Here is a 115,343-nt window from a genome sequence, read left to right as displayed (position 1 = left end):
GAATTGGCTTTATGCCTTTGGGCTTACCTCAATTATTGAAAGATAAATATAGTCAACTGACCACGAAATATCTTTTTCCTTTTCCTCCTGGTCCGCCAACTTACCAGCGAACATGGGAGTTTGTAAACCTAATGCATAGCTCTACACGTCTTGAAGGCAAACAAATATATAGGGTGGATTCTCTTAATCTGCCTGAAATTTTTGAAACCATTGTTTCTCTTACTCAAGCAGGGGAGAAAAGCACTTTACTAGCTCCGTACGGTCCTAAGACAATGTCTTTAGCTATGTGTTTATATGCTTGTTTTACTAATTCTGCTGTTTATTATACTCAACCTACTTATTATGCACCTGATTATAGCTCAGGTTTTAGTAATTGTTACGGCTATATTATTAAGAGTAATGACACTTTATTTTATTCTGTTTAATGTTTAAATAAAAATCCCGGCCAGCAAATGCCAACCGGGATTGCTACTTACTCAACGTTAATTCAGTTCCGAATCCGAACCACCTATTTTGTCTCGATTGTAAGACCCGCTATGTAGGCGACCCGCATACTTTTCGCTTTCCTTCTGCTTGCGTTTATACCATTCCCATTCATCGGCACTCATGCCTCGCCGTTTTTCTCCTGATGCCGGAGTTTTTTAAATAGGTGCATCCCGGTTAATTCATCCTGGTTTTCATTCAATTATTACCCCACTATATCGCTTTTGTCGAATGTCTTCAGCGTGGTTAACGGAACCCTAGCATACATTATTTACAAATCAATGGATCGTATCATAATTATTTCATAAGATTTTGTACTATTGGCATTTCAATGCACGTATCCAAACCAATTGATATGAAAACGACCGGTTTTACACTCCTGCTACTGCTGACACTCGTTTCGGCGGCTTTGGCTCAAACGGAAAAAGGACGCTGGCAAGTGGGCGCACAGGTGGGCAATCTGACGTACCAACGTTACAAAGTGTATGATGGCCATTCGCTGTCGGTGAACCTGACGCCTTCGGCGGGCTATTTTGTCGCTAGAAACCTGCTGGCGGGCGTTTCTGTTCCCTTTTCAAATACCAGCAATAGCTACAAGGCTGGCCCGTCGGATTACAACAATCGATCCATCGGCATCGGCCCTTTCATCCGCTACTATGTAGGCAATTCGAACGTTAAACCCTTTGTCGGGATTGGCTTTACGTACAACTCCACCGCCATCCGCTACGAAAGCCTCCTCAATCTGAATGACATAAAGCTGAAAGGGAGTTCGACCAATCTGGTTCCGGCGGTTGGCGCAGCCTGGTTTATCAACCGCAACGTGCTTTTGTCTGCCGGTTTTGGGTATTCATTTTACCATGCTAAAAACCAGGGTTTCCTGCAACCGAACCCCAACACCTTGACCGTGACTCCGATTACTGAGAAATACCAGAAGCTATCGTTCGATGTCGGTTTTGCCTTGCTGTTTGGAAAATAAACCTGAACCGTCAGATTGGAGAAGGGAGAGTGCGTCAATGTCGTGCCAGCAGTACGGAATCCGGGTAAGGAAAAGGCCAAAAGATTGCGTGTTCCTGTGTCGCCAATCACCCGAATTCGGTTTCTTTGTGCATGAGACGACGGCTACCCTTTTGTATTGTATTCTACCTCCTCTTTTCCTGTACGGCGAAAAAACAGAATGACCAACAGGCGTTGAACGACATCCCGGTTTCGGGCCTTTCCGGCAAGGAACTGGCGATGGCGCATTGCAGCGGGTGCCATGCCTACGTGAGTCCTGACCTGCTGTCGAAAACGAACTGGCGGGATGTGCTGCCGGCCATGGGGCATCGAATGGGAATCTACAGCGGGGGCGTCCGGCCCGACAGTCTGTTTGAACCCGGCCTCAGCGGCACCCTCGTGCGAAATGCCCGGATCTATCCCGAAAAGCCGGTTCTGGCGCTGGAGGACTGGCGCAAAATCGAAGCCTATTACCTCGAAAATGCCCCGGACACGATCCTGCCGCCCGTCCGCAAAAGCAAAATCCGGATGGGACTCCGGCATTTCAAGCTCCGAGAACCGTCCCTGGCGCATCGCCCCGCCCTGACGACGCTGGTCAAGATTCTGCCCGACAAGCGCGGCATTGTCTTCAACGATGGCAAAGGCTCCCGCAATACGTTGACGTTTCTCACCGCCAACCTGAACGAGCAGTTTAGCCTGGGGCTGGGTGCCACGCCGATTCAGTTTGATGAAAAAGGCAATGATCTGTATATCACCACGGTGGGGAAGGGCATTTTCCCGAACGATGCGCCCGACGGTGCCCTGCTGCGTTGGGTGAAAAATGCCCCGGAACCGGGCTATAAACTGGGTAACATCGCCCTTTCCGGTTTGCGCCGACCCGTTTGCGTGGCCTATGGCGATTTGAACAAAGACGGTTTTGAAGATGTCGTGGCCTGTGAATTTGGCAACCAGACCGGGCAACTGGCGTGGTATGCCAGCAACGGGCGCGGGGGCTACGACCGGCGGGTGTTGCGGAACAAACCGGGTGCCATCACGGCCATCATCCGGGATGCCAACCACGACGGTTTGCCGGACATTTATGTGCTCATGGCGCAGGGCGACGAGGGCATTTTTCTGTATGAAAACCAGGGTTCGGGCACGTTCAAGGAAAAGCGGTTACTGACTTTTTTGCCCCTCAACGGGTCGCAGCACATGGAACTGGTCGATTTTAATAAAGACGGTTTTGATGACATCGTGTATGTGAGTGGCGACAACGCCGATAAAACGCCGATCCTGAAGAAGTACCACGGCATATCTATTTATCTGAATGACGGGAAATCCAACTTTAAACAGGCGTATTTCTATCAACTGAATGGCGCGTACAAGGCGATGGTTCGTGATTTTGACCGGGATGGTGACCTGGATATGGCCGCCATTTCGTTTTTCCCGGACTATGGCCGCTACCCCGAAGAGAGTTTTGTTTATCTGGAAAACAAGGGGAAGTTAAAATTTGACGATTACTCGTTTCCCGAAGCCCCGAAAGGACGCTGGGTGGTGATGGACGCCGGTGACATGGATGCCGATGGCGATATCGATCTGGTGCTGGGTTCGTTCGTGTATTTTATCCCGCAGGGCGACACCACCGGATTGGGCAAAAAATGGCTGACCTCCGGGCCTTCGATCGTGGTGTTAGAAAATACGATTCGGTAGGTTGCCCCCCAGCCCCCTAAAGGGGGAGCTTGGAGCGCGAGAAAACTCCCCCTTTAGGGGGCTGGGGGGCAAAAGCGAAAGTCCTTTAGTTGCTTAAAACCGGTACTTTGCTCACCTTACTCACTTTCACGATGGAACATTACTACCAGCGGTTTTTCAGTTATGTCGGGGAGATTTTGAGTTTGCCCGACGAAGACAAGGCGTCCATTCGCCAGTCGTTCCAGCCGGTTTTTGTGCCGAAAGACACGATTATCGAACCGGCCGGGCAGGTTCCCCAATACCATAATTTTATCGTTTCGGGGTACATGCGAAACTTCTACGTAGACCAGGACGCCAACGAAATCACGACCGACCTCAACGATGGTTCCCAGTTTTTTACGTCGTATTTTCATTTTATGAACCGTACGGTTTCCAACGAAAACCTGCACTGCATTACCGATTGCGAACTGCTCCGCATCAGTCGGGAAGACGTGGACATTGGGGCGCAGCGCAGCCGTACGCAGAAAGATTACACGATTCAGATTCTGCAAAAACACCTCGAAGAAGAAAAATCCCGGATCAACGACATGACCAGTCTGACGGCCGAAGACCGGTATCGGAAATTTCTGCGGCAGAAACCCACCATCATCCAGCATGTGCCGTTGCGGTACGTGGCTTCGTATCTGGGCATTACGCAGCGGCATCTGAGCCGGCTCCGGAGCGGTTTGGCTTCCTGACGTCCATACCCCGAATCAAACCGCTCATCCGAATAGGACATTTGTCTACCCGGCAAAAAAACGGTTCGTCTTAGGTTTAGGGAAAACTTAACGGCTTTTCCGCTATGACGACAACTACTACGATCTCCCCATCCAAAGAAGCAACCACTTCGACCGCTACCCGAATCCTGACCATTGCGGCCACCGTCTGGCTGGTGGTGGCAACGGTGGGGCAATGGATTTTTGGCCTCTACATTCTCCTCTCTTACGGGAAAGCTACCCTGATGGGCGATTTTGAACGATGGAACCAGGTTTTGTCGCACAGCTACGTTGAAGGCGACTGGAAAGGCAATACCGTCGTTGGCATTCACATCCTACTGGCCGCGGTTCTGGTCATTGGTGGCCCCCTGCAACTCATGCCGTTCATTCGGCAAACCTTTCCCCGGTTTCATCGCTGGCTCGGCCGGACCTACGTCACGACGGCCATTGTGGTTAGCTCGGCGGGGTTGCTCATGGTCTGGACGCGCGGTTCCATCGGCGATTTAACCCAGCAAATCAGCATCAGTCTCCAGGCCATTTACATCATTTCGTTTGCCTTGCTCGCCATTCGATCCGCCAGAGCCCGCCGGTTCGACCAGCACCGGGTCTGGGCGCTGCGATTGTTCATGGTGGTTAATGGCGTCTGGTTTTTCCGGGTGGGACTGATGGGCTGGTTGCTGATCAACGGCGGCCCGGTCGGTTTTGATCCCGAAACGTTTACCGGCCCTTTTCTGACAGCGCTGGCGGTTTTTACCTATGCCATCCCGGCTTCGCTGCTGGTGCTGGAATTGTATTTTTATGCACAGAAAAAACCGGATAATGTCTTCCGTCTCATCACCGCAGCCCTCATTTTTCTGTGTACCGTCATCATGGCCATCGGGATTTTTGGGGCCACGATGGGGATGTGGTTGCCCCGAATTTGAAGGAAATGTAGATTCCCTCTGATATCCGTGTGATGTGCTTGCAAATTGCCCCCCATCCCCCTAAAGGGGCAGGACTGTTAAGTTCTTCCGTTTTTCGCCCCCAACCCCCTAAAGGCCGGGCGGCCGGTGCCGGGCTAAAACATCCGGATTTTGAAGCCCGGCACCGGCCGCCCGGCCTTTAGGGGGTTGGGGGCGAAAAGCGGATCGATATTGCTAACTTCAACGATCCTAATTTCCAGAACTTAACAGCCCTGCCTAAAGGGGGAGTTTTCTCGCGCTCCAAACTCCCCCTTTAGGCAGGGCTGACGCGTCGGGGATGGGGGGCAAAAGCGGCTTAATTGGAATTCAACTATTGCTTATCCCACCACACCCTGGTTTTGTAATTATCCGCTCCCTGACGGGCCACGGCGGCATTGTAGTTGGCGGCATTCAAAACCGGCTCGTCGTCCGGGTAGCGCAGCCGACGGGGATAGGTGCCGCCGGTTTCGTTGTCGGGATAGTTGACCGGGGTTAGTTTCGGATAACCGGAACGGCGGACGTTGGCATACGACTCATAGCCGTTCAGAAAGGTTGCGACCCAATATTCCGAATTGATCTGCTCGAACGCTTTTTCCTTGTCGGCAACACCCACAAACGGATTGGCGGTTAAGTAGGCCGTGATGTCTGCGTCCGGGATGGTGGCCGAAACGTCGTATTGCTGGAGCGCCTTCATCGCGCCGGTCACCCCGTTCCGGTAGAACTGGGTGGCATCGCCGGGAATCCAGCCCCGAACGGCGGCTTCCGCCAGCAGCAACTGAACTTCGCCGTAGGTCAGCAGCATCCGCGGGCCGTCGAGCTTGGCAAACACATCCCGGTTTACGCCCGAAAACTGGTGTTCCTGGCCCGGAGCCGTCGGGTTGTAACTGGGATCTTTGGGCAGCGTAATCCGGTCCAGACCGTTGGGCATGCCTTTCTGAACCGCGGGGTCGGTATTTTTGGTCGCCACATTGGTCGGATCGGTATACACCGCCACCGTGTATTTCAGCCGGGGATCGTTGTGGCTTTTCATGTAGTCGAAAAACGTCTTGGCAATTTTACCCGGACTTCGGCCCGACACGCTCAACGTCCAGCTTTGTCCGTTGGTCAGCACTTCCTGCGTCCCGGCTTTGTCGGTTCCCTTGATAAACAGGTTGTCGTCGATGGCCGTAAAAACCCCACCGGCAAACGCCTTTTTGACCCAGGACTCGGCAGCCGCCGGATCTACTTTGGACATCCGCATTCCCAGACGGAGCATCATGGAATAGCCAAACCGTTTCCATTTGGCAATGTTTCCCGCGTAGACGATGTCGGACGATGCGAAGAGCGTCTTGCTGGCGTCGAGTTTGGCGGTGGCGTCTTCCAGTTCGGCCAGCATGTGGGCATAAATGTCCTTCTGCGCGTCGTATTTGGGTTTGTAAATCTGCTGGTAATAGCCCTGATTAGCCTCAAAATAGGGTAAATCGCCGTACATATCCGTCAGCCGGTGGAAAATCACCGTTTTCCAGATGCGGGCCATGTGGTACAGATTGTGGTATTGCGGTTTGTCCTTCGACAACGTAATCACGTCTTCAATCAGTTTGGACGAACCGGCAATGGCGTTGTAGGTGCCTTTCCACATGGCCTCGTTGTTGCCCTTGTGGTACACGTACTTATCGCCCTGAAAATCAAAAATTCCCACGTTGCTCAGCGTCGCCATGTGCTGAACGAACGGTTCGGCATAGTTCAGGCTGGTGGCTTCATCACCCTTCGCCGTGTTGTACTGCCCGGTCGTAAAGAGATAGGCGGGGTTGAACCGGTCGGCGGTAACGGCATTGGGGTCTTTATTCAGGTCTTCAAAACCATTGTCACAGGCCGAAAGGAAAAACAGGCAGCCCGTGAAAACTATATATACTATCTTTTTCATGTCAATTAGCGTTAACCGATGCAAAACTAGAATTTCAAATTTACATTGAACCCGTAGCTCCGGGTCGGCGGCAAAGGCGTGGATTCGATCCCCTGATCGTTTCCGGCTGATAGGTTGGTTTCAGGGTCCAGACCGGGGGTGTGTTTCATCAGAATGCTCAGGTTCCGACCCACCAGCGAGATGCTGGCGCCCTTGACAAACCCGATTTTTTCGTAGAGGTACTTCGGCAAAGCATAGGTGAGCGATACATACCGCAGCTTGATGAAACTGGCGTCGTAGATGTAGTCGTCCAGCGCATCCCGTCTCCGGACGGTGATGGCCCGGTTATTCACGCGGTCTGCCGTCACCAGAAATTTATTCTCCTCACCGCTTTCGGTCACACCTGGCAGAACCGCTCCCGATGCTCTTCCCAACAGCGACTGCAAAGACATCCCGCGGTGGTCGAGGCTGTAGTTGGTTTCGGAGTAGATTTTGCCGCCGAATTTGCCATCCACCTGCGCCGACAGCGTGAAGTTTTTGTAGGCAAAATTGTTGATGATCCCGGTCGTGTATTTGTTGATCCCGGACCCGAACGCTACCACATTGGCGGGAACGATCGGCAGTCCGGTGGCATCGATGATATCCCGGCCCTGGGCATCCCGTTTGATCGTCCGACCCACAATTTGCGAATATTCTTCGCCTTCGACATGCTTGATGAAGGCTTTCGTAGATGTTGCCAGAATCAGCTCTTTGGACGTGTTCGAAATCTTCAGCACCTTGCTTTTGTTGTAGGCCATATTGAACGATACGTCCCAGCGGAAGTTGCTGGTCGTCACCGGTTTGGCGGTGATTAGCAATTCGACGCCCCGGTTGCGGATTTCTCCGACGTTCACCGATACGCCGGAATACCCGGTGGTGGAGGAAATACTCTCGACCGCAATGTCGTTGGTGGTCAGCTTGTTGTAAACGGCCAAATCAAACCCGAGCTTGTTGTTGAATAACCGCAAATCCAGACCCGCTTCAAACTCGTTGACGCTCAGCGGCCTCAGGCTGCTGTTGGGTACGGTAAACTGATTGATGGTTCCGAGCGAACGGCCATCGTAGTTGTAGGGAAGCAGGCCGTAGGTCAGGTTGAGCAGATAGGGGTCGGTATCACCGCCCACGGCCGCATAGGCAACCCGCAACTTACCAAAACTGATGGCCCGGGGCATGTCAAACGCCTGCGAGAACACGAAACTCACCCCCGCCGACGGGTAGAAGAAATTGTTCGACTTGGGGTTCAGGGTCGAGAACCAGTCATTCCGGCCCGTGAGGTTCAGATACAGGTAGTTGCGGTAGGCGAGTTCGGCGGTGGCAAAGACCGAGTTGATTTTTTTGTCGTACGTCGCCGTGGTGGTGTTGCGGTTGGCGGTATTGTTGATCACGTGCAACTGGGGAACCACGAACCCGGAGCCGAGAATCGTCGTCGTATACCGGTGCTGCGCCATGAGGTTACCACCCAGATTCACCGACAGGTCGAAATCCTTGTTCAGGCTCCGGTTCAAACCGATCAGCCCTTCAAAGTTCCGCTCCCAGAACGTCTGCTGCGACTGGTCGATCTGACCGGCCGGCCGGTAGCCCGTTCCTTCGGGAACAATTTTGTTGGTCATGAAACCGTAGTAATCCTGTCCGACTTTTCCCTGAATAAAAAGCCAGTCGAAGAGGTTGTATCGCAGATTCACGGTCGAAATAAACCGGTCTTTGTTGGTCTGATTTTTAATCCGGTTCAGGGTGTAATACGGATTGGTCGCGTTCAAATCCGTCCCCAGAACCTTCTCCTTGTAATTGTCATCGTAGCCGGGCGAGAGGGCGCTGGTCGGCATGTTGCTGTTGACATACAGAATCGTTCCGGCACTATTTCCCGAGTTCCCCGTAAACACGTAGCGGTTATCGACGCGCTCGTTGATGTAATCGACATTGGCCGCCAGGTTCAGATTTTTAGAAATGTTCTGGTTGAGCCCGAGGCTGATGTTGTTCCTCCTCATGCTGGCATTGGGTATGATGCCTTTGTTCCGCATGTCGGTGATCCCCAGCCGGAAACTGCCTTTGTCGCCACCGCCCGAAAACGAGATGTTGTTGGTGCTGGTGTGACCTACGCCGTAAAAGTCCTCCAACACCTGGTCTTTCACGTACGAATAAGGCCGTTTCACCCCATCTAGTTGAATCGTTTCAGAACCGTCGTACAGCGCACCCCAGTGGTTTTGGCCGTGGTTGGCGGCATCCTGCTGGCTGGCCGGCTTTACCCCGCCGTAGCCCTGGCCGTACTGTTTTTGCAGCTCCCAGAGAAAAAAGGGAACCTCGAAGGTGTTGTTGGTATTGAATTCAACGCCGAGTCCCTTGTTGCCCTTGCCCGACTTGGTCGTGATCACGATGGCTCCGTTTTTGGCTCTGGAACCATACAAAGCCGCTGCCGTAGCGCCTTTCAAAACCGTAATGTCTTCGACATCGTCGGGGTTGATGCTGGAAATGTTATCGCCGAAGTCCGGGTTGTCGTTTTTCGGTCCACCAAACTGCGTATTGTCCATCGGTAGTCCGTTGATGATGTAGAGTGGCTGGTTATTGCCCGAAATCGAGGTGTTTCCACGGATCGTAACGCGGCTGGAACCGGCTGGCCCTGTAGCCGCCGGACTGATGTTGACCCCCGCCACCTTGCCGTTCAGAGAATTGGCAAAGTTGGTTTCCCGGGTTTTGGTAAAACTTTCGCCATCTACTTTGGTGACCGAATAGCCGAGTGATTTGGTCTCCTTGCGAATCCCGAGGGCGGTCACCACCACTTCGTCCAGTGCCTTGCTTTCGGCCAGTAGTCTGATTTCCAGGGTCGTGCGGTTGGCCAGCGGAACTTCCTGCGCCGTATACCCCACAAACGAAAAAACAAGCACCGAATTCATCGAAGGCACATCGATCGAAAAGTTGCCTCCCGCATCGGTGGTGGTTCCTTTCTGAGTGCCTTTCAGCAAAATGCTGACACCGGGCAGTGCATCGCCTTTTTCGTCGGTGACTTTCCCTTTGATGATTTCAACCGGTTTGGGCAATGACCGGGTCCGCTCGATCGTTGCGGTTTTTCGTTCCGCGGTCGCCGACCGCAGAACCGGCGCCGAATGGGCCGTGGTCGCCACAATGGCCATAGCGGTGAGCAGGGTACACCGCTTGCTGAACCATGCGAAGGGTGTACCAGTGTCTGGTAAAACTAATCCTTTCATGCAATAAATTGGGTTTGGAATATTCAGGAATCGTTACAGGGACGTCATAGAGATGGGATGCGTCGGTTTAATCATTACATATACGTTCCTATGCCAATAGTGTACTACGATTATTTCTATTTTTAAAAAATAAATTGCAAAATGGCTGTGCGGGTACTTCGGTAAAGAATAATTACTCTCAGAATCTGACTATTTCTGATCCGGAAGGCGGTTTTGAGAAGACTTGAAAAAAAGTCTCTGAGCCAGGAGTACCGATTGACCTGGTTTGAAGTATTAGTATATAATCTGTTTGGGATAGGAACGCGGCCGGGTCGCCGATGCGATCTGACGGATTGAACGGATTAAAACGGATTTTTTATCTGTGTGAATCCGTTCAATCCGCGTTCCCATCCCCCAACTTCCTAAACCCTGATGACCCAATGAAACCGCTTACCTCTTTTTCCCGACGGGAATTTCTGGAAAAAATGACCCCGGCTGCTGTGGCTGTTCTCGCCGGTGCCCAGACGCTTCTGCCCGCAACGACCCAGGCAAAAACCGCAGCCAGCGGATTCGGGCGGGACGAAAAAAAGTTTGTTCCGGTGATGATCACCCCCTTCGATTCCAACTCCGCCATTGATTATGACCGGCTTTCCCGGCTGATCGACTTTTACCTGAAGGCCGGAGCCAAAGGTTTTTTTGCCAATTGCCTGAGCAGTGAAATGTACTTTCTGACCGACCAGGAACGGATTGGGCTGACCCGGCACGTGGTGAAACGGGTGAACGGAAAAGTCCCGGTGGTGTCGACGGGCTCGTTCGGGGATACGCTAAACGCAAAAGCCGACTTTGCCCGAAAAATCCACGATACCGGCGTGGATGGGGTGATTCTGATTTCGAGCCATTTTGCGGACAAGGAGGAAAGTGATGCGGTTTTGATGGAGAATTTTGAAAAGTTTCTTTCGCAAACTGGTACTATGAAGGTCGGGACGTATGAATGTCCGAACCCCTACAAGCGGCTGCTGTCGCCCGGTGTGTTCAAATCGTTGGTTGCCAACAAGCGGATGATCTATCACAAAGACACCTCCGAAGACCTGAAAAACATCGAGACCAAACTGGAAATCGCCAAAGGTTCCCAACTGGAATTCTACAATGCGCATACCGCTACCGCCGTGGCATCGCTGCAAAAAGGAGCGCGGGGCATGTCGCCGATCTCCGGTAATTTTTACCCCGAAATTCATAGCTGGCTGTGCCGGAATGCCAACGACCCCTCGAAAAAGGCGGATCTCGACTGGATTCAGGCCGAAATTACCCGAACCGAACCCATTATCTCGAAATTTTATCCGCTCAGTTCCAAGTATTTTTTGAAGAAAAGAGGAGTGCCTCTGGAACTGGTTTGCCGGGCCAAGGCCCAGACGATCCCGGCGGAGCAGATGAAAATTCTGGATGATACCTACACGACTTTCCTCGGCTGGTGCGAGCGGCTGGGCATCAAAGGGTAAAAGTCAACATGCGATTGGATGGGAACGCGGCCGGGTCGTTGAAGCGATAGAACGGATCGGGCGGATTGTCGCAGATAAAAATCCGGTCAATCCGCGTTCCGGTCTTCATTGAGCCGGTCGCCCGACTGCCGGGCTGCGACTACCGATTGCTCAAAGTCTTCCGGAGACAATGACGAAAACTCGTTGACAAACAGGATCGGCCCGGTTTCGGCTTCTGCATATTCCGTACCCATTCGCAGCCACAAATTCCAGTCAGGTGCCTGCATGTGGGAAATGGTCCCGACTACTTTTGAGTCTTCCGGGCGTTGGGCGTAGAGGCTGGCATAGCTGGCCACCAGGTTCGGCAGTTGCCGCAAAAAAGCGTTCTGTACCTCCGTTGGGAGTTGATTGAACGTAAGCCGGGCCTCGTCGGCCCAGTGCGTATCGAAAGTAGATTCCATGCTTAGGGGTAATAAAAGGCGGTTCCTGCTTCCCGGATGATCCGTCTGAGCAAAACGATAGCCCGTTCGATTGAAAATTTTGCACAAAAATACGGGTTGCCTATGAATTCGGTACCGGTTCTGCGGCAATTGAGTCGAATTGTTAATTATTCATAAATCAGTGGATCACATTGTAATTCAATCATCGGTTTTCATACTATTGGTATCGTTTCACACCTTAACGGACGAATAGTCATGAAAACAATCGCTTTTACTTTAGTAGTGATGGGTATGGTTTTTTCGGAAGCCGTGGCACAAACTGAAAAAGGGCGCTGGCAGATTGGGGCGCAACTGGGAAACGTCACTTACCAGAGCGATACCAGTAACGCCAGTAAATCGATTTCGGGTAGCCTGGCACCAGCGGTAGGATATTTTATCGCCAGAAATCTGCTTATTGGCGTTACCGTTCCCTTCTCATTTAATGCCACGAATTTGAAGTATGGCGCTGACCACTTCAACCGAACCATTGGGATAGGACCGGCCGTTCGGTATTATGTGGGCCAGTCGAGCTTCAAACCTTTCGTAGGAATCAGCTATACCTATGCCCGGAGTTATGGCAAGTGGAGGGATCTGGATCCTGTTCGCTCTGAATCAATCACAAAAGGGTACAGTCGAACGCTGGCTCCTGCTATAGGCGTTGCCTATTTCATAAACCGTCATGTTCTGCTGAGTGCCGGTTTGAGTTATAACCTGCACCATCGGGAGGGTGAATCACGCAACACAACGCCGACCAATGTCGTTTCGAACAGGTATTCAGAGGATCTTAAAACCTGGTCGTTGGGAATCGGATTTGCGGTGCTGTTGGGGGAATAGAAGTTCAAGACAGCGGCTTTCATCTAGACTTCGACTCCCCGTTGCCTTATCTGAAAAAAAGAACAGTAACCGTCATCGATACTTTTTTCTAAAACTGGCCGGCGATGTCCCAATCGTTTTACTGAACAACCGGATGAAGTATTTCTCATCTTCGTAGCCCAACTGAAACGCAATTTCCCTGACGCTTTTGGTGGTATACACCAGGAACCGCTGGGCTTCCCGAAAAATTTCAAGCTGGATGAGGTAGGTTGAAGAAAACCCGGTGACTGCCTTGACGGTATCGTTCAGATAACTGACGGTTATATTGAGTTTCGAAGCATAATCAGCAGGTTTTTTCAGTTGGTGAAAATGGTCTTTCACCAACTGATGAAACATCCTTGTAATTTCCACAATTCGGGACGAATGGTTCTGAATTCGTTTATTCTCCTGCGCTTGAAAAATCAATACGGTTTTGTAAAAAAGGGCATTGATCAACGTTTGGAGAAGCTGATGATGAAAAGTTGCCGTTGATTTCTCGTTTTCGGTCGAATAAATCAGGTTGAAAAGGGTGCATAACCCTTCTTTTTCAGCAGCGTCCAGTTTGAGTAAAATGACCTTCAAAAAGGACTGATCGATAACGCTGCGGGCCTTTTCGTCGATAAAGTGTGCATCAAAAGCCAGTAGCCACCCGGCAGGATCTTTGGCAAAACCGAGTTCGTGAATTTGCCCGGGACGGGTTATTAAAAGGGAGGAAGGCTGGATGTCTATATTCTGGAAATCGACACTAAAATTCAGGCAACCACTTTCCATAAAAAAGAAGCAATAATGGTCGTGGCGGTGGGGAATCCTGACTTTATCATTGACAAGTTCCAGGGTGGCTTGATCCGAAAGGGATAAAATCCCCATTTCGAACGGATGGTTTTCCAAATGAAAGAGGGGAATATCGTGGGTCGCCATGCTGCTTTTTTTATGACCAGAACCCGTGGGCCTGGAATGTCGCCCGGACGTCCGGTATTGCCTTCAGCTTTTTCCGCAAGCTTTTCACCAGGGGCGTATGGCCTGCCAGATAAACCGAGGTATACGCGCTTAACTCTTTTGATAGCGCCCATTGTTCCAGGGTTTCAAGGCTGTTGCCGTGCGGGTTGAAGATAAATTCAAATTCGGGATTATTCGCTATCAGGGAGGATGGTAGCTGGTAAATTTCAGGCAGTATAATCACGACTTCCATCGGAAACCGCTTTCGGTCGGTTAACTGCTTCATTCCTAAAAAATGCCCGATTGCAGTGCCGTCGCCCAGGCACAGGATTTTCCCTTCTTTCGTCGGCACCTGGGCTGCATGGGCAACGCCCAAGGGAATCTTGTCGCCCTTTTTTAGGCGCTGAACCCAGCGGCTTCCGGCTCCGTCGTGTCCGGCCTGGATATAGAGGGTGCAAATTTTTTCTTCTGCGTTCCAGGTGGCCGGTGTATAATCCCGGTATTCAAACTCCGCTACTTTACATTTTAGACGTTGTATGGTGGTCCATTTTTCCATCGACGTGGTGGGGAGATGAACATCGACTTCATACAGCGTTGCCGGTTGCCAGGCCCGAATGGCCACGACTTGTGAGGGTGTTGAAAGTTTATCGAATAGCTGCGATACGGCTTTTTTGAGAACATTTGCCATCAATAATCCATTTGTTTTGGCAAAAGTATCGCAAAGCAACAGGGCTTTTGTCCAACAAATGGCCTGAATAGGTGGACAAATGGCGGCAATTTTGGAATTCGTTCAAGCTATCTTGTTTTGATACACTACCGTCAGGCCGGGTCGGAATCCGGCGGGCATCAGGCTGAAGAAACGGTTCAGATAACGCCACTTTTTTTGCGGAAAAGGGGGATGCTCTCCATTGATCGGTCGGTATTGGTAATCAAAGTAATTGTTGTATGAAACGTATATAGGAGCCAATCCTGCCTGTTGACCATACCGGCATAACTCTTCAGCCGTATACTCCCGAAAGTGACCGGGGTTGTCGTGTTGAGTTCGGATTAATTCATATGGATTGTGGCCCAGAATCATCTTTACCCTTTTGTGGAGGGCTACAGCATTTGGAGTCTGGACAATTAAAATACCGTCTTTTTGCAACACTGATTTTAAAAATGGGTATACCAATAACGGTGAGGTGTATAGGTGCTCAATCACTTCGGCCATCACGATCGCTCCGTATCGGGGCAAATCGGTTCGGTAGCGGTCGGGAAACTGGCAGTCGTTGAGGTTATAAAAATAGTGGTGCCCGTAGGGGGTTGGTCCTTCTTTTTCGAATCCCAGTGTATCGATGGGGCGTTTAAAGTGGGTTTTCAAAATGTCTGTCAGGCGGGAAACGCCGATGTCGAGCAGGGGCGTGTCAGAGGCTAAAAACCGGTTTAGTAATTCCAGTGTCGTTGCGTATCGATGTGCATGATAAAGGGTATATCCATCACCAGGATAGGCAGAATGAATTTGCCGGACAAGTTCGGCACGCGCAATGGTCATGAGAAGGAAGGCTATTGAATCAAAAAGAGTAGGACAAATGTATCATATTTACTTAACTGTTTCTACTCAAAAATTAATTTGATTTCTTTCGATTAACTTCGAAACCGGCAGTGCTACGACCAAAAGGCTTTGCGCCATTCCGCACCGGGAATTTTCAAACAGCAAAACCACCGGTTCAAATAACGAACCTTGCCGGGTAGAAGGTATCGACGGAAATTTGAGGAAACGTCTATCCTTTTTGCCCGCCATGCTTTCTTTTCGCCCATTGTCCCTGATCGGGGCTCGCCCGCTCTTTCTGTGTTTTGTCCTGTGGTTCGGAGCCTGCAAACCCGCCGGGCAGGAGCCGGAGCAAGCCAGCGGACCGCCCGCCATCACCGAAGTGGGTCAGTCGATTGGGCCGCTGGCCACCAAAACCATTGGCCCCGCCGGCGGAACACTCACCTCCACCGACGGTCGGCTAACGCTGGCCATACCCTCCGGGGCACTCTCCGCCGAAACCGCCCTGACCGTAGAACCGGTCGAAAACACGGCGCCCAACGGCGTGGGGCGGGGCTACCATTTTGGCCCCGAAGGCACCCGCTTTGCAAAACCGGCTTCCTGGACCTACCACTACCAACCCGGCGAGTTCAACGGGGTTGGTCCGGTCGCCATCGCCGTCCAGCAACCCGACCGAAGCTGGGTACTCACGCAGGGCGCCCGGCAGGATACGGCCAACCGGACGATTACGACCCAAATCCGGCATTTTAGCTGGTGGTCACTGGTGACGCAATACCAACTTATCCCGCCAGCCGATACCATGCTGCTCAATACCAAAAAGAAATTTGAAGTGCAATACACCGATTATCCGGGCGGCTTCCCGAAGTTTGACGCGGATGGCAAAGACTTTCTGGCTCCCCTGGGCTGGGTTCTGTCGGCAAAGCCGTCGGTGATTAAATCGATTACCCTCAACGGGCAGAAATCGGGGGGCGATGCGGGTAGCTTTCAGCTCCTGCCGGGGGCAGATAAAACCGTGATTGAGTATACGTCGCCCGACAAGCAGCCTGCCCGCAACCCCGTTGCGCTGACCTTGGAATTGCAGTTGCCGGGAACAGGACTTTTTATGCTGACGTCGAACATTTTCATAAAACCACCGATCACGTTCCAGGTAGAGGGCCGTGAGTTTAAGAAAATTTACGGAGGAGCCAGCCTGCTGAACAGTCCGCAGGTGGGGACGTGGCTTCAGTTCATCATTCACGAACAGGATTCGCCGAACAATAAACAGCATAACGTTACGGTTTCGGTGAAAAACCCAACCGTTGGCGGGTTCCCTTTCGGTGAACAAGTCGAAGTTTCAGGCATTTTTCCTTCCCAGAAGCACACGGGGTATGTGCATAGTTGGATAGAGACCGATGATAGCAAACAATACGCCAATGGCAAGGTGATTATCACGAACATTGACCGGAAGAACAAATTGCTGGAAGGATCCATCAGTGGCAGTCTGGTGTATCACAATCAGCCAACCCCGGATTATCCCCGCATTCACGACATCGCCCGTTTCAGTGCTACGTTTACCCTGCCGTTGGCGGAATGAAAAAACGGGAATGATTTGATACCTTTCAGGCTAATTGAAGGACAATCACTCGGTTATTTTGTCGTTGAATACCAATTTTTTGCCAAAATTTCCCGTTATTTGTATGTCGTCAATTGGACAAAAAACGATTGCGGCCTGGGATCGGCCAGGGTATTAAACGTACTCAAAAGAGGCATGGAAACTTTCAGTATTCATATCAAAACAGACGGTCGTCATCTGGATGCCTTTAAACGTTTGGCAAAAGCCGTTGGAGCAACCATCACCACAAAGACTCTGACCGAACCGGCAGGCACTCTTGAGCAAAAGATCGAAGAGGGAAATCAGGATTTTCGGGAAGGCCGTGGTACGCGCATGTCCGTTGAGCAGCTTCACGAATTAGTCAATGCCATTTGAAGTTGGCAAGCGTGAAGCCAATTTCTCGGCGCGTGCACTGGAAGAACTTTACACCTGGATTGCTACGAATCCTAAAATAGCCAAAAAGCTCGTTGAATTAATCTCAGAATGCTGCCGAAATCCGTATGAAGGGAAAGGGAAGCCTGAAGGATTAAAAAACAACCTAAAAGGCTATTGGTCACGCAGAATTACCGATGAGCATCGGCTCGTTTATAAAGTTGAGCCCACCGTTATTTTGATTTATTCGTGTTACGGACATTATGAATAACTTCAGTCCGGGCGATCCTACTTTATCCCATTTGTTAGCGAGCCGATTTTGCGGGATTTTACCGATCGAATCCATTGATCCGATCGGTATTTTGCTACACTACCTAAAAAACCGCCTTTTTGCGCGAACAAAGCGGTAAATTTCTCACGGCCTTGCCAGCCGGATATCGGCTTTCAGGCTTCCTCTTTGATCAGCGTTTTGACCTGTTCGGCCAATTCCGGCGTAACCGTCATGCCGTGAACCGTAAAGGCGTGTTCAGCCGCCTGTTGCAATACTTCTTCGTCAGTGGTGCCTTTGATAACGCCTTCACAATCGAAGCCGACGTCGCGGCAATGGAGAGTTTTCATGGTTTTATGGAGTTTGGAATGGTTAATACGTGAACAGGCGGTCGCTCTCCGTAGCCAGCCGAATCAGCACGGTGGGCAAGGCAAACTCGGCCGGTTTGTCTTTCAGGTCTGCCGGGGTCATTCCGCGGGCTTTCGCGGAGTTGCCGGAGAGGTAAAACCGCCCGTTTCCCTTCACAATGGCATCGTAATGCTCACGAAGGTTGCCGGTGCCTACGCCGGTCAACTGGTTGAGGGTTTCTTCCTGTAACAGCTTCACGCCGTCGCCCGCCAGAAACAGATTGACCGCGTGGCCTTCTTCAAGGGCGGTTTTGGCCACCAGAAAAGCCAGGGCGGCCCGGGTGGGGTCCTGGCTTTGCGTAATGTGAATAAGAAACGTCAGCTTCTTTGGCGGAGGGGTGCCGGGGTTCGATTGCGCTTGCATAACGGAAAAGGAGAGGAGAAAAATGATGTGGATACAATACGTTTTCATCCTGTTAGCGGTTGGTTAGCACAAATCTATACCACCCTACCGCCAAAAAACGGTATCAAAAGATACATAAAGCACAAATTATTTTAGCCGAATAGAGCCTCTGAACAATTTGACTTTACCCTGTTGTTCAAACCCTTTCAGGATGCGGGAAATAACGACCCGCGTTGTGCCCAGTTCGTAGGCCAGATTCTGGTGGGAAATGGCAATTTGGGCGGTATTTTCTTTTTTAGCCCGGTCGGTCAGGTAGGAGAGGACCCGTTTGTCGATCGGATCAAAGGCGACGCTTTCAAACGATCCCAGCAATTCGTCGTAGCGACTGCGAAAGGTCTGGATCAGGTAGGCGTTCCAGGAAGAATATTTCAATTGCCATTCGTTGACAAGCCGGGTCGGAAAAACGAAGATTTCGGACGGTTTGGTGGCCACCCCATACGATGTGCTGGTGTGATTGAAATAGGCAGCGGAAAGCGACATCATGCACGTCTGGCCTTCCCGAACGTAGTAGAGCAGAATTTCCCGGTCTTCTTTTTGCTGGAAAACCCGGATTTCCCCTTTGATCACGATGGGCAAAAAATCCAGGTATTGCCCCTCCCGAACCAGGGTATCGTCTTTGTTGACCGTGATAAATTTTCCGTGGGTCAGCATTTCCTGACGAAGCGCCGACTCCGTAAAAACCAGAGGCAGTTTGGCTAGGATTTCGCTTTCTTCCATGCAGATGGATCGATTAGGATGGGGACAGATGGTTTCGGATTCGCCCGGAAAGCCCGGTTACCAAAGATAACAATCTGCACGAATCTTAGCGGTGATTCGCGGGATAATCGGGCTGATAATTAATAAGTTGTCTATTAAGGGAATTCGTTAGCCGGTTAAAACCGGTACCTAAACGCGATTCCCCGCTGGCCAGTAAAGGTGAACGTCGGCTGCAGGCTGAGTTGGCCGGTTTTTCGGCGGATGCGATGAATTTCCGGAATCCCGATTCCGCAGGCGGCTCCAACGAGAAAACCCGTCAGCACATCCGTCCGAAAATGTTTGCCGGCGTGCATTCGGTTGAACCCGACCAAAATGGGCGGGATGGCGGCCCCCGAAAACACCGCCACCCGTTTCCAGCCCCTGATGCGGTAAAAATCCGTCAGAATTTTGGCCCCAAAAAACGTGGCCGTGGTGCTGAAAGAGACATGCCCGCTGTAGAACGAATTGCTTTTGGCATTCCCGATTTTCTCCGAGACTGGAATCGCTGGATTATAGGTCAATGGCCGGGCCCGCCGGATCGAGAATGAAGTAGCAAAATAAAGCAGGTTATTGACCGCGTGCGCTGTTGTATATAAAGTCAACACATCCAGCCCTTTGTGCCGGATTCGGTTGCTCAGCATCAACAGCAACGGGCTGGCAATCGACAGATTCAGAAACCGGTCGGATCGTTGCTGGGCCGCTTCAAACCGGGCGGGGTCGAAATAGGCGACGGGCCGGTCGAAGGCATTGATGCGGGTCGGGTCGAGTTGGGCAATGTCGCCGGCGTCGAAACTGGCGTAGCGGTCGAGTTGCCGGTACCCAAAAAACGAAGCGCCCAGCACGGTGAGCGAAGCCGGTAATTCGTAGGCCCGGTATACCCGGTATGGCGAGCGATTGGCGGAATCCAACTGCCCGAAAACCGGCAGAAACTGGATTAACAGTACAAGGATGGACAGGTATACTTTCATAGGTTGGCAGGCAGCACAACAAGTATACCAAATTTTAGACGCATTGACGGTATTCCCAAGGATTTTGTCATTACCTGGATTTAGAAGGGGAGTTCCCGGCTACCTGTGGAAGCTACAGGGTGTAAAAGTCGTACGGCAGCAGCTTGGGCGGTATTTCTTTATAATCCGTCATGGTTTTGAGGTTGATCTCAATGTTGCGCGCAATCGACGTCATGGGGGTGTCGGTGGGCTGGTTTTCAAACGGGTCCTGGAGTTGAACGGCACTTTTTTCGAGCAACAGAAAGGCGCAGGAAATCAGCGTCACCAGCGGCACATCCAGATAATACAGATCCGCTTCGAAACAGAACGGTAAAATGGCGGCAAAAAGATAAATGAACAATTGCAAGTTGAACGTATAGGTACGGGGAAAAGGCGTGTTCTTGATCCGTTCGCAGCGCCCCATCGAGTCGGTCAGGGTGTTCAGGGTGGTGCTGATCTGCACCATTTGATAGTCCGACAGTTGCCCGGTTCGGTAAAGCTGGCCAACGGCCAAACCGTGTTCGAGCATCAGCGCATTGGGTCGGTTATCGGTTGCCAGAATGGCCTCGACGGTGGCCGGCAGTAGAAATTCCTGCAATCGCCGTTCGACTTCATGCCCCCGCAGCGAATCGCCCAGCACAAAACACCAGGCGCATTGCCGCTGTACAAAGGCGTGAATGATCATTTGCTGGTTGGGTGTCACGGGCAGAAACATCTGGAGTTGCCGGATCAAACTGCGGCTGTCGTTGACGATGGCTCCCCAGATAATCCGGGCTTCCCACCAGCGGTCGTAAGCCTGATTGGTGCGAAAAGCCAGGAGCAGCGAAATGCAGGTGCCCAGCAAAGTTGGAATCGCAATGGGAATGGTCAAATACCGGAGGTGAAAAAAGTACTTGGCCAAAACGACCACATTGGCAAACAGAAACACCAGCAGAGCCTCCCGGCGTATTTTTCGAAACAAAAAAGTGAACGGAATTGATTTGTCAAGTAACATGATTCTGGCAGATAAGGAATACGGTTTTGGTGATTGCGTTTTTTGAATAAGATCGTACAAAAAAAAGCCAGACGACGGAAGTCCTCTGGCCCTATGATATCGCTACTGAAACGGTTATTTTTTCAATCAGACACTTTTCACAGCAACCCCGCTTGGGCGCGATTTACAACTACAAAACCCGCCCCGGAAAAAAATGTTTATAAGGTGGGAATAATTTTTTCCGGTAAAGTTTCGCCAGGGGATCGACTACAGGCCTTTCGCTTTCTGCCCCTAAATCCCCTAAAGGGGACTTGGACGCGGCTTAATCCAGATGCTATAAGTCCCCTTTAGGGGATTTAGGGGCAGAAAGCGAAAGTTTGATAGAATTATCTGACGTAAGTCCTAGACTAGTCACTTTTTGTGATAATTTCAGCAATTCACCTCGTCTCAGATCTGGACGTGGTAACCGGTTTTCTCACCATGAAACACACGAGACGGAATTTTATGAAGTCGCAACTGATGGGCGGACTTGGCGTGCTATCCACCGCCGGTAGTTTGCCAATGGCGGACGGTTTGCAACCCACCCCCCCGATTTTGTCGGCCGAGGCCTTGCGGAAACACTACCAGACCTGCCTGGGCGGGCCCTTTGCGAAAGCCTCACCCTTGCTGCCGCAGCTTCGGGAAACGATGCCGAAAGACGGCTACCGCATCGAGTCGATCACCTACGAGGTGGAGCCCAACGACCGGGTTCCGGCGCTGTTGCTGATCCCGGAATCGGCGACGGCTCAAAAACCGGCACCGGCCATTGCCGTCTGGCACCAGCACAATGGCGAATATCACCTGGGCAAATCCGAGCCCGCCGGTTTGGCCGGCAATCCGATGCACCACACCGCCGTGGCACTGGTGCGCGAAGGCTACGTCGTGCTGTGTCCGGATGCGCTTTGCTTCGAGGAAAGGCAGGACCCGACCGGGAAGCTGAAAAAAGGCGATTATGAACGCTTTGAGTTTCTGCGTCAGGTGGTGCGGGGGCGCAGTATGGCCTGGAAAAATGTGCTGGAAATGCGCCGGGCGGTCGATTACCTGTGTAGCCGCCCGGAAGTACGTGCCGACCGGATCGGTTGCTACGGTCACTCGATGGGATCCACGCATTCGTGGCTGGTGGGGCCGCTCGAAAGCCGCCTGAAATGCATCGTCGGAAATTGTTGTCTGCCGTCCTATGCCGCCATCGAGCACGAACACCTGCTGCACTGCTTTCCGAATTTCGTGCCGGGTTGGCTTCAGTATGGCGATACACCCGACATTGCGGCCCTCATTGCGCCCCGGGTTCTGCACCTGAACTTTGGGGAAGAAGACTCGGGTTCGCCGATTGACTTTGTTCGGAAGGCCATTCCCCACATTGCTCAAGCCTACCAGAAAGCCGGTGCCGCCGGGAATTTCACCGCCTTCATTGAACCGGGGCAGGGCCATGTGCTGTCCGACGCCATGTGGACGAAGGCCAAAGCGGTTTTCGCCCAACACCTTCAGAGCGGCTAACCGGGTCGAAAACGTCCTTAATTACTCTGGATGAGGTCGATCGTGAACACCAGAATCGAATTGGCCGGAATCCCGTTCAGGGCCTGTGCACCATACGCTAAACTGGGGGGTAAATACAGCGTAATGCTGCCACCGGGGGCAATCAGCGGAATGCCTTCCTGCCAGCCCACAATGAGCTGGTTTAAGCCAAAGGTGATGTTGCTCGAACTGTCGAAGGTGGTTCCGTTGGTCAGTTTCCCTACGTAGTTGACGGTCACGGCGGAACACAGCGTTGGTTTGGTTCCGGTGCCTGGCGCTTGAATGCTGTAATAAAACCCCCGTCCATCGGCCATCGCGGAAATGCCGCTGGAGTCGATATACTTTTTCAAAGCGGCAATTTCCGAATCGGGTGCCTTGAGGGTAGGAATGGTGGGGTCGCAGGGAGCCTGTTCGGCCTGTTGGCAACTGCCGGCCAGCAAGGCCCAGGCCACTAGTATAAATCCGTATCGTTTCATAGCAAACAAATGGGCCGCAAGCTACAGCATTCGCCGAACATACCCTACAGACCGGGCTATTTTAGTCTTCCCGAATCATCGCAATCCCTCTCATCTGCGACATAAAGGCCAGGTAGTAAACATTTCTAATTACAAAAAAAAGGTCGTGAGATACGGGTTCCGGGAGTTTCTACTATCTTACGGCCGACAAACGTATACTATCCCGGTTAGCTTGTCTACCTTATTCTGCTCAACACATGTGGCTTTACTTTTCGCTTTGCTATTCCCAGGGGAAAAACCGTTCCTGCCGACTCTACTCCAATGAACTGGAGCACCTGATGGAGGTATTAAATTATTTTGCCGGTTCCGGATGCCGGCTTCTTTCAGCGTTTCTGGTCGATGATGAGGGAAAACGGACCGACCTGCCCTTAATGGCTTTTGATGGCTCACCGGTAACCAGTGGCATGTATGGGCTGGAACGGGAATATGAGCGGGCCTTGAAAACGCCTTTGTGCGAATAGGCCGACAACGTTAAATGCCTGAATAATAGGTTATGCCAAATGAATTACCTACCTTCTGGAAATCGATGCAAAATCGCCGAAGGGGTAGACTGGTATGGAAACGTTAGAAATGGGTCTGGCAAAATTCAGGTTGTCATTTAAACCGTCGGAGGCTTCTCCAACGGTAATATTCTGGGATGAAAAATTTGCGAGAGACGATGAAGACCGTTTTTTTAAAGTGGTCGACAAAATGGTGAAATATGCACTTCGAAAAGGAGATGCCAGCCGGAAGTTTCCGTATGAGAGTGCCGTCGGAAATCTCCGGCTCTACATCAAACTCGTGGACAACGACCGCGTATGGTTTTATAACTTGCTAAAAAAATACCAGGACGAAACCGCGTAGTCGTTTCGTCCCCGGCACCGATCCTATTTCTTCTCTTTTGCTTCCACCCAATTCGTATCTGCTTTCTGAATGTAGCCAGGCCGGTCCTTGTCCCATTCCGTCCGTACTTTCTGGTTGTAATTGAAATAGAGCTTATTATCGACAATTGTCCAGGCATCGGGTTGGGTAGGTGCTTTGTAGCCTCTCGACATGCCGAAGGCACAATACCCGCCGTATTGGGGGGCAAACCGTTCGGGTTCGGCCTGAAAAGCCGCTTTGTTTTTCTCGCTGGCAAAATGCCACTGGGCGCCCTGCCATGTCCAGGTCAGAGAGTCGGCGCCTAAAACGGGTTTTCCTTCCGTAAAATAACCCACCGGATCATAGCCGCCCAGGGCTTTATCGGCTGTTGAAAAGATTACGGGTTTCTGGGCAAAAACCGGGGTAGCAAGAAACAAAAAGAGGACGGTCAAACGGACAAAATTGCGTTGCATAATGAATTGGGGTTAGTAGATCAATCGTAAAAACTCATCGGTTCGATGCCAGTACCAGGCCCTGAACAATGGCCAGGCCGACAAACAGCCAGCCCATGACGCGGTCGAACCGGTGAAGGTGGGCCACCAGAATAGCATTCAGACGCTGGCTTGCGCCAACAAAAAACCACAAACCGGTCAGGGTTCCCAGCGCAATCCCCAGCACATACACCAGAACCGACGGTGAGCCCGCCAGACTGACCCAGCCTTTCCGGGTGAGCAAAACCGTGTAGAAAAGCCAGAACGGAAAAGCCGCCACGTTGACAACACTCAGGCCAAGACCCAGACCGAACGCGCTGGTTGCGGTTCGGTCGGCAGGTGTTGGCCGGCTGCTTTGTTTCCGGAGGTAGTAAAGCCCCAGCATCAACAGCAGGAGCAGGGTGAATCCGTCGGTGAGTAGTTTGAAAAAAGCGAATGGTGCAATCTGTTCCGTGAGCCACACCGCGATGTAGCCATAGAGGAACTCGATCAGGGTACAGGCCAGCGCAAATTCGAGAGCCGCCCGGAGCCCCTGCCGCAACGACACCCGAACGATGGTCAGGTTCAGAACGCCCGGCGGTAGAGACCCCAGAAAACTAACCACCCAGCCAACCACAAAATTTCCGGCGAGCAGCATCATGACGGTCTGGTGGCTTTGTCCCGTTGAATACGCCGGTAAATGGTTCGGGCTTCCCGGAAGGTCATATACGACACACCGCGTTGGTGGTTGGCCCGGCTGATGGCATACAGCACCTGCCAATGCCGGAGCAACACCCGCCAGGCCGTCCAGATCGATGAACCGGGTTGGTAAATGTGCGCTGGTTCGGCCCCGGCCCCGTTGAGTTCCAGAATCCGGATGGTTTGCCCCCGCAGAAGCTCTTCGATCGACCGGCAGCGGAGGTCGTAGCGACCGTAGTAAAAACCGTCTACCGATTGGCTGATCCGGTCGAAAACCGCCACCAGTTCCGGCGTAATCAGGTGATTGCCATCCAGAAACTTCGTGCCCCGGCAGTGGTTGCCGATGGGCTCCAGAACCGGGGTTTCTCCGGGTTCCGGCACGTGGGCTAACCGCTCGCCATACCGTTCGATCAAAGCCGGCAATTGAAGCCGGGCGCGGGGATTCCGACGGAGCAGTTCCAGCATCGTAGACTTTCCATCACCCACCACCGACAGAAATTCCTTGACCACAATGGAAGAAACCGTTCCGGTCGGCTGGCCCGGCATTCGGTAATAAAACACACCCATTTCGAGCGGTTCATCGACATATTCCTGCACAATCAGGGCTAAATCCTTCGGCGTCTCGTTCAGATATGCCGTCAATTCGGCGACAGAATGGATTTTTTCGACCCGCCATCCCCGCTCTCCGCGGTCGGGTTTGACTACGACGGGAAACCAGCAATCGGCCAGCAGCAGTTGATCCAGCATGGTGTTGATCGTGGGTTGCTGAAAAAACAGGGTTTTCGGTTTGTATGACGCGTCGATGCGGTTCAGAATGTCCATTTTCGACTCACCCAGCATCCCGCCCGATTCAATGCCGGGGTTACTGGCCGAAAAGAAAAACCAGGAACGGGCCTTGAGCGCGAGCCAGCCGTAGTAGAGCAATACCGGGAAATAGACCACGGAAAACGGCCAGTATTCCCAATGCCGGAGCCGAATCAGAAACCGGTCTGTCCGCTGGCTGAGCCGGTCGGTCCAGCCCGGAACCGCAGCAGAAGCCGGAGTGCGGAGACGTTCAGTGGGCGTAGCGAAGCTCATGGGATGGCGTTAGTTGCTGATATAGGAATCGGGAGGTTGTCAGGTCTTCGTAGAAAATCTCGGTGTTGTCCGGGCGGTGCCGAACGGTGGTCAGGCTGAGGGTTTGCATCCCGTCTCCCCGGTTCACCAACACCGCATTCTGTGGGTCGTCCCGGCCGGCCTGCTTGTGAAACTGGCGAATACCGGCCACGGTAAACTGCGTTTGTTGCCGGATCCACGTCTGAAACCAGGCTTCGCGACGGGCAACCACGGAGGGTGTATAGAGCGTCGAAGACGACCAGATGGCGGGTTGAGCCGGGTCAGGCTGGCGGCTGTGGGCGGTTTTTCCATCCCAGCGCACTTCCCAAAGCTGCCCCGGTTGCAGGATGAGCAGCGTAAAGGGTTCGAGGTTTTCAAAATCAAAACCGGCCAGCCATTCGCCCGGAGAGGCATACCGGAACACCTCCAGAACCACCAGCCCCCGGCTGTGGCGGTAGGGCGGATGGGCCGTATGCGCCTGAAAAGCCCCGTTCAGCAGGCAAACCGTGGTAGGCGTAAAACCGGGTTCGTGGGCGGTAGCAATCCACGAACCGTGTCCCTGTGGGTCCTGCGGGAAGTAAACCGCTTGCCCGTTGAGGGTCGCTTTGACGGGAAAACGCGCCGAAGGCCGGGCGGTTTTTTCATCGCGGCTGGCAGTTAGCAGATACTCACCCTTCGCCAGGGGAAGGTAGGAAACGGTACACATAGCGTAAACGAATGAACAGGTATGATCTGGTAATCAAGTCGTATGCCAGTAGCTTATGGTTTGGGTAATGGGTTGATGTCTAAATGGTTAGAGGGTTTGTTGGGGCCAGGGTAGAACAGATTTTGTTACGGTATTTCAGGAATGTCAGGACATTTCAGGAGGTGTTCGGCGAGTCAGGGGCGGGTGATGCCGAGTTTTTTCATCTTCGATTCGAGCGTGGTTGGAATGACATCCAGAATCCGGGCGGCTCCGTGATCCCCGCTGACTTTCCAGTGGGTGGATTCCAGCACGGCGATGATGTGGTTGCGCTCGCATTCTTCCAGCGTCAGGGGCGTCACTTTGCGGGCCAGCGGATTCTTGCGGTCGCGCCAGTCGGTGCCCGTCCAGTCGCCGAGTTCAAGCTGTCGGCCGGTCGAACTGATCAGCGAGCGTTCGATGATGTTCTCCAGTTCGCGGATGTTGCCGGGCCAGTTGTACGCCGTCAGTGTCTCGATCACGCGGGTCGGAATGACTTCAATCCGGCGGTTCAGATCGGGGCCGTGTTTGTCGCAAAAGTGCCGAACCAGCAGCGGAATGTCCTCTTTTCGCTCACGGAGGGGCAGGCTTTTAACCGGAAACACATTCAGCCGGTAATACAAATCTTCGCGAAAGCGGCCGTTTTCAATTTCAACTTCCAGATCACGGTTCGTGGCCGCCAGCACCCGAACATTGACGCGCAGGGTTTTGGTGCCGCCGACGCGCTCAAATTCACCTTCCTGCAACACCCGCAGCAGTTTGGATTGCAGATCGAGGGGCATTTCACCGATTTCATCCAGAAAGATGGTGCCGTTCTGAGCCAGTTCAAACCGCCCGGTTTTCTGGCTGGTCGCGCCGGTAAAGGCTCCTTTTTCGTGACCAAACAGTTCGCTCTCGATGAGCGTAGGCGGCAAAGCCGCGCAGTTGACTTTCACCAGCGGTTTGTTTTTCCGGCCACTGTGCTCGTGAATGGCCCGCGCCAGCAGTTCTTTGCCCGTACCGGATTCGCCCAGAATCAGCACTGTCGTATTGGTGGGGGCCACCTGCTCTATTTTGGTCAATACACGCCGGAACGACGCACTTTGGGTTACGATTTCGCTGAAACCGGTGGTCTGGCTGATCTCATCGCGGAGGTAAGAATTTTCGGCCTGAAGCTGATCTTTCAGCGTTTCCAGTTCGGCCAGGGCGCGGCTGAGGGCTTCGGTTCGTTCCTGAACCCGCTGTTCGAGCTGTTCGTTGAGCTTCTCCAGATCATGACGCATTTGCCGCAAGGCCAGGTGCGTTTGAACCCGCGCCAGAACTTCGGGCAACTGGAACGGTTTGGTGATGTAATCCACTGCGCCCATGTTGAAACCGTTGATTTTGTCGATGGATTCGGTCAGGGCGGTCATGAAAATCACCGGAATGTCGGCGGTCGCAGGGTTGTTTTTGAGCTGTCGGCAGGTCTCGAAACCGTTCAGGCCGGGCATCATCACGTCGAGCAGAATCAGATCGGGCCGGGCGTGGCGAACCTGTTCGAGCGCGCTTTTTCCGTCGCGCTCGGCCAGCACGCGGTACCCATAATGGGTCAGCGCATCGAATAAAATACTGATGTTGTGGGGCGTATCGTCAACGACAAGAATACTGGCGGACATAAGGTTAGGGAGTGTCGAGGAGTTGGGTTAAATAATCCCGGATTTGTCGGGTATCAAACTCCGCGGCCCAGTGGCGTAAGCGATTAGCAAACGGACCGAACGCGGAATCGTGTACTTCAAGGTCGGATAGTGTATCCAGAATGCTTCGAATGTCACCCTGCCGGGCCTTGTCGAGCAAGGCATTCAGGTCGTCATGGCCCGGAATGACCAGTTCGGCGGTGTCAGTCGGCGGGGAGGTTACCGGCTTTCCTGTTTCGAAATCATCAGCCGCGTATCGCCAGTGCAAACCCAGTTGCTCCCCGATTTTAACCAGCAAACTGTCTACATCGACGGGTTTGGCGACAAAATCATCGAAGCCCTCACTGAGCGAACGTTGCTGGTTCTGTTCGAAAACATTGGCGGAAAACGCAATGATCCGGGTGTGCGCCAGTTCCTTCCGGGCGCGGAGTTGTTGCAGGGCTTCAAAGCCGTTGAGATTGGGCATCACCAGATCCATCAGAATCAGATCCGGTTTCTGGCTGATTGCCAGTTCAATGGCTACCCGTCCGTCGACGGCTTCGAGGACGACGAAACCCAGCGTTTCCAGCAGTGACACCACCACCAGTCGGTTGTCGGCATTGTCGTCGGCCACCAGCACCCGCCGTTGCAGACCCTCGTAGCCCAGAATCCGGCGTCGGTCCGGGTGGGAGACTTCCGGCGCGGGGCCACGCTGGGCCGCCGATAACGGCAGGCTGACGGTAAAAATGCTGCTTGTGCCGGGTGTGCTGACGACACTCAATTTACCGCCCATCAACTCGACCAGCTTATCCGAAATGGCCAAACCGAGGCCAGTGCCTTCGATGAACTGTTTGCCGTCCCGCACCTGGTAGAAGGGTTGAAAAATCTCGGTCAGGCGGTTTTCCGGAATACCAATCCCCGAGTCACTAACCCGGAAAACCACCCGGAACTGGCCGGGGCGCACTTCCTGACTGCTCACGACCAACTCGACGGTGCCCTGTTCCGTAAATTTCACGGCATTGCTCAGGAGATTGTTCAGGATTTGCGTCAGGCGTTTTTCGTCGCCGGAAACCACCGCGGGCAGGGGCGTCTCCACGCGGTAGGTGAACGCCAGCCCTTTCTCTTCGGCCCGAATCCGGAAGAAGGCCGACACGTTTGCCAGCAGTGCGGGCAGGGCCACCGCCGATTGCTGAAAGTCGAACCGCCGGGCTTCAATTTTGGCAATATCCAGCACCTCGTTGATCAGCGTCAGCAGGTGTTCGCCACTGGTGCGGATAATGCCCAAACCGCGTTGCTGACTGCTGCTCAGATTCGTATCGCGCTGGAGCAGTTGCGTAAAACCCAGAATGCCGTTGAGGGGCGTCCGGAGCTCGTGGCTCATGTTGGCCAGGAATTCGCTTTTCGCCCGGTTGGCCGCTTCGGCGGTTTCCTTCGCCATCTGCAATCGTGCCGATTGCGCCACCAGTTCTTCTTTTTGCTGAACCACCTGCGCCGTTCGGTCATCCACCAGGGCTTCGAGTTTCAGCTTTTCCCGCATCAACCGGCGGGTGTAATACTGGACAAAGACCGCTATCAGGAAACACCCGATGAGAATATAGAGCGCGTAGGCCCAGGGTTCGCGGAACCAGGGGCGGGTGATTTCGAACGAAAAACGGCTTTCCCGGCTCAACTGACCGTAGGAGTCGCGGGCGCGAACCAGGAAGGTATACGGGCCGGGGGGCAGGTTGGTGTAGTCTTTGCGCGTTTCCCGGCCCCATTTCGACCAAACCGTGTCGTCGGCCATCTGGGCATTTCCGGAGAGTTTATACTGAAATTCATTTTCATTGTCGCCCACAAAACTGGTGGCGGCAAACTGGAACGACAAGGCCCGGAACCGATAGGGCAACGTCAATCGGCCCTGACCGGCGGGAATACTGCCCCCGGCATACAGCAGGGAATCATTGGCCTGCAACCGGACGGCCCGGATCAAAGCCGGATAATCGGGGGGCATGGTCATCTGAGCGCCGTCGTAGCGAAACAGTCCCTCGTCATTGCCCAGCCAAACCAGCCCGTTCTGATCGGGATAGATGGCGTAGCCACCCCGACTGATCGGTTTCAGACTCAGGCTGTCACACTCCCAGGTTCCGGCTGGGTTTCGGCGGAGGGCTACTGAAGGCGTGGCAAACCACAGGTTGCGCTGGCGGTCTTCGGCAATGGCCGGGGCATCGGAGGAGGATTTGGCGAGAAGGGCACTGAATTTTGGATCGGCGGTAAACTGCTTGGTGCGGGCATCAAACCGGTACAGACGGCCCCCGGCTGCAAACAACAATCCGTCGGAGGTCGGAAAAACGTAACTTCCGGTTGCCGGACGCAACCCGGAATTCGAGTGAAAGAGGATCCGGTTGAAGTCTTTGTCGAGTTGAAAGAAACCGTTGTGCCGGGTTCCGACCCAGATGGTGCCATCGGCTGCTTCGGCGAGCGAAACACACTCGTCCCGCAGGTTCAGCACCCGGCCTGCCTCCTGCCACTGGTTGGCTTCGCGCCGGTAGAGCCGGAGTCCATTGCCCATTGCTGCCAGTAGCAGGGTCGGTTTCTGGCGGGGTCGGAGCAGGGCATGAACCGTCTGGTTTTCAGTCGGGAGCGTTTCCACAATCCGGTTCTGCCGAATTCGCCAGATGTAACCTGCCGCACCCGCCAGCAAATCCGTTCCGTCGGTCAGCAGGGTAGTGCTGGATGCGTCGGTACCCGGCACCATTTCAAAACGGTGGGTCGGGTTGTTCCAGTAAAACACGCCCAGACCGGTTCCGATGTAGAGCACTTCCGCGTGTCGTCGAATGGCCCAAACCGTGGAACGGACGTTGAGGCTGCTTTCGAAACGGCTGACGGGCAGGTTGGTTTCCACGCGGTCGAGGCCACTGCCGGTGCCGATCCAGAGCGACTTTTCACGATCCTGAAACAAACTCAGAACCGCATTCCGACGCAGCCCGTTGCTTTCATCGATTCGTTGCAGTTCCTGGCCTTGATGATTCAGAATCCGGACCCCACCCCGGGCCGTCCCAATGATGTACTGGTGCGTGCCCGCTTCGGGATTGGGAATGTAAATGGCCCGGCTGACACGAGCCTGGTGCAGCCAGTCGTCAGCCTGCGTCGGAAACGGTGAAAGGCTGGCTATCAATGGGTCATAGCGAAAAAGCCCACCCTGGCACGTAACCACCAGCAACTGATGATCGCCGGGAAACGGCAAAACCGACTCGATGGTTTGGGCGGTCAGTCGCTCGGTTCCGGGGGGCACCTCCAGAGCTTCATCTCCGGATCGGGCGGTGTTCAGGCGGAAAAAACCGCCGTTCCGGGTTTGCAAAAATACCGTGTTCTTGACAACACTGACGTGCCGGATGCCGGCCGGGATAGGCCAGATGATAATGGGCTGACCGGGCTGGTAGCGGTATATTTTTTGAGATGTGCTAAAATAAACACCCTGATCTGTGCAGAACACCCGGGCTACTTTGGGCAGCGTGCGTTCGGCCGGGGGCAACTGATCGCTGAGGGAAACGTAGCGGTTGACACCCCGCCCATCGGTTTTCAGGTAACCAAAATTCGTGTCGGTTCCGATGTAAACCGTACCGGCCGAGTCGGTTGCCACGGCGCGGGCGTTGGTGCCTGTGACGGGTAGCCGTTTCCAGGTGCTGGCATCGAATTCCAGCAAACCGTGCTGGTTGCCGAAGTACAAAACGCCCCGGTTGTCCTGGGCAATGGCCCGGTTTTCGGGGTGTGCCTGGTAGACTTTGGGTGCATAATGCTGGATAAACGGCACCCCTGCAGGCTGGCTATACGCAGCCCCGGTCAGGACACCCAGGATGATGATCAGCGGGATTACAAACGATTTCATTGACCAAGTTAACCGCAAAATTCATTCCGTTGCCCTTTCCGGCCATAAATACGCTTCTACTAATTGCATCGGGTTAAAACAGGCTGATGCCGGTGCCGTAATTCCGGTTCATATTCCCGAAATAGCGTGACTCTCCCGACATATCAAAACCGGCAGTCCGTCCGGGAACCCAGGACAACGTTCTAAAAAACCGCTTTCCGGACTGCTGGCGGTGTTTTCAGGGATCTGGCACGGTAGGGCATGTTATTTGGCTACTGGATAGGGAGTTCACCTGATTGATGACGAATCTTGAAAAATATGAACACCCTCCTAATCCGGGCGAGAAACCCATTTGCCCAACTTCTCTTTGGCAGTCTGCTTTGGCTCCTGACGTTTTCGGTGGCACAGGCCCAACGGGACGCCATGCTCGCCAAACACGCCAATGTAGACGACGGGCTGGCCATTCAGGGCTACGACCCGGTAGCCTATTTCACGGCAAAAAAAGCCACAAAAGGACAGAAAACGATTTCCACCCAGTATCAGGGTGCCACGTACCGGTTTGCGTCGGTTGCCAACCGGGACCGGTTTCTGAAAGCCCCCGGATCATATGCCCCGGCCTACGGCGGCTGGTGTGCCTACGCAATGGGTGAGTCGGGTGAAAAAGTGGAGATCGATCCGGAAACGTTCGAGGTGCGCGACGGTCGGCTGTACTTGTTCTACCACACTTTTTTCAACAATACGCTGCCCAAGTGGCAGAAAGACGAGCCGAATCTGCAACGCAAAGCCGATCAGAACTGGCAAAAACTACTAAGCAACTAACCGACTTTTCCACGCCTGACCCTCTCATTTATGAAATTACAGGACACTTCGGCCCATCTGTTGGGCCAGCTCACGGCGGTGATCGCCCAACTCGAACCCCACGAATATACGCGTCCGCTCGATTTGCTGATGGGGAGTTCGGTGGGGAAACACCTGCGGCACATCATCGAATTTTACGCGCTTTCGCTGACGGCCTACCACACCGGTTACCTCAATTACGACCGCCGGATTCGGCAGGAGTCACTGGAAAACAGCCCGACAGAAGCCGTGGCCGCCATTCAGCAGATGATGGCACAATTGGCCTGTTGTACGGAAGACCGCCTGCTGGAACTGGAAGCGTCGTATTCGCCGGACGCGATCCCCGATGTGGCCATCCTGACGACGTTTTACCGCGAACTGCTCTACAACATCGAACACGCGATTCACCACAGTGCCATCATTCGCATTGGCCTGGAAGCGGTTTTTCCGCATGTTCAGATACCGGCTCATTTCGGCGTGGCCCACGCTACCGTTGCCCACCAAAAAAGACCGTCTCCCGCTCGGTCGGAAAAAGCCCTGGTGATTTAATCGTCGGCTACGATCCATTTTATTTGATTCACTCCATCTCTTATTTTCTATGAAACTCTCATCTCTCGTACTTTGGCTGGTCCGGCTTGTGGCCGCTGGTATCATGCTCCAGACGCTGTTTTTCAAATTTACAGCCGCTCCCGAAAGCGTTTATATCTTCTCAACCCTGAACATGGAACCCGGCGGTCGGATTGCCAGCGGGGTGGCCGAACTCCTCGCGTCGGTTTTGCTGCTGATTCCCCGAACCAGTTGGATGGGGGCGTTGCTGGGCGTCGGCATCATGATCGGGGCCATTGGTGCCCATTTGACGGTCTTAGGCATTGAAATTCAGGGCGATGGCGGTTTGCTGTTTGCCTATGCCCTGACGGTATTGGTCACCTGTCTGTACGTTTTGGCCGTTAGTTACCAGCAGGTTGTGGCCACCATCCGCTATCCGGGGCGCTGGCGGCAGTTTGTGGTTTGGGTAGTGATTTTTGGTGGCCTGTCGGGCTGTGCCAAAGACCCCGAACTGACGCCTGTCGGGACGGTTGACAAGCCGGTCAGCACGGCCGATAACACCAAAATATTCGACGCGACGGGGCAGCAACTACTCGTGGAAGGCATGTTTATGAACAATGTCCATACGGTGAAAGGAACGGTGAAAGTGTATGACAAAGCCGGTAAACGGACGATTCTGTTTGAGAATTTCAGTACCGATGGCGGACCGGATCTGCGGATTTACCTGGCTGAAGATACCAGTCTGACCAACTTTATCGAAGTGCAGAAATTAACCAATACCGGTTCCTTTTTTCTGGAAGCACCGGCTTCGTTCGATCCCACCCGCCAGCGAACCATCCTGATCTGGTGCAAAGCCTACAGCGTATTATTCGGCCACGCCAAACTACAATAGCCTCTCAACCCGAACCGTCATGAAACGAATCCTTGTCTTTTTTCTCCTGTCGTTGCCCGTTGTCGTCCTGGCACAGTCGCCCCACAAACCGCTGACCCGAACGATTGATTTGAGCGTTGCGGCCAAAAATGATTTCGGTACGGCGGCCCTGACGATCAACCAATTGCACGGCATCGGGCGTTCGAACCGGTTTCGCCTGGGCTACGGATTGCGGCTGACCTCGGCCTTTGGCGGCAGGCTCGATTACATCACGGCCCCGGCCCGGCTAACGTCCGGCACCGAAAGCATTGTCGCGTTGTTTACCGAGAACATTCTCGCCAACCTGGACACGCTCCAGCTAAACCGCACCCGCACCACCTCGCTCAACGCCAGCATTCACATCGAGTTCGCCCTGACGCAGCGGTTTGAGGTCGGCATCAACATCGACGCCATTGGGGTGACGCTGGGTGGGTCGCAAAGTGGGATTTTCTACGCCAACGACCCGGCGCGGTCGTCGCTGAGTGGAACGGTGCAGTCGGCCAGCCCAACCCGGTTTAACATCCTGCTGATCAGCGACAGCGACCGGGGAAGCCTGAACTCCGAAGCGTACGTCCGGTATCGGTTTACGCCGAAAGTGAGTGTGCGGGGCGGAATCGGGTTTCAGTTCGTAGAGTATACCACCGACCGTAAACTGACGTTCGAGAACGACCGGTTTCGCAGTAAAAATGCCATGCCGATGCTGGCGCTAGCCTACCATTTTTAAGATGAAAAACGCCTTTCTAACCCTGATAACGGTCCTGCTGATCGACCTGAGCGCGGTTGCCCAAATCCACTGGAAACCCACCAAAGCAACGGTGACGTTCAGCATCCGCAACGCGGGTCTAACCGTCACCGGGACCTTCGGCGGTTTTTCGGGAGACCTGATTTTCGACCCGGCCCTGCCCGAAAAGATGCAGCTTTCGGCCAGTGTGGAAACCGCGACCATCGAAACCGGTATTGGGCTGCGGAATAATCACCTGAAAAAAAAGGACTATTTCGACGCAGCGACCTACCCCCGGATCCATTTGCGCTCAACCCGCGTCGAACGGCAGGAAAACGACGCCTACACCGGCATATTTGACCTGACGATTAAAAACACCACCCGCGCCGTAACGATCCCGCTCAACATTGTCCAAAAAGGCATGACGGCCACGTTTTCAGGTCAGTTTACGCTCAACCGGCTGGAGTACAAGGTCGGGAAATCCGGTTTGCTGATGGGAAATGACGTTACGGTTCAAGTGGTGGTGCAGACGCAGCAAGTCACGACTCCGGTGACGACCCGGTAAGGTCGTTAACTAGTTCCTGCCGATTGACTGGTCGTGGCCCTTTACCGGAAACCGAATACCGAATACTGAAAACCGTAAACTCATTCCTGCTCCGGCTCAACTTCCATCGTCAGGTCGTCGATATCGCCTTCGTAGGCCAGGGAGTTTGAGCGGTTTTCGGCGGTGTTGATGGCCGTGTGGGTGTCGGTATACAGCAGCGTATCCGTGGCTTCGTCGTCGCCTTTGTTGTACGTATCTTCGGAGCCTAGACCCAGATCGGTGTACATCGGAGCGGTATCCGCTTCGGAGAGGGGCGGCAGGCCATCCTCATTTTCCATTGATTGCGACTGACGGTAATTGCCGGGTTTAGGAGCATCGGCGGCCGAGTCTCCTTTGGTCTGATTTTCCATGGTTCGTCCATTTTAAGTATGGACGTATAACAAACGAGAAACCCGTTTGTTGGCGAAGACCGGCGTCGGCGTTGCTGGTTACAGGTACCTCAAAAAGTTTTTTCCGGACAGAGCGTTGATCAATTGGCTGGCGTAGAGGCCCTTCCGGCGTTGCTTGTCAATGGCCTGAACGCGCGCCCGCATCTTCAGAAAAACACCGGTAGCCATATAGAGGAAAAACATCCCGATCAGGATAAACAACGAAACCGTGTTGGTGATGTCGCGGTGAAAAAGGAAAAACAAAACCGTATTTACCAGTGAAATCGTGCAAAGTACCGCCGTGGCCGCAGCGTGTGTCAGACCGTTGTCAATCATGATGTGGTGCATGTGGTTGCGGTCGGCCGAGAAAGGCGAACGCCCGGCCATGATCCGCACCAGAAAAACCCGCAGCGTATCGAAAATCGGAACGATCAGCACCACGATGGCAATGATCGGCGCGTTGAAAAACGAGGTTGGATCGAACCGGAACGAATTGTTCAGGTTGATAAACCGCACGGCAAAAAACGACAGCAGGAAGCCCAGAATGAGCGATCCGGTGTTGCCCATGAAAATCTTGCTGGTGTGCGAAAAGTTAAACCGCAGAAAACCGACCAGTGCGCCCGACAAGGTGAAGGCCAGACAGGCCATCGCAAAGTGATTGGTGAGCAGAAACCAGCTTCCGAACGTTAAGGCTGCCAGGGTGGAAATGGCCCCCGCCAGGCCGTCAATGCCGTCGATGAGGTTGATGGCGTTGATGATCGTAATGAAAATCAGGCAGGTAATGATGACCGAAAACACATCGTTGATGTGGTACAGGCCAAAAATGCCGTAGAGATAGTCGATCCGCAGTTTTCCGAAGAAAATCAGAATCAGGGACGGAAGTACTTGAAAAAAGATCTTTTTGTTGGGGTCGATGCCCACCATGTCGTCTTTGATGCCGATGAAAAACAAAATCGACATGCCGACAATGGACAGGTTGGTGCGGTAAATATCGGTCTGGTCGATGGCCGGCCAGAGAAAATAACTGATCAGAATGGCGGCAAAGATGGCAATCCCGCCGAAGGTCGGGGTGGCCGTTTTGTGGGAACTGCGCGAGCCGGGTTTCTCCATGAGAAACTTCAACTCCGAAATTTTGATGACGACAGGGATGGATACGACGGCTACAAAACAAGCGACCAGAAACGACAGAAGGCACTGGTAAAGTCCCAGTTGGAAAAGATCGTCGGTGAGTTTATTTTGGATATAAGAAAGAAGCAATTCCAGATTCATAGGGACAGGTGTGATGATACGTTGGTTATAAAATCACATGGACAGAGCGTAAATGTTACTGTTTTCTATTTTTGGTACAATTAAAACTGACTAAGTGGTATGGTATTTTTATCATGCGGTGCAAAAAACGCTTATTTTTCACAGCTTTGGTAATAGCTGGTCAAGTTTTCTTAATGGTTTCAGAAAAAGTGTAAAAAAATAAGGACGCAAACCGTTTAATTTCCACCCCTGACGGTCTTCGCGATTGGCCCGCCAGCGGTGTTTCAGTGTCGCGTTGCTCATTCCACCCGACCGCATGGTCACCAGTACTTCGGGCAGGTAGCTGAGTTTGATTTTGTGTTTGTGGATGTACCGCAGCAGCAGTTCATAATCGGACGAGCTTTTCAGTTCGAGCGTATAACCGCCCAGTTTTTCATACACCGACCGCCGGATGAAGCAGGTCGGGTGGGGGGGCATCCAGCCCCACAGAAAGGCCCCCTCTTTGTATTCGCCCACTTTCCAGTAGCGGTCAATTTTCTGCGTATTTTCCGCGTTGACGTAAATGACGTCGCCGTATACCGCGTCGCAGTTCGTTTTTTCGAAAAGCTGGACCACTTTTTCGACCACCTGCGGATGGTGGTAAAAATCGTCGGCGTTGATGAGACCGATGACGTCGCCCGTGGCCAGCCGGATGCCTTTATTGATCGCATCGTACAAACCCTTGTCAGGCTCCGAAACGAAGCGGGTGATGCGGGAACCGTAGGAACGGACCACCTCGGCCGTGTTGTCGGTCGATTTGCCGTCGATGACGATGTATTCAATATCGGGATGGGTCTGGTTCAGCACGGATTCGATGCTGTCACGAACCGTTCCTGCGCCATTGAACACCACCGTTATGATCGTTACTTTCATTGGATTTCGCGGTTTTTAACCCAGACGGCCGGATTGCCCTGGTATATTCCGTAGGCTTCGAGCGGCTGGGTGGCCACCGACCCCACCGCCAGAATGGCGTGGGAGTGGCAGGTAACCCCGGGGCATATGACCGATTTGGCACCGATCCAGACGCCATTGTCCAGGTGTATGGGTTTAACAAATAAATCGAACGATCGGCTCCGGTAATTGTGGTTGCCGGTTTCGAGCATCGCTCCCTGCGAAATGCAGACGTGGTTGCCGATGGTGACCGGAGCCAGGTTATCGATCCAGACGCCTTCGCCGATCCAGACATAATCGCCGATGGTGAGCAGCCACGGGAATTTAATGTTGACTGCCGGTTTGATGGCCAGACCTACCCCGATTTTGGCCCCGAAAAGCGTGAGAATCCACTTTTTGAACCGTACCGGAAGGGGCAGATACGAATTGATGGAAACCGAACTCACCAAAAACCACAGAATGATTTTGAGCCTGGAGCCGCCGGGGTTCCACCAACTGTTGTTGTAAACCGACAGGTCAGTGCTGACCCGGCTGCCGGGCCTGGAGGTCTTTTCCATATTCTGTTCGGAAAAAATCGATAATCGCTTGTTTATCAGTGCCTACCCGGTGATAGACTTCATACAGTTTGGCATCGACCAGAAACCGGTACCAGAGTCCCTGTAAAAAATGCCACATCAGGCCAGGGCGACCGTCCAGCACACCCAGCCTCACGATATACCGGTACAGAAAATACAACAGGGGCCGCGTGAACAGCGGCAGTGAGGCATACCGTTGTTTCAGATACCGTTTGCGCTGTTCCTGCGTTCCAAAAAACTTCGGTTCAACCCGAATCGACTGGTCAAAGTTAAAGCGAATGTTGAGAATATCGATCACTTCGCGGATGGCGTACAGGTTATGTTTTTGGGTCCACCACGTCAAATTGTTGAGGTTGTGATCCACCAGATCATGCTCGAACTGGATGGAACGGCCCGTCGATAGTTTGATGTGTTCGTCCATCCAGCTTTCTTCGCAAATGCCCTGACCACTGCGCCAGATTCGGAGCAGCCAGATCGGGTAGTAATCGCCGTGGCGCATCCAGCGGTTCATGAACATCACCCGGCGCTTGACGTAAATACCGCTGACGTCGTCGGGCAGGGTCGTGAGCCGGGTGTTGATTTCGGTCGCCAGTTCGGGCAAAACGTATTCGTCGGCATCCATCCGCATCAGCCAGGTGGTCTGGAACGGAATGTGTCGGATGCCATAGTTAAACTGCGTTGCGTAGTTGACCCAGGGATTCTGAACGACAACCGCCCCCATCGCGCGGGCAATTTCAACGGTTTGATCGGTTGAAAAGGAGTCGACGATGAAAATCTGTTTAGTAAACGGGAGCAAACTGGCGATGCACCGGCCAATGTGTTTTTCTTCGTTATGGGTCAGAATGATGACGGAGATCGAACTCATGCGGGATGGGATTCAGAGCGTTGGTGAGAACTGAAAACCAGATTTTGGTATTCCTGAAGAAGTTGATGACCAACTGCTTTGATTTCATACTGGGTCTGGACGAGTTGCCGGGCATTTTTTCGTAACGTTTCGGCGTAGTCGGCCTGGTGTAAAACCGCATCCAGTTGTTTGCCAATTGATTCCGGGTTGAGGTCGGTCAGGCAAGCCGCCTGAATTTCGCCCACTTTGCGACCCAGGCCCACACGGTCGGAAACCACCGTCGGTACCCCGGCGGCCATGGCTTCCAAAACCGCCATCGACAGGCCTTCGGAGTAGGAGGGCAGCACAAACACATCGGCATCGGAAAGAGCTGCCAGCTTGGTTTCGCCGGTGAGCATGCCCACGAGCCGAATTTGTTTTTCCAACCCGTTCTGGCTGATGAATTGTTGAGCCTGTTGCTGGTAGCCGTCGTCGGCCCCGGCCAGCACCAGCACCGCATCCGCGTGCTGGCGGCAATAGTCGCGGAAAGCCGGCAGCAACAAATCCAGTCCCTTTTTGATGTTCAACCGGCTCATAAACAGCACCATTCGCTGGTTGACTTCCAGATTGAATTCCTTTTTGAACTGGCCTTTGGGTGGTAACTTGGCAAAATCCGCGACTTCGATGCCGTTCGGAATCAGAACGATTCGCGGGTGTTTGTAGCCCAGATAATTTTCCACGTCCTGCCGCTCGTCTTCGTTCAGAATGTGAATCAGATCGGCCCGGGCCATGAATTTCTTCTGGACGAGAAAGTCCATTGTTTGCTTTTTCCAGCGACTTTGCCGCAACGCCCAGGCGTCCAGAACGCCGTGAACGGTGATTACTTTCGGTACGGTTTTGTCGACCAGAAAAGGAGCGATGCTGCCAAAATGCCACAGACCGTGGCAATGGATGATGTCGTAGTCGGCACTGTGGGCTTTGAGATACCGGTAGAGATCCTGCGAAACTTCCCGGAAAAACCGGCTGATGAACGGCGTTCGCAGACAGGGGATGACCCGACTGCCTTCCGGGGCCGGATACAGTTTGTCGCCGGGTGACATCGGACTCAGAATATCGACCTGATGGCCTGCCGCCACCGCAACCTGCGTATGGTCGTAAATCATCCGGGCCGGGCCACCGATGGACCAGGTATAAGCACAAATGTGGAGGATTCGCATACGATGGTTCGAAATAACTAAGTACGGGTCACTTTCACAAATCCGGCCAGCATTTCCCGGGCAACGGTTTCCGGGGTAAAACCGGCAATGATGTCGGCCGAAACCCGCCCCATGGCTTTCGGATCGGCCTGACCATTCATGAAATTCAGCAGGCTTTTCACCAGTTCGTCCGGCCGGTGTGGGTCGAAAACGTAGCCATTCTGCCCGTTTTTCACCAGGTCGGTCGCGCAGCCACAGCGGTCCGACACCACCACCGGCATACCGCAGGCCATGGCTTCGTTGACCACCAGCCCCCAGGGTTCCGACAAACTGGGCAACACCAGCACATCGGCCAGCGCCAGCGTTTCGGGAACGCGGTACCAGGGTTGATTGGGTAAAATTTTGACCCATTCCTGGAGATGAAGCCGTTCAATCTGCGTTTGAAGATCCGCTTTCTGGTTGCCATCGCCCAACAGCAGCAAACCCCAATCGTTCCGGTCCGCGGCCTGTTGTCGGGCTTTGTGAAAGGCATCCAGCAAAGCCGTCAGATTTTTCTCGGGAGCCAGCCGACCGACGTACACAAAATTGGCCGGTTTTAGCCCCAACTCCCGTTGTTTCGCTAACCGCGTCGGGAAAGCCTGTTCGTAGGCCTGCCGCAATTTGGCGTTGTCGACAACGGCGTTGTTTTTCACCAGAATCTGTTCCGGTCGGGCACCCAGTTGCATCAGGTACTGCGCCTGGGGAGTACCAAAACAGAAAAAACCGTTGGCCATCGAAATAATGCGCCTTTTCAGCCATTCGCGGGGTCCGCTGCGCACCAGATCGACGGGCGTTGACTCGGTTTGAATGATGACTTTGATACCGCTGAGTTTGGCAATTGCCATCAGAATCAACTGGGCGGGGTCATAATAACCCGTCAGCAATAGCACATCAGGACCGTAGGCGCGCATCCGGCTTACCAGTGCCCTGCTTTTGGCGGAAGTGCTAACCTGCTCGATATAGGTATCAAAAAGCAATTCGTAGCTGTATCGATCCGGCAGTTGGTCCGGTTTCCCCAACAGCGCCCGGGATTGTTCGCTTTGAGCAATCTGCAACACATGAACGGTGCTGCCAAAGGCCGAAGCCAGCCGATGGAGTTCACTGAAAACCGTTGCTTTATAGTGTGCCCACAGGATGTTGTGAACAATCAAAATCTTCATAGAGATGGGTTAGAGCCTCAGAGTGCCGGTTTAACCACCGGATGATTGAGCAGGTTGGGGGAGTAGAGGTGACTAATTCCCACAAACCGGATCATCAGACAGAACGGGTGCCAGAACGAGATTTCGTACGGCCGGCCATTCGTAAACAACTGGACGAACAGCATGATGTAGAAGTACGCCAGGAAGGTCGAAAGGGTATCGGGGTTGTCGCGGATGGTCTTCAGGCTGTAGAAGAGGGCCGAGAAACAGAAGGCCGTAAATGTTACAAAACCGGGAATGCCGTGGTTGATCAGGGCTTCCATCAGCGGCACATCCAGGTAGGTAGACTTGTAGCCCTGTCCGACGAGAATCACGTGAATATGACCTTGCAGGATGTTTTGCAGGTACATAAAACTGGTGGCCCGGTTGCCCGCCGAAGCATCCAGGGTGGCCGCAAACTGATTCTGGACTTTCATCCCCAAAATGGCATATACGTTCTCCAGATTTCGTTCAATGAAGGCGACGGCATAGCCGTAGAGGATGGCGATCAAATCGCCGTTTTTCCGCATGAAATAAGAAATACCCATGAATGCCACGAAAAACAGCAACAGCGACGCCGGGCGTGTCAACCCGCGAACGGCGTCTTTGATCTGCCGTGGGCGGATATTGAACATGAAAAACAGTCCGATAATCAGGATCAGGGCCACGATGCTCGACCGGGTTTGCGTCATAACCAGAATTCCCATGCTGAAAACACAAGAGCCCAGGGCCAGAATCCGGACGATGAAACCCGTTTGGGGCCGGAACGCCCAAATGCCGCAGGCCACGACACACATCAGGGCATTTCGGGCAAAAACGTGGGGGTTTCCGGATCGGTATTCGCCCTCACCATACTGAATAGCAGCCCGTTGACCAATGTTCCAGGTGGGGTCGGTCATCAGGGCATACACCAGGGCCAGGTTGGAAACCACCGTAAAGGCAATTACAATCGGCACAAAAACCTCAATGATGTCGTTCGGGATATTGATCAGCAGAAACAAAAACAACGCTACGTAGATGTAATAAATCGTATCCATCGTGCCGTCTCTGAACCACTGATCGCGGTAAAAAGCCATGTAGAAAATGATCACGGCAAAAAAAAGCAGAGCCATGTTCAACAGGTTGGTATTCAGACGATAGAGTTTACGCAGGAAGTGGAATGGAATCATCAATCCGAAGCCCAGCGCCAGAAAAGCGGCCGTAAAAGCCGTACTTCCCGGTGCAATGCGAAGTGTTTCCTTAAAAAAGAAAATCAGGGGATAGCCGTCAATAACCATTAAAATACCGACGACATACCGCATCAGGTGTATTTTTCGCCAGGTAAATAGTTCTTTCAATGACGATAGCATAGCGTATTCGTTTTATACGATTTTAAAAATAGCTCAATGGTCCTGATCCGATCACGGGGACAATTGTATTTTTTTAATATCTATACAAAGATAGAGAAAAGAATAGTCAGGAATGAACAATGGACAATGAATAATGAGCAACGGGGTTTTTGAGCACTTACATTTTTCGGGGAACATCAACCGTTTCAATAAACTGAACGGTTTCCCGCAGCCTCTCGACGGCTTTTTTGCGCCAGCCTTTCACGGGCGGTTTGAACGGCTGAAGACCGTAGGCCGGCACAACCGATTCCAGCCCATTCCGGTCAAGTAAGCGCAGCCGGGTTTGGTAGTCTCCAAGCCACTTTTTAATCGTCGGGAAGGCTGAAATCCGAACCCGGTCCTGCGCCTGAAAATAGCCTTCCTGATCCGCTAAGCCTTTGTAATTCAGAAAAATAACTGGATTGCTTTCGGTAATGGGTCGTTCGTGCAGATTCCATAAGCCGAGGTGCCAGCCGGGGTTTTTCACGATCGTGACCCCTTCAAACAATCCGGGGGTGAGCGCCAGCCAGATCTGATCAGTATACATGCCTTCGCAGGGCCGGGCAAACGCACGTTCCGGCACCCGCTGATTCCACCAGTCCAGAAACCGGGCCGTTTCGGCGGAACGTTTCAGACCGAGAAAACCGGAACTGTATAAACCGACATTCTGAAGGTATTTTTCGTCCGGAAAGGCATTGTCCGTCACCGGTTTGAGCAGATGTGGGGTCAGCAAAAGCGTCGCATCGGCATACCGGTTTGGCAAATCCGTCAGCGGCTGGTACACAACAATAGAAGGATCGAGATAGACGAGCCAGCCGGTTTGCAACTGATTTTTATAGATGTGGCTGATAAACAGCGGTTTGCAGGCTGCCACCATTTCGGCGGGAGTATACTGCTGCGAAAGCTGCGCCAGATCCGGAATCGCCAGATCGCTGATCAAAATCACCGGATACGGGATTTGAAAACCGGTCGGCAGGTTTGAAGCATCATCGCAAAGCCCAATGACGAACGAGTCGCCGGGATGCTGTTGCTGTAGGCTCTCGCCCAGCGCGAGGGCCTGGGGCAGTTGTCGGATGGTGCAAACGGTCAGAAATGTCATCATAAGTCGGTTACTCTACTAAATCGCCCAAAGCGGCCAGAAAAGGCGCATACTGATTCGCTTCCTGATCGGCATAGCGGTGGTAATTCCCGGCCACCAGTTCCCGAACGACCGAACCGATCCTGGAAAACCGTCCGTCGGGCATCGTGCTTCGTCGGGCATAATGCGCCAGCCGCCGTTCAAACTGTTCGATTCCCGGTGTTTTAGCCGCGATTCGTTGGGTTACCAGGGTGTATAAATCCTTCAATTCCTGGTGCTTACGAATCAAGGGGGCCAGTTTCTCCTGGTGCGGGCGCGAAAACCGGTCTTTGAACCGCACGGGTTTTCCGGCCTCCGGCGGACGCGTGCCCACCTGCTGTTTTTCGTGGGTCCGGTACCAGATCAACGGTTTTTCATAAAAGTCGATGGTGCCTTTGGCGGCTGTCACCAAACCCATCCAGCCGTCATAAATGTAATTGGGCAGGGTTGGAATCGGTAAAAATGACGTCAGCAACCGCCGGCGCAGGGCCGAGGTGCAGCCCATCACCCGGTTGCCGTCCAGCAACACTTCCACCGCTTCGCCCCGGCGCCACCGCTCGCGGATGGGTTCGGTAAACCGCACGGCATCCCAAAACAGACGCCCGGTGTTGTTCAGGCTGGTGTCGGCAATAACGGCGTTGCTGAACACCAGATCAAGCTTTGGATGCTGAACCAGGTAGTTGGTGAGCGTTTCGATTTTTTCGGGCAACCACCAGTCGTCCTGATCGCAGATAAAGATCAACTCGCCATTGCAAAGCGACAGGGCTTTTTCAAAATTTTTGTTGAATCCCAGGCGGGTCGCATTCCGGATGATCTGGACGGGAAAGGGGGCTTTGGCGGCAAACTTTTCCAGAATCGCCCGCGTCTGGTCGGTCGAATCGTCGTCGCAGACAACCAGTTCGGTTGGTAACCGGCTCTGTTTCAGGATACTCTCTAGCTGGGTTTCCAGATACGCTTCGCCGTTATACGTGCAAAGCGCCACCGAGATCGTCGGCTGGGTCGGATCAGATGGTGTAGCCATAGGTTGCAAAGATGGGCCGCCAGTAGTCGGTTCCGTGGATGTTCCAGGCGTGGCAACCGAAGGGTAACTGGCCTTTGTTATAGGTTTGAATGGCGCGTTCGGGGTAAAACTCGACTGAAAACCGCAGTGCCGTCCGAAAATCCGGGACGCTGATCAGGGGGAAATACCGGTTTATTTCAATGCCCCAGAACACATCTTCGTTGTATTGATGCGCATGAATTTTCTCGTAATCGGCAATCTTTTTCTTGTAAAAACGAATCCAGCGCAGCAGCGAGGGGATTTTCCGAAGCGAAAAACCGCCATTGCCCACCCCGTTGAGGGAGGTGATTTCGCGCGGGGTAACGCCGTCGTCTTTCTTCAAATCCAGCCAGATGGCGATTTTTTTCTTGATGTTGAACACGGTTTCGTCTTTCCAGTCGGCAAAATCGCGGTCGCGGAGCCAGGGAGCGCCGATGTACTCGTAACCTTTCCGACACCACTCCGTCAGTTCATCCCGAAACACAAACGCATCCAACTGGTAAATAAGCATGTATTCGAAATCCGTGAATGCCTGATAATAGTCCTCCGAAAGCATCAGCCGGTTGTAAGACTGCACGTCCTTGAAAAACGCATCGTCGAACGTCCGCACCTGGAGTTGCGGATGCGGCTGGGTCAGGTACGACACATCCAGGGAACGGGGTGTTACCAGAATAATCGGGTGCTGACCCAACACCCGCAGGCACTGCGTGAGCGAAATCTGTTCATACGCCGTCAGCGACGATTGATAAACCGGAATGACCACACAGGCGACCTGCGGACTTTTACGTATCTTGTTCATTTTTCGGTTTTCGGTTTACGGTAAACCGTAAACCCGTAAACTAATCACCGGTTTTCGAGCACTGAAATCAAGCGATCGATTGGCGATTTCAGGGCTTTTCGGACGCTTTGGTAATACAGTGTTTTCGGTGGCTTGATGTAAAAACAGGGGTAATTCCGGTACGTTTCGTTCTGATTATCAAACAGTCGCTGCCGGTAGAGTTCAAACAAGGGAACCACGTCCGGGCGTTGCGAAAAGGTAAACCGATTCTGGTATTTGGAGATTTCCTGCGGTTTATGAATCCCGTAGCCGCTGTAGTGGAAAAATTGCAAATCCGCCGTTTCGTTCACCTTCCAGACGCCATCCTGCTCTGAGAAAAACCGCTCGTGGAGGTTCCAGTATGCGGCATTGTAGCCGGGATGCTTTTCAATCCAGACCTTGTCGTAGTAAATCGGGGCAAAATTCACCCAGTGCTGATCGACGAACAAACCGTTGCAGAGGTCGATGCGACACTCGTTCACCAGCCGTTTTTTCCACCACTGCACAAACCGGTTGGACTCCTCACTTTTCTGCAATCCAATAAAACCCAGGTTGTAGGTACCGGTGTTCAGGTGGTTCAACTCGTTGGGAATCAGCCAGTCGGTGATGGGTTGGCAAATGTGCGGGGTCACCACCAGGTTGTATTCGCTCAAATGCTGTTTCAGTCGGGTAAGCGGCTGAAAAACAATGATATCGGGGTCAAAATAGATGACCTCGGTGGCGTCGGAATAGTGTTTGAAAAAGTAGTCGATGTAAAACGGTTTGACGGCGGTATTCAACTCCGTGATGTCGTACCGGTCGCACATGCCCGCAAAATCCTCAATGTCGATCTGGTCGATTTCCAGCATCGGGTAGGCGGGAACCAGCTCGGGCGGCAGGTGGGCCTGATCCAGCTTGTCGACCAAACCGATCACATACTGCCAGTCGGGATTGGTTTGCCGCAGCGAGTCACCCAGGGTTCGGGCCTGGGCGAGGTAGTTGATCGAACAAATCGTGAAAGCTAGCGTCATTCGTAATATTTCTGCAAGAGGTGTTTCAGGTAGCGTTTGGGCTGAAAATCAGCATGTTGGTCCTGTAAAACAGCCGCACTTTTGGTGGTATCAATTTCAAACGGTTCGCCTTTATCGATTAGCCGGTATTGGGCTTTCAAACCGAGTTGCACTTCGATGGCCTGCACAATGTCCAGCGGTTTGACGCTGTACGGGTTGGCCACATTAATCGTCTGATTCCACTCGCCCGGTCCGCGACCGATGTATGCCGTCACAATCCGGTACACATCATCGACATCGATCAGGTTCCGGGTGGCACCCTGCCAGACATCGAACGGTTCGTGGTTTCGGATGCGGTTGACAAAAAAATTCAACACCGTATGCGGGTTGTCTGTTTTACCCACAACGTTCGAGGCTCTGATAATCAGGTAGTTTTTGCAATTTCCGGCAATATATTCTTCCAGAAACAGCTTGTGGGTAACGTACCGGGAACCCTGCTCGGTGGGGTCGGTCACGCTGCAGGTACTGAAATATACAAACAGCCGGTTTTCGTTCGACGCGATGGATTCTTCCACGAGCTTTTTCTCGCGGTCAAACGCCGATGCCCGGTTTTCCTTGGAATTGGAAACGCCGGAGGCAAAAATCAGAATGTCATCCCGGTCGTCGAAAGCTGAAAAACGCCGGGCAATCATACCGTTTCCAACGACCATGCTAGGGAGTGTGTTCATTCAACGCGGTTTCAAGAATGGCCAGCAGACGAGGCACCAGTACCCCGGCGTCGTGATTCATGGCCCGCTGGTAAAAAATCGCCCCAACCCGGCTGCGTTCGTCCGGTGCGTCAGCCAGCCGCCGGATCAGGTCGGCCAGGGCCGTAACATCGGAATACGCTACCAGACAACCCGTATCTTCCCCGACAAAATCCGGACTACCGCCCGAATCGCGGAAGCACAGAACCGGGATTCGGTTCAGGCCCGCTTCGAGAATCACCAGCGGATACGGATCTTCGCGTGAGGTTAAGGTAAAGATGTCAAAACAGGCAAAATAGTTCAGGTAATCGCCACCCGGTTCGATCAGAATCACGCGCTCGTTCAGTCGCATCCGCTCCAAATCGTAGGTCAACCGACGGTATTCTTCGCTCTTTTTGGGAACGCCGATCCACACAAAATAGGTGTCGGGGTGCGTTTTCAGTACCTGCTGCGCCATCAGGACGAACAAATCCACGCCTTTCCGCCATTCGGCATTGCCGCAACCGCCCACGACCACGGCATCAAGTGGGATGCCCAGCCGGGTGCGAATCGCGGGCTGGTCCACGCTTTGCAACGTGCTCAGCAACGATTCGGTGCGGATAAGCGAATTGAGCACGTCGGTTTTTTTGGGTGCCAGCCCGTGATTCTGAATCAGATTCTGACGAACTGCATCCGAGCCACACAAAAACAAGGTAGCGTGGTCGAGCTGGTAGCGCAGTTCATCCGGTTTGGTATAGATATGAATCGATGTTTCCAGTTCGTGAACATAGGAAACAAAGGGCAATCCCAGCGGTTGAAGCCGCTGCAACAAACCGCCGTTGGCGATGGTATTTGAAAAGATCAGATCAAACGACTGCGCTTGTAAAACCGGTAGCAGTTCGGCAAACAGTTCGCTTCCGGGGTCATTGTCCTGGCTCGAATTTCCAACCCCGAGCCGCTTGAAAGCCCGCGTAATCAGGCCATTGGGCTGCGGTGGCGCGGGCGGAACAAAACCGGCGTAGACTTTGGTGACGCGTTCATAGTCGGGAAGGAGCGGTCCGCCATCCCCCAGCAACAAGGCCGTTTCGACTCCCGACTTCCGTAAAAAAGTCAGCAGGTGAAGCAGTAAATATTGTGCGCCGGCCCGGTTGGCATCGTGGCCGATAAAAAGGATTCTGGTCAAGAGAAAAATGATTAATAGACTTTATGACTCGGAATGGGGCGTTTTTCGGCGGGATTGCCCATGTAAACACCCCAGGCTTCGGTCGATTTGATGACGGCTGCGGCCATGCCCACCAGCGTACCTTCAGCAATGTGCAGGTAATCGCGGATGGTGCTGTTGACGCCGAAAAAGCTGTAGGAATCAACGACGCAGTGACCTGACAAAACGACGTGCGACGTGAAAAAGACGTGATCCTTGATCTGTCCGTGGTGACCAATGTGATTGCCGCTCCACAGCACGACATTGTTGCCGATGGTCGTGAAAGGCTGAATCGTGTTGTCCTCCAGAATAAAGCAGTTTTCGCCGATCGGGTTGTTAAACAGCGTCGCTTTGGAACTGATGTAGGAAATGCACTCGTACCCTTTGGCTTTGGCTTGGAGGTAGATCTTTTCCCGGTTTTTGTTCATTTTCCGGCCCGTCATGGGCGCGAAAAATTTGAATTCCTGGGGGGGATATACCGTTTCAATATCTTCAAAAGCAACCACCGGAAGCCCTTTGAACTCGGTTTCTTTCAGATAATCCCGGTTGAGGGCAAACGCAACCACCTCGTGTTCAGAGTCATGCGTCAAATAAAAATGCGCGAGTTCGGCGGTATCCAGTACGCCAAAGATGATCACTTTTGCCATATTTTAATTTTGAATGATAGAATGAGTGAATGATAGAATGTCCGGGGAATCAGGTCGATGAATAGTTTTATTCATTTATTCTATCATTCACTCATTCAAAATTAAATTAACTCAAACTCTTTCAGCATCTCCTGCATGGTCGGTACGTCGTTGAACATCAGCACGTCGGCGATGGAGAGCCACGGTATAAATTCGTTCTGAAACTGGGGGTATTCGACCCGTTTCGACTGAATAAAAAACAACTCGATGCCCGCGTCGGCAAACCGCTGCCGGTCATACAGTTCCATGCCTCCGATGGGATTGATGTATCGCGTGGCTTTCTCCTGCAGGCAGATGTCCAGAATCCGTTCCTGCCCCCGGAGTTCGCTGTTGTTGTACCGATCCGACGACGGTACCAGTTCCGTCTGAATGCCAAGGTAATCGTTGAGCAATGGAAAACTTTCACGAACCAGTTCGGCAATCGTTCGAACTTCCAAGTTTACGATTTTTTCCAGCAAGGGGAATACCGTTTTATAAAAAGGTGCTTTCCGATACGACTGACCGAGGGTTTGCAGCAGTTTTTGCCGCCATTTCGGGTCGTCGCTCAGGTCGATGTCGGCAATCCGTTTGTTCTGGCTGGCATCCTTGAGCGGCACCGTAAGCATAAAATCCTTGCCGTTCACCAGAATCCGGTTTCGGTTTACCCAGCCCCGGTTGATGAACGCCACATCGTCGTAAAAAATAAACTTATCGACCTCGTTCATCAGTTGCAAATACCCGATGTAAGGCAAAAAATAAGGCTGCATGATGGCAATGGTCATCTCGGTAAACGGTTTTGAAAAACCGTCTTTATGTGTGGAAACTGGTTTCGAAAGTTGGGCTACTTTAATTTTCGCAAATAATAATCCTCACCCGGTACAATCAGGTGGGTCATAGTGGTGTCGGTTCCCAGCCGTACATCGCCCGGTTGCGGTTTGATGACGTTTTTCGAGAAAAACAGGTAATCCGCTTCTTTCGGGATGGGCTGTACCCCTTTTTCGAAGGGATTGATCACAATCAGCCGCCGGGACAGATTTTTGCCGTACAGGGGGTATTCAAAATCGTCGTTGATGGTTCCCAGGGCGACGGTCGCCTTTTCGGGCACCAGCGTATCGAACCGTTTGTAGGGAACGTAGCTATCGGGGCGGAACATCATCTGTAAATACATCCGCTCGGCACTGAACGCCGACGGTCGACCGTAGGCCGGTAAGGGCAAACAGCGCTCATTCAGGAAAACCGTAAACAGGGCGGAAAGACAGCCGACAATGATGACGAAACCCACATACGTTTTGAGAATCACCCGGCCCGGATTTACAATATTGAGCCAGCGGTTCGTAAAGAGGATGGGTAGAAAGAGCGACCCCAGTAAACCGGTTTCGATGAAATACCGCCCTTTGAAGGGATCATACGGCGCCGAATAAGAGAGCGCCAGAAAGTGCAGCACAAAGGCAACCGCCAGGAAAAAGTGGGCTTTTGAACGCAGCAGACCCAGCAGCGAAAGCGCGACCAGCGGCAGAATCAGGCCGAAACCGATGATGCCCCAGTAGGGATTGGCGTTGTAAAACTCAAACCGCCGGCTGAAAACGAAGGGGAAAATCGAAAAGTCGGTTTCCTCGTCCAGCCGCATTTTGGTTACTTCTTCCAGTTTAACCAGCGGTTTTCGCATGATCACATTCGCGTCCAGCCCCCATTGCGTATTGCGCAAACCGTCGAGGTTGATGTGATCGTAGCCGTAGCGAATGACATTCCGGCTGCCTTGTTCGAGCAAATTCCGCAAAGGCCCGGCACGTTCCACCGACTGGTGTTTCAGGGCGGTTGGCGGGCCGATGGGATGACCAAATACTTCGATGTTCTTGAGGTAGCCCGTCGGCAGCATCCACAAACAAACGCCGACGATGAAAGCCGGTACGACGTGTTTGAGTCGCTGGAAAAAGACCGAGGTGCTTGGTGCCCAGAAAACCGTGTAGATCATCAGGACGAACAGCGACGGCAGCAGCAGCGTGAACGTGACTTTGTGGCCGTAGGCAATGCCAAAGGCGATACCGGCCAGGTACAGATACCGGGCGTCGCGGTTGGTTTCCGTTCCCGACTTGCGGTAGGCAAACAGGAAATACAGGAAACTCCCCAGATAGGCTGTCAGTACAATATCGGTTTCGGTCGTAACGGCCTGCATCAGAAAATCGGGCAGCAGGGCGTAACACAGGGCGGCAAAAAAACTGGCGGACAGGTTCCGGGCAATGCGTTGGGAAATGCCGAAAACTGCTATAATGGCCATCCAGTAGGATAGATGGTGAATGAGTTTGAAGGCATTTTCGAAGCGGCCGGTGATCAGAAACGAATAAATCTGGATCGTACAGACGCTTTTGGGGTAGGTGTCGATGTTCCAGTTCGTACCGCCAAAATGCCGCATACTGCCGCGCTGGATGTATTGCATCACCCGGTTCAGGTGGCCGGTCATGCTGTCCCATTCGTTCGGGGGCGTGAGCAGTACCAGCAGCAGGTTGGTGATGGCAATGACGCCCAAGGTTGCCAGCAGGGTCGTGAAAAGAACCTTGAAATAGATGGACAGGGAGCGGTACCAGTCGCCAAACGTTTCCCGCCGTTCCCGCAGCAACGAACCGACCGACCAGCGTGGCTGATTGACGAGCCTTCCGAAAACCAGACGCAAAACCGTTGCGGTCAGGAAAACGGCAAACGCCCAAACCGGTGTAGTGGCGGTGAGATAGAGAGCGGAGAGACAATACCCGGTCAGGATAACGCTGCCGGCAAAAAGAATGAAGCAAACCAGCAACCACTCGGTCAGCGATCGTCGGCTGATACCGGCTGCGGTGTTGCCAATGTAAACAACGAACAGGGCAAACGTAAGCAGGTAAAAGAAAGTCATGATGTAATGCTGGCAGTGAATTAGCGTATAAATGAAAAATGTAAAATGATGAATGTAAAATTTAAAAGTAATAACCGGTTTAAGGCTACAGTGGAAACTATTTTTACATTTCTAATTCTTCATTTTACATTTTTCATTCTTTTTTCAAACGTATTTATTCACAATCTCGCAAACCTGATCAATCACTTCTTCCTCCAGATCGGGATACATCGGCAGGCAGAGGGCCCGGAGCGCAATGCTTTCCGAAATGGGACAGGGCTGGGTGGTTTTCAGGAATGGCAGGGTATTCAGCGAGGGGTAAAAATACCGCCGGGGATTGATCTTCACCTGTTCCAGGGCCGATTTGATTTCCAGCAATTTGGCCTCGGTTTCCAGTACAATCGGATAGTAGGCGTAATTGTAGCCGGTTTCGGGCTGAATAACAGGCCGTTGGATCTTCGAAAGGTTCAACTGTGCATCATACCGGGCAAAACGCTCTTTCCGGGCTTCGATCAGTTTCGGCACCACGGGCAGGTTGCAAAGCCCCATCGCGGCATGAAACTCGGAGTTTTTACCGTTGATTCCCATGTCGATATACTCATCGAAACGGTGCCCAAAACTGCGGTACAGGTTAAGTTTTTCGGCTACCGCATCATCAGTACACGTAACCAGGCCGCCTTCGATGGTATGAAATACCTTCGTTGCGTGGAAACTGCAGGTACTGATGTCGCCGTATGACAGGGCGGATTTGCCTTTGTAGGTAGCACCAAACGAATGCGCTCCGTCGTAGATCACTTTCAAATTGTGCTTTTTCGCCAGGGCTTCGATGGCTTCGATCTGGCAGAGATTTCCGTAGACGTGGGTCGCCAGAATAGCCTCTGTGTTTTCGGTGATCAGCGGTTCGATCTTCAGCGGATCGATCGTGAAATCATCTTCCCGAACATCGGCAAAAACCGGCGTGCAGTTCTCCCACAGGATGGCGTGCGTACTGGCACAATACGAAAAGGGCGTGGTAATGATCTCTTTGGTGAGTCCCAATGCCTTGATCGCCATTTGCAAAACGATGGTTCCGTTTCCGCAAAACAGCAGGTGATTGATGTCAAGATACGCTTTCAGCTCCTTTTCCAGTTGCTGGACGAGCGGACCATTGTTGGTCAGATAGACCCGTTCCCAGATACCCTCGAGATGCTTGACGTATTCTTCGAGGGGAGGCAGGTACGACTTGGTGATGTTAATCATTCAGAATGTTTTCTTCCATCATTTCGGTGTGGAACTTCAGTTGCGGACGCACATAGCCTGGCCATTTGCCATACCATGCCACACCGTCGCGGTAATCGGCAACGTCAAAGATAAGTCCTTCTTCCATATTGTACAGCGGAGTGACGGTATCTTTTACAATCATCATGGAGACATTATAGGTCCCATCATTCAGAAAGTGGCCCGGCACCAGGCATTCGCCCGCGATGAGCCCCTTTGAATACGGTTGGGATTGTGTGCCGACATTGAAAATACATTCGCCGGTCATGGAGTTCATGTGAAGGCTCAGGTTGAGATTGGCCTTGTCCATGAAGTTCCAGTATTCGAACCGAACGCGGAACGGAGTGCGAACGTCGATAAAGATTTGATTGTCAACGTATTCGGGTAGAATTTCGATTTTCTTGATCCGCACCAGATCATTGCCGGGAGCTTCTTCCGGCGTATTCCACTCCCGAATCAGTTTCGTTTTGGAAATTTTGCTCAGGTACGACGCGACGACCTGGTTGGTTTCGCCCTGTTCGATCAGTTGGCCGCGTTCGAAGTAAAGCGTCCGGTTGCAAAGCGCCTGCACGGCGGTCATGTTGTGACTCACGAACAGAATGGTCCGGCCGCTGGCCGAAACATCGCGCATCTTTCCCAGACTTTTCTTCTGAAACTCGGCATCACCGACTGCCAGCACCTCATCGATGATGAGAATTTCGGGGTCGAGGTGGGCGGCAATGGCAAATCCCAGCCGGACATACATCCCTGAGGAATACCGCTTGACGGGCGTATCCAGAAATTTCTCGATGCCGCCAAAATCGACGATGGCATCGAACTGCTTCCGGATTTCTTCCCGGGTCATGCCCAGAATGGCCCCGTTGAGGAAAATATTTTCGCGACCGGTCAGCTCGGGGTGAAAACCGGTGCCGACTTCGAGCAGGCTGGCAATGCGGCCCCGGATGTGAATCCGGCCCGTGGTGGGTTCGGTAATTTTGCTGAGAACTTTCAGCAACGTGGACTTGCCGGCCCCGTTGTGACCGACGATTCCGATCCGGTCGCCTTGTTCGACGCTGAAATTAACGTCCTTCAGTGCCCAAAAATCTTCATGTTCAATGTGTTCGGCCTCCTGATGGGGAGACTTTTTTCCATTAAAAATCTTCCGCATCTGGTCGCCCAGGGCATCCTTGATACTGGTGCTGCCCTTGCCCCGTTTGTGGTCGATAATGTATCGTTTGCTAATGTCTTCTGCTGTAATGACCGCCATAGCTTACTAAGTTGCCCGTTGTAAGTTGTTTGTTTTCAGTTAACTAACGTAAATAAACATTTTCTGTTCAAAACGAAACCCAGCAACTTAATTTTTAAATGTCATCTACAAAAGAGTTTTCCCGTTTCCGGAAAAAATAGATGGAGATGAAGAGAAAGATTGTGATAATCACCACCGAATTAATCACACTGGTCGGATTGAAAAAGGCTTTTTCGCCCAGTAGCGACCATTTGAATCCGTCGATAATGCCAACCATCGGGTTCATGTAATAGATCGGGTGCCACCATTCGCCGGCATTTTCTTCCACCAGCCGGCTGCTGTAGGCAATCGGGCAGGCGTAAAAACCGATCTGAACGATGAACGGTATGAGCTGACCAATGTCCCGAAATTTGACGTTGAGCACCGCAAAGATAAGACCAAATGCAAAGGAAGCCAGCAACGCCAGCAGGATAAAGAACGGCAGAAACAGGATGTGCCAGTCGGGCCAGAACTGGTACCAGATCGTCAGGACCACAAACAGCCCCAGCGCCACCAGAAAGTCGATGAAACTCACGACCGACGAACTGAGTGGCATGATCAACCGGGGGAAATATACTTTCGTAACCAGGTTCGAGTTGGCCGTGATGCTGGTGCTGATCTGGGTAAACGAGTTGGAAAAAAACGTCCAGATCGTTAAACCGGCTAGAATCATGAGTGGATACGGAATGCCGGGATCGCCTTTCAGTTTCGCTACTTTACTGAATACGAAGAACATAATCATCATCGTAATCAGCGGCCGAATCAGACTCCAGGAGGTGCCCAGAATCGTTTGTTTGTAGCGAACCGAAATGTCACGCATGGACAGAATATAGAGTAACTCCCGGTTTTTCCAGAGATCCCGCCAGTAATTCTTCTCCGACCGGCCGGGTTCAATAACCACTTCGTGTGTTTTCACAAACTTGAATAAATGAAGAGTGTAAGTAAGTTCCCTTCCTCAGGAACCGTGCGGTTTGTGAGGAAGGGTCATTGGCAAAATTAGCTCTGCATGATGCTGTAGAAAGTCTGTCTCAGGAAGATGAAGATCAGACCAAGAATGAGCCCCATGACAATACCGGCCTGGAAGGCAAACGGTTCGTGGGTCTCTTTAAACAGCGGGAGCGATACGGGTTCAACAATCGTAAACAGGGGCGCTTCTTTGATCAGACTGAGTTTCAGGTTGTCGACACTTTGAACGGCCCCGTAGTAAAGCTGTTGCAGAAAGGTCGAGTTGCGGGTTAGTTTCGACTGCTGGAGTTGCCCTTCGGCCACAACGACCTGCTGATTCTGGTCGATGTAGCGGGCCAGGTTCGAATCATTCCGACCCAGAACACGTCCCAGTGAATCCCGGCGGTTTTCCATCAGCACCAGCATTTCTCGGGTCTTGCGGTTTTGCTTTTCTGTAAAGTCTTCCTGAACGGTTTCCAGCAGAATATCCAGCCACGTTGCCGCCAGCATTTCCGCGTGCATACCGGTTCTGAGGGTCAGGAAGGAGGATTTACGGTCGAGTTGGGCAATGGAAGTCTCGCCTTTGATTCGGTTGAAGACCCCATCCAGCGCCTTGTTTTCCAGTCGCGTAAAATTCTTCGGATCTTTTCCCCGGATAAAGCGGAAGTTCCGCAACGTATCGTCGTCTTCCCACTCATCGTCACGAATCCCGCTCTTGTTGATGTAGTAGTTGACCATCAGGTCTTTGTGGTTGGCGGTTGTGTCCACCTCTTTCAGCAAAGACCGGGTGATGATCGGTTTGGAAACCACGTAATACATGAAGTTTTCGCCCGTGAAGATGTTGGCATCCGGAGCGCCACCGCCCAGACCAAACATGCCGGCCAGGTTACCCAGTTCGCCCAAACCACCCTGGCTTGAACCACCCCCGAGGTTAAACGTAATGTATCCCGTGTAGGTAGGCCGCTTGTCGGTATTGAAGTCAATGATGAAGCCGATGGCTCCGCCGATCACCATAAAGATCGCCAGCAGTTTCCAACTGCGGATCAATTGGTCTTTGAACAGGATGACCCGGTTGACAACTTCCTTGGGCGATACCTGATCGGGAGGCAGTTGATTTTTGTCTGTTTTTTTTGAATCAATGGTTTCCATACGAAGTCAGATTACCAAAGCGATTAATGTCTGAATTAACGAAGCAACCGGAATGCCAACACCGTCGTGATCAAGGTCATGATCGAACTGAGAACGCCGGTGGTGTTTGAAATGACCTGTTGGGGAGTCAATTCGCCTTTGGTTTGCTGCGGAACAATGATTTCGGAGCCGGGTTCAACCCGCGGATACACGTTGAAGAAGGCAAACCGGCGTGTCCGGTCGGCCGACCCGTTGGCATACACCACATAAGCGCGTTTTCGGGCTGAACGGCTGGTGAAACCACCGGCCTGCGAAATGTAATCCTGGAACGTTTGTCCTCTCCGGTATTTCGCCGTCGTCGGTAACAACACTTCTCCACCAACCCGTACGGTTTCCAGTTGTTTCGGAATTCGTAAAATATCGCCTTCTTCCAGAATCATATCCTCTGGGGAACCCGGGTTACTTAAAATCTTCTGCAGGCTAATCCCGATCAGTTGCTCAGTAACATCGGTGGTTACTTCGGGCTTTACAATCGCCTTTGGGCTATCGTCGGCCAGTTCGGTAATGGTTTGCTGGCGCAACTGCTTTTCAGCCTCACTAAGCTGTATGGTCCGAACCAGGGTGGCCCCCTGGACATAGGCAAACGGCGTAATGCCCCCCGCCATTTTAACCAGATCTGAAACGCGCTGGTCTTTCGTTACCACCGGATATTCACCCGGCATGACGACTTCCCCTTCCACATTGACAAAGGTTTGGATCCGGTAATTAGGCGAGCGTCGCACGATAACCTGATCGTAGGGAAAGAGCGGAAACTGCGTATCCGTTGACTTCATGCTGAGATCCCGATCGACATTGAATCGGAAAATTTCCGAAACCTGAGCTGATTTTGAACTAACATCGACGTCTTTTTTCCGACGAACAATTTCAATTTGGGCAGCCGCAGCCGATTCTTTCAAACCACCCGCCCGCAGAATCAGATCTTCGAGCGTCATGTTGGCCACATACGGCGTAGCCTCGATGGGGGTGATCACTTCCCCGGTGATGCTGATTTCGGCAAATTCGGCCATATCGAAGCGGGAAGGAATAATGACCTGATCTTCCCGTTTCAATTCCACATCCGGTTTCACGCCGTTCATAATATCGACCAAATTTAGGGAGATATTTTCGATCGCCATATCCTCGCGGGTGCGAACAATTTGAATCCGCCCCGTAAAGGCTTCTCCTTTCAGGCCTTCGGCACTGGCAATCAGTTGTTTCAGGGTTTTATTCTGATCCAGCGAATAAATGCCCGGACGGAAAACCGCGCCCTGAATACCGACCTGGTTTTCATAACGAACCAACACGCCTTCAACCACAACCTGGTCACCATCTTCCATCGGGAAGGTTGGAAAATCGGATTCCACAACGTCGATGACCTTCAGTTCCCGGTTCGTAAACCGGGTCACTTTGATGCGGGCTTTATAGGCATTGCTGCTAAAACCGCCGGCCAGTTCGAGCAATCGCGCCATGGGTTCGCCGGGCAGCATTTCAAAAATGTTGTTGCGTTTGGTCGATCCGTTAATTTCAACGTGCGACTTGAACGTCTGGAAGCGTACGTTATCGTTGTCCTGCAAACGGATGTCGTTCCGTTGAATCCCGGTTGTCAGGAAGTCATACAGGTCGATCGAGGCCACAACCCGGTTGTTGCGGATCACCTGAACGTTCCGGAAAGACCCAATTTCACTGGGACCACCGGCCTGATAAATCACGTTCATGGCCGTCGAAAGCGACGAAACCGTGTAGGTGCCCGGCCGGACGGCTTCGCCCGTTACCGTCACCCGGATGCTGCGGATGTCACCCAGCGTCACAATCATGTACGTATTGGCCGCGCCGTAAGGCCCGCTTTTCAAGCCGACGTAGATTTTCGCCAGCCGGTCCAGAATGCGACCCCGGGCCTGTTCGATGGTCAGACCGGAAACGTGAACCGGCCCCACCCGCTGGATGTAGATAAACCCGTCGGGGTTGACCGTGGTCTGATAAACGGCTTCCGAATAACCGTAGATATTGATGTTCAACTGATCATTGGGACCCACCACATAGCCTTTCGGTGTGGCAATGTTGATGTTCGGCTGAAAAACGCTGCCGTTGGCCGGATCGTTGAAAAGCTGATACCCAAATAATTTACGCCGTTGGGCGGCCAGTTCCCGTTCCCGCAACAGTTCGGCTTCCGTTTTTAGCTGCGTTTCATCCTGGTCGTCGATGGTTTGTTCGGTGGCATTCTGGCTGCTTCCGTCGGGAGCGGTTTGCTGCCCGTTCTGATTGGTGCCGGTCGTACCGTTTTGCCCGGTTGTTCCGTTTTGGCCCCGGGTTCCCTGTTGGTTTGCGCCCTGTTGCGTGGTGCCGGTGGTGCCGGTTGTTCCGCGGGTTCCCTGTTGCGTAGTACCTTGCGTACCGCGGGGGGCGTTACCGGTTTGTCCCGGAAGCTGTCCGGCGGGTGCCTGACCCTGCGTGGGGCGTGGCATACCAGAAGGAAGCGTAGAGGGGGCCGACGTGGGGGCTGAAGGAGCCTGAATGACCTGAGCTGCCGCATTGAAGCCAGTACAGAGCAGCAATACACCAAGAATGGTTTTGCGGAAAAATTGCATCGAAGAGTAGGCGGAAAAATTTGAGCTAAAACAATGGAAATGTGGATATTTTTGCATATTTTTAAGAAAGTATACGACCGGTTTCCGGCGCTCAATCTCATTTGCTTTGGTTTGCTATCAGTAGTAAATCGTGCATTGACGGTTTTTGACGCACTTTGCGCTACAAAGTAAACGAACTTTTACTACTTTTTAAACATTTTCTTTTTAAAGGTCAAAATTTCATATTTTGCGAACACCCGATAAACTGCCGACCGCTGATGAATGCGTTAAAATGCGGTTTTTGGGGTGTTTTCTGACGTAAAACCAGTTTAATAGTCATATGGCAGATAGTAATCAGGTTCAGTACACAGAAGACAGCATCCGGTCGCTCGACTGGCGGGAACACATCCGGCTTCGGCCCGGAATGTACATCGGGAAGTTGGGCGATGGGTCAGCCGCGGATGACGGAATCTATGTATTGATCAAGGAAGTAGTAGACAACTGTATCGATGAACACGTGATGGGCAATGGCAAGCTCATCGACATTAAAGTGACCGACCACCGCGTTGAAGTACGGGATTATGGCCGGGGAATTCCGCTCGGAAAAGTAGTCGATGTGGTATCCAAAATAAACACCGGCGGGAAATACGATTCGGGCGCATTCCAGAAATCGGTGGGTCTGAACGGCGTTGGTACCAAAGCCGTCAATGCCTTGTCCACCCTGTTCCGGGTGCAGTCGTACCGGGAAGGAAAAACCGTCTGGGCCGAATTCGAACGCGGCATCCTGGTTCGGCAGGGCGAAGATTCCACCAACCAGCGCAACGGAACCCTGGTTGTTTTCGAACCGGACAACACGGTTTTCAAAAACTTCCATTACATCCCGCAGTTTCTGGAGAACATGATCTGGAACTATTGTTACCTGAACGCCGGGCTAACGATCAGTTTCAACGGGCAAAAATTTATTTCGCAAAACGGGTTGCTTGATTTGTTGCGGAATAAAACCGACGAAGATGCCCTGCGGTATCCCATCATTCACCTGAAGGGCTCCGACATTGAGATTGCCTTGACGCACGGCAACCAGTATGGTGAAGAATATTATTCGTTCGTCAACGGTCAGTATACGACCCAGGGCGGAACCCACCTGGCGGCTTTGCGCGAAGCTTTCGTCAAAACCATCCGCGAATACTTCAAAAAGGAATACGACGCGGCCGATATTCGGGCCTCGATCATTTCAGCCATCAGTGTGCGGGTGCAGGAACCGGTGTTTGAGTCACAGACCAAAACCAAACTGGGCTCCATCAACATGGCCCCCGACTCCAACAGCACGACGGTGCGTTCGTTTGTTATCGATTTTGTGAAAAACCAACTTGATGATTTCCTGCACATGAACACCGAAACGCGGGAAGCCCTCAAAAAACGGATCGAGCAGTCGGAGCGGGAACGGAAAGAACTGGCCGGGATTAAAAAACTGGCGAACGACCGGGCGAAGAAAGCCAACCTGCACAACAAAAAACTGCGCGACTGCCGGAACCACCTGCCCGACGTCAAATCAGATGATCGTTATAACACCACGCTGTTCATCACGGAAGGGGATTCGGCCAGCGGTTCCATCACCAAATCGCGGAATGTGCAGAACCAGGCGGTGTTTAGTCTGCGCGGAAAACCGCTGAACTGCTTCGGGCTGACCAAGAAGGTGGTGTATGAAAACGAAGAGTTCAATTTGCTGCAACACGCCCTCGATATTGAGGACGGACTGGATACGCTGCGCTACAACCGCATCGTGGTGGCGACCGATGCCGACGTCGATGGCATGCACATCCGGTTGCTGCTGATGACTTTTTTCCTGCAATTTTTTCCGGATTTGGTTCGAAATGGCCACCTTTACATCCTGGAAACGCCGTTGTTCCGCGTTCGGAATCCGAAAAACCACAAGGAAACCCATTACTGTTATTCGGAAACGGAAAAGCAGCAGGCCACCGATAAATTGACCAAAGGCGGTAAAAAAGTTGAGATTACACGCTTTAAAGGATTGGGAGAAATTTCCCCGGAAGAATTTGGCCTGTTCATTGGCGATAACATGCGCCTGGAACCGGTGATTATGGAGAAAGAAACGTCCGTTCCGAAGTTGCTCAGCTATTACATGGGTAAAAACACCCCGGATCGCCAGCGTTTCATCATCGACAACCTCCGCATCGAGAAAGATATGGAGGAAGTTGCGCTGGTATTGGAATAAGTTATATGAGTTAGGAATTAAGAGTGAAGAGTTATGAGTGAAGAGTTTCATGCGTCAGCCAACTCTTCACTCATAACTCTTCACTCATAACTTTTTTAAAAGTGACCCTCGAATCCCTCCGTACACAGATCGATTCCATCGACGATCAATTGTTGCATTTGTTGAACCAGCGCATGGAAGTGGTGCGGCAGGTTGGCGAATTAAAGAAATCGAATAAATCCGTCATTTACCGCCCCGAGCGGGAGAAGCAGATTCTGGATCGGCTGCACGAACTGAACAAGGGCTTGATGACCCCGGCGGCTATCGACGCCATTTACCTGGAAATTTTTGCGGTTTCGCGGAATCTGGAAATGCCGGAGCGAGTGGCCTACCTCGGACCAGAAGGGAGCTTCACGCACCAGGCCGCCGAAAGCCGGTTTGGCGCCATGAGCGATTACATTGCCCTGCCCACCATCCGGTCGGTGTTCGAAAGTGTTGAAACGGGCCGCAGCCGGTTTGGCGTGGTGCCCATCGAAAATAACCAGGAAGGCGTTGTCAATGAGACGATTGATTTACTCTTCGAAAAAGACCTCCTGATTGCCGCCGAAGCCCAGATTCCGATTCATTTTACGTTTGCCACCCAAACCGATGTGCTGAGCGAAATCACGCACATTTACTCCAAGGATATTGCGTTTGGTCAGTGCAGCAAGTTTTTACGGGATTATTTCGAGGGTTTGCCCGCCGAGCTGATTCCGGTTGAGTCGACCTCCAAAGCGGCCAAGATGGCAGCCCAGCAACCCCGGTCGGCCGCCATTTGCTCCAACATCGCGTCCAAGCTGTTCGGTGTACCGGTTTTGTTCGACAACATCGAAGACACGGACTTGAACCGAACCCGGTTTTTGGTGTTGGCGAAGGATTTTGAAAACCAGAGGAGTGGTCACGACAAAACCACGATTGTCGCCCGCCTGCCGAACACGAACAAACCGGGGGTGCTGGCGCAGTTTCTGCAGGAGTTCGACGCCCGCAGCATCAACCTGACCAAAATTGAAAGCCGCCCACTGCGGGAAGGAGCCACGTTTAAATACTGGTTTCTGATCGAGTTTGAAGGCCACGCCAGCGACCCCGGTGTTCATGAAATTCTGGAACACCACGGCGCGGATGTCAAATGGCTGGGGAGTTATGTGCGGTCGCTGGGGTGAGAAAAGATAATTTTAAATGTAAAATGATGAATGCTAAATGTAAAAGTTTCTCATTATCAGGCACTTTTACATTTAGCATTCATCATTTATTATTTGAAATTACCTTACATTCCTAAAATCTCTCGCGTCTGTTCCACGTCCAGTTGCATCTGGTCCACCAAAGCAGCTAATCCTTCGAACTTCAATTCGGGGCGCAGGTATTCGATAAACCGGACGGTCAGGTGTTCGCCGTAAATCTCCTGGTTGAAATCAAAAATATACACTTCAATCGTGCGGTGCGTTCCGCCGACGGTGGGCCGGGTGCCGATGCTCATGGCTCCGCCCAGCTTCACGCCCTTGTAAATCACTTCGGCGGCATAAATACCATTGGCCGGTACCAGCTTGCTCGGATCATCGACCTGGATGTTGGCTGTCGGGTAGCCGATGGTGCGGCCCAGTTGCTGCCCTTTGACGATGGTTCCGCTCAGGCTGTAGGGACGCCCCAGAAACTTGGTAGCGGTTTTCAGATCACCTTCCAGCAGTGCCGCCCGGATTTTGGAGGAGCTAACCCCCACATCTTCCACATCCTGCCGTGGGATTTCTTCAATCTCAAAACCGTAATGATGGGCGTGTTGTTGCAAATACTCGAAGCTGCCTTCCCGGTTCCGCCCAAAATGGTGATCGTAGCCGATGACCAGTTTTTTCGTTCCGATTTTATCCACCAGAATCTGTTCGATAAATTCCGCTGAGGATAGCTCGGAGAACGAACGGGTGAAGGGAATGACGACCAGATTATCGACGCCCGCAGCCGCCAGCAACTCGGTTTTTTCTTCCAGCGTCGAAAGCAGTTTCAAGCCCTGGCTGTCGTTGGAAACCACCGTGCGCGGGTGCGGCCAGAACGTCAGCACCACGGTTTCACCGCCTTCGTCGCGACGGGCGATTTCGGTGAGCCTGGTCAAAATTTTCTGGTGACCTAAATGAACCCCATCGAAGGTGCCGCTGGTGACAACGGCGTGGGGGATGGGTTGAAAAGTATCAGTTCCGTGGTAAATCTTCATGAATGTAATGGCTCAGCCGGGCGGTTTTTGCTGATAAATCCGTCGACGGTGTCCGCTTCTTCAATCCGAAACGCACCAATCCGAGTTCGGCGGAGGGCCTTTAAATACGCACCATTTTGCAAAAACAATCCCAAATCGCGTACTAAGCTACGGATGTAGGTCCCTTTTGAGCAAATAATCCGAAAATCAATTTCTGGAAACCGTTCGGTATCGACTTCAAAGGCTGAAATCGTCACCGTTCGGGATTTGATCCCGCCCTCCACCTGATCGGCGGTTTCACCCCGTCGGGCTTTTTCGTAAAGCCGTTCGCCATTGACCCGAACGGCGGAATAAATGGGGGGAATCTGGTCGATGACACCGGTGAGTTGCTGAACGGCGGTTTGAATGGCTTCGGGTGTGATTCCGGAAACATCAAATTCGGCATCGAAATCCGTTTCCAGATCGACGGAGGGCGTGGTTTTGCCCAACACCAGCGTTCCGGTGTATTCTTTTTCCTGCGCCTGGTAACTATCGATCTGCTTGGTCATTTTGCCGGTGCAGAGAATTAGCAGACCCGTTGCCAGCGGATCGAGCGTTCCGGCATGACCGATTTTCTTGAACTTTCCCGCAAATTTGAGCTTCTTGACGACATCGAACGACGTCCAGGTCAGCGGTTTATCGATGAGAATCAGTCGGCCTTCGTCGGGTTGTTGCATGGATTTAGACAACATCCAGTTTTACGCCAGCCGCCATCAAACCGAGCAACAACAAGCCGAGCGCAATGCGGTAATACCCGAATACTTTGAAACCGTATTTAGTCAGAAATCCGACAAAGCTCCGAATGGCGAGCAGACCCACGATGAACGCAACGACGTTACCGAGCAACAGAATCTGAATATCGTCGGACTGGATGGTTTTGTAGGTTTTCAACAGTTTGTAGCCCGTAGCAGCCGCCATGGTCGGAACGGCCAGGAAGAACGAAAATTCGGCGGCCTGTTTCCGCGTAAGTCCCTGGGTCATCCCGCCAATGATGGTGGCGGCTGAACGGGAAACGCCCGGAATCATGGCGATACACTGAAAAAAGCCGATTTTGAGGGCTTCAGGAAACGTGACGTCGTAATCGCGCGGAAACTGCTTGAAGATGCGGTCGATGTACACCAGTAGAATACCGCCCAGCAAAAGCGTAATGGCAACGACAGTGACATTTTCCAGCAGCGAATCGATGAAATCATTCAGCAGAAAACCGATGACAGCGGCCGGCAGAAAGGCCACGAGAAGTTTGAAATAGAAATCGGTTGTTTGCAAAAACCGGCGCCGGTAGAGCACCAGCACCGAAATGATGCAGCCGAACTGAATGTTGACGGTATAAAGCTTGGTAAATTCCGACTTGCTGATGCCGACCAGGGACGAATAAATAATCATGTGGCCCGTGGAAGAAACCGGCAAAAACTCGGTCAACCCTTCAATAATGGCAAGAATAATCGCGTGGAGGAAACTCATTGATTCGTTGGTCGGCGCAAAATGGCAAAAAATTCAAGAATAAAACCACCCATGACAATCAGCGGGCCAATGGTAAGCCCCAGGGCTCCAAAGCCAAATTCTTCCGTATCCATGCTCATCACGATGAAGCCCAGGAGAATGATTACCACGCCGATCACCATCAGGGTGTAGTTGGCGCGTCCGAAGGGAAGTTTACTCATAGTATTAAATGGTTGATGGTTAGATGGTTAACAATGATTTTAAGGATACCACCCAACGGGTTAATACAAATCGTCCAGCGATAAGCTCAAATACCGGTGAACCGCCTGGAAGGTGCTGATTAAACCGATGATGACACCCAGCACAACGACGGCACCGAGCAAAATAGCAATTTTTTCGGGTTCCTGTAAAGTCGCCAGACCATCGATGTTGCGGAGGGCTACCTGTAATAAAATGAACAGAAGTGCAGCGGCAACGATGCCACTCATGAGGCCCTGCGTCATGCCGCGCCGAAGAAACGGAAGCTGAATAAACCCGTTGGTTGCGCCGACGAGCTGCATGCTCCGGATGAGCAACCGCTGGGAATACAAGGCCAGCCGGATCGTATTGTTCATCAGCACGACGATGATCACCAGCATGATCACCGCAAAAACCGACATGATGATGTAGATTTTGGTGATGTTTTTGTTGATTTCGTCGACGATATTTTCCTGGTAAATGACTTCAAAAACACCATTGACGCTTTCCAGATCGTCTTTTACTTCCTGAAGCCTGACTTCTTCAAAATAATCCTCCTGCAATTTGATGCGGTAACTGTCGCGTAGCGGGTTCTCGTTCAGGAAATTGGTAAAATTCTCTTTGGTATCGGCCATAAACTCCTTGGCCGCCACGTCTTTGCTGACGAACGTAATCTGGGGTGATGTGCCGTTGAAAAGAACATACGGTTTTTTTACGATTTCAGCGTGGAGCTTTTCGAGTTTGGCAGCATCCAGATCCTTGTCCAGAAACACCCGTACTTCGTTGTTTTCACGAATATACCGGACCAATTTCTTGGACTGAAGCACCAGCATTCCGCAAAAACCGATCAAAAACAAGGCCGAAGTCAGGCTGAAAAGAATCATCCCGCTCGGATACGCACCCACTTTCTTTTTTGAAGCCATAGAAAACTCCGTCGGGCAGTGTCATCCTGCCATGCCGACGTCGGTTACAAAAATACGGATTTTGCCCGAACACCAACTCATTCTGTTGGATAGAGGAGGGAGATTTAGGAAAAATTAAGAGATAAGAGGCAAAAGGGGTAATTTGATCTGCTTCCTGTCGGATAATTATAACGCTCAAACTTCAAGTGGCCCTACGTGAATGGGCGTCAACTGATCGAGTTCGTCCAGCTCGAAAAGCCGGGACCGAATGAAAAACCGGATGCCAAGCGGAATTTCCAGTGAAAAACTGGCCCCCCGGCCGGGTGTTACGTCGATGGTCAGTTGGGTATGTTTCCAGTATTCGAACTGGTCTTCCGACATAAAAAAGTCACAGCCATGAACCTCGCCAAGCCAGACATCGGAGGAGCCGATCAGGAAATCGCCTTTGGCAAAACACATCGGCGACGATCCATCACAGCATCCTCCGCTCTGGTGGAACATCAATTCGCCATGCTCCCGGCGTAGTTTGTCGATGATGATAGCAGCAGCCGGTGTAATCTCAACGCGGGAAATTTTCATACCTAATTTTGAATGAGTGAATGATAGAATGAGTGAATAGAGCCATGAGCTTGACTGCCCATTCTATCATTCACTCATTCTATCATTCAAAATTAAATTAAAAGAATCCCAGTTTATTCTTGCTATACGAAATCAGCAGGTTTTTCGACTGGCGGTAGTGGTTGAGCATCGAGAGGTGGTTTTCCCGACCGAAGCCCGACTTCTTGTAACCACCAAACGAAGCGTGAGCCGGATAGTTGTGGTAACAGTTCACCCACACCCGTCCGGCCTGAATGGCCCTCGGGACCTGATACAGTTCATGCGCGTCGCGGGTCCAGACGCCGGCTCCCAAACCGTACAGTGTATCGTTGGCCATTTCGATGGCTTCATCGACGGTTTTGTAGGTCGTGGCCGAAACCACCGGACCGAAGATTTCTTCCTGGAAAATCCGCATTTTGTTGTTGCCCCGGAAAATCGTCGGCTCAATGTAATACCCGTTTTCCAGGCCATTGTTCAGCTTTGCCGGACCACCGCCGGTCAGAATTTCGGCACCTTCCTGCTTGCCAATGTCGATATACGACAAAATTTTCTCGTACTGATCATTGGACGCCTGCGCGCCCATCATCGTGGTGGTATCGAGCGGATGCCCCAGTTTGATGGCTTTGGTGCGTTCGATCACCCGCTCCATGAAACCGTCGAAAACGCTTTCGTGAACCAGCAGACGCGACGGACAGGTACAGATTTCGCCCTGGTTAAGCGCAAACATGACCGCGCCTTCGATGCACTTGTCGAAGAACGCATCATCGGCATCCATGATCGATGGCAGGAAAATGTTCGGCGATTTGCCGCCCAGTTCCATCGTAACCGGAATGAGGTTTTCCGACGCATACTGCATAATCAGACGGCCCGTGGTGGTTTCGCCCGTAAAAGCCACTTTCGCGACCCGCTTCGATTGCGCCAGCGGTTTGCCCGCTTCCGGACCAAAACCGTTGATGATGTTGATGACGCCGGGAGGAACAACGTTTTCGATCAGTTCCATCAATACCAGAATTGAGGTCGGTGTTTGTTCGGCGGGTTTCAACACCACGCAGCAACCGGCCGCCAGGGCGGGTGCGAGTTTCCAGGTGGCCATCAGCAGCGGGAAGTTCCAGGGAATGATTTGGGCCACCACGCCAATGGGTTCCTTGATGATCATCGAAACCGTATCGGCATCCAGCTCCGAAACCGATCCTTCTTCGGCCCGGATGACGCCGGCAAAATAGCGGAAGTGGTCGACCACCAGCGGCAGATCGGCCGCCATCGTTTCGCGGACGGCTTTTCCGTTTTCGACGGTTTCGACGCGCGCCAGGAATTCGAGATTATTCTCAATGATGTCGGCGATTTTGAGCATGATGTTGCTGCGTTCGGTGGCCGACGTGCGCGACCAGGTGGCAAACGCTTTATGAGCCGCATCCACCGCCAGTTCCACGTCGGCGGCTTTTGAACGGGGCATCCTCGAAATCAGGCTATCGTCGATGGGAGAGTTATTTTCAAAATATTCACCGCCAACGGGGGGGACCCATTTGCCGCCAATGAAGTTTTCATACTGATTCTTGAACTGAGGTCGTTCCAGTTGGGTAGCCGAGCGGGTGGCCACGGGTGCTTCTAAGGTTTCCATGGATTAAAGAATATGTTAAACTGATTTTCGGAATTTGAATTGTGACAAATTTTGCCGAAATCGTACTAAAGTTTTTTCGGTATTCTCTCAAAAACTTACGGTATTGTCTCTTTCTTTTTCCTCTATAAACCCTACTGGAATGTGCGTTTTCTCGTAGTGAATACGGTTTTAGGGAATTCGGGAAGTTGAAATCGGAATGGTAAACGGAACAGAACCAGTAGCTTATGACATCGGGAAAAAAGTCATTGCAGAATTCGGAAGCGTTGCCAGCCTGGGGTGGTCGCCTGGACGCACTGGTGGAAAATAAGCTGACCCTGAGCCACGACGTGGCTGAACTTCATCTGTACGAAACGTTCCAGCGGGCGCAGTTGGTCGAACTGGAATTTGGTGCGCCGGTGCTGACCAGTATGTTGACCGGGAAGAAGGTCATGCACATTGACGAGCTGAAACCGTTCGATTATCTGCCCGGTGAATCGCTGGTGTTACCGGCCAACAAACCGATGAAAATTGATTTTCCGGAAGCGACCGTCCAAACGCCCACCCGCTGCATTGCGCTCACGATTTCGGGGGAGTTTATTCAGCAGACCGTCAACTATCTGAATGAAGAATATCCCCGCAGCGAACCCAGTGAACTCTGGGAGGTGGATACCAATAACTACCACTTGCAGAACAACTTCGAAATCAGCTCGTTGGTCGATAAAATCATTCGGCTGTACCGGGAAAACAATGTGCTAAAACCGTTCTTTATCCACAATTCGCTGGAAGAACTGATCGTGCGGCTGATGCAGACCCAGGCCCGGCGGGTGCTGGTCGATCAGGCGCGGAAATACATGAGTTCGCACCGGCTGGCGTTTGTCGTGGAGTATATTCGCAACAATCTGACGAAGGCGTTGGCAATCGACGAGTTATCCAGTCAGGCGTGTTTGTCCAAGTCCCACTTTTTCAGGTTGTTTAAAAACGAACTTGGGGTGTCGCCGATCCAGTTTATTCTTCAGGAACGCATTCGGCTGGCGAAACAGATTCTGAGCAATCCCGCCAAGTCGATTACGGATGCCTGTTATGAATCGGGATTCAATAGCCTGACACATTTCAGCAATGCCTTTCGAACCGTTGAGCGCATCAGCCCCCGTCAGTACAAACAGCAACTCACCTAGGCGGTTTTAGTGATCGTGCCGACTCATCCAGTCGTCCATCGAAAATCTGCCCGACCCAATGACCAGGAACATAATCAGCAGAAACAGAACGACAATCGACAACCACAGTTCGGAATTCAGGGCCGAGAAACCCTTGCTGATGTTGATGAAAAATACGGCCCCCAGCAGAATGGGCAATTGAGCCAGCACTGCCAGGCGCGTCAGCATCCCGAAGGCGATCAGCACCCCGCCCACCAGATGGGCAAAGGCAACGTAGTGAACCAGCATAACCGGCGTCAGACCGAAGCGGCTTCCGCCAACGAGCGAAGAAAGGTAGGTGGTGTCTCCAATAAAACTAACTCCTTTCAGGAACAGGATAATTCCCAGCATAATGCGAAGAGCGTCAATCCAGGCGGGGTGATGCGTATCGCCCCAGTGTTCAACTCGTTGTAACACATTCATGACATCGCTTTTTTGGTATAACTACCCTAAGTTAGTCATTTTTATTAGACAAAAGCAAGGATTTATTGGGTGATTTTGTTGTTGAGTGAATGCGTGACTGAGCGATTGAGTGAAAAAAGCAGGATCTTCGATCTATTCACTCAATCGCTCAGTCACGCAATGCTAAATAATCTTCGGACATTTCGTGCTGCCCGCCAGCCGGGATCGTCGTGGTTTGGGCATGCGCTTGCTGGCAACCCGGTTTTTTTGCGGAGTCTTGACTTTGGAAGGGTTCGCGATAATTTCCATCGCCACCAAGTCGTCCAGCGGCCGGTAGTCCGGCGGGGTAGGGGCGTCGGTTTGGATCGGGAAATAGTGGTCGCCGGGAAATTCGTAGTGTTCGAATTCGTAATCGTAGAGGTAAATATTGATGTAACCGTCTTTGCTATATTTTGAACTAATTGAGTTGGTCGGCATCAGATTCTGAGCCTGGAGAATGTCGGGCCGGTGTGCCAGCGAATCCTTAAAATACTCTTTGTAGACCTTATACCGGTTAAACTGGTATACCATGCTGGCCGAGTCGATGGTCAGGGCAATGTTCAGGTAATGCAGCCCAAATTCGCCTTTTTTATTGCGGGCATACAAAACCCCGAGGTTGTTGATGGCGCTTTTGTCCAGATGGCCCAGGTAACTTTGAACGGCCTTGTCGTATTCTTCCGTGTTTTTGTAGACGTTTCCTAAATTATTGAAGTATGTTTTATGCGTCGAATCGAGGTCGCGCGACCGCTCGTAATCGCGGACGGAGCGGTAGTAGTATTGTTTGGCATTGTGAAAATCCCGTTCCTTTTCCTTTTTCAGGGCCAGGTAGGAGCGGACAATGCCCCGGTTGTTGAACAGAAACGCTTTGTGATGTCCCCGGTTGATGACGCTGTCGAGAACGGCTTCCGCCTGTTCGATGCGGTCTTTCTCCAGCAGTGAAATCGATAAACCGTTCAACGCATTCAGATTCTGACGGTTATGGTGCAAGGCCCAGGAAAAGTTATCGTAGGCTTCCTCCATATCCCCCGATTTTAGGTGCATGTTGCCTTTGTTGGTCAGCATCTTGTCGTTTTGCGGAGACAGGCGAATGGCTTTTTCCAGATACGCCAGCGTGTAGCGGAAGCTGTCTTTTTTGCGGTAGACTTCGCTGGCACCGGCATAGGCCGCCGGGTGTTCTTTGTTCAGTCGCATGGCCACGTTCAGGTCGACCAGGGCAGTGTCCAGTCGGTTGAATTCCAGGTGCGTAAGGCCACGGCTTAAAAAGCAATCGGCAAGATTTTTGTCTTTCTGATCAAACAAATCGGGTGATTGCAGGAAGTGGTCCATTGCCTGTTCGTGCAGGCCCTGCCGGTGGCTGATGACGCCCAGACCCAGGTGAATGTGCTGATTTTCCGGTGCCAGGGCCAGAGCCGCTTCCAACTCGATGCGGGCCGAGCGGTAATCGCGAATGCTGCACAGGGCGTTGCCCAGGCCGGTCCGGGCTTCCACCCATTGCGGACGAAACTGAACCGCCCGGCGGTATTCGGCCACGGCTTTGGCAAACTCTTTCTGACCATAGAAGGCATTCGCCAGTCCAAAGCGGGCTGGTGCCTGGTAGGTTCGGTCGTTGGTGAGCAGGTAATCGGTGAATTTTTCGGCGGCTTCTTCGTATTCTTTCAGGCCGAGGAGCGCATTGCCCAGCCGAACCGGCAGCATCATGGTAAGTTCCGGCACTTTTTCGACTGATTCATAAGCGTTCAGGGCTTCGCGGAATTTCCCCAAACCCAGCAATGCATCGCCTTTGACCATACGATATACCGATTCTCCGGGTCGCATCCGAACGGCATCCGAAGCAGCCCGGCTGGCTTCCTCGAACTGACCCGCGTGGAGGTGGGCGACGGCCCGGTTGAAGGCTACTTTGTCGGCTCCTTTTCCGCCGGGCGTGTTTTCCAGCAGGGCCAGGCCCACTTTGACATCACCACTCATGCAGAAAAAGACGCCCTGATTGGCCTGGGCATGCGAAAAGTTGGGGATTTGCTGCAACAGGCTGCTGGCTTCTTCATACCGTTTCAGACGGCTCAGGATGATGGCCTGGTTGTAGATCAGGGTGTCGGAAGGGCGACCCGCGGAAGCGCGTTGCAGAAGCTGGAGCGCCCCGCTGTAATTCTTGTTTCGGGCCAGTTTGATGGCGGTATTGTTGAGCCGTGGAACGGAATCGTTGTCTGATTTTAAGTCAGACGTTAGTCCTGACGCATACCCGGTTATCGGTTGAAAAACGACAAAACACAACAACAGAATCACAGGGTACAACAACCGCGGCATCAGAGAAATTAGTTAGGACGGGCTGGTGAAGATACAATTTTTGGTTATATGAGCCAAAGAAAGTGAGTTGCCGGTCTACTTTTGTGAGTATATGGGCGAATAAATGGCGTTGAGAAACGTTTGAGTAAAGTATTCAGGAAACTGAGTTTTAGGGTAGTTTTGAATCGGGAACCCCAATTAATACAAATTGAATTTGATCTTATATGCACGTATTAAATTGTAATCAAATGAGAATCGCCGGTAGAAATTCCATCCGCTACTAAAACGTAAAAAGCCGGCACTAAACCGGCTTTTTACGTTTATTACAATACTTTGGCATGAACCGGTTCTTTCTGAAGCCGGTGTTGATACAGGAACTCGATCAGGTCGGCCACCAGCCCGGTCCAGCCGGTTTGGTGGTTGGCGCCGAGGCCGCTGCCGTTGTCGCCGTGGAAATATTCAAAGAACAGGTGCATGTCTTTGAAATACGGATCATCCTGGTATTTTTTGTAACCATTGTAAGCCGGTATTTTACCGGTTTCGTCGCGCCGGAAAATATTGACCAGACGTTCGGCCACCAACACCGTCGCTTCCTTAATGCTCATGACCTGACCCGAATTGGTCGGGTATTCGATTTCGAAATCGTCGCCGTAGTAATTATAAAACTTCAGCAGGGAGTCGATCAGCAGGTAGTTGACCGGGAACCAGATCGGCCCCCGCCAGTTGGAATTACCGCCGAACAGACTCGTTTCCGATTCGTTCGGAACGTATTTTACCGAGAAAATCTCGCCGTTCAGGTTGAACTCATACGGTTTTTCACCGTGGTATTTCGACAACGCCCGGATGCCATAATCAGACAGGAACTCGGTTTCGTCGAACATCCGTTTGAGCAGCATTTTCATCCGGTGACCCCGGAGCAACGAAAGGAGGTGGGTAGCGCCCTTTCCCGGTTCGTGCCAGCGCGAAATCATCGACGCCAGATCCGGGCGGTTGGTCAGAACCCACTCGACCCGTCGTTTGAAATCCGGCAGTTTTTCCAGCAAGTCATCGTCCAGAATCTCGACGGCAAAGAGCGGAATCAGACCCACCATCGAGCGAATTTTCAACAGCATACTCGCGTTGTCGGGCGTGTGTAGCACGTCATAGTAGAACTGATCGTCTTCGTCCCACAGGCTGATGCCCTGTCCGCCCAGGTTTTTCATGGCAGCCGCAATGTGCAGGAAGTGCTCGAAAAACTTGGAGGCCATGTCCTGGTAGGTCGGCCGGGTCAGCGCAATTTCGCAGGCAATCCGCAGCATGTTCAGCGTATACATGGCCATCCAGCCCGTTCCGTCGGCCTGTTCGATGTGGCCACCCATCGGCAAGGGTTGGCTGCGGTCGAACACGCCAATGTTGTCGAGGCCGAGGAAGCCGCCCCCGAATACGCTGTTGCCGCTGACGTCTTTCCGGTTTACCCACCACGTGAAGTTGAGCAACAGTTTGTGAAACACGCGTTCCAGAAAGTTGATATCGCCCTTACCGTTCATGTCGCGGTCGATCTCGTAGACTTTCCATGTCGCCCAGGCATGGACGGGCGGGTTCACATCGCCAAAATTCCACTCGTAGGCCGGAATCTGTCCGTTGGGATGCATGTAATACTCCCGCAGGATAACCGCCAGTTGGCGTTTGGCAAAATGCGGATCGAGTCGCGCCAGCGTCAGGGTGTGAAAGGCCAGATCCCAGGCGGCAAACCACGGATATTCCCATTTATCGGGCATCGACAGGATGTTGGCAGTATACATATGCCGCCAGCCGGAATTGCGCTGGTAGGCCCGTCCATGAAACGGCGTGGGCATTTTGGGGTCGCCTTTCAGCCACTCGTTCACATTGTAATAGTAGAACTGCTTGTTCCACAACATGCCCGCGTAGGCTTGCCGTTGAATAATTCGCAATTCCGGATCGGTCACATTGGCTTGCAACTGATCGTAAAAATCGTCCGCTTCCTGAACCCGTTGGTCGAAAATGGCGTCATAATCAGCGAAAGGCTGGCTTTTGTGCGTGTCCTGACTAAACCGCAGCCGAATGGTGACGGACTCGCCGGCCGGAATCGTTCGGACATACCGGGCGGAGGCTTTTGAGCCAATCTGATTCGGATTGACGTATTTTTTATCGCCCGAGATGATATAATCGTTGACGCCGTCCTTGCAAAACAATGACTCGTTGGGAATGCCGTAGAGTCGTTCCGTATTGGTTTCATTTTCGCAGAACAGCAGCTCGTCGGCGTCTTCGCAATACAGTTTATATTTTCCCAGGAGTTTATGATCGACCGCAATCTGGGTGGTGGCAATGCCGTTCAGAATGGGTTTGTAAGCATACTGTTCATAGCCCCACGACCAGGTATTGCGGAACCAGAGTGTGGGCAGCATCGTGAGTTTTGCAGCCTCCGTATACCGGTTGTGGGCGGTAATTTTGATCAGAATGTCGTTTTCGTCATTTTTGGCATATTCGATGAAAATGTCGAAATACTGGTTGGCGTCAAAAATACCGGTATCGACCAGCTCGAATTCGGGTTGCAGGCGGTTTCGGTGCCGGGCTTCGTCGACCAGACGGGTATACGGAAACGCTTGCTGGGGATACTTGTACAGCATTTTCATGTAAGAATGGGTGGGCGTACTATCCAGATAATAGTACATCTCCTTCACATCCTCTCCGTGGTTTCCTTCCGGGCCGGTCAGACCAAAAAGCCGTTCCTTGATGATGCTATCCTTGTGATTCCAGAAAGCCAGGGCAAAACAAACGTGGCCTTTGTTGTCGGAAAGCCCACCAATTCCGTCTTCTCCCCAGCGATACGCCCGGGAGCGTGCCATATCGTGGGTGATAAACCCCCAGGCATTGCCGTGGACGCTATAATCCTCACGAACCGTGCCCCAGGAGCGTTCTGATAGATAAGGACCCCACTTCTTCCACCCTTTGTTATCGGCGCGGGTATAAATGCGTTCGCGTTCGATGCTGTTTTCCATCTTGAGGTTGTATCCCATTGTGAAGCTTCAAGTACAGTGTTGCGGCAAATTTCCAGGTAAATCAGGTCAACGATGACACTGCCATGAAGTCATTGATCGCCTTAAATTAGTATTCTCATCCAATAATGGTGTCATTGATTGGCCATTATTTTTTATTCCTTTCTCTAAAAAAACGCATCAACAGGTGATGGTTTATTGATCATCAGTTGAAAAAAGAGCGATTTGCCAGACAAAAGCAGGTGCGGGTTTTTGAAACATCTACCGAGCCTTCGCATTTTTCGCGCCAATCTCTCCGCCCGTTGTTAAATGTTTTTTTTCGGTTTCAACCAGGTAAAGGCTGCATTTACATATTCCGGCGGTATTGGCCGCCCACTTCATACAACGCCCGCGACAGTTGGCCCAGCGAGCAAACTTTGGTGGCCTCCATCAGGGCTTCAAAGATGTTGCCGTTGGCCAATGCGGTTTGTTGTACGTGTTTCAACACTACATTGGCCGCTTCGCGATTTCGTTCCTGAAACGCTTTCCGGGATTCGATGGCGTATCGTTTCTCGTTGTCGGTCGAACGAATGACTTCCTGTGGGATGCGGGTGGGCGAACCGTTGGGATCCAGAAACGTGTTGACGCCGATGATGGGGAGTTTGCCGCTGTGTTTCTGCATTTCATACACCATCGACTCGTCCTGAATTTTACTGCGCTGGTACATGCGCTCCATTGCGCCCAACACGCCACCGCGCTCGTTCAGACTGCGGAATTCATTCAAAACCGCCTGTTCGACCAGATCCGTGAGTTCTTCCATACTGAAGGAGCCCTGCAAGGGGTTTTCGTGTCGGGAAAGACCAAATTCCTTGTTGATGATCAACTGAATGGCCATCGCCCGCCGAACGCTTTCCTCGGTGGGCGTTGTGATGGCTTCGTCGTAGGCGTTGGTGTGCAGGGAATTGCAGTTGTCCGACAACGCGCTCAGGGCCTGCAAGGTGGTGCGGATGTCGTTGAACGCAATTTCCTGCGCGTGCAAACTCCGGCCGGAAGTCTGAATGTGGTATTTCAGCTTTTGCGAACGCTCGTTGCCTTTGTATTTGTATTTCATCGCTTTCGCCCAGATGCGACGGGCCACGCGTCCCAGCACCGAATATTCCGGGTCCATGCCGTTGGAAAAAAAGAACGACAGATTGGGCGCAAAATCATCGATTTTCATACCACGGGCGAGGTAGTATTCCACGAACGTAAACCCGTTGGAAAGCGTGAAGGCCAATTGCGAGATCGGATTGGCACCGGCTTCGGCAATGTGGTAGCCCGAGATGGAGACGGAATAAAAGTTGCGAACCTGCTGGTCGGTGAAATACTGCTGAATGTCACCCATCATCCGCAGGGCAAATTCCGTCGAAAAAATACAGGTGTTCTGCGCCTGATCTTCTTTCAGAATGTCCGCCTGAACGGTTCCCCGCACCTGCCGCAGCGTGTCCGCCTTAATCTTTTCATACACCTCTTTCGGCAGAACCTGATCGCCGGTGGTTCCCAGCAGCAGCAATCCCAAACCCGTATTGCCGTCCGGTAATTCGCCCTGATAAGCGACTTTACCCCCCGGCCCCCTGAAGGGGGAGTTTGCTCCGACGGTTTCCACTCCCCCTTCAGGAGGCCGGGGGGCGGTTTGTCGCAAATACAACTCACACTGCTGGTCGATGGCGGCATTCAGAAAAAAACCGAGTAGCATGGGAGCGGGGCCGTTGATGGTCATGGAAACCGACGTGGCCGGGTCGCAGAGGTTAAAACCGCTGTAGAGCTTTTTGGCGTCGTCCAGGGTACAGATGTTGACGCCGGAGTTGCCGATTTTGCCATAAATATCGGGGCGGTAATCCGGGTCTTCGCCGTAGAGCGTCACCGAATCAAACGCGGTGGAAAGCCGTTTGGCAGGCATGCCTTTCGAGACGTAGTGAAACCGTCGATTCGTCCGCTCCGGTCCGCCTTCGCCCGCAAACATCCGCGCGGGGTCCTCGCCTTCGCGCTTCAACGGGAAGACTCCGGCGGCATAGGGAAACTCGCCCGGCACATTTTCGGTCAGCAGCCAATGCAGGATGTCACCCCAGTCTTCGTAGGTCGGCAAACTGATTTTTGGGATTCGCAAACCGGACAGGGAGGTCGAAAACAGATTCTGGTGAATCGTTTTATCCCGAACCTGATACTGGTAGGTGTCCGCCCGGTATTTCTGCTTCAGGGCCGGCCAGCCTTCCAAAAGTCGCCGGCAATCGTGGTGAAGGCGGTTTTCAAAGTCGGTATAGAGGGCTTGGAGGGATGGTGAAACCCTGTCTTCTGAAACCCTGTCAGCGCCGGGCCGTCGTACGGTCGGAGACCCTGACAGGGTTTCAGAAGACAGGGTTTTCAATACCCCGTTGATTTGATACATCTTCCGGGCAATCGCGACCTGCTCGTTCACGAAGGCATCGTACTGACCACTGGTCTCGACAATTTCGGCTAGATATCGAACCCGTTCGGCCGGAATGATGGCCGAGGGCGAAGTGTGTGATTGAGTAAGAAGAACCTGATTCAGAAAATGATTCCCGGTTTTTTGCTGAACGAGCTGCATCAGTTTCGAGAACAGGGCGTTCATGCCGGCATCGTTGAACTGGGAAGCAATCGTTCCGAAAATAGGGAGTTCATCGTCCGGGAGTTCCCAAATGCCGGGATTGGTAACTGCGTGATTTCGGCGGTATTGTTTGCGGACATCCCGCATCGCGTCCAACGACCCGCGTTTGTCGAACTTATTGATGGCGATGACATCGGCAAAATCGAGCATGTCAATTTTTTCCAGTTGGGTGGCTGCGCCGTATTCAGACGTCATGACATACAGACTGACGTCCGAGTGCTCGGTGATTTCCGTATCCGACTGCCCGATGCCGGAGGTTTCGATGATGATCAGATCAAATTGAGCCCACTGGCAGATTTCAATGGCATTCCGAACGTGTTTACTCAAAGCCAGGTTGGCCTGACGGGTTGCCAGGGAGCGCATATACACCCGGCCGGCTGCCAGATCGGGGTGGATCGCATTCATCCGGATGCGGTCGCCCAGCAGGGCACCCCCGGTCTTGCGTTTCGACGGATCGACGGAAATAATGGCGATGGTTTTGTCGGGAATCGTCAGCAGAAACCGCCGAACGAGTTCATCAACCAGGGACGATTTGCCCGCGCCACCGGTTCCCGTGATCCCCAAAACCGGGACAAAACCGCGATCGGTATGTGGAAACGGCTGGTCGATTTTTTCGTACAAAGCCGGTTCATTTTCCGCCACCGAAATCAATTCCCCGATCAGGTTAACATCTTTGGTTTGGGCGAGCGAAGCCAGTTGCCCGTTCAGCTTCGCCAGGTGGTCGGCCGTTCCGGTTGGCTGATCACAGTGTTCCAGCAAGTCGTTGATCATGCCCTGTAACCCCATCGTTCGCCCATCGTCCGGCGAGTAGAGCCGGGTCACGCCATAGTGGTGCAACTCGTCTATTTCGGCGGGTAAAATGGTGCCACCGCCACCGCCAAATACCTTGATATGAGCTGCTTTTCGTTCCCGAAGTAAATCAATCATATACTTAAAGAATTCGACATGTCCACCCTGGTAGGAGGTGACGGCAATGCCCTGCACATCCTCCTGAATGGCGCAGTCGACAATTTCGGCCACCGACCGGTTGTGACCCAAATGGATCACTTCGGCACCGGATGCCTGCATGATCCGGCGCATGAGATTGATGGCGGCATCGTGGCCGTCGAACAAAGAAGCCGCCGTAACGATGCGGATAGGGTTGCGGGGCAGGTATGGATTATTGGATTGTTGCGATACCATGATCAAATTGCAAATTGTCGTGTAAAAGTAGGCAGAATGGCGGAAAAGCAGTATTATTGATTATCATTAGCAAGTTTTAAAACCGGCATGTCGCCAGCTCAAAAGTTCTACCGTTCGATTGGTGTACGCCATCATGAAGTTCGAACAGTCTGGTTATTTTTCTTACACAACTTTTTTCTCGGCATTGGGACGATCCTGGTTTACGTTTCGGCGAACGTCATTTTGCTTGAAAATCACCCCGAGACCAGTCTGCCCATCGCCTACATCGGTTCCGCGATTGCGATGATGATTGTCGGGAAATTGTACGCACATTACGAGCATCTCCTGGCCCTTCGAACGCTGGCCGTCCGGGTTTTGTGGGCGGTTATCATCCTGACATTCATCATCGATGTGCTGGTTCTGGCGGGGCATTCCGTGTGGTCGTCCATTGCAATCATGGTTGGTTTCCGGATGATCTATCTCCTCACGAATCTGGAGTTCTGGGGTGTTTCGGCGGTGGTGTTCGATGTCCGGCAAAGCAAGCGGTTGTTCAGTGTCATCAGTTCGGGTGATATGCCTGCCAAGGCAATGGGAGCCATTCTGGCCGCTCTGGTTCACGCCCATACCGATATGTTTTTCCTGCTGATTGTGGCTTTCGGCTCCTTTCTGGCGGCCATCTACATCCTGCGGCTCACCTATCATTCCCACGATGTTCACGCGACGCACGGTTCTTCGCGGGTTCGTCAGCCCAACCAATCGCTGATTGTCGAGCATTTATTCGGCAACAGCCGTTTGATCACCTCGATGTGTTTGAGTCTGGTGGCGGTGGCAACGGTGGCCGCCAGCGTGGAATATGCTTTTTTTATCAACGTCAAATACAAAATCCACTCGACTACCTCGCTGCTGCAATACCTGAGTAAGGTCCTGGCGTTGACGTATTTGATCGCCATGGTCGTGAAGGTGATCATCTCGGGACAGGCGCTCGACCGACTGGGTATCCGGCGTTCGCTGCAATTATTGCCGATCACGGCCCTGGTTGGCGTGATCGTTTTCTGGATTGTCTGGGTGCTGGACGTTAGCGAACCGACCTGGCTGTTGTACTATTGTGCGCTATATCTGACGTTTGAGGTCATGCGCCGTTCGCTGTTCGATCCGGTTTTTCTGGTGCTTTTCCAGCCGCTGACGACCCAGCAACGGCTCCACGGCCACACCCTTGTCAAAGGCTATTACGAACCGCTCGGGATGGCCCTGGCCGGGGTTATGATTTACGCGTTTCATGCCTATCCGGAACTGAATGAATGGGTGCTGTTTGTCTGGATGGGCATCGGTACGCTGGTGGCTTTCCTACTGCTCCGACGGACCTATCAAAACTACCTGAATGAACTGAAGTCAGCTTTGAGCCGGCGGTTTCTGGAAACGAACGAGCTGGCCGCACCCGAAGAGGTGTTGAATCTGGTGTTGACGAATCTGGAAAGCGCGCGGGTCGAGGAGGTCATCAACGCCATGAACTGGCTGAAAACGCACCACCCGGAAAAACTGTCCGACGCATCGGTAATGCTCCTCAGTCATGCTGAATTGCCGGTTCGCCGGTTTGCGCTGGAATCGTTTATCGACCTGAAATTTCCCGTTGACGCCCCGCTTGTTTACCGTCTGGCGCTTCAGGATCCCGAACCGGCGATCCGGGCGTTGGCCAGCCGGTTGTATGCGGGATTGCCAAAAGCGGATGCGAAAGGCGTAGCGGATTTACTGCACCACCCGGAGCTGACGACTCGCAAAGGGGCCATTCTGGGGAGTTGGAAAAACCGCCCGTATACGAAGTTGGCTACCGAAAGTTTCGAGAAGTTAAGTATATCGAACGATCCGGCCGACCGAATGGCGGTTTTGGAGATCATCCGGGGGCTTCAACTGCAACAGCGCAGCGACCTGGTTACGGCCTCCCTAAAAAGCACCGATTCTGCCGTTGTGAATGCCGCCATTCGAACGGCTGGCGTTATGCAAAATGCTGCTTTGACCCGCCAACTCGTCAACCTGTTGTCCGACAAACTCTACTGGCGAACCGCGGCCCGCAGCCTGAGCGACATGCAAACGGCGGCTGTTCCGTTTCTGGAAGAGGCCGTTCTGGCGTCATCCGACACCTTGCTGATTCGCCGGATTGCGTCGGTTTGTGCAAAAATCAAGGTTCCTGAAAGCCATCACGTATTGACCACGCTCGTCGGCAAACCCGATTTGACGGTTCGGATGGCCGCTTTGCGGGCGTTGAGTCATCTGGAAAGTGTTGCTACCAAATCGGAGATTTACTACCCGGTTTTGCAGGAAGAACTGAAACTGGCGCAACGGCTGCTCCACGGCAGTCTCCATAAAAATGACAAAGAACTGCTGGCTTGTCTCGATTATGAAATCGGTCTGCTCTTGCAGCGGGTTTTCTTTCTGCTTATGCAACTGTATGATCGCGACGTGATTGCCAGCGTTCGGACGGGGATTGACCATGCTTCGCGGGAACGGCGGGCGAATGCACTGGAAATGCTCGACAACCTGATTCCCCGGGTGGTATACCAGTGTCTACAGGCCCTGCTCGACGATGTTCCGGTGGCCGAAAAAGTCCGTCTGGTCGACGCGCAACTGGAGCCTTTTCATTCGCAGGAGCCGTTGTTAACGTACATCTTGCATCAGGGAGAAACCATGTTTTCGGCCTGGACGATCAGTGTGGCCCTGCGCCGGTGGACCTCCCGCTCGCTGGCAAACACCCGTTTGTTAGGCCCGTATCTCAACCATCCGATTCAACTGCTGCGGGAAAGTGCCGATGGAGTTTTGCAGGTTGTGAAGGAAAATCACCCCGAATGGTACCAGCGATTGCTGGCCGATCATCCTACGATAGCTAGTCAACACATGAAATCAACAGAAGCCCACATTTCTGATTTTGAGCGGGTTATTGTTTTGAAAAATACCCGGCTGTTTGCCGATACGCCCGAAAATATCCTGAGTACGATTGCGCCGATCATGAAAGAAGTCACGTACCAGGATGGTCAGACGATTTTTCAGAAAGGCGATATCGGGAACTGTATGTTCGTGATTTATTCGGGAACGGTCGATATTTTCGACCGCCAGCAGCGGCTGGCGCAATTCGGGAGGGGTGATGTGTTTGGTGAACTGGCTTTGCTCGACACCGAACCGCGCTCAGCTTCGGCGGTTGTGGCCTCCGACGTGTTGTTATTCCGCATCGACCACGAAGATTTTTACGACCTGATGGAAGAGCGCGAGGAAGTGTTGCGGAACATGATGCGGATTCTGTGTCAACGCATCCGGCTGCAAAACGAGAAAATCCAAACCATGTCGGTCATACCGAATAATGGCTGACAATTTCTTTCAAATTATTCAGCCGCTCTTGTTTGTTGGTCTGCCGTAAAGCCGTTGCGGTTTTGGTCCAATAGTGGTGGCTTTCCAGAAAACTGACCTGAATCCGGTTCCAGGCGGCCTCGTCGCGAATAAAATTCCGCTCTTTCAATTCTTCAAAAAGCGAGCTGGCAATCGGGTCGAAGTCCGCCCGGCCCAGGTAATCCAGATCCGCATCACACAGGATTTCCTCGAACAGATTCTGCGGGTTTTGCGGTATTTTGGTTGCCATGATCATCCCGCAAATCTGCTCGATTTGCTCGGAAAGGTAGCCAAACTGCGGGAGTGTTTCGCGGGCATAACGGCACCCCTCAGCCTCGTGGCCCTGGTAGGTGGTGATAAAACCGCAGTCATGGTAAAGCGCGGCTGTTCGCAGCAACGTCAGCGATTCCGTGTCGGTAACATCCTCTGCCTGTGCCAGTTTAGAAACCGCATCAACCACATCCAGGGTATGATGAAGACCGTGGTAATACAGGGTGGGCGAAAGATCGCGCTTCAATTTAGCAAGGATAAACTCCTCGGCTTTCCGCAGATTCATCGAATACAGGCTAATAACGGGTGATAAATCAAACGTACTACAAATTGGTACGGTTGTCAACATCTGTCTGAATATTCATTACAAGTGACTATTAGTAGGCAAACGGTAATATTTTAATTATCTTATTGCGGAGGACCTATTTTAAGTATAAATTGGTTTTTTTCCAATTTATATACTACCCGCTTTCCCTAAACCCAAATTATTGTAAAGCTATGAGTCCAAAGGTAGTTATTCTCGGCGGAGGAGTAGCCGGTATGAGTGCGGCCCATGAATTGATCGAACGGGGATTTGCGGTTGAAGTATACGAAAAGAAACTCGATTATGTGGGCGGAAAAGCCCGCAGCGTGAATGTTCCCGGTAGTGCCAGCGGTGGACGTCTGCCGCTCCCCGGCGAACACGGTTTTCGGTTTTTCCCCGGATTCTACCGGCACATTACCGACACCATGAAGCGGATTCCCTTCAAAAACCCGAAAACCGGGAAAGCCAACAAGCGGGGCGTATTTGATAACCTGGTGCAGAGCAATAAAATGATGATGGCCCGGTTCGATCAGGCACCCATTATTGCCCTGAGCAAATTTCCAACCTCGCTCGCTGATCTGGAAGTGATCTATGATGACATCTTCAAAACCCATACGGGGCTGAAACCGGGCGAGTCGAAGTTGATGGCGCACAAGCTCTGGCAACTCATGACGAGTTGCAAAACCCGTCGGCTGGACGATTACGAAAGCATCGGCTGGTGGGAGTTTACGGAAGCCGACGATCATAGCGATGCTTATAAAGCCCTGTTTGTGAATGGATTGACCCGGACGTTGGTGGCCGCAAAAGCCCGTAAAGCCAGTACGAAAACCGGGGGCGATATTCTGATTCAGCTCGTGTTCGATTTGCTGAATCCGGAAATTCAGGTCGACCGCGTTCTCAACGGCCCGACCAATGACGTGTGGCTCAATCCGTGGTATGATTACCTCGTACAAAAAGGGGTATACTACGAAAAAGGGCAGGAGACCGTTGAGTTTCTTTGCGACAAAAAGACCATCACGGGCGTTGTTGTCGAGGATGCGGAGGGCAATCGGAAAACCGTTCAGGGCGATTACTACATTTCGGCCATGCCGGTCGAAGCGATGGCCCCGCTTGTGAACGAGAACATGCTGTATAAGGACGCTTGTCTGGATAATATCCGAACGCTGGCCAACAACGTCGACTGGATGAACGGGATTCAGTTTTACTTATCCGATCAGGTAGACATCATCGACGGCCATATCATCTGCGTCGATACACCCTGGGCGCTGACGGCGATTTCCCAACTCCAGTTCTGGGGTGATTTTGAGGTCAGCGGTTACGGCGACGGTACAGTGAAAACCGTTTTGTCGGTCGATGTCTCGGACTGGGAAACACCGGGGATTCTGTACGGCAAAACCGCTCAGCAATGCACCTTCGCCGAAATTAAAGATGAAGTCTGGGCCCAATTGAAGAAAAGTTTCAACGTCGAGGGTAAGGTTCTCCTGCACGATGAACGTTTGGTGACGTATTACATCGATTCGGATATCGTCGAAAAAAATGGCATAGCGGTGCAGAATACCGAAAAACTATTGGTGAACTTAACCAACACCTGGGACCTGCGCCCCAATGCCTATACCGAAATTCCCAACCTGTTTCTGGCTTCCGACTACGTAAAAACCTTTACCGATCTGGCTTCGATGGAAGGCGCCAACGAAGCTGCCCGGCGGGCCGTCAACAACATCATTAAACGTTCCGGTTCAAATGCTCCGTTGTGTACACTCTGGGATTTGCACGAACCGTTCCTGTTGTTACCATTCCGGTGGTTCGATAAAATCCGGTACCGGAAAGGGTTGAAATGGCATTCCGACGTGCCCAAAACCGTGCAGACGGTGGCCACAGCAAACGCTATTTTTCAAAAAATGAAAGTCGTGGTCAAACGACCTTTTCTATGATTTCGCTACCGGTTACCCGACATCACCAACGCATCCGAACCTATTTCATTCTGCTAACACTGGGCCTGGTGCTGGGCATCGGCATTGTCAGCGACCGCTACCGGCTGGGCTGGCAGTCGGCGGCCTGGCTGGCCTATGGCACCTATGCGGTTCTGGTTTTGTTTGCCTGGCTCTACCACGATCTGTTTCTGCGGAAACTGCTGCTCTTCGGTCTGATTGCGGGCGTTGGCGAACTGCTGGCAGACTGGTGGCTGGTGGATGCAACGGGGACGTTGATTTACCCAAACAATGAACCCATGCTCATCCGATCACCATTATACATGCCGTTTGCCTGGGCCGTTATTCTGGTTCAGATCGGTTATCTGGGCTGGCTCGTCAGCACCTGGAAGCCGATGGGACTGGCGGTTTTGGCCGCAGCCTTGCTGGGTTTGTCGATCATTCCGCTCATGGAACACTGGGCTAAAGATGCGGGCTGGTGGTATTATGTTCATTGCCAGATGATTGGGAGTGCTCCGTTATACATTATCGTGGGAGAGGGTGTCATCTGCACGTTGTTGCCGGTTTTTTTCCGGCGAATCAACAACCGGTCGGGCTGGTCTGATGCCATTGGCCTGGGGCTTGCTCAGGGTGCCTGGATCTGGCTGGCCTACGTGATTTGTTACTACTTGTTTCGGTAAGCCATGATGAAGCGACTCCAGGACTACATCTACGGATTTATTCCTCCCGAAGCCTTCTCCGACGAGATCACCTTACGTCGGTATAAACTGCTGGCTTACACCTGTTTCATTACCGGAGTCTTTGCCTTTTATTACTCGCTGGATTCCATCCGGTTTTCGTTTATACCGGGGGTGTCCGGTATGTTTGTGTTCGGTATTTTGTATTTTGTTTTGCTGTATCAACTGCGCACCCGGCCTTTTCAGTGGGTGGCCAATGGCTATAGCATCGTGGGTGCCATCACGGTTCACAGCATCATTCTCTTCAGTGGAGGAGCGTATTCGCCAGCGCACCCGTGGCTCATTTCTTCCCCAATGGTGATTCTACTGGTTGCCGGTCAGCGAAATGCGGTTATTTGCCTGATTTACAACTGTCTGTTTTCACTTGTTCTATGGTTACTGGCCGCCAATGGGACCGTAATGGAAATGTACTACGATACATCCTGGGAGTTGAGTTTTAATGCCAGCAGTCTAATTGGATTGATCATTATTTGCTTCATCATTGTGCTGGTTTTCGAGAATGGAAAGAATACCGCATTGAACCAGCTTCAGGCAAAAAATCAGCAGATTGAAGCGGAAAAAAAACGATCCGACGAGTTGTTGCTGAACATTCTGCCGTCCGAAATTGCCGAAGAGATTATGCTAAAAGGAAAATCGACTCCGCACTTTTTCGATTTAGTAACGGTGTTGTTTATTGATATTCAGAATTTTACGGCACATGGTGAAGACATGACACCCGAAGCCCTGGTGAATCAGATCGACTTTTACTTTCGGTCGTTCGACAACATCATCAGCAACTACCGCATCGAGAAAATCAAAACCATTGGCGATGCGTACCTGTGCGCGGGCGGTTTACCGGTGCCTTACGCCGACAATGCGCGGGAAGTGGTAAAAGCCGCGCTGGAAATTCGCGCCTTTATGGAACAGACCCGAACCGAACGGGAGGCCACCAATCTGCCCTTTTTCGATTTTCGGATCGGGATTCATTCCGGCTCCGTCGTGGCCGGGATTGTCGGGCTTAAAAAATTCGCCTACGACATTTGGGGAGATACCGTCAACACGGCCGCCCGCATGGAGCAGCACGGCGAGGTAGGGAAAGTGAATGTGTCGGGCACGACCTACGAACACATCAAAGATCATTTTCAGTGTCGGCACCGGGGCAAAATCGATGCGAAAAACAAGGGAAAGATTGACATGTATTTTGTCGATTAGAAAACACAACGCCCGGCCAATCTGGTCGGGCTTGTCGTAGTTGTAGTATAGCAAAGAGTGCGTCGTGCAATGCACAACAAATATTAATTGGGGTTACTGACCCGGTCAATCAGCATTTTATTGAACATCCGCTCGGTATTGTGAAGCTCCTGAAGCTGTTGAGCCGTAATCACGCGCAAAAATTTGGCATTGTATTCTTTTTCCAGATCAACCAGCTTCTGTTTGAGTTCGACGGATTCGTTTAACTCGCTGATCGCTTCGTTGCCACCGGGCTTGCTCGATTTGCGCAGTTGCCGGGAAATATCCCTCCGCCGGTCGCTGTATTCGTTGTAGATGGGCCAGAATTGGGGAGCCTGCTCCGTGGTTAAATTCAAGCGGTTGGTAATCAGCCCGATTTTAGCACTTTCTATTTTCTGACGATCCTGATTCTGTGCGGCAGCCGGTAAAGTCAGCAGCAAGCCAAAGAACAAAATCAGTAAGCGGGTGAACGATTTCATAGGAATGGTTAAAAATAAACGATCGATCATAATCAAATGGCTGCAGTTCCGTCTTCTTCAATCAGTTGTTGGATGGATTCCGGCGAAACGTGCAATTCATGAATCAGCGTCGAATCATTGGGCATATCATGGGTTTTGATCAGGTCTGAATAATCTTCCAGATAGATATCCTGATCCTGCAAATAATCTACCACTGATTCGGTGCTCACTTTGCTCAACAGTTCGGGTTCCAGCGAATCCTGCTTTTCCGGGTACGTAAACCATACCAAAGCCGCCACAAAACCGGCCCCGGCCAGCGTAGACAGGGAGCGTTGCCACGACCAACTGATCGTGAAACGGTGTGACCGGCGGGCGGTTTCAGCCTGTATCCGGGTCGGGAGCGTATCGAAGTAGCCGTCCGGCGTCGTAAACGGCAGTTGCCGCAGCGGATTCTGCCGGTCTAATTCGTCAAGTCGTATTGGTTTTTTCGGTTCCATTGTCTTAAAGGCACAACGGTTTGACAAGCAAGCCTGTATCGGGTTTAATTGGTATTCAGATAATCTTCAATTTTTTTAACGGCCAGGTGATACGATGCTTTCAGGGCACCCACCGACGTCCCCGTAATTTCGGAAATTTCTTCATATTTCATATCATCGAAATACTTCATGTTGAAGACAAGGCGTTGTTTATCAGGTAATTTTAGCAACGCTTTTTGCAGCTTCATCTGAATTTCTTCGCCCGACGGGTCATTGCCGGAGGTCACATAGTCAGAATTGCTTTCCAGTTTTTCCATCAATTCACCTTCCACGTCGCCAATAGGCAGGAAGAACCGACGGCGTTTTTTATTCAGAAAATTCAAACATTCGTTCGTCGCAATCCGGTAAATCCAGGTATACAACTGCGAATCGCCCCGGAAGTTCTCCAGCGAATTCCAGACTTTGATAAAGGTCTCCTGCACCAGATCATCCGCATCATCGTGGTCGATCACCATCTTCCGGATATGCCAGTAAATTTTCTGCTGATACTGGCGTACCATCAGGTTAAAGGCATAATTCCGGCTTTGCGGATCGCGGTATTTTTGCAGGAGTTCCTCGTCAGTCATACGCTGGTTTAAAGTTTAAGGTTCAAAGGTTTAAGGTATAAAGTGTAAATCGGAATCGCTTTCCGGTTCATCTTTAAACTTAAACTTTAAACTTTAAACGACTCTTCTTTCTATGGCTCGTTTGGCGGCTTCAACAATTTTCCCGGCGGTCAGGCCGTATTTCTGCATCAACTGGTCGGGCGTTCCACTTTCTCCGAAACTGTCGTGTACACCAATCATTTCGAGCGGAACGGGATAGTTGCGGGACAAAGTCTGCGCGACACTGTCGCCCAAACCGCCGTTCAACTGGTGTTCTTCGGCCGAAACCGCACACCGGGTTTTGCGAACGGAAGCCAGAACGGCCTCTTCATCAAACGGTTTTATGGTGTGAATATTGATAATGTCGGCTTCAATTCCTTGTTCGGCCAGCATTTCACCGGCTTTGATGGCTTCCCAAACCAGGTGACCCGTCGCAAAAATGGAAACATCCGGTCCCTCATTCAGCACAATGGCTTTCCCGATTTCGAATTTCTGATCGGCAGGGGTGAAAATCGGCACCACCGGGCGGCCAAACCGCAGGTAAACCGGGCCTTCGTGCTCGGCAATGGCGATGGTGGCGGCTTTGGTCTGGTTGAAGTCGCAGGGGTTGATAACCGTCATGTTCGGCAACATTTTCATCATGCCGATATCTTCCAGTATCTGGTGCGTTGCGCCGTCTTCGCCCAGCGTTAAACCAGCGTGGGAAGCACAGATTTTGACGTTTTTGTTCGAATAACAAACCGACTGCCGAATCTGGTCATACACCCGGCCCGTGGCAAAGTTGGCGAAAGTCGTAGCAAACGGAATCTTTCCGCCAATGGTCAACCCCGCCGAAACGCCGATCATGTTGGCCTCCGAAATTCCGCACTGTACGTAGCGTTCCGGAAATTCCTTGATAAAACCTTCCAGTTTGAGCGACCCGGCCAGATCGGCGGTCAGGGCGACGACGTTCGGATTGGTGCGGCCCAGTTCAAGGATGCCCGCACCAAAACCGGAGCGGGTGTCTTTTTTTTCGGTATAGGTGTATTTCTTCATGGTCTAAGCGATTGCAATTTAGTTAAAAAGTAATTCGCACTGGAGCAGTTGGGGTGGGAAGCGGCATTTTCGATGGAGAAGCCGCGTCGAATCATTTTGTTGGCAAGATTAACTTTACTACCGCAGCCTGCCCCGGTTTTTATCAACATTAACTTCTTTATGTAATCGAAGGGGTTTTCCTGGCTTTCGGGATTTTCGAATGAAAATGAATCTTTAAGTAGTTTGCTCATTGCAGTAGAATCAGCTAAAAACCAAGATTCTACTTCTTTTACTGAAACTATAATTGTTTGATTTAGACGTTCAGTAATCCGTTTTTTCGTCAAGGTAATACAAACATTATCATCTAAATCGGTCAATATAAAAATTTGATTGGCACCGGAATCAATCAGGCTTTGACGAAAATCTTCTATATTCTGAGGTAGCAAATTCCCCGCCCCTGATGCATCTATAACAGAATCAATACATTCAATTCCTAAATTATTCAGCAAGTTTTGGAACGCGTCCGACCGAACTATAATAGTTTCTGTTTCACCTTCACAAATGAATCCTGCTTTTACCACGGAAGCCCACCTCCAAGAGCATTAGTTAACCAGGCTTCATCCATGCGAAGTCCATAAAAGCTTTCTCCTGTGAATTGCTTGACTTGTGTTGACCCCTTTTTTTTGTCGACCAAAATAAGCTCTTTTGGTTCAAGCTTAGAAACTAAAGTTTGAGAGTGCGTATTTAACCAGATAAAGTGACCTTTTTCTTCACAAGCGTATCGGCAAAGATTAACTAGCTCTCTTACAACTTTTGGGTTAAGCCCATTTTCAGGTTCTTCAATGCACAAAAATTGAGGTTCATTACTTTGATAAATAGCAGTTAGTAAAGCAATAATGTTATATGTACCGTCAGAAATTAGGCTTTTGTTAAACGGCTTATCAATATGCTTGTCTTTTAACAAGAGTGAATCGTTGCCACTTATTGTATCGGAATGAATTGTTATAGATTCAAAACCAGGGATAAACAAGGATAGCCAATCGTCTATCTCTTCTTTTAAAGTTTCGACCTCAAGTATCCTTTTTAGCACTTTTTCAAGATTGTCAGCAGATAAACTAAGTGATTCATTATCTTGATACGGGAATTTTTGTAGATTAATATTTCTTACAAATAGTCTAGAAAAGTTAAAATGAAACTGCTTGTATATTAAATCAGCATTAGCATCTTTCTCAAAAAAAGCATCTTTAACAAGCTCATTTGGCATGCCTGATGAAGATCCTCTAACATGTGTATAATCTTCAGAATAAAATAAACGAACGTGATACTCAGGGAGAATAGATATATCAAATTCTACATTTAGGTTGAAATTTCTGCCTAAAGTTTTTTGATTAATAACACTTTGGGGTCCACCAAAAAGTCGAACAGTACTGAAAGGATCATTTTTAGCTATGGCATTCGCAAACTCCAAAGCCTCGAAAATATTCGATTTCCCCGACCCATTAGGGCCGACGAATACCGTGAACGGATTGGGCTCGATGAGCTCAATCCGTTCGATGGATTTGAAATTTTCGATGACCAGACGCTTGATCTTCATGCTCAATAATCGGCTGACCCTGCCGTGATGACGAGTTGGTTCAGGGCGGTGGCCAGTTGCGCGTCGTTGGGCGCAACACCGTGCCATTTGTGGCTTCCCATCATGAAATCGACACCGTAGCCCATTTCGGTTTTCATCAGAATCAGGGTCGGCACTTCAGCATCCGTCTTCGACTCTTTTAGGGTTTTGATGATGTCGCTCATGTCATTGCCGTTCATCTCAGTGACGTTCCAGCCGAAAGCGCGGTATTTGGCACCCAGATCCCGGTTGTCCATCACCAGCTTGGTCGGCCCGTCGATTTGCTGTCCATTGAAGTCGATGATGGCCGTCAGGTTGCCGAGTTTGTGGTGGGGCGCAAACGTAGCGGCTTCCCAAACCTGGCCTTCCTGCTGCTCACCGTCGCCCATCAGCACATACACGTGTTTGTCGTCGCCGTTCAGCCGTTTGGCAAAAGCCGCCCCGCAGGCCACCGACAAACCCTGACCCAGTGAACCGGAAGCAATCCGGATACCGGGCAGGTGCTCCGCCGTGGCCGGGTGTCCCTGCAAGCGGCTGTCCAGCTTGCGGAACGTGGCCAGTTCCGAAACCGGGAAGTAACCCGACCGCGCCAGAACGCTGTAAAAAACCGGGGAGATGTGGCCATTCGACAGGAAAAAAACGTCTTCGTCGGTGGCATTCATGTCAAAAATTGCCGCGCCCTGCTCGTCGCGTTTCAGGCGCATGACGTCGAAATACAGGGCGACCAAAAGATCGGTGCAGCCCAGCGAACCACCCGGGTGACCGGAATTGACAGCGTGTACCATCCGGACAATATCGCGCCGGACCTGCGTGGCAATGTGTTGTAATTGTTCGATTTCCATGTTCAGATAAAAGAGTTGAGACAAGAGAATAAAGACATTCACGGTCTCTACTCTCATGTCTATAATCTCACTTCTATTTTAAAATCTGCTCGGTGTGATTCTCGTTATCGACTTTGGTAATGATGTCCGAAATCATCCCGTTTTCGTCGATCACGAAAGTAGTCCGGACGATGCCCATGAATTTGCGGCCATACATCGATTTTTCGTGCCAGACGTCATACGCTGTCACCAGTTTTTGATCGGTATCGGCCAGCAGTGCAAACGGCAGGTTGTGCTTTTTGATAAACTTCTGGTGCGACTTTTCATCATCGACACTCACACCAAGCACTTCATAACCGGCTTTCAACAGGTAATGATAATTATCGCGGAGGTTGCAGGCTTCCGCCGTACAACCGGGCGTGTCGTCTTTGGGATAAAAATACAGAACGACTTTTTTGCCCCGGAAATCCGACAGACGGACGGGGTTGCCATTCTGATCGCGGGTTTCGAAGTCGGGTGCCGCGTCGCCGATTTGGAGAGCCATAGTTTTTAGGTTTACAGTCTTCGGATTGGCAAGTAACGGCAAAAAATGCACATTGTCTGCCAAACCCTAATTTTCCTTCTCCAACACAGCCGCTGAATCCACCACCATTGGTCGGGGGGCCGGTGGAAGTTGGGCCGTTACAGTCGTCAGATTGCCCGCCCGGTCCGTCACTTCCAGCACCAGCGTGCCTTCAAACGGCTTGGTCGGGTCGAACTTGTCGGACCAGATCAACGCTCGTTTATAGTCGTATTGCATCAGAATCCATTCGCCGTTTACCAACGCCCGGATGGTGTCCAGCCCCGATAAATCGTCCTTGACCGTGGCGACAATCGCGTTGTAATCTTTGCGTAAAATCTTTACGACCGGGGGTTTTAGATCCGTCAACAATTGAAAGGTACCAAACTGGCGGGCCTTGAAAATGAACCGGTTGTCTTTCCAGAAACCGCCGACGTACGACTTGCGGTTCCCGTTCACGAGATACATGTGGGTTTTTCCGGAATTTTCCAGCGGTTCGGTCGGCAGAAAACTGACCTCGAAAAAATCCTTCAACGGAATCGTTCCCTGGTTGATCGACACCCGGTTACCGCCATGCGAAACCGCCAGATGAAGGGTGTCGTACAAACTTTCGGACGGGAAGGTAACGGTAATTGCCGAATCCGTGTAAGTACTGGCTTGTCCTGGAAGAATCCGTTTTTTAAAATTCAGGGGCAGTACGTTTTTGCCAATCTGAACAGAATCCGGCAGATGTTTCTGTAAATCAATGACGTAGTACGCTTCATTGGCCCGGACATACTGCGAGGGGAGTTCCAGCGTGGCACCGCTCAGGTATACCTGAGCCGTCGGAGCCGTCGCCGTTGGAAAATTCCGCGCCCGAATGATCAGGGTATTTTCTTCCACCGAACTGAACAGCGTGGTGGGTAATTTGCTCGGTGTCAGTTTGCCAATGGCCGAATTTTCGGCTTCGGGATTGACCGTAAACCGGAGTGTGGTTGTATGCTGGGTGCAGTCGTATAACGTTATGGTTACTTCATGAGGTTGACCGTCAAATAGCGGTAATTTGCCGCGTGTCTGATCAAACCGGTACAAATCCAGCGTATTGCCATCCGCGATGTAACAGCGGTGAAAACGCTGGCCCGTCAACTGCTCGATACCGTAGTTCATATGCAGGTTGATCAGCCGGGTTTCCTCGTTCGGGAAGTTATTCATGTTGTAGGCGAATACTTCCCGGTTATCCAACTGAATTTCAATGCAGGTCAATCCGTTTTTGAAGGGTGAGCCCGACGTGCGGTCGTGCGCCAGCACTTCCAGGCCCAGCAGACCGGACGCCGAAATCGGTTGCGTCAACACCCAATCGCCGTTGGGTCGACGGATGGGAGTGAGGGCTAGCCGACCCGCTTGTCCGTTCACGCGGGACGACGGGGTTAAAGGCTGGAGCGCAATCCGTTCAAAAAAAGGCGGTAGTTCGTCTTCAATTTCCTGAAAACCAAACAACAAGGGGTTTAGCAGGTTGTTTTTGTCGTCACGGATTTCAAAGTGTAAGTGCGGCCCGCCGGAGCCGCCGGTATTCCCCGATAAGGCAATGATTTCACCTTTTTTCACCGGAAACTGGTTCGGTTCCGGGCGCAGATCGATCTCAAACGACTGCTTTTTGTATTGCCCGGCCCGCAGAAACTGAGCGAGCGTATCGTTTAAGGTTTTCAAATGCCCATAAACCGTGGTCAGGCCGTTGGGGTGTTTGATAAAGATGACGTGGCCGTACCCGCCGGTAAAAACCGCAATCCGCGAGATGTAACCATCGGCGGCTGCATACACCTCCAGGCCTTCGCGTTGGGCCGTCCGGATGTCGATGCCGGCATGAAAGTGATTAGGGCGAAGATCGCCTAAACCACCCGAAAGCGAATTGGCTTCACCGGGCATGATGGGAAACAGAAAATAACCGGGTTGAACGGCCTTCAGAATGTGTTTATCGCGAATTTGACTCCAACCTGCTGCGTAAACAAACAGAAAAATGACGGAAAGGAACCATTGCACCAGCTTACTTCTCACTATTTCTACCATAATCCCTCGGCCTTGGCGATTCACTATTTGACATCAAATTCTAGCATTTTCCGGTCTTCGATATAAGCCGTCAGTTTGTCGCCGATGTGTACGGGGCCAACGCCTTTCGGGGTTCCGGTGAAGAGGATGTCGCCCTGGAGTAACATGAAATAGGTTGAAACGAAGGAAATCAGGTAATCGATTTGAAACAACATCATCGACGTATTGCCCGTCTGCCGGGTTTCGCCGTTGACGTCGAGCCGAAAATTCAGGTTGTGCAAATCTGGGAAATCCGTTTTGGGTATAAACGTCGACATGGGCGCCGAACCGTTGAAGCCTTTGGCCAAATCCCACGGCAACCCTTTGGCTTTCAGTTTCGATTGCAGATCGCGCGCCGTAAAGTCGACCCCAATGCCGATTTCGTCGTAATAGCGGTGCGCAAACTTCTGCTCGATGTTTTTTCCCGTCCGGCTAATCCGAACCAGAATCTCCACTTCATAATGAACGTCGGTGGAAAAATCGGGATAGAAAAACGGGTCACCGGGGCGCAGAATAGCCGTCTCGGGTTTGGTGAAAATAACCGGATCTTCGGGTTGTTCGTTGTTGAGCTCCTTAATGTGTTCGGCGTAATTCCGCCCGACGGCAATGATTTTCATGCGCTTTAAACTTTTTCTGCTGGCACAAATCTAAACAGGAAAGACGGCTCAACCGCAAGCTTATCAAAAAAAATGAACAAAGTGAGGCCCTCAACAGTCTCTAATAGGTAGTTTTGGCGTCTCAATATAAACACTATCATAATTCAACCATGAAAAGAGCGATAATGGCCATGTTACTGCTTGGCCTCGTCATTGCCTGTCAGAAAGTTCCGCTTACGGGCCGGAATCAACTGGTATTAATTCCGAATGCGCAAATGCTGCCGCTGAGTTTTACGAACTATAAAGAAGTGTTGGACACGAGTAGAGTGGTTCGTTCCGGTGGGCAGGAAGATATGATCAAAAGGGTAGGTAGCCGGATTCAGAAATCCGTCGAATCGTATATGGCAGCCAACAACCTCAGCGACCGCTTGAAGGGCTTTCAGTGGGAATTTAACCTGATTGAAAGCCCTCAGGTGAATGCCTGGTGTATGCCGGGCGGGAAAGTGGCCTTCTACACCGGTATCCTGAAGTACACCCAAAATGAAGCCGGTGTTGCCGCCGTCATGGGGCATGAAGTGTCACACGCCATTGCCGAACACGGGAATGAACGCATGAGTGAAGGCTTGCTGGCAAATGGTCTGATGCAGGGCGGGCAGTTGGTGCTGGGATCGTTGTCGCAGAACCAGCGGAGCCAAACCAACGCGCTGTTGTTGCAGGCCGTTGGAGCGGGCCTGCCGATTGCGTATCAGGTAGGCCGTGCGCTGCCCCACAGCCGGGCGCAGGAATCCGAAGCCGATAAACTGGGGTTGATTTTTATGGCGATGGCGGGCTACAATCCGCAGGAAGCCGTCAATTTCTGGGGTCGGATGGCTAAAGCCGGATCGGGTCAAAAACCGCCTGAATTCCTGTCTACCCACCCATCTGACGAGCGCCGGATTCGCGATCTGGAAAAACAAATGCCCGACGCGATGAAGTATTATAAAAGATAAAGAAAAGGTTATTTCGCTGAGTTAAGCGGAGAAAAAAAGAGGTAAGCAGAGAAAGTTATTCTTCTTCGCTTACCTCTTTTTTTCTCCGCTTAACTCAGCGAAATAACTTACTCACCCATATCTTCCAGCACCTGCTTCACCCGTGCAGCCGCATCTTTCAACTGAACGGCTGAGAATACTTTCAGGCCCGATTCGTCGATGATCCGCGCGCCTTCTTCCGCATTCGTACCTTGCAGACGAACGATGATCGGCACTTTAATGTCGCCGATGGCTTTGTAGGCTTCCACAACACCCGTCGCCACGCGGTCGCAACGAACGATACCGCCGAAGATGTTGATCAGAATCGCTTTGACGTTCGGGTCTTTCAGGATGATCCGGAAACCGGCTTCCACCGTCTTGGCATTGGCTCCCCCCCCCACATCGAGGAAGTTGGCCGGTTCGCCACCCGACAGTTTGATGATGTCCATCGTAGCCATTGCCAGACCGGCTCCGTTGACCATACAGCCGACGTTTCCATCCAGTTTGACGTAGTTCAAGTCATTGGCCGTGGCTTCCACTTCCAGTGGGTCTTCTTCCGTAATGTCGCGGAGGTGGATCAGATCGGGGTGACGATACAGCGCATTGTCATCCAGATTGACTTTCGCATCGACGGCCAGAATTTTGTTGTCCGACGTTTTCAAAACCGGGTTGATTTCAAACATGGACGAATCCGTCTCGGCATACGCTTTGTAGAGCGATCCGATGAATTTTACCATTTCTTTGAAGGCTTCACCCTGCAAACCCAGCGCGAAAGCGATGTTCCGGATCTGGAAAGGTTGCAACCCGATGGCCGGATCGACCCATTCCTTGAAGATTTTTTCGGGCGTATGTTCCGCTACCTCCTCAATGTCCATACCGCCTTCGGTGCTGGCCATAATGACGTTGCAGGCCTTTGCCCGGTCGAGCAGAATACCGATGTAATATTCTTTCGGTTCAGAAGCGCCCGGGTAGTAAACGTCCTGTGCAACCAGCACTTTGTTTACTTTTTTACCTTCAGGGCCGGTTTGGTGCGTAATCAGGACGTTACCGATCAGATTCTTCGAAATATCCCGAACATCGTCGACCGATTTGGCCAACTGGACTCCGCGTTGCTCTGAACCCCGGATTTTGCCTTTTCCGCGACCGCCGGCATGGATCTGAGATTTGATCACTACAAACTTGGAACCGGTTTGCGCCATGATCAGCTTGGCGGCTTCAACGGCCTTTTCGGGTGATTCGGCTACGATCCCTTCCTGAACACGGACACCGTAGTTTTTTAATATCTCTTTACCCTGGTACTCGTGAATGTTCATATTGAGCGAAACAAGGAATGGTGAAAAAAAAGCTATTTTCGCGGTAAACTTAACAAATTAATCTGTTATAGTTCTGAGTTTCGGGTCGTGAGTTTCAATTTACATGTGATATGAACTTCGTTGCGCTACACCAGAAACGGTAAATCTGACATCAATCATTCTCTTATGGAACCGCTTCTGAAAGCAGTTGACCTGACTCGTTCCCACGGCGATTTGCCCGTTTTGAAAGGAATTAATTTAAGTATTCAAGCCGGCGAAATCGTCTCGATCGTTGGCGCTTCCGGAGCCGGAAAAAGTACGCTCCTCCACATCCTGGGTACGCTCGACCGGCCTGATTCCGGCCAGGTAACGCTGGCTGAAAAGAATGTTTTTAGCCTGAATGAAAAAGAAATGGCCCGGTTTCGGAACGAACGGATCGGTTTTGTGTTTCAGTTTCACAACCTGCTGGCCGAATTTTCGGCCCTGGAAAATGTTTGTTTGCCGGGCTATATTGCTGGGCATGAGGACAAAAAGGTGAGGGCGCGCGCCGAAGAATTATTAAATATTCTGGGAGTGAGTGACCGGAAGCACCATTTGCCGTCTCAATTATCAGGAGGGGAGCAACAACGGACGGCGGTGGCCCGGGCGCTGATCAACAACCCTGCTATTATTTTTGCCGACGAACCCAGTGGTAACCTCGATTCGCACAATGCCGAGGAACTGCACAAGCTCTTTTTTCGGCTGCGGGATGAGTTGGGACAGACATTCGTGATTGTAACGCACAACGATTTGCTGGCCAACATGGCCGACCGAAGGCTTACAATTCGCGATGGCTCCATAGTGGCTGACTAATAATGAGTATTAGTACTTATTTTTAATACTAATTGTCGGTTTTTGCAAGTTGTTTAATAAGTTGATTGTGAGCGCGTAATGTGGGATAAATTGATCATGTAAAATTTTTTTAACCTTTTTGGATTTTATATTATAACTAATAGTATATATTTGCATCGAAAAGAAAAGTTTTTCATAACGTTGAGTAAATCAGAAAGCCATGAGGGAAATCCCGCATGGCTTTTTTGTTTCCGGTAAGTGATTTTACTTACCCTCCAATGGCTTCGAATTTCTAGGAATCCTGATCCCCGCCTGTAGTAGTTACCGCTTAAATTCCTTTAATCGCTGTAAAATGGCGAAGGTCAATTCGTACTCGCTGGATTGCAGGACGAACATATCGTCGAAGCGGCAGAAATCCTTAAATTTTGTGAGTTCATCCCCCACCAGATCGGTAGCCCGGCCGGCCACCAAATCGAAGCGGTACGACGCCAGTTTGTGCCGACGGTCTTCCTGCATCAGCACCAGCGCTTTGCGATCCGATTTGGCCCGCTTGCTGAAGGCTTCGTAGAGAAGCGTAATCACCGAACCGGAAGCCACCCGGTCCAGCACCTGTTCTCCCGATACCCCGCGTTTGGCTTCCGGCTCCGCGAGCAGGATTTCGAGTTCCCGCTTGAGTTCGGCTTCCTGCTTGCCCCGTACGGTTACCTCCGCCAGTTCGATGACGTTATCCGCCAGTTGCCGCTTGATTCGCATGATGGGCTGTTGCGTGGTTCCGTCCCACAGGAAAGCCATCCGCCCGTGGGTTGGGCTGGTGATAACCACCGAATCACCCGGTTTTACCTGGAGGTAGTAATTGCCAATCTGGTTGGTGCGTCCGACAGCCAGTGAACGTTTGTTGATGACACTGGCGTTGGTCACACCCCGGCCGGTTTCCTGGTCCAGCACTTTGCCAATGATGTACTTCGGCGTTTGGGCCAGCGACGCAACAGAGATAAAAAGGAAGAAGAATAATAAAAGTCTCATAATCGACGGCAAGTTCGATATAATCAAAAAGGTAGGCAAAGTAAGAGGGTTATTTAAGAAAAATTAACAGGCGAAGGCGTACAAATTCTCAGCCTGGAAAATAATTTATATTTTAGTTGTGTTGTATATATTTTACTTATATTATTACGGACAGAACTGCTGACGACTCAAGGATATGAAAAACGACTATTTAAAAGGGCGCGGAGCCCAGTTCAATGCGCCAAATCGCTTTCAGGCCTTGCGGATAGAACCCGATGACGAGCAAAATGTTCCCGACGATGATTTCCCGGAACCAACCATTCGAACGCAGTTTTATGAGGAAAACCCCAAACAGATTGTCAGTCGGCCCAATAGCCCGGACATCGGCTTTATCGCTTCCGTAAACCCATACATGGGCTGTGAACACGGCTGCATTTACTGCTATGCCCGCAACTCACACGAGTTTTGGGGCTTTTCGGCGGGGCTTGATTTCGAGAGCAAGATCATGGTCAAAAAAAACGCACCGGCCTTGCTGGAAAAGGAGTTCCTGTCGAAAAATTACCAGCCGGAAGTCATTCATTTGTCTGGTAATACGGATTGCTACCAGCCCGCTGAACGTCGGTTTCAATTGACCCGCCGGATTCTGGAATTGTGTCTGATCTACCGGAATCCGGTCAGCATCATCACGAAAAACGCGCTCATTTTGCGGGATAAAGACCTGTTGCAGCAGTTGGCGGCTCACAACCTCGTGATGGTTCTGATCACCATTACAACCCTGGATGATAAGCTTCGGATGTTGATGGAACCCCGGACGGTTCCGGCCAATCGGCGGTTGCAGGTCGTGGCTGAACTCACGAAAGCCGGCATTCCGGTGGGTGTCATGACGGCGCCGATTATTCCCGGACTGACCGATCAGGAGATCCCAAAACTGATCGAAGCGGCTGCCCGGCACGGAGCATCGTGTGCAGGCTATACCATTGTGCGCCTGAATGGGGCTATCGGGCCTTTGTTTGAAGACTGGATTCGCAAAAATTACCCGGATCGGGCCGACAAAGTGCTGAATCAGATCCGTGAGTGTCACGGCGGTCAGTTGAACGATTCACGGTTTGGAACCCGGATGTCGGGCGAGGGCAAGTTTGCCGAACAGATCCGGCAGTTTCACGACATTGCGCTCCAGAAATACATGCCTAACCATGCCTTCCCGAAACTGGACACGACCCGTTTTCTGCGGAAAAAACAACTGAATTTGTTTGGTTAAAGCGATTGTACGCCTGCTTTTCGTCAGTTTTTGCAAAATAAAAAACCGTCTTCCGAAAGCTTACGTACGTATGGCATAACTTTTTAATAAATCAACGTTGTGAGTTACATTCAAGCTGGAACCGGTCGCAAGGGCGAGCCGGTCAATTTGTTCTTCACATCTGAAATGGGACCAAACTCTTAACTAATCTGGTATTCTGCTATTTTTCGGTACAACGTGGTAAGACCGATGTTGAGAAGCCGGGCGGCTTCGGTTTTGTTGCCGTTCGTATGGTGGAGAACATGCCGGATGTGATTTTCTTCCACCTGAGCCAGATCAAAAACCGGTCCGGTGGGCGTAAATTTCCCGGCATAGAGCAGATCGTAGGGCAGAAGCTCGGGGGTTAATTCCGGTCCATCGGCGAGGATAACCGCCCGCTCAATCACATTTTTTAGCTCCCGAATGTTTCCCTTCCAATCGTGTTGCTGCAACTTTTGCTGAAAATCCGGCCGGAGTAATACGTCACGTTTTCCGATTTTTAACGCACTTTGCCGGGCGAATTGCTCCGCCAAAGCCGGGATGTCGTCGCGTCGGTCGCGCAGCGAAGGCAACTCGATCCGGAAAACCGACAACCGGTAATAGAGATCCAGTCGAAATTGCCCGGCAGTGGCTTCCCGTTCAAGATCGCGGTTGGTGGCAGCCACAACGCGCACATCCACTTTCGTCGGTTTGGTGTCGCCGACCCGGATAAACTCGTGCATTTCCAGCACCCGGAGCAGTTTGGCCTGCAGATCGAGGGCCATTTCGCCGATTTCGTCCAGAAAAATAGTTCCTTTACTGGCCTCCTCGAACAATCCTTTTTTGTCCCGGACTGCCCCTGTAAACGCTCCGGCACGGTGGCCAAAGAGTTCACTTTCCAGAATTTCTTTCCCCAGCGCACTGCAATTGACCGCTACAAACGCGCCCGACCGCCGGGGACTGGCCTGATGAATCGCCTGCGCAAACACTTCTTTTCCCGTTCCGGTTTCGCCGGTCAGCAGCACGGTTGTATCGGTTACCGCTACTTTTCGGGCCAGGTCAACGGCCTGTTTAATGGGTTTCGATTCGCCGATAATGCTCTCAAAACCATAGCGTTTGCTGACTTTTTCTTCCAGTTGCCGAATCCGGAACTGCAACTGGGCTTTTTCGATGGCCCGGCTGACGAGCGGAATGATTCGATCATTGTCATCCCCTTTGGTAATATAATCGAAAGCTCCGTTTTTAATGGCGGTAACGCCATCGGCAATGGTGCCGAATGCGGTCAGAACAATGATTTCGGTGGCGGGATACTGTTGTCGGATCTGGGCTGTGAGGTCGATACCGTTTTTGTCGGGCAGCTTCACGTCGCTGATCACCAGATGAATGTCTTCCTGTTCCAGCACCCGAAGGCCATTGCGGGCGTTGTTGGCTTCCAGAACATGATATCCTTCAAGGCTGAGGAGTCGGGCCAGAAGTTGGCGAAGTCGGTCTTCGTCGTCGATAATGAGAATAGTGCCTTGCATGGGGCAAAGATAGCAAAACAAGGCTGTTGGACGTTGTTAGACCGCCCGAACGGTGCGGACATATTCCGACGGTGTCTGCCCGGTAATGCCTTTGAACTGGCGGTTGAAGTTGGAAAGGGTGCGGTAACCACTTTCGTAACTAACTTGCGTGACCGTCAATTTGCCTTCCATCAGCAGTTTACAGGAGTGGCCAATGCGGATTTCCGATACAAATTCTGAAAACGTTTTGTTGGCTCGGGCTTTAAAATAGCGGCAGAAAGCCGGAGGGGTCATCCCCGCCAGATCGGCCACGGAATCCAGGCTGATGTCGTCATGAAAATGGCCCAGCACATAATTATGCACCTGTTGCATCCGGTCGGTCTCCGACGGTTTTACGGTGTTGGTATACCCCAGGCTGGTAATATACCGGTAGTCGACGGCGTGGGAGAGTTCATCGAGCAGGCTGAGCAGGGTCATCACACGGTTGAAATTGACCGGTTGGCTGGCTAGTATCTGCAGGGCCTCCTGCACCCGTTTCAGGGTCGGACCGGTCCATTCCAGACCCCGGCGGGCGTGTTCGAGCAACTGCTGGATGAGGCTCATTTCCGGTTTATCGAAGAAGTGATCACCCAGAAAGTCCTCCGGAAAATAGACAACAATGCCCCGGGTTACCAGACCTGAATCGCGCTGAAAAAACGCGTGATCGCTGCGCCAGAGATGCGGTAAATTTGGCCCCAGAAAAACCAGATCACCCTCCGAAAAGGGCTTGATCGAGTCGCCAATAAACCGGGTTCCGGTTCCTTCCACCACCAGAAACAACTGGTAGTGCGGGTGAAAATGCCAGTTGGGGTCGAAGTGTGGTTCAACAAGCTCCTTCACAATGAAGGAAGATGCAACGGGTTCCAGGTCTTTTCGCAGGGCAATTCGCATAAGTTTACTCTCTTTTGCTGTCTTTCACAAATTTATCAAACTTTTTTAGTTAAAATACAATCGGTATTTGGCAAGAAAAGCCGAGAAGAATCATAAATTGTTGCTTACTTTTGTAGTAATTGATTGAGAATAAATAGGAATAAGCCGGAATCAATGGATTTATTCATCCCAAAATTTTGCAACAAGCAACCCAAATTATTAATTAATTTCATCACTCCACGGCTGCCACTTGTTAAAATTGGTTGCAGACCGGTTCTAAATCCAAAAGAGAGACGGGTCGGAAAATCCGTTCTACCAGTATGAAAATCAATATTGCCATCGTCGGACTGGGCTTCGGAGCCGAGTTCATCCCCATTTATCAGCGTCACCCGCATACGAACATGTATGCCATTTGCCAGCGCAATACAGAAAAACTCAATGAAATCGGTGATGCCTTCGGCATTGAAAAACGCTACAGCAACATCGACGACCTGCTGGCCGATCCGAATGTGGACGCCGTTCACATCAATTCGCCGATTCACAACCACGCCGAACAGACCTTGAAAGCCCTGCGCGCCGGAAAACACGTGGCCTGCACGGTTCCGATGGCAACTTCGGTGGAAGAGTGCATGGAAATTGTGAAAACCTGCAACGAAACCGGCAAAAAATACATGATGATGGAAACGGTGGTGTATAGCCGTGAGTTTCTGTTTGTCAAGGAGTTATATGAAAAAGGGGAGTTGGGGAAAATCCAGTTTCTGAAAGCCAGTCACCAGCAGGACATGGACGGCTGGCCCGGCTACTGGCCCGGTTTGCCACCCATGCACTACGCTACCCACTGCGTTGGCCCGGTGGCCGGTTTGCTGCAATTGGAAGCCGAATATGTCTCTTGCTTTGGTTCCGGAACGATCCGGGAAGAACTGATTCCGCATTACAACTCTCCGTTTGCGGTTGAATCGGCTCACATCAAGTTCAAAGACAGTGACTTATCGGCGTACGTCTACCGGTCTTTGTTCGATACCGCCCGCCAATACCGCGAAAGTTTTGAAGTCTACGGCTCGCTGAAATCGTTCGAATGGCCACTGATCGAAGGCGAAGATCCGGTTATTCATACCGCCAAAAAGCCCGAGCCCGAGATTCCGGAACGGGTGAAAGTGCCGGATTTTGCGCACTATCTGCCCGCTGAAATTCAGTCATTCACGACCCAGGGGGTTTATAACGAGGAAGATAACGCCCACTTGTCCTTCATTCAGGGCAGTGGTCACGGCGGTTCACACCCGCACATGGTGCACGAGTTTGTGTCGGCCATTGTCGAAAACCGCGACCCGTTCCCCAATGCGGTGCAATCGGCCAACTGGACGAGCGTGGGCATTCTGGCGCACGACTCGGCGATGGAAGGCGGCAAGCTGAAGAATTTGCCGGATTTTGGGAGTTTATAATACCACGCGTTAAAACAACCCACTATGAAAAACTTTAATATATTTCTGACCCTGGGTCTGGTGGTTCTGCTAACCGATTGCGCACGTCGGCAACCGGCCAGCAGTCCACGCGACATGGGCGGACGCCCCGGCGTTTCGGCCACGAATCCCGACCAGCCCCGGCGGACGGAAATTCTGTTTCTGGGCGATAACGGCCACCACCGCCCGTCGGAACGTGTGCCGGAACTGATGGCTGCGTTGGGGGATAAAGGCATTAACCTGACCTACACCGATCGGCTGGAAGACATCAATGCCGAGAACCTGGCGAAATACGACGGTTTGTTGATTTATGCCAACTGGGATAGCATTCCGCAGCCCCAGGAAAAGGCACTGATCGATTTTGTGGCGGGTGGTAAAGGCCTGATTCCGATCCACTGCGCTTCGTATTGTTTCCGGAATTCGCCGGAATACGTCAAAATGGTGGGCGGGCAATTCTGGCGTCACCGCATGGATACGATTCAGACCTTGACCGTTCAGCCCGGCCACCCGGCCATCATGGGCCTGAAACCGTTCAAAGCCTACGACGAAACGTATCTGCACGAAAAACTTCAGGCCGACAACAATGTGCTGGCGGTACGCGATATCAAAGCGGATCAGGAAAAAGACCGGCCCGGTCAGAAAACCGAACCCTACACCTGGACGCGCAACTACGGCAAAGGCCGGGTTTTCTACACGGCTTACGGTCACGATCAACGGACGTGGAATGTCCCCGGTTTTCAGGATTTGATCGAGCAGGGCATTCTCTGGGCGGTGGGCGACAAGGTGAAAAAGTTGCACGACGATCTGAAACCGCAGCCCTTCCAGTATGTTGAGGCTAATTTGCCGAACTACGAAAAACGCTCGGGGCCGCAGATGCGCCAGTTGCCGCTTTCGCCCGAAGAATCGATGAAACACATTCAGGTGCCGGTCGATTTTACACTGGAACAGTTTGCCCACGAACCCGACGTGATGCACCCGATTGCGATGGCGTGGGATGAGCGCGGACGGCTTTTTGTGCTGATTACCAAGGATTATCCGAACGAGCGGAAAGACACGGGAGGAACCGATTACATCCTCATTTGCGAAGATACCAACAAAGACGGCAAGGCGGATAAGTTTACCAAGTTTGCCGACGGCCTGAGTATTCCGACCGGTTTGGCGTTCGTCAACGGGGGCATTATGGTGTCGCAGGCACCGCACATGCTGTTTTTGAAAGATACCAACGGCGACGACAAGGCCGACGAGAAAAAGATTCTGTTTACCGGTTTCGGGACGGGTGACACCCACGCCGGTCCGTCTAACCTGCACGTTGGTTTCGACAACTGGGTCTGGGGCTGCATTGGTTATTCCGGTTTTGTGGGTAAAGTGGGAGCGGATAGTCTCAAATTTTCACAGGGTTTTTTCCGCTTCAAACCCGATGGCTCGAAACTGGAATTCGTGACGAGCACCTCCAACAACACCTGGGGATTGGCTTTCAACGAAACCGGCGATGTGTTTGGCTCAACGGCCAACAATTCCCACGGCTGGTACATGGCGATTCCGCACCGGTATTTCCCCGGCGGAATTGGTAGTGGCAGTCGCGGCACCGATACGCACAAGGACATGAAACCGATTACGGAAAAAGTGCGGCAGGTCGATGTGTTTGGAGGCTTTACGGCGGCTGCCGGGCACAATTTCTACACGGCCCGCGCCTTCCCGAAAAGCTACTGGAATAAGGTGGCCTTTGTGTCGGAGCCAACCGGTCACATTCTGCACCAGAACATCATGGTGAAAAAAGGGACCGACTTTGACGACAGCGAAGGGCTGGGTTTCAACCTGCTGGCCGGCGCTGATGAGTGGGTCGCCCCGGTTTTTGCCGAGGTGGGTCCCGACGGCGCAGTTTGGGTCGTCGATTGGTACAGCTACATCATTCAGCACAACCCAACGCCGAAAGGTGCCCAGAATGGGCCGGGAAATGCGTACCAGACGGATTTGCGCGATTTTACCCATGGTCGGATTTACCGGGTTGCCTACAAGAAAGCTCCGGCTTATACGCCTTTGTCGCTGAGCAAGGATCGTCCGGCGGAACTGGTGGCGGCTTTGAAAAATAACAACATGTTCTGGCGTCAGACGGCGCAGCGGTTGCTGGTGGAGAGAGGGCAGAAGGATGTCGTTCCGCAACTGCTGGGTCTGGTGAAAGACCAGACACTGGACGAAATCGGGATCAACCCGTCGGCCATCCACGCCCTGTGGACGTTGCAGGGGTTGGGAGCGCTGGACGGTTCGGATGCGAATGCGCTGCAAACCGCCACGGCGGCTTTGAAACATGCCTGTGCCGGAGTTCGAAAAACCGCCGTTCAGGTGCTGCCCCGCAACGAAGCATCGGCTAGTGCGTTGCTGCAAGCCAATGCGTTGAATGACAAAGAGCCGCTGGTGGTTTTGAATACACTGCTGGCTTTTTCGGAAATGCCGTTGACACCAGCCGTAGAAACCGCCGTTCTGACCCGCCTGAACGACGCCAAAGAAGTAAACGATCGCTGGTTGCCGGATGCTTTTGCCTGCGCGTTGACGAGCCACGACGGGAAGCTGATGCAGACTTTTCTGAAGCAAATGGTGCAGAACAGCAAGTCGGGGTCAAAAGCACCGGAGTCGATGAGCGGCCACCACGACCACGCGGCCATGACGGCCCAAACCACCGCGCAGCCTGCTCCCACAATGGCTTCTTCGAGTGATAAACCGGATCTGGTGATTACGAAAGTGCGCACCGAACCGGCTTCTCCCTATGTACGCGAATCGACCCGCATTTTTGTCGAAGTGACCAACCGGGGCGGTGTCGCCATACCGGAAGGAACGCCAATTCCGCTGGCGATTCGGATTGAAGGACAGGGCCGGAAAACGGAGTATGTCAGCCAGAAACACACGGCGGGAATTAAACCGGGCGAAACCGTGGTCATTCAGGAGGGAAACAACGGTCCCTGGAATACCAACTTTACGGTTTCGTTTGAGACGGCCGGAGACTATTCGGTGGTGGCTACCGTGGATGGGAACAATGTCCTGGCCGAAGGAAATGAAAACAACAATGGATTTACGCATAAACTGACCTATCGTCCACCACAGAGCATGAGTGCGTTTGTGTTGGAACGGGCGATTCGGAACTACACCTCGGCAGCACCGGCAGATGCGGTTGTTGGGTTGCTCCGGCTGTCGCAACAACTGGATGCTGCAGGCAGTACCGCCATTGTAAAAGGTATTTCCGATGGGTGGGGATTCCGGCGGAAAGCGACGCTGAAAGAGGCTGACAAATCGTTTGTTGCCAGCCTGGTCACTACGATTCCGAGTGAGAACCGGGAGCGGATGAATCGGGTGTTGCAGGCCTGGGGAGTATCGGCCGAACCTGCCGTCGATCCGAATGTCGAAACCGTTCGCATCAAGCCGATCAAGGAAGCGTTGCAGTTTGACAAAAAGGAGTTTACGGTCACGGCGGGCAAACAGGTCGAAATCATTTTCGAGAACACCGACGCCATGCAACACAACATTGTGGTCGGCAAACCGAAGTCGCTGGAAATCATTGGCGCGGCTGCTGATAAGCTGATTACGGCGAAAGATGGTGCAGAACGGAATTATGTGCCATCTATCCCGCAGGTGGTGGCATCGTCGCCCCTCGTCAATCCCGAGCAGACCTACCGGTTGAAGTTCACGGCTCCGGCCCAACCCGGCGATTATCCGTTCGTGTGTACCTTCCCCGGTCACTGGCGGATCATGAACGGAATCATGCGGGTAAAAACCGCTCCGGCTGAAAAAGCGGCTAAATAAAGGGAGTTAAGAGTTAAGAGTTGGCTGACGCAAGAACAAGAAGAATGCGTCAGCCAACTCTTAACTTTTAACTCTTAACTCTTTTTGGCTTCGGATGGGTTGAACGGTTGGTTGGGGAATCCGGATGCTGAATGTGCTTCCCTGACCGGGGGCGCTGCTGACGCTTAATTTCCAGCGGTGGGCTTTCACGATCTTCTGTACGTAGCTTAAGCCTAGGCCGAACCCTTTGACGCTGTGGGTATTGGCACCCGGTGCGCGGTAATACGCGTTGAAAATGTGGGGCTGGTGTTCGGGCGCAATACCAATGCCATTGTCCTGAACAAAAAGAACAAACTGGCCATTTTCATTGCGGGTGATCAACTGGATGAACGGATTGGCGGGTGTGTATTTAACCGCGTTATCGACTAAATTCCCCAGTACATTGGTCAGGTGCAAACGATCGGCCTGAACGATCGGGTAATGCGCTTCCAGTTCCAGATGCAGGTAATCGCCGTGCCGTTCTGCCAGGTGGAACAGTAGTTCGTGCATGTCGATGGGAACCGGGTTCAGTTTGAAGGCTCCCTTGTTGTCGGAGCGGGCCACTGTCAAAACCGTCTCGACCTGCTGCTGGAGCCGCAGGGTTTCTTCCTGCACCATCCGCACATACTTCAGCATCCGCTCGGGCTGTTCAATGATCTTGGGAGACGACAGTACATCGGCGGCAATTTTGATCGACGAAATGGGCGTTTGAAGCTCGTGCGTCATGTTGTTGATGAATTCGCGCTGGTCATCCGTCTGGTTTTTCTGCGTGAGCATCCGGTAGAACAGGTAGATGAAGAAGCAGGTGAGCAGCAGAACGATCAGAGACGCCAGGATCCAGTTGTCCAGTTGCTGGGTCAGGTATTGAACCTGGTTGGGAAAACGGACGACAAAATAATAGGGCGATGACGCCGAGGGCGTATTTTTGCCGGTGGCTACAGACGGTTGATCCTGTTGCCGGGACGAGTTTTCGTAGATAATCTGTCCGGCATTGTTGTCATAGACACCATATTCGAACGTAGTCAGAATCTGGTGAATTTCCAGTTCAGCACCCAAATAGAAGTCCAGTTTCTTCGGATCGATTGGTGCATCCAGATTAACCAGATAATACGACGGAGACAAAGTAACGACCTGAACCCCAACGGGTACGCCGGTTTCAGGGCGGGCCACGCGCCGGGCCACTTCGCTCAACGCTTTGGTAACGGTTTGCAGAAACTGCCGTTCTCGCAATTCATACGCCTTCCTGACCCAATAAACCTGCGTCGACACAATGCCAACAATCGACAGGATGGAGAGAACAATCAGAATACGGGTAGTCAGTCGTGACATGTGTTATGTCATGTTAGGTGGACTTGATAGACTATACTCCGTTTAGACGAACGAATCTTTTGAAAGTCAGCTATTCAAGGATTTTTTTACGAAAAACTTACACGTGTTAAGAGTCTGGTCTGGCGTTTGAGCAGGTGATGCTCTGTTAATGGAGGTTAACGTAGTAGGATAGAGGGTAACAATAATAGGTATTTATCAGACGTTAGATACAGGGTACTTATGATGCTAAGTAATTGAACAATAAGGAATAATTCAAATTTATGACAATAAAAAGTTGTAATTAACGTATGTTGAAAAGTGAACCCGTAGCAATACGTATTCAATATTTTCTGTAAGTGTCAGATTAAAAGGGAATTAGGGGAAAATAAAAAAAGCGTAGAGCAACCGCCCTACGCAAAAATAGTTTACCAGATAGCGGGGCAACTCCCTCGTTTCAGGATTCGGATGGGCTGGTTTCGGGTGCCGGTTTTGGCGCAGGGGTCTTCCGGGTGGCGGGTGTGGTCCGGGTTGCTGTCGGTTTGGTGGCTGGTGCCGGTTTAGGTTTGGCTGGTGCTTTGGGAGTGGCTGCCGCTTTGGGTGCCGGTGTTTCTTTTTCGGGTGCAGATGCCTTCGCTTGACCGTTGTCAGCCGCCTTTACGGTGGTTTTTTTGAGCTTTTTGGCGACTTTCTTGCCTTTCTGATCGGCTTTTTTCTTGGCCTTCGCCAGTTGCTTTTTCTTCTTCTCTTCTTCTTTCTTAAAGAGCTTGCTGACCCGGTCGGCTAGTTTTTCGGCGGCTTTTTCGATGGCTTTCTTTACTTTTTTCGACTGTTCGCCTACTTCGGTCAGTTTGGTTTCAATCGAACTTGCAATTTCAGTTGCCAGCGATTTTTTTTTGGTCTTCATATGGGAATGTTGTTAAGGTATACTGCGGTAAATAAAAAAATCTACAAACAACTACGAAAGAAACAGGAAAAACAAAATCAGTGTGTTAAGTTTTTGTTAAGTTTTGTCAGAAAATCCCAGCAAACGATGCCCGCAGTGACGGCGATGTTGAGCGAGTGTTTAGTGCCATATTGGGGTATTTCCAGCACCAGGTCGGCTTTCTCAATAATACTGGAATTGACACCCGCAACCTCATTACCAAACACAAATGCAAACTTTTTGTTAGCCAGTGGCTCGAAATCCTGCAAACCGACGCTGCCCTCGGCCTGCTCGATGGCTGCGATGGTCCAGCCTTCCTGCTTCAACCGATCAATTAATGCAACTACATCCTGAACATGCTCCCAATCGACCGATTCGGTGGCGCCGAGGGCCGTCTTGGTGATGTCGCGGTGGGGTGGCGTACCGGTGATGCCGCAAAGGTAGATTTTCTCCGCCCGAAAGGCGTCGGCTGTGCGAAACACCGACCCGACGTTGTTAAGGCTCCGGACATTGTCTAAAATCAAAACGTACGGGTATTTGTCAGCGGTTTTAAAGTCTTCGACGGTTAGGCGATTGAGTTCGTCGAGACTGACTTTTCTGGGCATTGGACTGGGGTTTTAACCGGGTGTGTGGACAGATGGTTGAAGACCGAAGAACGGTGTTCATGTCGTTGCCGGATGACGGGCCGAAATTTATATTCTTTTCCGGAAAGGACAAACAAATGCGCCTTTATCGACAACAAGCCGGTTGTGAAGACCGCCCTCTCCCTAAAATTTCGTATTTTTGTTTAAATTAAGCATCCGGAATTTGTGAAAAGTACCAGCACGAAGCTTGTCAAGAAACCGACCGAAACCCCCCTAAACCGGCAATACAACCAGATTAAAGTCAAATACCCCGGTGCCATCCTGCTTTTTCGCGTGGGGGATTTTTACGAAACCTTCGGCGAAGACGCCATCAAAGCCAGCCGGATTTTGGGCATTACGCTGACCAAACGGAACAACGGCGGTGCCAACGAAGACCTGGCCGGTTTTCCGCATCATTCGCTTGATACCTACCTGCCCAAGCTGGTTCGGGCGGGCGAGCGTGTGGCCATCTGCGACCAGCTCGAAGACCCGGCGATGGCGAAAGGCATCGTCAAACGCGGGGTAACGGAACTGGTAACGCCCGGCGTTTCCTTTAACGATAACGTGCTGGATACGCGCCGGAACAACTACCTGGCTGCGGTTCATTTCGCCAAAGGATCGGGTGCCGACGCCCAGTTTGGCGTGGCGTTTCTGGACATTTCGACCGGGGAATTCCTTACGTCGCAGGGCAATGCGGCTTATGCCGATAAACTCCTGCAAAGTTTTAATCCGTCCGAAATCCTGTTTTGTAAAAAATACCGCAAGGATTTTGTCGAACAGTTTGGCGATAAATTCAATACGTATACACTGGACGATTGGGCGTTTACCTACGACTTCGCCTATCCCTTGCTGACCCAGCATTTTCAAACGTCTTCCCTGAAAGGCTTTGGCGTCGAAGGGCTGACCGACGGCATTGTGGCGGCTGGGGTCATTCTGCATTACCTGAATGAAACCGAGCACAAAGACATCGACCACATTGCCCGGCTGACGCGGCTCGAAGAAGATAAGTATGTCTGGCTCGACCGGTTTACGATTCGGAATCTGGAGCTGGTGGCGTCGCAGCAGGATGGCGGAATTCCGCTGATTCAGATTCTGGATCAGACCGTTACGCCGATGGGCGCGCGGCTGCTGCGGAAGTGGCTGTTGTTGCCGTTGAAAGACAAACCGCTGATTGAAGAGCGGCTCAATACCGTCGAACTCCTCAAAACCGGCCACGGCGATGCTACTCAGGGGGCCGATGGCCCGAGCCTGCGGGAGTCGCTGGAACTGCACCTGAAGCAAATTGGCGATCTGGAACGACTGATTTCCAAAGTGGCCGTCCGGCGGATTTCGCCCCGCGAAATGGTGCAGTTGAAACGTTCGCTGTCGCACATTTTGCCCATCAAAGAATTGCTGATCACGGCACTGGCGCAACAGCCGATGACGTCGTCGATTAAAAAATACGCCGATCAACTCAATGCATGTACGTTTCTGGTCGATAAGATTGAAGCGGAATTGCGGGATGAAGCGCCGGTGCTGAGCAACCAGGGCGGCATGATCAAAAGTGGCGTCAATGCTGACCTGGACAGTTTGCACGCCATTGCGTTTTCCGGGAAAGATTACCTCGTGCAGTTGCAAAACCGGGAGGTGCAGCGCACCGGTATTTCGTCGCTAAAAGTGGCTTATAACAAGGTGTTTGGCTATTACCTGGAAGTGTCGAACGCCCACAAATCCCGGGTTCCGGCGGAGTGGATTCGGAAGCAGACGCTGGTGAATGCTGAACGCTACATTACCCCGGAACTGAAGGAATACGAAGACAAAATCCTGAATGCCGAAGACCAGATTTTCAGCATCGAACAGCGGATGTTCAATGATCTGGTGCTGGCGGCCGGCGAATATGTCAACCACATTCAGCAGAACGCCCGGGTCATTTCGGTGCTGGATGTGCTGGCGTCGTTTGCCCGCATCGCCGAGAAAAACCGCTATACCAAACCGACGATCACCAATTCGAAGGTTTTGCAGATTAAAGACGGACGGCATCCGGTGATCGAGCAGCAACTACCGCCCGGCGAACCGTATGTGCCGAACGACCTGTATCTGGACGACGAAACCCAGCAGATCATCATCATCACCGGCCCCAACATGGCCGGGAAATCGGCGCTCCTGCGCCAAACCGCTCTGATTGTGCTGATGGCGCAGACGGGCAGTTTCGTGCCGGCATCGGAAGCGGAGATCGGTATTGTCGACAAGATTTTTACGCGCGTTGGGGCTTCCGACAACCTGTCGCGGGGCGAGTCGACCTTCATGGTCGAGATGACCGAAACCGCCAGCATTCTGAACAACCTCAGCGAACGGAGTCTGGTGATCATGGACGAAATCGGGCGGGGAACCAGTACCTACGACGGTGTTTCCATCGCCTGGTCGATTGCCGAATACCTGCACAACCACCCGACCTACCGCGCTAAAACGCTGTTTGCCACCCACTACCATGAACTGAATGAACTGGCGACGGATTTACCCCGCATCAAGAACTTCAACGTGGCCGTCAAGGAAATGGGCAACAAAGTCATTTTCCTGCGGAAGCTGAAGGAAGGAGGGAGCGAACACAGCTTCGGGATTCACGTGGCGCAAATGGCCGGGATGCCGACGGGCATTGTCAGCCGGGCCGGCGAAATTCTGCAACAGTTGGAAAGCCAGCGGGAAGGTTCGGGCGATACCAAACGCGAAGCATTGCGGGACCTTCCCCGGGCGAGTGACATCACGCTCAAGATTTTCGAAGCCGGTGATCCCAAAGCCGAAGCCGTGAAGGAAAAACTGCGTAAACTGGATATCAATACGTTGACGCCGATCGAGGCCCTGCTGAAACTGAACGAGTTGTTGAAGATGATTGAATAAAACCGACCAAGTGCCAGCGGCACGACATGTTTGTAGTAAGAATAGTCACCATGTGTTTTAAGCGTGCCTTCATACCTTTGTTCGACACCCTCTTTGATTACCATTAACCGAATTATCTTTGGTAGTCACTCGGCTAAGCGGTGGGGGATGGATAAAAACAGCAGTGCCTTAGGTGCCTGACACCGTTACCTATGTGTGTTCCCATCCCCCTGCTTTAACCCACACCGGACAGTTTGTTAGGCCTCGAGCCTGTGTGCATGATGATGGTGC

The 115,343-nt window shown here is 51.9% G+C and carries 100 protein-coding genes (1 of these 100 running past the window's edge); 31 read left to right on the top strand and 69 right to left on the bottom strand.

All coding sequences use genetic code 11. The annotated features are described in order from the left end of the window. From DUE52_RS32075 to DUE52_RS10040, 5 genes are all read left to right on the top strand, one after another. Nucleotides 1-425, top strand: the 3' portion of a protein-coding gene (locus DUE52_RS32075; RefSeq protein ID WP_133299805.1) for a hypothetical protein. Its footprint begins 550 nt before the window's first position; 425 of the gene's 975 nt are visible here — the last part of the coding sequence; its start codon lies off the left edge, out of view; its stop codon occupies nt 423-425. A gap of 413 nt (nt 426-838) precedes the next feature. Beyond that, the gene (locus tag DUE52_RS10055; RefSeq protein WP_165840909.1) at nt 839-1,459 is read left to right on the top strand and encodes an outer membrane beta-barrel protein; all 621 of its coding nucleotides are present in this window, start codon (nt 839-841) and stop codon (nt 1,457-1,459) included. Between the two features lie 131 nt (nt 1,460-1,590). Further along, on the top strand, nt 1,591-3,165 hold the full coding sequence (locus DUE52_RS10050; protein ID WP_114405877.1) for an FG-GAP repeat domain-containing protein: 1,575 nt from the start codon (nt 1,591-1,593) through the stop codon (nt 3,163-3,165). Between the two features lie 131 nt (nt 3,166-3,296). Further along, the gene (locus DUE52_RS10045; RefSeq protein ID WP_114405876.1) at nt 3,297-3,881 is read left to right on the top strand and encodes a Crp/Fnr family transcriptional regulator; all 585 of its coding nucleotides are present in this window, start codon (nt 3,297-3,299) and stop codon (nt 3,879-3,881) included. 104 nt (nt 3,882-3,985) lie between these two features. Continuing rightward, nucleotides 3,986-4,822, top strand: coding sequence for a DUF2306 domain-containing protein (locus DUE52_RS10040; protein ID WP_114405875.1), 837 nt, complete (start codon nt 3,986-3,988; stop codon nt 4,820-4,822). Between the two features lie 349 nt (nt 4,823-5,171). Here the strand turns inward: DUE52_RS10040 and DUE52_RS10035 are convergent, their stop codons facing one another. Further along, nucleotides 5,172-6,743: a SusD/RagB family nutrient-binding outer membrane lipoprotein gene (locus DUE52_RS10035; RefSeq protein WP_114405874.1), complete on the bottom strand. Its 1,572-nt coding sequence runs from the start codon at nt 6,741-6,743 to the stop codon at nt 5,172-5,174. Nucleotides 6,744-6,769: 26 nt separating this feature from the next. Further along, on the bottom strand, nt 6,770-9,961 hold the full coding sequence (locus tag DUE52_RS10030; RefSeq protein WP_114405873.1) for a SusC/RagA family TonB-linked outer membrane protein: 3,192 nt from the start codon (nt 9,959-9,961) through the stop codon (nt 6,770-6,772). Nucleotides 9,962-10,380: 419 nt separating this feature from the next. On the opposite strand from DUE52_RS10030, the gene DUE52_RS10025 reads away from it, so the two are divergent. Then, nucleotides 10,381-11,436 carry a dihydrodipicolinate synthase family protein gene (locus DUE52_RS10025; protein WP_222930270.1) on the top strand — a complete coding sequence of 352 codons (1,056 nt, stop codon included), beginning with the start codon at nt 10,381-10,383 and terminating at the stop codon, nt 11,434-11,436. 86 nt (nt 11,437-11,522) lie between these two features. Here DUE52_RS10025 and DUE52_RS10020 read toward each other — a convergent pair whose 3' ends face one another. Further along, nucleotides 11,523-11,876 carry a hypothetical protein gene (locus DUE52_RS10020; RefSeq protein ID WP_114405872.1) on the bottom strand — a complete coding sequence of 118 codons (354 nt, stop codon included), beginning with the start codon at nt 11,874-11,876 and terminating at the stop codon, nt 11,523-11,525. Between the two features lie 234 nt (nt 11,877-12,110). On the opposite strand from DUE52_RS10020, the gene DUE52_RS10015 reads away from it, so the two are divergent. Beyond that, entirely contained in the window at nt 12,111-12,728 is a 618-nt protein-coding gene (locus DUE52_RS10015; protein ID WP_114405871.1) for an outer membrane beta-barrel protein, read from the top strand. 72 nt (nt 12,729-12,800) lie between these two features. Here the strand turns inward: DUE52_RS10015 and DUE52_RS10010 are convergent, their stop codons facing one another. The 3 genes from DUE52_RS10010 to DUE52_RS10000 all read right to left on the bottom strand — a co-directional run bounded on the left by DUE52_RS10010 (nt 12,801) and on the right by DUE52_RS10000 (nt 15,213). Then, complete coding sequence (locus DUE52_RS10010) at nt 12,801-13,613, bottom strand: AraC family transcriptional regulator (RefSeq protein WP_165840908.1); 813 nt, start codon at nt 13,611-13,613, stop codon at nt 12,801-12,803. Nucleotides 13,614-13,674: 61 nt separating this feature from the next. Continuing rightward, entirely contained in the window at nt 13,675-14,370 is a 696-nt protein-coding gene (locus tag DUE52_RS10005; protein WP_114405869.1) for a ferredoxin reductase domain-containing protein, read from the bottom strand. Between the two features lie 102 nt (nt 14,371-14,472). Continuing rightward, nucleotides 14,473-15,213: a methyltransferase domain-containing protein gene (locus DUE52_RS10000; protein WP_114405868.1), complete on the bottom strand. Its 741-nt coding sequence runs from the start codon at nt 15,211-15,213 to the stop codon at nt 14,473-14,475. A 247-nt stretch (nt 15,214-15,460) separates the two neighbouring features. Between DUE52_RS10000 and DUE52_RS09990 the strand changes: the two genes are divergently transcribed. Genes DUE52_RS09990 through DUE52_RS09980 form a run of 3 tightly spaced genes read left to right on the top strand, consistent with a single transcriptional unit; the run spans nt 15,461 to nt 17,444 of the window. Further along, nucleotides 15,461-16,783: a hypothetical protein gene (locus DUE52_RS09990; RefSeq protein ID WP_114405866.1), complete on the top strand. Its 1,323-nt coding sequence runs from the start codon at nt 15,461-15,463 to the stop codon at nt 16,781-16,783. 15 nt (nt 16,784-16,798) lie between these two features. Then, nucleotides 16,799-17,176, top strand: a complete 378-nt coding sequence (locus DUE52_RS09985) for a hypothetical protein (protein ID WP_114405865.1) — start codon at nt 16,799-16,801, stop codon at nt 17,174-17,176. Beyond that, nucleotides 17,166-17,444, top strand: coding sequence for a Txe/YoeB family addiction module toxin (locus tag DUE52_RS09980; RefSeq protein WP_114405864.1), 279 nt, complete (start codon nt 17,166-17,168; stop codon nt 17,442-17,444). The genes DUE52_RS09985 and DUE52_RS09980 overlap by 11 nt, the downstream gene beginning before the upstream one ends. A gap of 173 nt (nt 17,445-17,617) precedes the next feature. Here the strand turns inward: DUE52_RS09980 and DUE52_RS09975 are convergent, their stop codons facing one another. The 5 genes from DUE52_RS09975 to DUE52_RS09955 form a co-directional block, all read right to left on the bottom strand. Beyond that, entirely contained in the window at nt 17,618-17,791 is a 174-nt protein-coding gene (locus tag DUE52_RS09975; RefSeq protein ID WP_114405863.1) for a DUF1059 domain-containing protein, read from the bottom strand. A gap of 22 nt (nt 17,792-17,813) precedes the next feature. After that, the gene (locus DUE52_RS09970; protein WP_114405862.1) at nt 17,814-18,260 is read right to left on the bottom strand and encodes a DsrE family protein; all 447 of its coding nucleotides are present in this window, start codon (nt 18,258-18,260) and stop codon (nt 17,814-17,816) included. A 78-nt stretch (nt 18,261-18,338) separates the two neighbouring features. After that, nucleotides 18,339-18,968, bottom strand: a complete 630-nt coding sequence (locus DUE52_RS09965; protein ID WP_114405861.1) for a Crp/Fnr family transcriptional regulator — start codon at nt 18,966-18,968, stop codon at nt 18,339-18,341. A gap of 155 nt (nt 18,969-19,123) precedes the next feature. Then, entirely contained in the window at nt 19,124-19,954 is an 831-nt protein-coding gene (locus DUE52_RS09960; RefSeq protein ID WP_114405860.1) for a phosphatase PAP2 family protein, read from the bottom strand. Between the two features lie 112 nt (nt 19,955-20,066). Further along, nucleotides 20,067-20,966: a bestrophin family protein gene (locus tag DUE52_RS09955; protein ID WP_114405859.1), complete on the bottom strand. Its 900-nt coding sequence runs from the start codon at nt 20,964-20,966 to the stop codon at nt 20,067-20,069. Nucleotides 20,967-21,425: 459 nt separating this feature from the next. Here DUE52_RS09955 and DUE52_RS09950 point away from each other — a divergent pair, with 459 nt between their 5' ends. Next, on the top strand, nt 21,426-22,478 hold the full coding sequence (locus DUE52_RS09950) for a dienelactone hydrolase family protein (RefSeq protein ID WP_114405858.1): 1,053 nt from the start codon (nt 21,426-21,428) through the stop codon (nt 22,476-22,478). Between the two features lie 17 nt (nt 22,479-22,495). Here the strand turns inward: DUE52_RS09950 and DUE52_RS09945 are convergent, their stop codons facing one another. Next, nucleotides 22,496-22,972, bottom strand: a complete 477-nt coding sequence (locus DUE52_RS09945; RefSeq protein WP_114405857.1) for an FKBP-type peptidyl-prolyl cis-trans isomerase — start codon at nt 22,970-22,972, stop codon at nt 22,496-22,498. 236 nt (nt 22,973-23,208) lie between these two features. Between DUE52_RS09945 and DUE52_RS09940 the strand changes: the two genes are divergently transcribed. Next, nucleotides 23,209-23,472, top strand: a complete 264-nt coding sequence (locus DUE52_RS09940; RefSeq protein ID WP_114405856.1) for a hypothetical protein — start codon at nt 23,209-23,211, stop codon at nt 23,470-23,472. Nucleotides 23,473-23,566: 94 nt separating this feature from the next. After that, nucleotides 23,567-23,854, top strand: coding sequence for a hypothetical protein (locus DUE52_RS09935; RefSeq protein WP_114405855.1), 288 nt, complete (start codon nt 23,567-23,569; stop codon nt 23,852-23,854). A gap of 23 nt (nt 23,855-23,877) precedes the next feature. Here DUE52_RS09935 and DUE52_RS09930 read toward each other — a convergent pair whose 3' ends face one another. The 6 genes from DUE52_RS09930 to DUE52_RS09905 form a co-directional block, all read right to left on the bottom strand. Then, nucleotides 23,878-24,324 carry a YHS domain-containing (seleno)protein gene (locus DUE52_RS09930; RefSeq protein ID WP_114405854.1) on the bottom strand — a complete coding sequence of 149 codons (447 nt, stop codon included), beginning with the start codon at nt 24,322-24,324 and terminating at the stop codon, nt 23,878-23,880. 34 nt (nt 24,325-24,358) lie between these two features. Further along, entirely contained in the window at nt 24,359-24,982 is a 624-nt protein-coding gene (locus DUE52_RS09925; RefSeq protein WP_114405853.1) for a LysE family transporter, read from the bottom strand. Beyond that, a complete protein-coding gene (locus tag DUE52_RS09920) occupies nt 24,979-26,097 on the bottom strand; it encodes an ATP-grasp domain-containing protein (RefSeq protein WP_114405852.1) in 1,119 nt (372 codons plus the stop codon). The genes DUE52_RS09925 and DUE52_RS09920 overlap by 4 nt, the downstream gene beginning before the upstream one ends. Then, nucleotides 26,075-26,821 carry an NRDE family protein gene (locus DUE52_RS09915; RefSeq protein WP_114405851.1) on the bottom strand — a complete coding sequence of 249 codons (747 nt, stop codon included), beginning with the start codon at nt 26,819-26,821 and terminating at the stop codon, nt 26,075-26,077. The genes DUE52_RS09920 and DUE52_RS09915 overlap by 23 nt, the downstream gene beginning before the upstream one ends. A gap of 173 nt (nt 26,822-26,994) precedes the next feature. Beyond that, on the bottom strand, nt 26,995-28,470 hold the full coding sequence (locus DUE52_RS09910) for a sigma-54-dependent transcriptional regulator (RefSeq protein ID WP_114405850.1): 1,476 nt from the start codon (nt 28,468-28,470) through the stop codon (nt 26,995-26,997). A 4-nt stretch (nt 28,471-28,474) separates the two neighbouring features. After that, nucleotides 28,475-32,332: a hybrid sensor histidine kinase/response regulator gene (locus tag DUE52_RS09905; protein WP_114405849.1), complete on the bottom strand. Its 3,858-nt coding sequence runs from the start codon at nt 32,330-32,332 to the stop codon at nt 28,475-28,477. Nucleotides 32,333-32,629: 297 nt separating this feature from the next. Here DUE52_RS09905 and DUE52_RS09900 point away from each other — a divergent pair, with 297 nt between their 5' ends. Genes DUE52_RS09900 through DUE52_RS09880 form a run of 5 tightly spaced genes read left to right on the top strand, consistent with a single transcriptional unit; the run spans nt 32,630 to nt 35,890 of the window. Beyond that, entirely contained in the window at nt 32,630-33,130 is a 501-nt protein-coding gene (locus DUE52_RS09900; protein WP_114405848.1) for a YHS domain-containing (seleno)protein, read from the top strand. Nucleotides 33,131-33,160: 30 nt separating this feature from the next. Further along, on the top strand, nt 33,161-33,697 hold the full coding sequence (locus DUE52_RS09895; RefSeq protein ID WP_114405847.1) for a hypothetical protein: 537 nt from the start codon (nt 33,161-33,163) through the stop codon (nt 33,695-33,697). A 49-nt stretch (nt 33,698-33,746) separates the two neighbouring features. Then, complete coding sequence (locus tag DUE52_RS09890) at nt 33,747-34,586, top strand: DM13 domain-containing protein (RefSeq protein WP_114405846.1); 840 nt, start codon at nt 33,747-33,749, stop codon at nt 34,584-34,586. Between the two features lie 19 nt (nt 34,587-34,605). Continuing rightward, a complete protein-coding gene (locus DUE52_RS09885; RefSeq protein WP_114405845.1) occupies nt 34,606-35,328 on the top strand; it encodes a hypothetical protein in 723 nt (240 codons plus the stop codon). Between the two features lies 1 nt (nt 35,329). Continuing rightward, on the top strand, nt 35,330-35,890 hold the full coding sequence (locus tag DUE52_RS09880) for a YceI family protein (protein WP_114405844.1): 561 nt from the start codon (nt 35,330-35,332) through the stop codon (nt 35,888-35,890). 80 nt (nt 35,891-35,970) lie between these two features. On the opposite strand, the gene DUE52_RS09875 is transcribed toward DUE52_RS09880, so the two are convergent. The 22 genes from DUE52_RS09875 to DUE52_RS09770 all read right to left on the bottom strand — a co-directional run bounded on the left by DUE52_RS09875 (nt 35,971) and on the right by DUE52_RS09770 (nt 60,287). Beyond that, nucleotides 35,971-36,279 (bottom strand): hypothetical protein, encoded by a 309-nt coding sequence (locus DUE52_RS09875; protein WP_114405843.1) that lies wholly within the window; start codon nt 36,277-36,279, stop codon nt 35,971-35,973. Between the two features lie 78 nt (nt 36,280-36,357). Next, a complete protein-coding gene (locus DUE52_RS09870) occupies nt 36,358-37,566 on the bottom strand; it encodes a glycosyltransferase family 4 protein (protein ID WP_114405842.1) in 1,209 nt (402 codons plus the stop codon). A gap of 138 nt (nt 37,567-37,704) precedes the next feature. Further along, nucleotides 37,705-38,457 (bottom strand): glycosyltransferase family 2 protein, encoded by a 753-nt coding sequence (locus DUE52_RS09865; protein WP_114405841.1) that lies wholly within the window; start codon nt 38,455-38,457, stop codon nt 37,705-37,707. Continuing rightward, a complete protein-coding gene (locus DUE52_RS09860) occupies nt 38,454-39,032 on the bottom strand; it encodes a WcaF family extracellular polysaccharide biosynthesis acetyltransferase (protein ID WP_114405840.1) in 579 nt (192 codons plus the stop codon). The genes DUE52_RS09865 and DUE52_RS09860 overlap by 4 nt, the downstream gene beginning before the upstream one ends. Then, nucleotides 38,992-39,915 (bottom strand): glycosyltransferase family 2 protein, encoded by a 924-nt coding sequence (locus DUE52_RS09855; RefSeq protein ID WP_114405839.1) that lies wholly within the window; start codon nt 39,913-39,915, stop codon nt 38,992-38,994. Before DUE52_RS09855 ends, DUE52_RS09860 begins: the two co-directional genes overlap by 41 nt. Further along, entirely contained in the window at nt 39,912-41,090 is a 1,179-nt protein-coding gene (locus DUE52_RS09850; RefSeq protein WP_114405838.1) for a glycosyltransferase, read from the bottom strand. Before DUE52_RS09850 ends, DUE52_RS09855 begins: the two co-directional genes overlap by 4 nt. Before the next feature lie 17 nt (nt 41,091-41,107). Further along, nucleotides 41,108-42,268, bottom strand: a complete 1,161-nt coding sequence (locus DUE52_RS09845) for a glycosyltransferase family 4 protein (RefSeq protein ID WP_114405837.1) — start codon at nt 42,266-42,268, stop codon at nt 41,108-41,110. A gap of 17 nt (nt 42,269-42,285) precedes the next feature. Beyond that, nucleotides 42,286-43,635, bottom strand: coding sequence for an O-antigen ligase family protein (locus DUE52_RS09840; RefSeq protein ID WP_133299804.1), 1,350 nt, complete (start codon nt 43,633-43,635; stop codon nt 42,286-42,288). 157 nt (nt 43,636-43,792) lie between these two features. Beyond that, nucleotides 43,793-44,755, bottom strand: a complete 963-nt coding sequence (locus DUE52_RS09835; RefSeq protein ID WP_114405835.1) for a hypothetical protein — start codon at nt 44,753-44,755, stop codon at nt 43,793-43,795. Nucleotides 44,756-44,762: 7 nt separating this feature from the next. After that, nucleotides 44,763-45,791, bottom strand: a complete 1,029-nt coding sequence (locus tag DUE52_RS09830) for a glycosyltransferase family 2 protein (RefSeq protein ID WP_114405834.1) — start codon at nt 45,789-45,791, stop codon at nt 44,763-44,765. Continuing rightward, the gene (locus DUE52_RS09825) at nt 45,775-46,608 is read right to left on the bottom strand and encodes a DUF5672 family protein (RefSeq protein ID WP_114405833.1); all 834 of its coding nucleotides are present in this window, start codon (nt 46,606-46,608) and stop codon (nt 45,775-45,777) included. The genes DUE52_RS09830 and DUE52_RS09825 overlap by 17 nt, the downstream gene beginning before the upstream one ends. Nucleotides 46,609-46,652: 44 nt before the next feature. After that, the gene (locus tag DUE52_RS09820; RefSeq protein ID WP_114405832.1) at nt 46,653-47,636 is read right to left on the bottom strand and encodes a glycosyltransferase family protein; all 984 of its coding nucleotides are present in this window, start codon (nt 47,634-47,636) and stop codon (nt 46,653-46,655) included. Next, complete coding sequence (locus DUE52_RS09815; protein ID WP_229312125.1) at nt 47,633-48,343, bottom strand: NAD-dependent epimerase/dehydratase family protein; 711 nt, start codon at nt 48,341-48,343, stop codon at nt 47,633-47,635. Before DUE52_RS09815 ends, DUE52_RS09820 begins: the two co-directional genes overlap by 4 nt. After that, on the bottom strand, nt 48,327-49,523 hold the full coding sequence (locus tag DUE52_RS09810; protein WP_114405830.1) for a glycosyltransferase family 4 protein: 1,197 nt from the start codon (nt 49,521-49,523) through the stop codon (nt 48,327-48,329). The genes DUE52_RS09815 and DUE52_RS09810 overlap by 17 nt, the downstream gene beginning before the upstream one ends. 11 nt (nt 49,524-49,534) lie before the next feature. Continuing rightward, nucleotides 49,535-50,188, bottom strand: coding sequence for an acetyltransferase (locus DUE52_RS09805; RefSeq protein WP_114405829.1), 654 nt, complete (start codon nt 50,186-50,188; stop codon nt 49,535-49,537). A gap of 101 nt (nt 50,189-50,289) precedes the next feature. Then, nucleotides 50,290-50,988 (bottom strand): WbqC family protein, encoded by a 699-nt coding sequence (locus DUE52_RS09800; protein WP_114405828.1) that lies wholly within the window; start codon nt 50,986-50,988, stop codon nt 50,290-50,292. Between the two features lie 59 nt (nt 50,989-51,047). Then, nucleotides 51,048-53,090: an ArnT family glycosyltransferase gene (locus DUE52_RS09795; protein WP_114405827.1), complete on the bottom strand. Its 2,043-nt coding sequence runs from the start codon at nt 53,088-53,090 to the stop codon at nt 51,048-51,050. 144 nt (nt 53,091-53,234) lie between these two features. Next, nucleotides 53,235-54,308: a DegT/DnrJ/EryC1/StrS family aminotransferase gene (locus DUE52_RS09790; protein WP_114405826.1), complete on the bottom strand. Its 1,074-nt coding sequence runs from the start codon at nt 54,306-54,308 to the stop codon at nt 53,235-53,237. After that, the gene (locus DUE52_RS09785) at nt 54,301-55,572 is read right to left on the bottom strand and encodes an ABC transporter ATP-binding protein (protein WP_114405825.1); all 1,272 of its coding nucleotides are present in this window, start codon (nt 55,570-55,572) and stop codon (nt 54,301-54,303) included. The genes DUE52_RS09790 and DUE52_RS09785 overlap by 8 nt, the downstream gene beginning before the upstream one ends. Before the next feature lie 94 nt (nt 55,573-55,666). After that, the gene (locus DUE52_RS09780) at nt 55,667-56,506 is read right to left on the bottom strand and encodes an ABC transporter permease (protein WP_114405824.1); all 840 of its coding nucleotides are present in this window, start codon (nt 56,504-56,506) and stop codon (nt 55,667-55,669) included. An 80-nt stretch (nt 56,507-56,586) separates the two neighbouring features. Further along, nucleotides 56,587-57,684, bottom strand: coding sequence for a hypothetical protein (locus DUE52_RS09775; protein ID WP_114405823.1), 1,098 nt, complete (start codon nt 57,682-57,684; stop codon nt 56,587-56,589). Nucleotides 57,685-57,719: 35 nt separating this feature from the next. Next, on the bottom strand, nt 57,720-60,287 hold the full coding sequence (locus tag DUE52_RS09770; protein ID WP_114405822.1) for a polysaccharide biosynthesis/export family protein: 2,568 nt from the start codon (nt 60,285-60,287) through the stop codon (nt 57,720-57,722). Nucleotides 60,288-60,606: 319 nt separating this feature from the next. On the opposite strand from DUE52_RS09770, the gene DUE52_RS09765 reads away from it, so the two are divergent. Further along, the gene (locus tag DUE52_RS09765) at nt 60,607-62,499 is read left to right on the top strand and encodes a DNA topoisomerase IV subunit B (RefSeq protein WP_114405821.1); all 1,893 of its coding nucleotides are present in this window, start codon (nt 60,607-60,609) and stop codon (nt 62,497-62,499) included. A 101-nt stretch (nt 62,500-62,600) separates the two neighbouring features. Next, nucleotides 62,601-63,677 carry a prephenate dehydratase gene (pheA, locus tag DUE52_RS09760; protein ID WP_114405820.1) on the top strand — a complete coding sequence of 359 codons (1,077 nt, stop codon included), beginning with the start codon at nt 62,601-62,603 and terminating at the stop codon, nt 63,675-63,677. Nucleotides 63,678-63,781: 104 nt separating this feature from the next. Here pheA and DUE52_RS09755 read toward each other — a convergent pair whose 3' ends face one another. From DUE52_RS09755 to DUE52_RS09725, 7 genes are all read right to left on the bottom strand, one after another. Next, a complete protein-coding gene (locus DUE52_RS09755) occupies nt 63,782-64,714 on the bottom strand; it encodes a bifunctional riboflavin kinase/FAD synthetase (RefSeq protein ID WP_114405819.1) in 933 nt (310 codons plus the stop codon). Beyond that, nucleotides 64,711-65,409 carry a tRNA pseudouridine(55) synthase TruB gene (truB, locus tag DUE52_RS09750; RefSeq protein ID WP_114405818.1) on the bottom strand — a complete coding sequence of 233 codons (699 nt, stop codon included), beginning with the start codon at nt 65,407-65,409 and terminating at the stop codon, nt 64,711-64,713. Before truB ends, DUE52_RS09755 begins: the two co-directional genes overlap by 4 nt. A 4-nt stretch (nt 65,410-65,413) precedes the next feature. Further along, complete coding sequence (locus DUE52_RS09745) at nt 65,414-66,193, bottom strand: undecaprenyl-diphosphate phosphatase (RefSeq protein WP_114405817.1); 780 nt, start codon at nt 66,191-66,193, stop codon at nt 65,414-65,416. Next, nucleotides 66,190-66,393, bottom strand: a complete 204-nt coding sequence (locus DUE52_RS09740) for a DUF3098 domain-containing protein (protein ID WP_114405816.1) — start codon at nt 66,391-66,393, stop codon at nt 66,190-66,192. Before DUE52_RS09740 ends, DUE52_RS09745 begins: the two co-directional genes overlap by 4 nt. Nucleotides 66,394-66,453: 60 nt before the next feature. Continuing rightward, a complete protein-coding gene (locus tag DUE52_RS09735) occupies nt 66,454-67,332 on the bottom strand; it encodes a cell division protein FtsX (protein WP_114405815.1) in 879 nt (292 codons plus the stop codon). Between the two features lie 174 nt (nt 67,333-67,506). Then, entirely contained in the window at nt 67,507-67,890 is a 384-nt protein-coding gene (locus tag DUE52_RS09730) for a DUF779 domain-containing protein (protein WP_114405814.1), read from the bottom strand. A 97-nt stretch (nt 67,891-67,987) separates the two neighbouring features. Beyond that, entirely contained in the window at nt 67,988-69,526 is a 1,539-nt protein-coding gene (locus DUE52_RS09725; RefSeq protein ID WP_114405813.1) for an aldehyde dehydrogenase family protein, read from the bottom strand. Between the two features lie 224 nt (nt 69,527-69,750). Between DUE52_RS09725 and DUE52_RS09720 the strand changes: the two genes are divergently transcribed. Further along, nucleotides 69,751-70,680 carry an AraC family transcriptional regulator gene (locus DUE52_RS09720; protein WP_114405812.1) on the top strand — a complete coding sequence of 310 codons (930 nt, stop codon included), beginning with the start codon at nt 69,751-69,753 and terminating at the stop codon, nt 70,678-70,680. A gap of 6 nt (nt 70,681-70,686) precedes the next feature. Here DUE52_RS09720 and DUE52_RS09715 read toward each other — a convergent pair whose 3' ends face one another. The 4 genes from DUE52_RS09715 to DUE52_RS09700 all read right to left on the bottom strand — a co-directional run bounded on the left by DUE52_RS09715 (nt 70,687) and on the right by DUE52_RS09700 (nt 80,241). Beyond that, the gene (locus DUE52_RS09715) at nt 70,687-71,121 is read right to left on the bottom strand and encodes a DoxX family protein (RefSeq protein ID WP_114405811.1); all 435 of its coding nucleotides are present in this window, start codon (nt 71,119-71,121) and stop codon (nt 70,687-70,689) included. A 162-nt stretch (nt 71,122-71,283) separates the two neighbouring features. Continuing rightward, nucleotides 71,284-73,440, bottom strand: a complete 2,157-nt coding sequence (locus DUE52_RS09710; protein ID WP_114405810.1) for a tetratricopeptide repeat protein — start codon at nt 73,438-73,440, stop codon at nt 71,284-71,286. Nucleotides 73,441-73,742: 302 nt separating this feature from the next. Continuing rightward, nucleotides 73,743-76,436: an MGH1-like glycoside hydrolase domain-containing protein gene (locus DUE52_RS09705; protein WP_229312124.1), complete on the bottom strand. Its 2,694-nt coding sequence runs from the start codon at nt 76,434-76,436 to the stop codon at nt 73,743-73,745. 325 nt (nt 76,437-76,761) lie between these two features. Continuing rightward, nucleotides 76,762-80,241 carry a methylmalonyl-CoA mutase family protein gene (locus DUE52_RS09700; protein WP_114405809.1) on the bottom strand — a complete coding sequence of 1,160 codons (3,480 nt, stop codon included), beginning with the start codon at nt 80,239-80,241 and terminating at the stop codon, nt 76,762-76,764. Nucleotides 80,242-80,328: 87 nt separating this feature from the next. On the opposite strand from DUE52_RS09700, the gene DUE52_RS09695 reads away from it, so the two are divergent. Further along, entirely contained in the window at nt 80,329-83,574 is a 3,246-nt protein-coding gene (locus tag DUE52_RS09695) for a cyclic nucleotide-binding domain-containing protein (RefSeq protein WP_114405808.1), read from the top strand. Here DUE52_RS09695 and DUE52_RS09690 read toward each other — a convergent pair. Continuing rightward, entirely contained in the window at nt 83,555-84,148 is a 594-nt protein-coding gene (locus DUE52_RS09690) for an HD domain-containing protein (protein WP_114405807.1), read from the bottom strand. The two genes, DUE52_RS09695 and DUE52_RS09690, sit on opposite strands and share 20 nt — an antisense overlap. 212 nt (nt 84,149-84,360) lie before the next feature. Here DUE52_RS09690 and DUE52_RS09685 point away from each other — a divergent pair, with 212 nt between their 5' ends. The 3 genes from DUE52_RS09685 to DUE52_RS09675 are packed head-to-tail and all read left to right on the top strand — an operon-like array spanning nt 84,361 to nt 88,022. Next, the gene (locus DUE52_RS09685; RefSeq protein ID WP_114405806.1) at nt 84,361-86,097 is read left to right on the top strand and encodes a hydroxysqualene dehydroxylase; all 1,737 of its coding nucleotides are present in this window, start codon (nt 84,361-84,363) and stop codon (nt 86,095-86,097) included. Then, nucleotides 86,094-86,774, top strand: coding sequence for a DUF6989 domain-containing protein (locus DUE52_RS09680; protein ID WP_114405805.1), 681 nt, complete (start codon nt 86,094-86,096; stop codon nt 86,772-86,774). Before DUE52_RS09685 ends, DUE52_RS09680 begins: the two co-directional genes overlap by 4 nt. A 3-nt stretch (nt 86,775-86,777) precedes the next feature. After that, complete coding sequence (locus tag DUE52_RS09675; RefSeq protein WP_114405804.1) at nt 86,778-88,022, top strand: adenylate/guanylate cyclase domain-containing protein; 1,245 nt, start codon at nt 86,778-86,780, stop codon at nt 88,020-88,022. An 83-nt stretch (nt 88,023-88,105) separates the two neighbouring features. Here DUE52_RS09675 and DUE52_RS09670 read toward each other — a convergent pair whose 3' ends face one another. The 10 genes from DUE52_RS09670 to DUE52_RS09625 form a co-directional block, all read right to left on the bottom strand. Beyond that, on the bottom strand, nt 88,106-88,519 hold the full coding sequence (locus tag DUE52_RS09670; protein WP_114406023.1) for a hypothetical protein: 414 nt from the start codon (nt 88,517-88,519) through the stop codon (nt 88,106-88,108). 32 nt (nt 88,520-88,551) lie between these two features. After that, the gene (locus DUE52_RS09665) at nt 88,552-88,995 is read right to left on the bottom strand and encodes a hypothetical protein (RefSeq protein WP_114405803.1); all 444 of its coding nucleotides are present in this window, start codon (nt 88,993-88,995) and stop codon (nt 88,552-88,554) included. Nucleotides 88,996-89,039: 44 nt separating this feature from the next. Continuing rightward, a complete protein-coding gene (locus DUE52_RS09660) occupies nt 89,040-89,600 on the bottom strand; it encodes an RNA polymerase sigma factor (RefSeq protein WP_114405802.1) in 561 nt (186 codons plus the stop codon). Between the two features lie 93 nt (nt 89,601-89,693). Next, the gene (locus DUE52_RS09655) at nt 89,694-90,653 is read right to left on the bottom strand and encodes a transketolase family protein (protein WP_114405801.1); all 960 of its coding nucleotides are present in this window, start codon (nt 90,651-90,653) and stop codon (nt 89,694-89,696) included. Further along, nucleotides 90,650-91,141, bottom strand: a complete 492-nt coding sequence (locus tag DUE52_RS09650; RefSeq protein WP_133299803.1) for a hypothetical protein — start codon at nt 91,139-91,141, stop codon at nt 90,650-90,652. The genes DUE52_RS09655 and DUE52_RS09650 overlap by 4 nt, the downstream gene beginning before the upstream one ends. 65 nt (nt 91,142-91,206) lie before the next feature. Then, nucleotides 91,207-92,226, bottom strand: coding sequence for an AAA family ATPase (locus tag DUE52_RS09645; protein WP_114405799.1), 1,020 nt, complete (start codon nt 92,224-92,226; stop codon nt 91,207-91,209). A 2-nt stretch (nt 92,227-92,228) separates the two neighbouring features. Further along, on the bottom strand, nt 92,229-93,086 hold the full coding sequence (locus DUE52_RS09640; protein ID WP_114405798.1) for a transketolase: 858 nt from the start codon (nt 93,084-93,086) through the stop codon (nt 92,229-92,231). A 73-nt stretch (nt 93,087-93,159) separates the two neighbouring features. Continuing rightward, nucleotides 93,160-93,609, bottom strand: a complete 450-nt coding sequence (bcp, locus tag DUE52_RS09635) for a thioredoxin-dependent thiol peroxidase (protein ID WP_114405797.1) — start codon at nt 93,607-93,609, stop codon at nt 93,160-93,162. A gap of 66 nt (nt 93,610-93,675) precedes the next feature. Continuing rightward, nucleotides 93,676-95,640, bottom strand: coding sequence for a M23 family metallopeptidase (locus DUE52_RS09630; RefSeq protein WP_229312123.1), 1,965 nt, complete (start codon nt 95,638-95,640; stop codon nt 93,676-93,678). A gap of 50 nt (nt 95,641-95,690) precedes the next feature. Then, nucleotides 95,691-96,302 carry a fumarylacetoacetate hydrolase family protein gene (locus tag DUE52_RS09625; protein WP_114405796.1) on the bottom strand — a complete coding sequence of 204 codons (612 nt, stop codon included), beginning with the start codon at nt 96,300-96,302 and terminating at the stop codon, nt 95,691-95,693. A gap of 149 nt (nt 96,303-96,451) precedes the next feature. Between DUE52_RS09625 and DUE52_RS09620 the strand changes: the two genes are divergently transcribed. Beyond that, nucleotides 96,452-97,270 carry a M48 family metallopeptidase gene (locus DUE52_RS09620; RefSeq protein WP_114405795.1) on the top strand — a complete coding sequence of 273 codons (819 nt, stop codon included), beginning with the start codon at nt 96,452-96,454 and terminating at the stop codon, nt 97,268-97,270. Nucleotides 97,271-97,377: 107 nt separating this feature from the next. On the opposite strand, the gene sucC is transcribed toward DUE52_RS09620, so the two are convergent. Then, the gene (gene sucC / locus DUE52_RS09615; RefSeq protein ID WP_114405794.1) at nt 97,378-98,601 is read right to left on the bottom strand and encodes an ADP-forming succinate--CoA ligase subunit beta; all 1,224 of its coding nucleotides are present in this window, start codon (nt 98,599-98,601) and stop codon (nt 97,378-97,380) included. A gap of 165 nt (nt 98,602-98,766) precedes the next feature. Here sucC and DUE52_RS09610 point away from each other — a divergent pair, with 165 nt between their 5' ends. Continuing rightward, nucleotides 98,767-99,432 carry an ABC transporter ATP-binding protein gene (locus tag DUE52_RS09610; protein ID WP_114405793.1) on the top strand — a complete coding sequence of 222 codons (666 nt, stop codon included), beginning with the start codon at nt 98,767-98,769 and terminating at the stop codon, nt 99,430-99,432. Nucleotides 99,433-99,732: 300 nt separating this feature from the next. Here DUE52_RS09610 and DUE52_RS09605 read toward each other — a convergent pair whose 3' ends face one another. Further along, nucleotides 99,733-100,434, bottom strand: coding sequence for a hypothetical protein (locus tag DUE52_RS09605; RefSeq protein ID WP_133299802.1), 702 nt, complete (start codon nt 100,432-100,434; stop codon nt 99,733-99,735). 175 nt (nt 100,435-100,609) lie between these two features. Between DUE52_RS09605 and DUE52_RS09600 the strand changes: the two genes are divergently transcribed. Further along, complete coding sequence (locus DUE52_RS09600; protein WP_114405791.1) at nt 100,610-101,671, top strand: PA0069 family radical SAM protein; 1,062 nt, start codon at nt 100,610-100,612, stop codon at nt 101,669-101,671. Nucleotides 101,672-101,850: 179 nt separating this feature from the next. Here the strand turns inward: DUE52_RS09600 and DUE52_RS09595 are convergent, their stop codons facing one another. Both DUE52_RS09595 and DUE52_RS09590 read right to left on the bottom strand, forming a co-directional pair. Continuing rightward, nucleotides 101,851-103,191, bottom strand: a complete 1,341-nt coding sequence (locus DUE52_RS09595; RefSeq protein WP_114405790.1) for a sigma-54-dependent transcriptional regulator — start codon at nt 103,189-103,191, stop codon at nt 101,851-101,853. Nucleotides 103,192-103,227: 36 nt separating this feature from the next. After that, a complete protein-coding gene (locus DUE52_RS09590) occupies nt 103,228-104,100 on the bottom strand; it encodes an AraC family transcriptional regulator (protein ID WP_114405789.1) in 873 nt (290 codons plus the stop codon). A 299-nt stretch (nt 104,101-104,399) separates the two neighbouring features. Between DUE52_RS09590 and DUE52_RS09585 the strand changes: the two genes are divergently transcribed. After that, nucleotides 104,400-105,518, top strand: a complete 1,119-nt coding sequence (locus tag DUE52_RS09585; protein ID WP_114405788.1) for a Gfo/Idh/MocA family protein — start codon at nt 104,400-104,402, stop codon at nt 105,516-105,518. 24 nt (nt 105,519-105,542) lie between these two features. Continuing rightward, a complete protein-coding gene (locus DUE52_RS09580) occupies nt 105,543-109,328 on the top strand; it encodes a PVC-type heme-binding CxxCH protein (RefSeq protein ID WP_114405787.1) in 3,786 nt (1,261 codons plus the stop codon). 60 nt (nt 109,329-109,388) lie between these two features. On the opposite strand, the gene DUE52_RS09575 is transcribed toward DUE52_RS09580, so the two are convergent. From DUE52_RS09575 to DUE52_RS09565, 3 genes are all read right to left on the bottom strand, one after another. Further along, the gene (locus DUE52_RS09575; RefSeq protein ID WP_114405786.1) at nt 109,389-110,675 is read right to left on the bottom strand and encodes a sensor histidine kinase; all 1,287 of its coding nucleotides are present in this window, start codon (nt 110,673-110,675) and stop codon (nt 109,389-109,391) included. 433 nt (nt 110,676-111,108) lie between these two features. Further along, the gene (locus DUE52_RS09570) at nt 111,109-111,558 is read right to left on the bottom strand and encodes a hypothetical protein (protein WP_114405785.1); all 450 of its coding nucleotides are present in this window, start codon (nt 111,556-111,558) and stop codon (nt 111,109-111,111) included. Nucleotides 111,559-111,635: 77 nt separating this feature from the next. Next, the gene (locus DUE52_RS09565) at nt 111,636-112,181 is read right to left on the bottom strand and encodes an RNA methyltransferase (protein ID WP_114405784.1); all 546 of its coding nucleotides are present in this window, start codon (nt 112,179-112,181) and stop codon (nt 111,636-111,638) included. 204 nt (nt 112,182-112,385) lie between these two features. Here DUE52_RS09565 and mutS point away from each other — a divergent pair, with 204 nt between their 5' ends. After that, entirely contained in the window at nt 112,386-115,073 is a 2,688-nt protein-coding gene (gene mutS, locus DUE52_RS09560; RefSeq protein WP_114405783.1) for a DNA mismatch repair protein MutS, read from the top strand. Nucleotides 115,074-115,343 lie beyond the last annotated feature (270 nt).

Origin of the sequence: Larkinella punicea (assembly GCF_003334855.1) — a bacterium.
Classification (GTDB): Bacteria; Bacteroidota; Bacteroidia; order Cytophagales; family Spirosomataceae; genus Larkinella; species Larkinella punicea.
The sequence above is the reverse complement of the archived record's forward strand: the minus strand, read 5'-3'. Positions and strand labels throughout refer to the sequence as shown.

Excerpts from the sequence above, each read along its gene's own strand:
- DUE52_RS10055 (WP_165840909.1), top strand. The coding sequence starts at position 839 with ATGAAAACGACCGGTTTTACACTCCTGCTACTGCTGACACTCGTTTCG.
- DUE52_RS10050 (WP_114405877.1), top strand. The coding sequence starts at position 1,591 with ATGAGACGACGGCTACCCTTTTGTATTGTATTCTACCTCCTCTTTTCC.
- DUE52_RS10045 (WP_114405876.1), top strand. The coding sequence starts at position 3,297 with ATGGAACATTACTACCAGCGGTTTTTCAGTTATGTCGGGGAGATTTTG.
- DUE52_RS10040 (WP_114405875.1), top strand. The coding sequence starts at position 3,986 with ATGACGACAACTACTACGATCTCCCCATCCAAAGAAGCAACCACTTCG.
- DUE52_RS10035 (WP_114405874.1), bottom strand. The coding sequence starts at position 6,743 with ATGAAAAAGATAGTATATATAGTTTTCACGGGCTGCCTGTTTTTCCTT.
- DUE52_RS10030 (WP_114405873.1), bottom strand. The coding sequence starts at position 9,961 with ATGAAAGGATTAGTTTTACCAGACACTGGTACACCCTTCGCATGGTTC.
- DUE52_RS10025 (WP_222930270.1), top strand. The coding sequence starts at position 10,381 with ATGAAACCGCTTACCTCTTTTTCCCGACGGGAATTTCTGGAAAAAATG.
- DUE52_RS10020 (WP_114405872.1), bottom strand. The coding sequence starts at position 11,876 with ATGGAATCTACTTTCGATACGCACTGGGCCGACGAGGCCCGGCTTACG.
- DUE52_RS10015 (WP_114405871.1), top strand. The coding sequence starts at position 12,111 with ATGAAAACAATCGCTTTTACTTTAGTAGTGATGGGTATGGTTTTTTCG.
- DUE52_RS10010 (WP_165840908.1), bottom strand. The coding sequence starts at position 13,613 with ATGGGGATTTTATCCCTTTCGGATCAAGCCACCCTGGAACTTGTCAAT.
- DUE52_RS10005 (WP_114405869.1), bottom strand. The coding sequence starts at position 14,370 with ATGGCAAATGTTCTCAAAAAAGCCGTATCGCAGCTATTCGATAAACTT.
- DUE52_RS10000 (WP_114405868.1), bottom strand. The coding sequence starts at position 15,213 with ATGACCATTGCGCGTGCCGAACTTGTCCGGCAAATTCATTCTGCCTAT.
- DUE52_RS09990 (WP_114405866.1), top strand. The coding sequence starts at position 15,461 with ATGCTTTCTTTTCGCCCATTGTCCCTGATCGGGGCTCGCCCGCTCTTT.
- DUE52_RS09980 (WP_114405864.1), top strand. The coding sequence starts at position 17,166 with ATGCCATTTGAAGTTGGCAAGCGTGAAGCCAATTTCTCGGCGCGTGCA.
- DUE52_RS09975 (WP_114405863.1), bottom strand. The coding sequence starts at position 17,791 with ATGAAAACTCTCCATTGCCGCGACGTCGGCTTCGATTGTGAAGGCGTT.
- DUE52_RS09970 (WP_114405862.1), bottom strand. The coding sequence starts at position 18,260 with ATGAAAACGTATTGTATCCACATCATTTTTCTCCTCTCCTTTTCCGTT.
- DUE52_RS09965 (WP_114405861.1), bottom strand. The coding sequence starts at position 18,968 with ATGGAAGAAAGCGAAATCCTAGCCAAACTGCCTCTGGTTTTTACGGAG.
- DUE52_RS09960 (WP_114405860.1), bottom strand. The coding sequence starts at position 19,954 with ATGAAAGTATACCTGTCCATCCTTGTACTGTTAATCCAGTTTCTGCCG.
- DUE52_RS09955 (WP_114405859.1), bottom strand. The coding sequence starts at position 20,966 with ATGTTACTTGACAAATCAATTCCGTTCACTTTTTTGTTTCGAAAAATA.
- DUE52_RS09950 (WP_114405858.1), top strand. The coding sequence starts at position 21,426 with ATGAAACACACGAGACGGAATTTTATGAAGTCGCAACTGATGGGCGGA.
- DUE52_RS09945 (WP_114405857.1), bottom strand. The coding sequence starts at position 22,972 with ATGAAACGATACGGATTTATACTAGTGGCCTGGGCCTTGCTGGCCGGC.
- DUE52_RS09940 (WP_114405856.1), top strand. The coding sequence starts at position 23,209 with ATGTGGCTTTACTTTTCGCTTTGCTATTCCCAGGGGAAAAACCGTTCC.
- DUE52_RS09935 (WP_114405855.1), top strand. The coding sequence starts at position 23,567 with ATGGAAACGTTAGAAATGGGTCTGGCAAAATTCAGGTTGTCATTTAAA.
- DUE52_RS09930 (WP_114405854.1), bottom strand. The coding sequence starts at position 24,324 with ATGCAACGCAATTTTGTCCGTTTGACCGTCCTCTTTTTGTTTCTTGCT.
- DUE52_RS09925 (WP_114405853.1), bottom strand. The coding sequence starts at position 24,982 with ATGATGCTGCTCGCCGGAAATTTTGTGGTTGGCTGGGTGGTTAGTTTT.
- DUE52_RS09920 (WP_114405852.1), bottom strand. The coding sequence starts at position 26,097 with ATGAGCTTCGCTACGCCCACTGAACGTCTCCGCACTCCGGCTTCTGCT.
- DUE52_RS09915 (WP_114405851.1), bottom strand. The coding sequence starts at position 26,821 with ATGTGTACCGTTTCCTACCTTCCCCTGGCGAAGGGTGAGTATCTGCTA.
- DUE52_RS09910 (WP_114405850.1), bottom strand. The coding sequence starts at position 28,470 with ATGTCCGCCAGTATTCTTGTCGTTGACGATACGCCCCACAACATCAGT.
- DUE52_RS09905 (WP_114405849.1), bottom strand. The coding sequence starts at position 32,332 with ATGAAATCGTTTGTAATCCCGCTGATCATCATCCTGGGTGTCCTGACC.
- DUE52_RS09900 (WP_114405848.1), top strand. The coding sequence starts at position 32,630 with ATGAACACCCTCCTAATCCGGGCGAGAAACCCATTTGCCCAACTTCTC.
- DUE52_RS09895 (WP_114405847.1), top strand. The coding sequence starts at position 33,161 with ATGAAATTACAGGACACTTCGGCCCATCTGTTGGGCCAGCTCACGGCG.
- DUE52_RS09890 (WP_114405846.1), top strand. The coding sequence starts at position 33,747 with ATGAAACTCTCATCTCTCGTACTTTGGCTGGTCCGGCTTGTGGCCGCT.
- DUE52_RS09885 (WP_114405845.1), top strand. The coding sequence starts at position 34,606 with ATGAAACGAATCCTTGTCTTTTTTCTCCTGTCGTTGCCCGTTGTCGTC.
- DUE52_RS09880 (WP_114405844.1), top strand. The coding sequence starts at position 35,330 with ATGAAAAACGCCTTTCTAACCCTGATAACGGTCCTGCTGATCGACCTG.
- DUE52_RS09875 (WP_114405843.1), bottom strand. The coding sequence starts at position 36,279 with ATGGAAAATCAGACCAAAGGAGACTCGGCCGCCGATGCTCCTAAACCC.
- DUE52_RS09870 (WP_114405842.1), bottom strand. The coding sequence starts at position 37,566 with ATGAATCTGGAATTGCTTCTTTCTTATATCCAAAATAAACTCACCGAC.
- DUE52_RS09865 (WP_114405841.1), bottom strand. The coding sequence starts at position 38,457 with ATGAAAGTAACGATCATAACGGTGGTGTTCAATGGCGCAGGAACGGTT.
- DUE52_RS09860 (WP_114405840.1), bottom strand. The coding sequence starts at position 39,032 with ATGGAAAAGACCTCCAGGCCCGGCAGCCGGGTCAGCACTGACCTGTCG.
- DUE52_RS09855 (WP_114405839.1), bottom strand. The coding sequence starts at position 39,915 with ATGAGTTCGATCTCCGTCATCATTCTGACCCATAACGAAGAAAAACAC.
- DUE52_RS09850 (WP_114405838.1), bottom strand. The coding sequence starts at position 41,090 with ATGCGAATCCTCCACATTTGTGCTTATACCTGGTCCATCGGTGGCCCG.
- DUE52_RS09845 (WP_114405837.1), bottom strand. The coding sequence starts at position 42,268 with ATGAAGATTTTGATTGTTCACAACATCCTGTGGGCACACTATAAAGCA.
- DUE52_RS09840 (WP_133299804.1), bottom strand. The coding sequence starts at position 43,635 with ATGCTATCGTCATTGAAAGAACTATTTACCTGGCGAAAAATACACCTG.
- DUE52_RS09835 (WP_114405835.1), bottom strand. The coding sequence starts at position 44,755 with ATGATGACATTTCTGACCGTTTGCACCATCCGACAACTGCCCCAGGCC.
- DUE52_RS09830 (WP_114405834.1), bottom strand. The coding sequence starts at position 45,791 with ATGGCTACACCATCTGATCCGACCCAGCCGACGATCTCGGTGGCGCTT.
- DUE52_RS09825 (WP_114405833.1), bottom strand. The coding sequence starts at position 46,608 with ATGAACAAGATACGTAAAAGTCCGCAGGTCGCCTGTGTGGTCATTCCG.
- DUE52_RS09820 (WP_114405832.1), bottom strand. The coding sequence starts at position 47,636 with ATGACGCTAGCTTTCACGATTTGTTCGATCAACTACCTCGCCCAGGCC.
- DUE52_RS09815 (WP_229312125.1), bottom strand. The coding sequence starts at position 48,343 with ATGAACACACTCCCTAGCATGGTCGTTGGAAACGGTATGATTGCCCGG.
- DUE52_RS09805 (WP_114405829.1), bottom strand. The coding sequence starts at position 50,188 with ATGGCAAAAGTGATCATCTTTGGCGTACTGGATACCGCCGAACTCGCG.
- DUE52_RS09800 (WP_114405828.1), bottom strand. The coding sequence starts at position 50,988 with ATGACCATTGCCATCATGCAGCCTTATTTTTTGCCTTACATCGGGTAT.
- DUE52_RS09795 (WP_114405827.1), bottom strand. The coding sequence starts at position 53,090 with ATGACTTTCTTTTACCTGCTTACGTTTGCCCTGTTCGTTGTTTACATT.
- DUE52_RS09790 (WP_114405826.1), bottom strand. The coding sequence starts at position 54,308 with ATGATTAACATCACCAAGTCGTACCTGCCTCCCCTCGAAGAATACGTC.
- DUE52_RS09785 (WP_114405825.1), bottom strand. The coding sequence starts at position 55,572 with ATGGCGGTCATTACAGCAGAAGACATTAGCAAACGATACATTATCGAC.
- DUE52_RS09775 (WP_114405823.1), bottom strand. The coding sequence starts at position 57,684 with ATGGAAACCATTGATTCAAAAAAAACAGACAAAAATCAACTGCCTCCC.
- DUE52_RS09770 (WP_114405822.1), bottom strand. The coding sequence starts at position 60,287 with ATGCAATTTTTCCGCAAAACCATTCTTGGTGTATTGCTGCTCTGTACT.
- DUE52_RS09765 (WP_114405821.1), top strand. The coding sequence starts at position 60,607 with ATGGCAGATAGTAATCAGGTTCAGTACACAGAAGACAGCATCCGGTCG.
- DUE52_RS09755 (WP_114405819.1), bottom strand. The coding sequence starts at position 64,714 with ATGAAGATTTACCACGGAACTGATACTTTTCAACCCATCCCCCACGCC.
- truB (WP_114405818.1), bottom strand. The coding sequence starts at position 65,409 with ATGCAACAACCCGACGAAGGCCGACTGATTCTCATCGATAAACCGCTG.
- DUE52_RS09745 (WP_114405817.1), bottom strand. The coding sequence starts at position 66,193 with ATGAGTTTCCTCCACGCGATTATTCTTGCCATTATTGAAGGGTTGACC.
- DUE52_RS09740 (WP_114405816.1), bottom strand. The coding sequence starts at position 66,393 with ATGAGTAAACTTCCCTTCGGACGCGCCAACTACACCCTGATGGTGATC.
- DUE52_RS09735 (WP_114405815.1), bottom strand. The coding sequence starts at position 67,332 with ATGGCTTCAAAAAAGAAAGTGGGTGCGTATCCGAGCGGGATGATTCTT.
- DUE52_RS09730 (WP_114405814.1), bottom strand. The coding sequence starts at position 67,890 with ATGAAAATTTCCCGCGTTGAGATTACACCGGCTGCTGCTATCATCATC.
- DUE52_RS09725 (WP_114405813.1), bottom strand. The coding sequence starts at position 69,526 with ATGGAAACCTTAGAAGCACCCGTGGCCACCCGCTCGGCTACCCAACTG.
- DUE52_RS09720 (WP_114405812.1), top strand. The coding sequence starts at position 69,751 with ATGACATCGGGAAAAAAGTCATTGCAGAATTCGGAAGCGTTGCCAGCC.
- DUE52_RS09715 (WP_114405811.1), bottom strand. The coding sequence starts at position 71,121 with ATGAATGTGTTACAACGAGTTGAACACTGGGGCGATACGCATCACCCC.
- DUE52_RS09710 (WP_114405810.1), bottom strand. The coding sequence starts at position 73,440 with ATGCCGCGGTTGTTGTACCCTGTGATTCTGTTGTTGTGTTTTGTCGTT.
- DUE52_RS09705 (WP_229312124.1), bottom strand. The coding sequence starts at position 76,436 with ATGGGATACAACCTCAAGATGGAAAACAGCATCGAACGCGAACGCATT.
- DUE52_RS09700 (WP_114405809.1), bottom strand. The coding sequence starts at position 80,241 with ATGGTATCGCAACAATCCAATAATCCATACCTGCCCCGCAACCCTATC.
- DUE52_RS09695 (WP_114405808.1), top strand. The coding sequence starts at position 80,329 with ATGTCGCCAGCTCAAAAGTTCTACCGTTCGATTGGTGTACGCCATCAT.
- DUE52_RS09690 (WP_114405807.1), bottom strand. The coding sequence starts at position 84,148 with ATGAATCTGCGGAAAGCCGAGGAGTTTATCCTTGCTAAATTGAAGCGC.
- DUE52_RS09685 (WP_114405806.1), top strand. The coding sequence starts at position 84,361 with ATGAGTCCAAAGGTAGTTATTCTCGGCGGAGGAGTAGCCGGTATGAGT.
- DUE52_RS09680 (WP_114405805.1), top strand. The coding sequence starts at position 86,094 with ATGATTTCGCTACCGGTTACCCGACATCACCAACGCATCCGAACCTAT.
- DUE52_RS09675 (WP_114405804.1), top strand. The coding sequence starts at position 86,778 with ATGATGAAGCGACTCCAGGACTACATCTACGGATTTATTCCTCCCGAA.
- DUE52_RS09670 (WP_114406023.1), bottom strand. The coding sequence starts at position 88,519 with ATGAAATCGTTCACCCGCTTACTGATTTTGTTCTTTGGCTTGCTGCTG.
- DUE52_RS09665 (WP_114405803.1), bottom strand. The coding sequence starts at position 88,995 with ATGGAACCGAAAAAACCAATACGACTTGACGAATTAGACCGGCAGAAT.
- DUE52_RS09660 (WP_114405802.1), bottom strand. The coding sequence starts at position 89,600 with ATGACTGACGAGGAACTCCTGCAAAAATACCGCGATCCGCAAAGCCGG.
- DUE52_RS09655 (WP_114405801.1), bottom strand. The coding sequence starts at position 90,653 with ATGAAGAAATACACCTATACCGAAAAAAAAGACACCCGCTCCGGTTTT.
- DUE52_RS09645 (WP_114405799.1), bottom strand. The coding sequence starts at position 92,226 with ATGAAGATCAAGCGTCTGGTCATCGAAAATTTCAAATCCATCGAACGG.
- DUE52_RS09640 (WP_114405798.1), bottom strand. The coding sequence starts at position 93,086 with ATGGAAATCGAACAATTACAACACATTGCCACGCAGGTCCGGCGCGAT.
- bcp (WP_114405797.1), bottom strand. The coding sequence starts at position 93,609 with ATGGCTCTCCAAATCGGCGACGCGGCACCCGACTTCGAAACCCGCGAT.
- DUE52_RS09625 (WP_114405796.1), bottom strand. The coding sequence starts at position 96,302 with ATGAAAATCATTGCCGTCGGGCGGAATTACGCCGAACACATTAAGGAG.
- DUE52_RS09620 (WP_114405795.1), top strand. The coding sequence starts at position 96,452 with ATGAAAAGAGCGATAATGGCCATGTTACTGCTTGGCCTCGTCATTGCC.
- sucC (WP_114405794.1), bottom strand. The coding sequence starts at position 98,601 with ATGAACATTCACGAGTACCAGGGTAAAGAGATATTAAAAAACTACGGT.
- DUE52_RS09610 (WP_114405793.1), top strand. The coding sequence starts at position 98,767 with ATGGAACCGCTTCTGAAAGCAGTTGACCTGACTCGTTCCCACGGCGAT.
- DUE52_RS09605 (WP_133299802.1), bottom strand. The coding sequence starts at position 100,434 with ATGAGACTTTTATTATTCTTCTTCCTTTTTATCTCTGTTGCGTCGCTG.
- DUE52_RS09600 (WP_114405791.1), top strand. The coding sequence starts at position 100,610 with ATGAAAAACGACTATTTAAAAGGGCGCGGAGCCCAGTTCAATGCGCCA.
- DUE52_RS09595 (WP_114405790.1), bottom strand. The coding sequence starts at position 103,191 with ATGCAAGGCACTATTCTCATTATCGACGACGAAGACCGACTTCGCCAA.
- DUE52_RS09590 (WP_114405789.1), bottom strand. The coding sequence starts at position 104,100 with ATGCGAATTGCCCTGCGAAAAGACCTGGAACCCGTTGCATCTTCCTTC.
- DUE52_RS09585 (WP_114405788.1), top strand. The coding sequence starts at position 104,400 with ATGAAAATCAATATTGCCATCGTCGGACTGGGCTTCGGAGCCGAGTTC.
- DUE52_RS09580 (WP_114405787.1), top strand. The coding sequence starts at position 105,543 with ATGAAAAACTTTAATATATTTCTGACCCTGGGTCTGGTGGTTCTGCTA.
- DUE52_RS09575 (WP_114405786.1), bottom strand. The coding sequence starts at position 110,675 with ATGTCACGACTGACTACCCGTATTCTGATTGTTCTCTCCATCCTGTCG.
- DUE52_RS09570 (WP_114405785.1), bottom strand. The coding sequence starts at position 111,558 with ATGAAGACCAAAAAAAAATCGCTGGCAACTGAAATTGCAAGTTCGATT.
- DUE52_RS09565 (WP_114405784.1), bottom strand. The coding sequence starts at position 112,181 with ATGCCCAGAAAAGTCAGTCTCGACGAACTCAATCGCCTAACCGTCGAA.